The following is a 97,541-nucleotide window of genomic DNA, read 5'->3' on the forward strand; positions in this document are numbered from 1 at the left end:
CATCCATACCTGTTGCTGCCGTAATATTCGGTGGCAAAGCAACTGTCACCTCAGGATCTAAAATAACCATAGCCGGCATCATTTTAGGATGAAAAATAATCTTTTTGCGTTGTTGTTGTGTATCCGTAATTACAGAAGCGCGACCAACCTCTGAACCGGTACCTGCGGTACTTGGTACAGCAATAACAGGAGCTATACCCGCAGCATTCACTCGTTGCCAATTATCTCCTATGTCTTCAAAATCCCATAATGGACGATCTTGTCCAATCATCAAGGCAATTGCTTTACCAGCATCAATCACGGAGCCTCCTCCAAATGCAATAACCCCATCATGTTGCCCCTTTTGATAGGCATTCACACCTGCGATGACATGTGCTCCCGATGGATTTGCTTTTACATCGGCGAATAAGGAAATAAACAAGCCGGCATCACGACATTGAGTCAATATTGACTCAATCACAGGTAATTTCGTGAGATTACTGTCCGTGACCAAGAGAGGTGACTTTATTCCCAAAGCATAGCAAGCCTCGACAAGTTCATGAATACGCCCTGCTCCTACCTTTATTGAAGTGGGATAATTCCAATTAGCCGTCAGTAATGTACTCATTATGGTAGATTCCTTTCTCTATTAATCGTTTTTAAATGATACGATTTGGGTCTAGTCAGTACGTCATATCCTATAGCAGAGAGCGTACATCCACGTCCAGAATTCTTAACTCCAGTCCAAGCCAACGCAGGATCGAGATAATCACAGCGATTGATAAAAAAAGTTCCTGTATGAAGTTGTTCACCAATAGCAACTCCCTGGGTAATGTCTTGAGTAAAAACAGCAGCTGTTAATCCATACTCACTGTCATTCATCAATGCAATAGCTTCCTCATCGCTACCAACAGCCATAATACCAACTACTGGCCCAAATGTTTCTTCTGTCATTATCCGCATTTTGTGGTTAACTTGCGTTAAAATTTGGGGAGCCATATAAGCAGACCCGGGTTGATCCATTACAAAATCTCGACTATCAATATGTGCTATAGCTCCTTGCGCTAAAGCTTCTTCAATCTGCGCGCGTACAAACGCCACCGAAGAAGGACGAACGAGTGGTCCCAGGGTTGTTTCAGGATCATCAGGGCGCCCAAGTTTATATTGTTTAACCAAGGCTACTGCCTTGTTAACAAAATGCTCGTAAACACTCTTGTGAACATAAATACGCTCAATACCACAGCAGGATTGGCCTGAGTTAAAGAACGCTCCATCCATAAGTGTATCCACTGCATTATCAATATCAGCATCATAACGAACATAGGCTGGATCTTTTCCTCCAAGCTCCAAGCCAATACTCAAAAACCGTCCTGCGGTTGCTCGTTCTATCATCGCCCCGCCAGCAACAGAACCCGTAAAAGCAATATAGTTTATTGACGAATCACGCAAAATTTTTTCCGTATCGGAATGAGTCAGATGCAAATACTGAAACACTCCTTGCGGAAAATTTGCTTCTCTAAATGCTTGGTCAAATCGCTCCGCTACAAGTGGTGTTTGTGCTGAATGTTTGAGTAAAACCACGTTTCCAGCCATTATCGCTGGAATAATCGCATTTACAGCTGTAAGGTAAGGATAGTTCCAAGGAGCAATGACTAATGTGAGTCCTAATGGTTCACGTTTTATATAACGAATAAAACCAGTTTTTTCAGGTAATGAGATCGGGTCGAGCGCATCACGTGCAGCAGCGATCATATAACGAGCCCGCTCTTCAAGGCCGTTAATTTCCCCAGACGCATAACGGATAGGTCTACCCATTTGCCAACAAATTTCTTTGGCAATCTCATCCTTCTTGGCAACCAGAGCATCTACTGCCGCAGTACAGTAACGCTCACGCTCGGTCAAGGGAGTAGCTGCCCAGTTCTTTTTTGCACTTAATGCCCTTTCCAAAGCTAATTGAATCTCATCCTCTTTGGCAAAAGCACGTTCTACATATAGAGAGTTATCTATAGGCGAATAGGTTTTCAAAGTGTCTTTCATAATCGACTAAGCCCAGGTTAAATAATTTCAAAATAGCGGTCCAATTCCCAATCTGTAATATGGCGACGAAATTCGCGCTCTTCCCATTCTCGAGAAGAAGCGAAATGGTCAACAAACGAATCGCCAAATAAAGAACGAGCGGCTTTTGATTGCTTAAGACGAGTAGCTGCTTCCCAAAGAGTACGTGGTAAAGCAAGCTCTGCTTCGTGCTGCTGTGTATAAGAATTGCCTTTAATTTCGGGGTATGGTTCGAGCTTTTGTTCAATTCCATACAAACCAGAGCCTAAAGCTGCTGCCAAGGCCAAATAAGGATTCGAATCGGCAGAACCTAACCGATATTCAACCCGTTGCGACTTATCACTTCCCGGTATAACACGTAGTGCCGTAGTGCGATTCTCTACACCCCATGTTGCATCAGTTGGAGCCCAGAATCCTGGAATCAAACGAGAAAAACTGTTCACAGTAGGCGAAACCATTGCCAAAAACTCAGGCATAAGTAACTGTTGTCCTGCTATAAAATGCCGTTGAATTGGGCTCATATTATAAGGCATGGAGGGTTCATAAAACGCACTGATTCCCTCGTTTTTATGGCGTAAAGAAAGATGAATATGTCCGCTTTGCCCTGGATAATGCGGCGACCATTTAGCCATAAAAGTTGCCATCATATTGTTGCGCTGTGCTAATACCTTCATAAATGTTTTAAACAAAGCAGCCTTATCCCCTGCTTCGGTGGCCTTATCTACAGCGATCGCTGCTTCAATCACCCCAGGGCCTGTTTCCGCATGCAAACCCTCAATAGGAAAGTCCATAATCTCACTCATATTGAGGATCTGATGATATAAATCCGCATGAACGGTATTGCGAATCATTGAATAACCAAAGAAGTCAGGCGTCATGGGTTTTAAATCGCGGAAGCTTTTGGAACGCACACTGTCAGGTGTTTCATCAAACATAAAGAATTCATATTCTAAGGCCGCATAGACGACAAACCCCATTGAATCGGCTTTATTAACAATGCGACGCAGTAATGCTCGAGGACATACGGTTTCGGCCTCTCCAGCAAATTCAGCCATAAATAACAACTGATTTTCTTCAAAAACAAGATCGCGACACGTTTCGGGAAGAATACGCACTAAAGTATCTGGGTAACCGGTGTGCCAACCAGTATATTTGCCATTATCATACAGTTTATTTTTGGAGTCCCACCCCAAGATCACATCACAAAAAGAAAAACCATTATCCAGAGCCGAGAAGAATTTATTGCGGCTCATATACTTTCCAAGCATAACCCCATCAATATCAAATAAACCAACCTTGACGTGAGTTAGATTACGCTCTTCAACAATTTTTTTTGCTGCTTCAATGGTCTTAACATCCTTTGGAGTTAACATAGCATTTCCTTTGCCTGTTCATAATAGATCATTTAGATTGAGTCTATTTGATAATATCCCAGTTTCTATTCTTGAATCCATGGTTTATTTATTGATGTTTAAAAAGCCCGAAATGGAAAATAATTACCCAAACCTTGTCCCTGCACTCAAAGATTAACTGATAATCTTACTCGACCATTTCAAATAAGCTCTACTCTACCTTATATGATTTTGCTAAAATCGCCGCAATTTCAACTCGAGTAAAAAAATTCATGACAACTTCCCATACGCCGATGATGCAACAGTATTTACGCATTAAATCAGAATATCCTGATATGCTCCTGTTCTACCGTATGGGTGATTTTTATGAGTTATTTTTTGATGATGCCAAACGTGCATCGCAATTATTGGATCTCACTTTGACCCATCGTGGCCAATCTGCTGATAAACCAATCCCTATGGCTGGAGTTCCTTACCATGCTGTAGAAAATTATCTGGCAAGATTAATTAAAAAAGGTGAGTCAGTAGCTATTTGCGAACAAATAGGAGATCCTGCAACGAGTAAGGGACCTGTGGAACGTCAGGTTACCCGTATTATCACTCCAGGAACAGTGACTGATGAAGCACTTTTGGATGCTAAAAAAGATAATTTGCTTTTGGCTGTTCACCATCAAAAGCAAAAAATTGGTCTCGCATGGGTTGAATTAAGTAGCGGCCGTTTTCATTTGCTGGAATTAGCTGAAAGAAATCAGCTCAGTGCAGAGCTTACAAGATTACAACCCGCAGAGTTGCTCTTACAAGAAACATCCTCACTGGAAGAATACTGCCAAAATTTTCCAATCAAGCTAAGGCCAGGCTGGGAGTTTTGCTTTGACAGTGCCAAAAAACTCTTGTGTGAGCAATTTTCAGTAAATGATCTCGCGGCGTTTGGTGAGCAAGAATATACCACCGCACTGGTTGCAGCAGGTGCATTATTGGCCTATTTACACACGACACAAAAACAAGCGCTACCTCATTTAACTACGATAACCCTAGAACATACACATGATTACTTGCAACTCGATGCTGCGACACAAAAACATCTTGAGTTATTCGATAACATCAATGGCAATCATGAAAACAGCATGTTAGCTCTTTTGGATAAAACTGCCTGTGCCATGGGCGGTCGTTTACTCAAACGTTGGTTAGGAAGACCGCTTAAAGATCATAACAACATCAAAGCCCGCCAGGATGCGATAATGGAAATAATGCACCTGCAAAACGATGAATCTATCCATGAGTTATTAAGACAAACATGTGATGTAGAACGGATTATCTCCCGTATTGCGCTTAAATCAGCTCGCCCACGTGATTTGGTTGCTTTAAGTCATACTTTAGCTTTACTTCCCGAGCTGAATACTGTACTTGCCCACAGCAAGAGCGAACTCACCGTACAATTAAAAAACCACATTAAACCACTACCAGTGCTCCAGCAATTGCTTGCATCCGCGATTATAGAAAATCCCCCGGTGTTAATTCGTGATGGTGGCGTTATAGCTCCCGGTTTTGATGAAGAGCTTGATGAATTGAGAATGCTCAGCACGCGTGCAAACGATAAACTCATGCAATTAGAGCTTGAAGAAAAACAAAGAACCGGATTATCTTCTCTGAAATTTGGCTTCAATAACGTACAAGGCTATTACATTGAACTTTCCAAAGCCCAAGCAGAAAAAGCACCTTCTCATTACCATAGAAAGCAAACTTTAAAAAATGTAGAGCGTTATATCACTCCAGAATTGAAGCAATTTGAAGAGAAAGTTTTATCGGCACAGGTGAAGGCTTTAGCTCGTGAAAAATGGTTGTATGAGAATTTACTGGTTGAAATCCAGCAAAATATAAACGAATTGACACAATTAGCGCAGGCACTAGCTCAACTGGATGTGATAACAACTCTTGCAGAACGAGCACAGAGCCTGAATTGGTGTCGCCCAAATCTCGTAGCTGAATCACAAATTACCATTGAAGCCGGACGTCATCCAGTAATTGAACATTTACTACAAGAACGTTTTATCGCCAACGACCTACAACTTAAACCGTCGCAAAATATATTGCTTATCACCGGCCCCAATATGGGCGGAAAATCAACTTACATGCGCCAAACTGCCTTAATTGTACTTCTAGCCCATATTGGCAGCTTTGTACCCGCTAAATCTGTCACTTTAGGACCTATTGATAGAATTTTTACTCGCATTGGGGCTAGTGATGATTTGACCTCAGGACGTTCAACTTTTATGGTAGAAATGACTGAAACAGCACAAATTTTAAGACAGGCAACCCATGAAAGTCTGGTTTTAATTGATGAAATCGGTCGCGGAACCAGTACGTACGATGGCATGGCGCTAGCTTATGCCACTTGCACCTATCTGGCGACAACTATCAAGGCCTATACCTTGTTTTCCACGCACTACTTTGAATTAACAAATCTTCCCCAAGAGTGGTCCTGTATTCGAAATGCTCACTTACAAGCCTCTTTGGATACTGGCCGTATCATCTTTTTATATCGGGTAGAGCCTGGGCATGCAAACCGAAGTTATGGGCTTGAGGTCGCCGAGCTTGCTGGCATACCTCCTGAAGTTTTAAAAATTGCTCACACTCACTTACATCATGTACAAAATCAGACACCATCGACTTCTCAAGCCCAACCTATAGTTCAAATAAAACCTCAATCAGCTATTCTGCGTGAGTTGGCGCAAATTGATCCAGATCAATTGACTGCTAGAGAAGCGCTTGACTTAATTTATCGACTCAAAAGTATGGAGACGGCAGATGTGTAGTAATGCAACAGCAATGTAGCCTGGATGCAGTGCAGACATATTTTATTCCTAGCCCTAAATTTCGAATAAGTGTATATTCGTTAAAGCGTTTTATACGCAGAACAAGAGGATATTTCTGGTGAAGCGAGTACTGAGACTATCATGAAAAAATTAATTTATATGATACTTCTCATTACCTGCTTTGCTTTATTTGCTAAAAGTAATGACTCAGTATCTATTACTATTCATGGAGTTTCTGGAAAAGTAGAAGCGAACGTTGAAAAACGATTGAGTGAATTACAAAAATTAAAGCCTCTCTCCCAATTTAGCCTGGAAGAATTGAGAGAGCAAATAATTCAGGCGGTTCAACCATTCGGCTATTTTAAAGCAGATGCAACACTTCAAAGACCTAATACCCAGCAGTTGCTCGTTACCATCCATGCTGGTCCACAAATCATGATTTCACTGCTTAAAATAGAGATCATTGGCGAAGGAACACATAATCCTGTCTTACGTAATGCAATAAACAATGTGCCTCTGCAACAGGGAGCTCCCCTTTTCACGGAACAATATGAACAAACCAAATTAAAACTTCTTGATAGCGCAGAAAGTCAAGGTTATATGCGTGCTGGATTTAAGAAAAGTGAAATTTTAATCGATGAAGATAACTATACAGCAGAAATCACACTCATTCTTGATACTGGGCCTCTTTATTATTTTGGTCAAATACAATTTAACCCTACATATATTAACCCTAAATTACTGCACCGTTTTGTTCCTTTTCATCCAGGACAAGTCTATTCAGGGGATAAGATACTCAAATTAAACAATGATTTATCAAACAGCGGCTACTTTAGTTCAGTGCTTGTTAAACCACAAATTACAGAAAACCCGACAACTCCTGTGCAAATCTATACTGAACCTGTATCCAAATACTCTTATACTCTTGGCGCAGGTTATGGAACAGACACAGGGCCTCGCGGCCGAGCGGCCTTACATGTAGTACCAGTCAATAGCCAAGGACATAAACTCAATCTTATGGCCCAAGGGTCCTTTGTTCAAAATGCATTGCAGGCCCAGTATGTAGTTCCCGGAAAAAACCCCGTTAATGATCAGTATACTCTTACCGGAAACTTTTCGAATTTAAGCTACACTGCAGGTTATAGTAACTCGTTTCTTATTTCACTGGCTCAACAGCATCGTGTAACTAATTATCAACGTACTTTATCAATAAATACCTTATATGAAGGATTTCATTATGCATTAGAGCCAAATACGAAACAATTTCTACTCTATCCCAAAGCAAGTTTCACGTTTAGCAAAACACAAGATCTGCTTTTTTCGCCATCAGGGTATAACATCACGCTTAATGGCCTCGCTGCAAATCAAGCGCTTTTGTCTACAATTAATTTTGCCCAAGCTTCCGTAGATATTAAAGCTGCAATGCGAATAGAACCAATCCGCTTACGTCTTTACGGACATGCAATTCAAGGGGTTACTGCGATCAATAATATCAATCAACAGCCATTGTCACTTGCATTACTTTTAGGAGGAGCAGATAATTTAAAAGCTTTTGGTTTTAATGCAATAGGTCCCGGCAGAGTAATCAGTTATGGTGGCTTTGAAATTCAAAAGGAAACTAGAAAAAATTGGTACCTCATTGCATTTTATGATGCAGGGGCTGTTTACAATCCAACTCCTTTAGCAGGTTATTTCGATGCAGGTGGTGGTTTAATGTGGGTTTCACCTATAGGGCCAATTAAAGTAGGATTAGCTCAAGAAATCAATAAACGATGGCAGCGAAATAGCAGCAGCCCACGATTAGTAATCAGCATGGGACCAGACTTATGATGCGAATTCTGGTAAAAGCGCTGCGCTTGTTAGTCAAAACACTTTATATTAGTTCGCTATTTCTTATTTTGTTGGGCGGAATTGTCTTATTTTTATTAGAAACTCAATCAGGTCTACATACGATAATTCATTTCAGTCGTTTATATGTTCCTGGTAACATAAAAATTCAACAAATTGAGGGTAGTCTATTAAATCACTTTACTTTAAGCGGAATCGAATATCAAAATAAATCACTTAAAATTAAAATAAAACAATTAGATATACAGTTGCATCCTCATTCACTACGAGAAAGCCAATTAATAACCGCTCAATGGCAAGGCCTGCAATGGAATACAGATCAAGATAAAGTCATCGATAGTGAAAAAGGAAGGATTACAGCAACCGGTGTCTTACCCAATCTACAAATTAATATGCACTCTCAAATGACCACTGTTCCCGAAGATCATTGGCTAATGAAGGCAAGAATTCGCGGAACATTGCCTTGGCAATGGACTTTTGATGCGAATCTAAGTCCTCAGAACAGCACACCCCAGCCTACTCGTTTGTATACCAATTTATCAGCTCAAGGTGAGATAAGTGCCAAAAATCAAGGGAATTTATTACTCACAATACATCCTGGTTTTTATCATGAACTCAGTAATGACGCCCTCCCACAGCTTCAATTCAAAGGTGGTTCTCTAAAAGTCCTCCTTTCACCTGAATCTCTTAAAGGTTCTGGTATTATAGCGATTGATGAACATAAAAATTTAAAACTTAAGTTTCAGTTAGCTAAATTTGCTCTTGATACTGGCTTAAAGGACGAACAACCAATCAGCAGTGAATTATTATTGGAATTAAACTCACTGGATTTTTTACAAAAAATTAGCCCTGAAATTAACAAACTCAAAGGACAATTGATTGGTTCATTAAAAGTAAGCGGTACTTTGAATAAAAGAAAAATCGAAAGTCAATTAAGACTGATAAAAACCAGTTTTTTCTTACCCAGGCTAGGACTTAATGTCGATTCTTTTGAAATTAATGTTCGTGGAAAAGAACGTTCTTGGGAGACAACAGGTTCAATAATATCCTCAGGTCATCACTTATCACTTACTGGAAAAGGAAATCTAAGCTCCCAATTTACCACTGATATCGCCCTGGAAGGCAATGATTTTCCGCTGATTCAAACCAGCGAATACAAGGTTCACGTTTCACCAAAACTCAATCTGCATTTAACACCAACAGTACAATCCATTTCAGGTACTATCTTGGTTCCTTATGCTGAAATTAAACCCCGTTCATTCCACAACAGCGTATCCTTACCCGACGATGTGGTTTATAAACGCAAGGAAAAATCATCCCCTTCATTTACCTTGATTAACAGCCTGGATATTGATCTTGAAATGGGCAAAGAAGTTGCAGTCAATGTAAAAGGGTTAAAGGGGTATTTGGATGGAGTACTGCATTTAAAACAATCTCAACAAAGCTCAATCAATGCATATGGTGAATTATCAGTGAGACAGGGTACTTATAAGGCCTATGGGCAGGATTTGGCAATACAACAAGGACAGTTAATTTTTACTGGTGGACCCATCAGTAACCCGGGAATTAATCTCCGGGCTGCAAAAAAAATTACTACTACTTCAACAACCTTTGCTACTTCAAGCCAACTTTTAGACTTTAATAGCACCAATATGCAGAATATTAATTATGGAGAAACAATGATTTTAGGCGTCGAAGCAACTGGTCGCTTAACTCGTCCTAAAATACAATTATTTTCTGATCCAGCAACTCTTTCCCAAGCAGATATTCTTTCCATGCTTGTCCTGGGTCGTCCGGCGAACCAAGCAGACAAGGCTGGGGGACAATTACTTCTAGCAGCTATATCTTCGATGAATCTCGGTAGCAACACGAACAGTCTCCAGCTTTTAGAACAACTCAAACAAACTGCTGGTATTGATTTTAATGTACAAACTAATACCAACTATAATCAACTCACCAACACCTCAAGCGACACGACTTCCTTTGTAGTGGGAAAATCTATTTCAAAGCGTCTTTATTTAAGCTATAACATCGGTCTGTCACAAACGGATACGAATATGTTGACATTGAGATACTTACTCAATCGATTTTTTAGTATCCAAATTAGCAATAGTGATAGCAGTAGCGCTATTGATTTCTTGTATACCTCCAATAAGAAAATAAAAAAAAGAAAACACTAAAGCTTAGGATGTATGATGTAACATAATCCGAAAGCGAGAAATTCAGGGTCATACCCGTTAAGGCTTGCGTCTTCACCCAAGTTATAGGAGTTGTGTTAAAATATCTCGAATTTTTTGAGCTCTTCGATCGCTTAGCCACCGAATGAACTACATGATAGGAATTAATTCATGACCGACTACAACATACCACTAAGATTAACTCGTTTAAGAAGCAATCCAATGTCCCGAGCTTTAGTTAAAGAAACACGCTTGCATCCGCAGCAATTTATTGCTCCTTTATTTATCAGTGAATTGCTTGATGGACCACAAGAGATAAATGCAATGCCTGGTCAGTTTCAATTAAGTCTTGATTGTCTCCCCAAAGAAATTGAGTTGCTCAATTCCTTAGGCATTCCAGCAGTCCTTCTATTTGGCATTCCTAAACATAAAGATGCTTGTGGTAGTGAATCATTTCATCATGAAGGAATTATTCAAAAGGCGATCAAAAAAATTCGCGCTGTAAATAAAGATATCCTCATTATTACCGATCTTTGCTTTTGTGAGTACACAGATCATGGTCATTGTGGTGTGCTTAATGAAGAATGCATTGATACCGAAAAAACTCTGGCTTTACTTGCAAAACAAGCTGTAAGTCATGCTCAAGCTGGTGCTGACTGGGTTGCACCCAGTGGAATGACTGATGGTATGGTTAATGCAATTCGTGGCGCATTAGATGCTCAAGGATATCAACATATTCCTATTTTAAGTTACAGTGCTAAATATTGTTCTTGTTTATATGGACCTTTTAGAGAAGCAGCCCAAGGAGCGCCAAAATTTGGCGATCGCAAGGCTTATCAAATGGATCCTGCTAATGGAGCTGAAGCCTTAAGAGAAACAGCCCTGGATCTTGAGGAAGGTGCCGATATGATCATGGTAAAACCTGCTGGATTTTACTTGGATGTTATAGCAAAACTAAAACAAAATTTCCCTGAAGTGCCTCTTTGTGCGTATCAGGTAAGTGGTGAGTATTCAATGATCAAAATAGCTGCCCAAAACAAACTAATCAATGAAGAACAAGCCATTATAGAAAGCTTGATTGCGATAAAACGTGCTGGAGCCGATTTTATTATTTCTTATTTTGCCAAAGATATTGCACGCTTGTTAATTGAAAATAAATCATAAATGTAAGATTCCCAGTCCAACATTATTCTTACAATAAAAACTCACTGAGATTGTGTCTATAAAACCTATGGTGATAGACACTTAGTTATTTTCCGATATACTCTTGATGAGTTTTAGATGTAGAAAAGCCGATTGGTTTAGAAACAGTTTGCTTTTCACTAGCCATAGTGAACCAATAACAACTAGCCAATCATTTATAATTAAACGGAGAAAAAGAGATAATGAATTTAATATTTAAAGGTATTTCAGCAGTAGCTTTAAGCATCAGTGCTTTGACAGCTTTTGCAAGTCCAACTTATTTAATCACACATAATAACACTCCCGAAGAATCAAATGCTTACATAGCAGGCGTCCCTTCTGCATACCCAACTCCAGCCAATTCAACTCAAAAAGTTTATTGGAATCTCGTAAAATTGGCCTGCTACGGACACACAACAGGTAAACAATGTTCTGCAGTAATTAAAATGGCCACTAATACATCGAATCCTATTGAGGTAGGTGAAGTTCGTATGGATCTTGATACTGGAGATATCACGCCAAAGTTTTTATCTAAAAACGGATATAACCTTACTATAAATGGTCCTGGCGAAGCGACCATTACTAAAAAGTAACCAATCTTATTTGGATTAGTTAGGAGGTAAATGTGCCTCTATATCAGTAAAACCCATCACTTCATAAATAAAAAAGCCACATTAAGTGGCTTTTTATCTACCAAAATCATTTTCTAAATAATTATTTTGTTGGGGCTGCTGGGGCTTTATCAATTATCCATGTCAATTGAGCTCCAACCAGATCTGCTGCGAAATGACCATCATTAACTTCCACATTGTATGTAGAAGTCTGTGAAAGAGGCTGTACAGAATTAACATTTGGTTTATTACCAGCAAACAAATGGGTGTATCCAACATCAACACCAACAGTGGGGCGCCATTGATAATGCGCGCCAACGGCAACAGCCCAACGATCCACGTCAGGTAAACGAACATTTCGATCCGTATCATTAGTTGGCGTCTGATCATAACCGCCACCCACACGAAGCATTAACTTGGGATTTACATGATAGTTTGCACCAAGCGCAACACGCCAGGAATCGTGGTAATTTTGAGGTACATTAGTACTGATGTTTGCTTGAGTCACATTAAAAAATGGTGCACCACCAATATTTGGTACAGCCACATTATTCAATTGAATTTCTTTAAAAACACCCCATCCGGTATAAACAACAGAGCCCAATAAAGCCAATTTCTCATTGATGTCTTGGTAAGCACTTAAAGTAAGTACATCAGGAAATTCTTGTGGGTTACTAAATAAATCATCATTTGTTCGTGATGTCGAAGGAGGTAATACCGGGAAAACCAGATTAAAATCATTATTAGCCAATATTCCAGAAAAACGACTATGTCCATAAAAAACATGTCTTATTCTAGATTGATAATTAAGACCTATTCGTGTGTGATTGTCGTTAAATATCCCCATCACTCCGACATGGAATCCCACCCCCCAAGATGAAGCTTTGTTATAACTTAAAGAATCAACAGTAGCAGGATCTTCACCAAGAATTTGAAATAAAGTCGGTGCACCGATCATTTGATTAAATTTAGCACGAGACCATTGGAAATCAAGACCAGCACCCAGTGCAAAATTTTCAGTTAAGCGAGTACCCAATTCAGGTGAAATATCCATGGTTAAAATTTCAGTATAGGTAGCTGAATAACGTACAGGTGAATCAGGAGCCCAATCAGTAGACAAACCAAATGGTGAAGTAACACTTAGGCCGAAGGTAGTACGTTCACCTAAAGGAAGTGCATAATGGAATGAAGGGACAAAGCCATTGTAACTGCCATCTACTCCTTCAAACTCTTGTACATATTGAACTGATGAGGGAAATGGTGGAGGCAGGCCAGTAGAAGTATTAAAAGTACTGGTACCATCTAGTTTAAGAGTTGGAAATATGCCAATACCTCCAAAAACCACTTGCTGCTCACGAAGCAAAGCTAAACCAGCAGGGTTATACCAACCTGTTGATGCATCAGCTGCTTCTGCGGCAGAGCCAGCAGCATAGTTACCAACTGCATACCCAGCCCCTTCTCCATATAAAGAGAATCCAGCTGCATGAGCTCCACCAGTAGCTAGAACACTAATAACAGCCGCGTTAACCAGTGTTCTTAAAGGTTTGTGCATATTGTTCACTCCTTACTCCTCAAATATCATACTTCCAAAATTGAATAAAATACGTTCGCAAAAATGGGAGTTTACCTTGTTTTCAAATCATTAAAAATACCTTTTTCTTATTTATATTCAATGAGTAATGAATATTAACCCATAATGACCCAATTACGTCCATCATGGTTAATTAATGATTTGTAATCATCAAAGAATCTGTAATTCATCCTATAAGAACTTGTGCATTTACTCCGGTCCATGCTAATGTGTATTAATTTTGTGCGGAAATGAATCATGCAACAAATAGTAACTAAATTTGGTGGTACCAGCGTTTCAACTCGCAACAATTGGAATAATATTGTTTCCATTACTAAAAAACATATGAGTTACGGGGTGCAGCCTGTTATTGTATGCTCCGCACTAACACAAATTTCTAACAAACTTGAAAAAGCCATTGAAGCAGCATTGATCAATGAACATCAGAGTATTTTTACTGATATTCGTAATGGTCATCTTAATCTTGCTGAACAGCTGGAAGTCGATCCAGAATTAGTATCAAAAGATTTACTTCAACTAGAACAATGGCTCACTGGCATTGCCTTATTAAGGCAAGCTCCTGCAAAAACACATGCGGAAATTTTAAGTATGGGCGAGCTAATGATGACCCGCTTAGGGCACGCATTTCTCGAAAAACAAGGAATTCATTGTAAATGGTATGATGCACGTGAGCTCTTAACCAGTACGCCATTCCCTGAGGGCGGATCTGCAAATTACCTCTCTGCTCGTTGTGAAAGTGAATATGATCCGCAGTTAGTTGAAAAATTTATCTCTAGTGGTGCTCAAGCCATCATTACTCAAGGATTTTTTGCAGCCAACCCTCAAGGCGAAACGGTTTTACTGGGTCGCGGTGGCTCTGATACATCTGCTGCACTACTTGCAGGCAAGCTTCAAGCAGCATCGTGTGAGATTTGGACTGATGTCCCTGGAATTTATACCGCCAATCCTCATCAACTGCCCCAAGCACGTTTATTAAAAAAATTAAATTACGATGAAGCTCAAGAAATTGCATCTATGGGAGCAAAAGTATTACATCCCAACTGCATACCTCCGGTTCGGCGTGCCAATATTCCAATGTCGGTCAAATTTACTCAAATGCCAGAACACTCAGGAACGCTTATTACTAAAGATATTGATGAAACGGCGCCATTAATAAAATCCATTCAGATTAAAAATAGCATTTTATTGATCTCTATTGATACCTTGCACATGTGGCAACAAGTTGGATTTTTATCCGATGTATTTACAGCCTTCAAACATCATGGTTTCTCGGTAGACTTACTCTCTTCTTCCGAATTTAACGTTACTTTATCGCTGGATATCAATAGCAAAATACACGACCGACCAGCAATTAATGCATTACTTGCCGAACTCAATCAATTTGGTCGGGCCAAACTCATTGAGCCTTGTAGTGCGGTAAGTCTTGTAGGCCATCATATCAGAACTGTATTACCACAACTTGGTCCTGCATTAGAGGTGTTTGAAGCAAAACAAGTCTACTTGATGTCACTGGCATCCAATGATTTGAACCTAACTTTTGTTGTCGATGAGTCGCAAGCAAATCAATTATGTCAAAAACTGCACCACTTGCTTATAGAAAATAACCCTCAAATTTTCTATTACTCAAAAAGCTGGCATGAAGAATTTGGCAAGCCTGCTGTGCGCAATATTCCATGGTGGGAAAAAGAGCGCGATCGTTTATTAACCATTGCCTCGCTCAATTCGCCTTGTTATGTTTATCACAGCCAAACCCAAGCGGATCGAGCCAAGCAACTACTGGCTTTAAAATCAATTGATACATTATTTTATGCGATTAAAGCCAATCCTCATCCATCGATTTTAAAAACTATGGAAAAAGAAGGGATTGGTTTTGAGTGTGTTTCGATTCAGGAGCTAGACCGAGTATTAGAGCTCTTCCCAAACATAGACCGAAAACGAATTCTGTTTACGCCTAATTTTGCACCAAAAACAGAATATGAATATGCTTTAAATGTTGGCTGTCATGTCACTATAGATAGTTTATATCCGCTAGAACATTGGCCTGATTTGTTTAAGAATCGAGAAGTTATTATTCGTATTGATCCTGGTACTGGTGCTGGTCATCACAAACATGTTTCAACAGGAGGAAATGAATCAAAATTTGGCATTACCCAAAATGACATTGACCAGATTGTCGCATTAACCAAGAAACATAAAATCCAGGTAGTGGGTTTGCATGCACACTCAGGAAGTGGCATTCTCACTCCAGAACTATGGCAACAAACTGCTTTAATGCTTGCATCGTTGACAGAGCAATTCCCTCTCGTTAAATCCATAAATTTGGGTGGTGGACTAGGTATCGTAGAGAAACCTGGACAACAACCATTGAATTTTGCAAGTATGGATGCCCTATTAATGGCCGTGAAATCACGATATCCACAAATTGAAATCTGGCTAGAACCGGGGCGTTTTTTTGTAGCGGAAAGCGGTGTTATTCTCGCCAAAGTTACTCAATGCAAAGAAAAGGGGAAAGTAAAATTCGTTGGCATAGAAACAGGTATGAACTCATTAATCCGACCCTCCTTATACGGCGCCTACCATGAAATCGTAAACCTGAGTCGATTACATGAAGAAAAAGCAGGTTTTTCTCATATAGTAGGTCCAATTTGTGAATCAGGAGATACTTTAGGCTATGACCGATTATTACCCGTAACAGAAGAAGGTGATGTGCTATTAATTGCCAATACTGGAGCCTACGGTCGTTGCATGAGTTCACATTACAATTTACGTCCACCGGCAGAAGAAATAGTCATCGAATAACCTCAATTCTGCCTAATGGTTGCTTTTTTGTTGAATAAACAGTTTGCATATTTGTCATTCCCGCGAAGGCGGGAATCCATTTCTAATGAGGCACAATGCGCTGTAAAATAGGTTCTCGCCTTTACGGAAATGACTTTTTTCCCTAACTTAATGATAGTAGCGAGAAGATTTCCATAGATAGATGAAGATTATGATGTTTTTGTAGTTCGGTTTCATTACTCTCCCCATTGATTACAAACATGATATATAGGAACAAAAACAATGCTAGTCGACAGTGATCAACGAAGCCAGGCCACTAATCCTTCCTTATCATTTATCGTACAAGCTCCCGCTGGATCGGGGAAAACTGAAATTCTTACCCAGCGTTATTTACGATTGTTGAGTACGGTAACAGCCCCGGAACAGATTGTCGCATTAACATTTACTCGCAAAGCCGCAAGTGAAATGCGAGAACGTATCGTGTTGGCGCTACAGCAGGCAGCACATCATAAAAAAGCCAATACGCCTCATCAACAAATGACGCTTGATTTTGCCCATGCAGCACTTCAGCGTGATGCTTACTATCAATGGGATTTGTTACAGCAGCCGAATCGATTAAGAGTCATAACCATAGACTCTTTATGCCAAAGCATAAATCAATCAATTCCACTTTTGGAAAAGCAGATTTCTTATTCACAAATTACTGAAAAAGCTGAAAGCCATTATTTAAAAGCGAGTCGATACTGTATTCAGTTTGCGCTGACAACACCTGAATATCAGAACGCAATAAAAACGCTCTTGTTACATGTGGATAATCGCCAGGATCGTTTACTTGAATTATTCACAGTATTGCTTTCTCAAAGAGATCAATGGATAACGCCTTTATTTCAAGCCCGTACTCAACAAAAATCCGCATTTGAACACGCACTACTCCTTATAGAACAACATGAGTTAAAACGGTTCATACAGAGTTTACCGCCACATTTGGCTCAAGATTTAACGCAATGCGCCCGCGAATTGGCAATCATAGAAAATAATCCCAGCTCACCACGCTATCTACTAAAAGATTGGTATGATTTCCAACAAACTACTCAGGAGATAGCAACAGCCTTAAGTAAACTTTTGCTTACAGGGGATGCAAATTTCCGCAAAAGCTTTGATCATCACGTCGGTTTGCTCAGTAGCGCCTGCGCTCCAGATGAATATAAAAGACTAAAAAATGCCAGTAAAGAATTGCTCAACGAACTCAATGAATACCCTGATTTTCTCGAAGCATTAATCCAGGTTAGCAATTTGCCTAAACCAGAATATGATTTGGAGCAATGGGAAGTCCTGCAAGCGCTGTTTTTATTGCTCCCTCTTCTCGTAAGTCATTTACATGTCTTGTTTAGTGAGGAAAATGAAGTTGATTTCACTGCCATATCTCAGCAAGCATTGACTGCATTAGGTGATGCAGAAAATCCAACTGATTTAGCTTTATATTTAGATCATACTCTTCATCACATTTTGGTAGATGAGTTTCAAGATACATCAATTACTCAATTTGAATTGTTAACGAAGCTCGTTCATGGATGGCAGGAAGATGATGGAAAAACTCTTTTTATCGTCGGTGATCCAATGCAATCGATTTACCGATTCAGGCAAGCTGAAGTAGGATTATTTTTTCGCGCTAAAGCACAAGGCATTGGGCCTGTTAAATTGAGATCACTGGAATTAAGCTGCAACTTCCGATCAACACAAACTATTGTTCATTGGGTAAATAATCAATTCACCAACATATTCCCCAAACAAGTTGATATAGAATCTGGAGCTGTTTCATTTCATCCCAGTGTCAATGTCATTCAAGATGAGGAATGCAGTACCATTTGTGCACTGCAATTTAAAAATAAGGAACAGGAAGCAAAAAAGCTCGTCGAGATCGTTCAATACGAATTACAAACTCATCCTGATCAAACGATTGCGATTCTGGTGCGCTCAAGAACACAACTCGTTGAAATCATTAGACTCTTGCGCCAGCATCAAATTCCCTATCAGGGTACAGATATTACTTTATTAACCAATCTAGGCCATCTACGTGATGTTTGGTCATTGACCCAGGCCTTATTGATACCAGCGAATCGTCTCTCCTGGCTCGCGGTTCTTCACAGTCCTTATTGTGGTCTGGCTTTAAGTGATATTCATGCCATAGCACAGTTTAATAAGAAAAAATCAATTTACTTCAGCTTATTACATTTAAACAAAATCCAGGGGTTAAGTGAGGAAGGTAGGATTCGCGCCGAATTTTTTATACGGGTCATGCATAAAGCTTTAACTCAAAGATATGAAAGCAAGCTCTCAGCCTGGGTGATTCAAACATTAAAAGAGTTATATATTGATAGCATACTGAACACCGAACAACTCAATGATCTGGAGCAATTTTGGACTTTGCTGGATCGTTATGAACAAGATGGTCGTTTACCGGATCTAAGCCAATTTCTCTCAGAACTTAACAAACTCTATTCACAGCAAGCGAATCCCTCTCGTTTGCAAATAATGACGATTCATAAGTCCAAAGGACTTGAGTTTGATACTGTACTTTTGCCCGGTTTGGGAACGCAACCCAATCGTGGTGATAACCCGATGTTACGTTGGCTTAATTTGCCTACCCAAAAACATGGCAACTTGTTGCTAATGTCTCCCATACAAGCGGCTCATCAAGAACATTGTGCTTTATATGATTATTTAAGTCGATTGGATGGGATTAAAAGTCATTATGAAGCACAACGATTATTATATGTCGCGGTAACAAGGGCAAAATCACGCCTTTATTTAACGGATCATTCCGAGCGCTCCTCCAAAGCCTCCTTTAGAAATCTTCTTAAACAGATAGAATTTACTGAAGAGAACCCGATACACATGACTGAAGAGACAAACTTGTATTTACCTAAATTCGGACGTTTACCACTCGATTATTACCGCAATATGACATCTGAAGCTTTTGATATGCATCTCAGTATCAATACAACTCCACCCTCTTTATCAACAAGTATCCCTCGATTAACAGGCATCGTAACCCATCAACTCTTGCAATGGATATGTGATCATCATCCGGGAAATATAGCTGAAGTTCCTTGGAATCTTGCACGCTATGAATTACGAAAATCAGGTTTCGATGAAAAAATGCAACACGAGACACTATCCAGCATCCAGGAACAAATTACTCAAATATTTGCAGATCCAATAGGACTATGGATTATTAGCAAACATCATCAAGAACAGAATGAATACGAGTTATTGGTAGAACAGCATGGTAGACCCATTACTCGTATCATTGATCGCACGTTTGAGGATCAGGGCAAACGCTGGATTATCGATTTCAAAACAGGAAAAGAAGATGAGGCATCAATGATGAAGCACCGACAACAATTGGACGAATACGGTTCTTATTTAACAAAGCATACACATCTGCCTATTTATTGTGGTATTTATTACCTCTCTAGCAATCATTGGATTAGTTGGGAATATGAGCCAGCTGGGCTCACTGTTTGATCTTGCAAACTAATCCTATGAAATAAAATTGCTCTGCGCTATTATTCTTCTTTTGTCTTAAAAGGCCAATCCATGACCCATGAAAATACTGTAATCCACTTGCTGAGTACTTTAAAAGATCCTTTTCTTGATCTTACCGGTAAGGAAATGAATTTACAGTGCAGCCTTGAAATGACGGATAAGCAGTTGAGCCTCAACTTAACTGCCGGATTTCCCTGTAACTTGCTTGAGGAACATTATAAACCTATATTACTTGCAGCGTTACAATCAGCATTCCCCAATCAAACTATAGTCATTCATATCAACCAACAAATCAAACCGCACAGAACACAACTTGTTGGTAAAGGCTTGCGTGGCGTTAAAAATACAATTGCTGTAGCTTCAGGAAAAGGAGGTGTAGGAAAGTCTACTGTAACTGTAAACCTAGCAACAGCATTAGCACGATTAGGCGCACGAGTAGGTATTTTAGATGCGGATATCTATGGCCCAAGCATGCCGTTAATGCTCGGAAAAACCGAACCAGTACAAATCAGTGGCGAGCATTATCTTCCCGCAAAAGCTCATGGAATACAAACCATGTCTATTGGCTATCTAACAAACAGTGAGCAGGCACTCATTTGGCGAGGTCCTATGCTTGCCAAATCGCTAATCCAAATGCTGGATATTACCCTTTGGGAGGATCTGGATTATTTATTCATTGATTTGCCACCAGGGACAGGCGATATCCAATTGACATTAGTACAAAAAATCCCCCTAACCGCAGCTATAGTAGTGACTACACCGCAAAACGTAGCAACTCTTGATGCACAAAAAGCAATTACCATGTTTTCTAAAACAGGGATTGATGTGTTGGGTATTATAGAAAACATGTCCACTCATATTTGCAGCCAATGTGGACATCAAGAAGCAATTTTTGGTGCAGGTGGTGCAGAAACACTTTGTGCTACATACCATACTACATTACTCGGACAACTTCCTTTGGATGGACGCATAAGACAAAACTGTGATGAGGGTAACCCTACTGCAACTCAAGCTCGTAATGAATTAACTGATACATTAATCAAAACAGCAATGAAGAGTGCCATGGAGTTGGCGAAAAAACCAATTAATTATGCGGATAAGTTCCCTAAAATTGTTGTTGAGTGAATTACATAGAGACAGCTATAATCGCATTGTTACATGTAATATTGTAGCCTGGATGCAAGAAAGTAACTCTGCTTTTAAGTTAAAAATACTCCCTCCGTTACTGAGGGTGTTGTTGAATAAATAGTTTGGAAAGGTACGATAATAAGCAAACTTTATATATGTCATTCCCGCGAAGGCGTGAATCCATCCATAAATTAGGCACAATCCCAAGTTTGTGAATAGATTCACGCCTTCGCGGGAATGACATAAGATTTTTTCAACAAAGCCCCTTTAGGGAAGAAGGAAGCTTGCCCAACTTAAAAGCAGCGTAGCTATAATGCAGTTAAGGGCAAATCCATTAAAATAACAACAATAAAAAAATTAGCCATGGAACGATTAATAATAATAACTCTTAGCCTCCTGTATTCTTGCCTGACTTTAGCCAAGCCATCTTATCAAATTGATTTAATTATATTTGCACAGCCGAATCAAAACAGATCGCTTTCTATTGATACACCGCTTATCCCAACAAATGCCAATGCAATATACTTGAAAACAGATAAAGACAAATCAGGGAAACCCTATCACTTGTTGTCTCCTTCTTCTTCAAGCTTACGCGACGAATACTATTTACTGAGTCGAAGATCAAACTACCAAGTTCTGGGTCATTATTCATGGAGACAACCAGCGAATAATCAAAGCACTGTTGCTCTACCCTTCGTCGATCATTACGGTTGGCAAATGCAAGGTACTTTAAATGTAAAACAAAGCAATTATTATTTTTTTGATGCAGAATTTCAGGTATCGCCGCCCAATAACCCACAATCATCATTCACTGTGTCACAAAAACAGCGCTTAAAAGATGATGTTGTTTATTATCTAGATAATGCCCAGATTGGCATGCTCGTTAAAATTCATAAAGTCGGATAAATTGGTGTAGCTTGGGTGCAGCGGAACGAAACCTGTGTTTTCTTTTATAGATTCCCATGGGTTCCCATGCACACCATTCAACCTACAAACTCATTTTTTTCCCGGAGGAAAAACCTGATCAAACACTACTCCACCACCCTCCACAACGTGCTTCATAGTAGTATTTAAATCGGAGACATCTGGATTGGTCTTATTCGAAAAAAAACCCCAAAAGCCATTTCCCGACTGTTTGTTTCTGCCTACTTCATGCAATCCAAATAATGCAGCGGCGGTAAGAGTCAGCGAAGCAAATGGGCCTAGTCTGGCGTAAAAAGGCGACATAAATAAATTTCCAAAACTGATTAATGCACCAGTCTTTAAAACTTTTTCAGAACTTACTTGTTCTCGAGGCATACTACATTTCCTTGATAAATTATAGAAAAATACACATATTATGGTCGATTATTTTTATCATTAGGCATAATTTCGTCAAATATAGCCGCACCGCCAACGACAATATTTGCTAGAGCATTTTGAACTTCCGTGCTTTTATCACCAGTATTACCACCAAAAAAAGAATTTAAGCTATTTACTCCATTTCCGATAGGTCTTCTTTTCTTACCTATTTCATGCGCACCATATAAAAATGCACTAGTCGCAACAATTGCTGCAGTTAAACCCAATTTCGCATCAACCCAATACAATGGCGCTAAAACTGTATTTCCCAGAGCAACTAAAGCACCTGTCTTTCCTGCATCATCAATATTTATTTTATCTTGCGCCATATCAATTCCTTATGAATAATTATTTTTTAATACAGCCTATGTGAGCATCAATAAAATTGCAAGCATAAATTAATACATCATATTGACTAACATTAAACCAAAAACAAGGTGAATTGAATTAAGACAGTTCGTAAATTATACTCTCATATGATGCAATCAAATCATGAGCTCATAATGACCCCAAATAGCCGAATTATTGATGCGCTCACTTTATGTCTCAAACAAAAGTCCGATAAGGATTTTAAATTGAGTAAATCAGCTGCTTATGCAGGACTTTCTGACTTATACGAACACTATTCCCTGGAAAATAAAACCGACCAATATTTTGAGGCATTTGAACAATTATGCATGATACCCGATGATTATATTCTCGGAGAAAATCACATTTTGGATAATTTTATCATTCAACTTGAAAAAGTTTTTCATCCTAAGAAAACTGAAAAGAGAATCAGGCACCCTACCCCATGGTGGGAAATAGAGCGAGATAGTCTACTTGCAATTGCAGAAGTACATTCTCCATGCTATGTATATCACGGCCCTACACAAGTATCTCAGGCCAAACAATTACTGAACTTACAATCAATCGACACTCTATTTTATGCAACCAAAGCCAATCCTCATCCTGCTATCTTAAAGAACTTGAAACAGGAGGGTATTGGATTTGAATGTGTTTCCATTCAGGAGTTAAAACGAATAACCGATTTGTTCCCCCATATAAACAAAAAACGAATTTTATTTACACCAAATTTTGCACCAAAGTTAGAATATGAATTTGCAATGAATTTAGGCTGTTATATCACTATAGACAATTTATACCCTTTAGCAAACTGGCCTGAGTTATTTATAAACCGCGAGATCATAGTCCGTATTGACCCAGGTGCTGGTGCGGGTCACCACAAACATGTGGTAACGGGAGGAAATGAGTCAAAGTTTGGTATTGACCAAAATGACATAGAACAACTTAGAACATTAACCGAGAAATATAATATCCAGGTCATTGGCCTGCACTCACATTCGGGAAGCGGAATACTTTCACCAGAACTTTGGGAGCAAACCGCTTTAATACTCACATCACTCATTGAGAAATTTCCTAATACTCAATTTATTAATTTAGGTGGTGGTTTGGGGATTGTTGAAAAACCAGGACAAAAACCTTTGGATCTGACAAAACTTGATACGCAATTATTAAAAGTAAAAACAAATTACCCACATTTGCAATTCTGGTTGGAACCTGGTCGCTATTTCGTTGCAGAAAGCGGTGTCCTCTTAGCAAAAGTCACTCAATGTAAGGAAAAAGGCGAAGTACAATTTATAGGAATTGAAACCGGGATGAATTCATTAATCAGGCCTTCTTTATATGGGGCTTACCATGAAATTGTCAATCTAAGTCACCTGCACTCAAAAAAAACAGGTTTTTCGCATTTGGTAGGTCCAATTTGTGAATCAGGAGATACATTGGGATATGACCGATTACTTCCCTTAACACGAGAAAATGATATCATTTTAATAGCAAATACCGGAGCATATGGGCATTGTATGAGCTCCAACTATAATTTAAGACCACCTGCAAAAGAAATTATTTTCGAAGAATAGCCTTATTACTCTTACCATTTTTAAAAAAAGTACCCTCCCCTCATTGGTGCTTAATATAAATACACTATGAATTGTATTAAATTAATATGCCAATTATAATGACAACTTCAGAAATTTAGGAGTTCATTATGCCGAATCAAGGCAAAATTATTAATATGGTAAATCTTTGTCTAAAACAAAAAGGCAATATTGACTTCACACTGAATAAAAAAGGAATTTGTGCTGGACTCGCTGCTTTATATATCAAATATGCGTCAGGAAATACCAAATGTAATTTAGAACGTAAAACAGAGTCTTTTTTTCATTTACTCGACCAATTAGCGAACTTGCCCAGCACCTATCGCATCGGTGATAATCCCGCTCTTGATAATTTCATTATCAAAATTGAAAAAACATTCCGTGCGGATGAATATAGTTATTATGAAGTCCTACAAAGTGACGTCGAAAAAATATTAGATGTGGGCAATAAACCATTAAGAAATGAATTTAATTTAGGACTCGTAACAACTGAAGCACACTGGAACGAAATTTTCAAAAAAATTACCCGCGATAATCGCTCCTACTCAATTTTCAGTAATAACCATGCCATCACTTTATCTATCGAAAATGGAAAATATATTGTTTACGATCCGAATTACAACAGAAAAACCAAAGAGTTTGAAACAGCGGATGACTTAATAAAGGAAATTAAAGATTGCTTTGAGTACAAAGATGATTCGTTTGGGCTAGCCATTCGTGCATTTGCTCATCCCGATGCAACTCCCGAGCACTACCCTTCGCATGATGAATTACATCAAATTTCCTTTGCAAGTCAGGCCGATACAGATTCAAGTTTCTTCGCTGCTATAGCAAATGATACCAACACCCTCGAATATTTATTTAAGCAGAATAAAATCAGCTATGACAAACTAACAAAAGAATATTTTCGTCCTGAATTTAATAATCTTTTAATGCAACAACCTAAATCACCCATTTTAAAGAAGGCTGTTTTACGAGGAATTCAGTTCACTCTTTTTGTTGGAAACATCAAAGAAACAGAAAAGTTAATTGATCATTATCTCAAAACATACACTACGGTTGAGGAACAAGAAGAGTTAAAACATGAATTGCAGATGCTTCTTGATGGTTCAGTAAAACAACTGGTGCTGCTCATGAAAAGGGAGGCCGATTACACCAGGATAATAAAGTTATTCGAACAATTAAATCTTATTCAACAACCTAAAAATCAAACAATTTATAATCATTTGCAACTTCTGACATTTATTAAACAGGAAATCGATTCTAATACACTAGACCAGTTTTTAAGTAAACTGTCGCCAGAACAAATAATAAAACAAATTCAATGTGCAGCTATCGCCAACCAACATCATGTTTTACATTTGTTATTCAAGCAATTAATCAATGCCAAAATATCCCCCGAATCATTTCCTTCCATTTTTAACCAAGAGGTGATTCAAGAGATTAATGTGACCACTCTGAAAAAACTCCTCGACAAGGGGTTTATGGTAAATCTTCAGGATCCTGATTTGCTTGCTCAATGCATGCAGCGTAACGATAAAACCATTTTTGAAACATATGCCCACGCATGGCTTGCACAATCAAATTCGACTCTTTGGGAACATATTGATAAACGTGAATATGATTTAATTGATCTAAGCACACCGCTTGGTTCAATAACGCTACTCAATGCCCTTATTTTCCTGCGAAAAAATGAGCATATTAAAAAAGCATGGAGAGATAATATTCCCGAAGAGATACTCAAAAGTGCACTTACCGTTGCCATATTAAATGGCAATAAAGAAATGAGCTTGTTTCTTCAGGAAAAACTGCAGTCTCAAAATGGTCATCTTGAACAAGATACCTTGGAGTTTCTCTACACCAAAGGATTAAAAGAAGAAGACTTATCTATTTTAGACACTCTTACTCAATTAAAGTTCAATGTGCTGCATAAAACCGAGGACATCCGTGCACTCTTGATGTTATGTTTTGATTATGAAGATTATTCAATCATCGAAAACTGTTTCGCAAATGCAAGCCCTAAAATAAAGAAACTCATTTTAGAATACAGTTTAAATTGGAATATTGCGCCAGTAATAGCGATATGTGCTCAAAAAGCCCCTCAACTTTTTAATGATTACTTGAATGCTTCGGCTACAAATACTAGAAATCTGGCCAAACTCAATCGAGTTATGGCCAAAATTCCATCAGATGTTCTTTCATTGAACTTAGAGCCACAAGAACAAAAAAAACGAATCAAAGACCTATTCAAGAATAAGCTTCCATCCCTGGCAAAAACATTATTTAGCAAAGTAACCTGGGAAGAGGAGGAGCTGGATGAATTTCTTAATGAATTAATCCAGGACAGAAATGAAAATGGGATTAAATTACTATTGCAACTTGCGCCAACTTTAAAGCAAAGACCAAAACTTATTACCCTGCTTGCACAAAATAATCTGTTATTACCGATGGACTCTTTGCTCGATACAGAAACCGTTATAATTGATCCAGAATTAACAGAACAAATTTTTACTTCCGCATTAGCCAATAACAATAAAAGCATGGTTGCCCGATTTTTGAGTCAAGGAAGAATAACCCCTTCAACTCCTTTAAAACAACCTATTGTAGAATTACTTAAACAAACAATAGAAAAAGGTAACGACTCTGTCTTAGAACCATTTATTGAGTCTAAGCTTAATTTCGGATTAGATTTTAAAGAGTTATTTCTTTTTAGTTGTGCGCAAAAGCAAACAAAAATAGCCAATCAGCTACTTACCAAAGAACTTACTCTGAGCACGATTGAGAGAAAATCGGCAATTCAACAATTATTTGGTGATCAACCTATTCCTGCTTTGTTTGATAAAATCTATGAACAAGGCTATGGTAGACTTTATCAATTGGTATTAAAAACCAACGTCCAAAATCCAAGAGCTTCGCTTCTGAATTCAATTCAAAATCCAGAGCAAGATCCTTCAATTCAAAGCAGTACACTTTATTTAAATCTTTTAAAAAGAGCCGTTAAAGAAAAAAATGAAAAAATATTTAATACTTTATTTTCTCAAAGTGATCTTCCAAGTGCTCCAAGTAAAAGTATATTAGACGCTCTAAAAGACCCTATACTCTTTGCAAGTGTCTTTCCCTTGTTTGAAAAAAAGTACAGCCTGCAAAAATTATTAGCTGAAGCATTACAACAAAAAGAATGGGCGACATTAGCTAATCTTCTTGAAAATAAAAAATTGACTGACTTGGATAAAGACCTGCAACAGCCGATACAAGACCATGGTGCGGACATCATCAAAGCTTATACAGAAAACCTCGAAGCCCATTATGATAAAACCGACGTACGTCCTAAGTTATTTCAACTTCTGAATGGTACAAATCCTCAAGTTCTTACTCAATTAGCACTTCCGTATCGAGAAGGAATTCAAAAATCTCTGGGACGCGTTGAGTTGAAGATGTTGGAAGATCAACTCGATTTAAACAATCAAATTTATCGTTATACTTTTGATAATTTACCAGTGAAACAAGCCCTGGAAGAACTCGCTAAAATATTTGCAGAATGTAAGAAGATTATTAATGAGCAGAACATTGATTTGGATCAACCGATTGAGAATCTGGAATTAGTGAATCATCTGGCACAAATAAAAATCATTATGGCTGGAAAAGATATTTCTCCCGATTATTTAAGCGAAGCCGATTGTGCGCTTTTGGAACAATTAATCGAAAACCCCCGATTTAAGCAGGTTTGTCAATTGGAGTTTAAGCTTCATTGCTTACTCAGGCAATTTCAAAGGCCACTTTTGGAACAAAATGAGGCCGTTACCAATGAATTCCATGAAATGCTCAGATCACTTCGTGAAGGCTTAGCACTGGCAAACCTACCTGAGCATTTTGTTTTGCCTGAAATTCAAAGATTTTTCCCACCTAAAGCAAAAGTGATTTCACCAGAACCAGAAAAAATGGAGACAAAATCTTTACCTTCTAAGACCGTTACGAAAAAATCGAATTTGGATAAATTGAAAAAAAGCTGTACTGATGCAGTAGACCATTATCTAAAACATCGTGACCAAACTTTAAGTAATTTTTCTTATTTTTTTGATTATTATCGCGGCCAAATTCGCGCCAATCATTATAAAAACTTGATTCGCTCAGCTCAAACAGAACAAGAGTTTCGTATTATCGAATATGCAATTTTAGTTAATGATAACACGACTCAATTGAAAAAGGATTTGATGTTAAAACTTGGTCTTCCAAATGAAAAAGCTGCCAGGAAGGAGCTCGAAGCTGTAATTCGAAAATCTTTTGCTGAGGAAGAGTTGCCTCATATAGATGCATTGATTGATTCGATCAATCAAAAAGTTAATGGGAATAATAGAATTGTAAGTAAGACCTTATTTAAAGAGGAGTTGGATTATTTAAAACAAATTGGCAAGCCTCAACATCAAGGTTCCATGAAAAATTATTCGTTCTTTAATCCTGCAAAGCAAAATCCAATAACTGGATTTTGGCAATGGATTGTAAGCTGGCTTAGCAATGACAGCTCGTCAACTATTGAGCACAAATTATCAACGAGGAAATAAGAACATAAATGCGCTTATAGCCTGGGTGAAAGCAAAACGTAACCCGGGCTTAGTGCTCGTGTCATTGTTTAGAAAAGCTGAGTTTTTCTTCGCTTCAGCCCATGCTACTTTTACTTTTTATTTTGGGAAATGTTATACATCAATAAATTATGCTAGGATTAGGCATTCTTTACTATTGTCATCACATAATGCAGGACGCACTTAAAAAAATCTTTCAAAAATATCCTCAAACAGAAGCACCTTTTATGCATGAACAACTTGCAGAATGGAGTGTCTCACGCCCATTAACTGGATTACGAGTAGTTCATCATGTTCCTGTAGTAACCAATACTTTACTAAAAATAGCCTGCTTAATTGCAGCAGGGGCCGATATCACTGTCACCAATCCGACCGAATTCTGTCATGCTCATCCTCATGCAGTATCCTCTTTAAAGGAAGCCAAAATTCGTTATGTAGAGGATATACACGCACTTGCTGGAGAATCATTTGATCTTTATTTTGATTGTGGCGCGCAACTGTATCAATTTCTTGGAAGACCTAAAATTGGTGCAATCGAATTAACAGGATCTGGTGATCAATTTTACCGACAGCAACCACTTAATTTTCCTGTAATTAGCGTGGATCGCACGATGACAAAACAACTCGAGACAGTTTTTGGGTGTGCTGAAAGCAGTCATTTAGCTCTGGTTCAATTGACAGGAATTAATCTCGCTGAAACCTCATGGATTATTTTTGGTTTTGGGAAAATCGGCCGTGGACTCGCCTATTTTTGCACTCAGAATAAAGTTCCTGTAGCAGTTGTTGATCCGAGTGAGCAACAGCGAAATTTAGCCCAAAAGTTAGGAATCAAAACAATTGATCCTCAGGATTTCAGTGAATTGGAGCGTGCATTAATCGAAGCAAATGTTGTTGTTACCGCAACTGGGAAAAAAGCAGTAATGGATGATTATCCTCACTCCTGGTTCAGCGGTAAAATTCTAGCAAACTTGGGAGTCTATGATGAGTTTGGCCCTCACTTTAGTGATGATGAAGTTTTAAATCATAAAATGCCAATCAATTTTGTACTCAATGAGCCGACCCCAATGAAATATATCGATCCGGAGTTTTACATTCATAACCTTGCTGCATTAATGCTTCTCAACGAAAAAATAACGCCTGGAGTGCATGGAATATCCTCAACTTTAGATAATCGTATTGTTGAGAATTGGTGTGCCTATCACTCATTTCCAGTAAATGCAATTAATGCTTGGTTGCATTTATAGCATGGAGTTAGTACAACGAACCCCGAGATATTAGAACGTATCCGAACATCCGCATTTCGTTACGCTGCCTCAAGCTGCTTCGATTAGAATAAAAATCACTCAAGCTGCCCCTTATTTTTTAAAATAAATTTACACTGCCTCCATGATGCTATATATTTCGCCTTTTTTTTGAAACAGAATTAATGAATTTATTGGACCCAACACCTTCATGCAGCTCGAAAAGAACCATTATATGGTTAGTCAGCGTATTCTTTCTTTTGTTTCAATTTTTTTTGCAATTATCATCAGGGATTATTATTGGCGCTATAATGCATGAGCACCAACTCTCTGCGTTCACCGCCGGTCTATTAAGTAGTGCCTTTTACTATGTTTATACGACAATGCAAATTCCCGTTGGTCTTCTTTTTGATCGGTACAATACACGAACTCTGTTATCCTTAAACGCATTACTCTGTGCCTTGGGTTGTTTGTTATTTTCGACAGGATACAACCTATTCGTGCTATTTCTTGGGCGTCTCATTATCGGTGGTGGCTCTGCTTTTGCTTTTGTAGGTATGACTCGTGTACTGCGTCAACATTATCCCCTAAGGCTGTATGCGTTTATGATTGGGCTTACAGAAACGCTTGGATTTACGATTACGGTATTGTGCATGATTGGAATGGGCTCCCAGATAAATCGCATTAGCTGGCATTACTTTCTTGCTGGAAGCGGCGTCATTGGTCTATTAATTGCTTTTTTATGTATGAATTTTATTCCAAGTAATAAACCTGTAATTACTGATTATCATCAGTATAAAAAACATTTGCTATTGATGCTAAAAAATAAACTGGTATGGATTAACGGATTATTTGTTGGTCTGGAGTTTTCTGTTATTACTGTTTTTGCTGCAATGTGGGCAGTTCCTTTCCTTCAATTAAAATTAAACTGTTCTCTAGAAACTGCCAGTATACTTACATCCATGACTTTATTAGGAGCGGGGTTAAGCTGTCCTATTTACGGCTGGCTCTCTATTCATCTACCTAGACGTAAACCACTGATTCATATTTCATGTTTATCAACTGCCATTTTATTTATTCTAGTTCTTTTCATGCCATCACACTATATTTTGCTCACTGGAGTTCTTTTGTTCGCAATTGGGCTATGTTGCGGCGCGTATATGCTTGCATTTACCATCGCGAATGAACTAGCACCACCAGAATCTCTCTCTGCGTGTACAGGTTTTACCAACACATTGGCTATGGCTTCAGCTCCTCTTTTACAACCGCTGGTAGGTTATCTACTGGATTATTCCAAAGGCGATACAAACCTCCATACCCTCTATGATTATCAACTTACTCTATTAATAATTCCAGCTGCATTAATTATTGCCAGTGCACTGTCTCAATTTCTTCCAGAAAAAGAGATGTAAGCTAGGAAATAGCTCCTTTTCTCTTTTTTATCTTTATTAATAAAACCTTAATAATCTATCTATAAAATAACAAATATTGCCCAGTATGTAGTTATTTTATATGGCGACTTCCAAAACAGATATTAGAAAACCAGTCCACCCTTCCCCAAAAGAAATAAGTTACTTCGTCGTATTTGGTGATAGCCTTTCTGACGGGAAAAACATGGGAGAAAAATTTTCTTTTCTAGGATCCCTTATAAATGGGCTCTGGGACAAAGAATTAGGATTGGATAAGTCCCCCAAAGAACGCTTTACCAATGGTTATACCTGGGCAGACGTGCTGCGAGCGACCCTCATTAGCAAATTTATTAATGAAGATAAAATAAAGAAGAATGCTCAACATCGTTTTGGAAAATATAATCTGGATAATGCAGATATCAGTGATGATGTTCTTTATCAATCCCCCTATCAACGAAAGAGATACACTTCGGATGAGGTTGAGGCTGAATCAAATGAAGTGAAACGTAAAAAGCATACAAAGGATAGAGATGAAGCCCATCTATTCGCCGCAAAACGAGAAAACACTCCAGAAAACGCAGAAAAGCCAAGGTATGAGCTTGACTTGGCTGATACCAAAGTCGCGCAGCGATACAAAAAAAATATCCCAGATCATCTACATCACAAAGCGCTACTGCAAGAATCCTCTGATGATATATCAGACAAATTGATATCGGATTCCCGTTATAGACAATATGTCCAAGAATATTACTCACTTGATAATGGCCGCACAGCACAATACAACGGCCGAAATTTTTTTACAAACTATAGCCAAGGCGGTGCAACGTCTTATGATTACAGCTGGAGCGTTGCTTTTCTCTCCGTTAACTCCTTTCATTCCCTACTTACATCGATAAAGCTTTTTTTCACCCGTTTGCTTGTATCCAACTTATCGAAGCAGGTAAAACAATTCTTAGCAGATAGTGAGAAGCAGGAAGTTACTGGTGACCAAAAAGAAAAGACACTTATTACTATATTTTCCGGGGCAAATGATTTAATTACTGCGAATTCGGACCTCACCAAGGAAGCAGCTGATCGTGCGGTACAAAGTAACATTGATAATATTGAGAAATTAATTAAAAAGGGTTATAAAAATTTTGTTTTATGTAATTTACCTGATCTATCATTAACCCCACGTTTCCAGAATAAATCATCTGAGGAGCGAAGTCATGCTCAAGAAATATCAAACCATTTTAATGAACAATTAAGAGCCAAATTTCTGGAACTACAATCAAAACTAAAGCAGAACCGTCCTGATTGCTCCATTGATCTTTTTAATATTAATGAAGTCTTTAGCACCGTCTATAATGATGTCCTTACCAACGGCGAGGATTCAAAATACCATGAGTATTTTGACAAAGAAAAACTAAAAGAACCCTACATCGATTCACCTGATTATGAAATTACCTCGGAGGGGACGTCTCCAGGAGCGAAACACATGTTTTGGGATGATGTTCATCCAACCGCTACGATGCATGCCTTATTGATGGCTGAATATTACAAAAGCAAAGAAGGTTTGGGAAAATATAAACTCTCAGCTCCTCCAGAGCAAAGTGCAGTCCAATTATGCAGACAATTTAAACAAAAATACCACGAAAAATTAAAACATGGTTGGTTTAGCTTTTTGAATTCAGATTCTAAGCTTCCTATTGATTATAAAGATCCAGAAAAAGCACTTATCACCATATTACGTTATGCTCTTGATGAGCAGAACGAAGATGCAGATTTCGTACGTGATGCCATGAGCGATTTAGGTTGGTGGGTAAATGATGAGCCTAACATGTGCATCCCTGCTTTGTCTGATGCCATGTGGATTGTAGATCCTAAATATGCGCAAAAATTGGAAAAACTGTTAGACCCTCATCTAACTAAACTCGATTCATCTGTAATTGAAAACGAACCATTAAATACTCCAGAATTGGCAGGACACTTAGCCCCTCAGCCGGCTAAACTTGATTCATCTGGAGTAATTCTCAGTGCATTGAAAACTCCGGAACTGGAAGAACAGTCAGCGCCTCATCTAGCTAAAGGTGATTCATCCGAAGTTACAACCAGCTCATTAAAGACTCAAGAAGATGGTAAAAAAGAGCCTCCCAGAATAATTCCACCTGAACTGAGATTTGCAGATGATGTAAAAGAACGATTGAAAAAACTGCAAGATCGATGGGATAAGGAAAAAGAACAAAAGTTGGCTCAGCCAAAACAAGACTCTTCAAGACCTCTAGTTGGGCTCTAAAGTAGTTTAAGAACACCAATTAATATTTTCTACTATATTAATATGTAGAATTGTCAAATTAAACTGAGGATACGTTTCTCTTTATATTTTGATGGGATCTACATGCAAAATGCTCAAGTAAACAGTAAAAAAATAGAGAAAGTACTATTTGCCGATCGCATGATGCTGCTCGATAAAAATTTATTATTTAGCATCCCTGCAAATTTTTTATGCTCATTAATAGTCTTTATTGGACTATATTCAGTGGTCAATCAAAAAGCTCTTCTTGTATGGTTTCTGGCTACGTTATCCATTTTTACTGTGCAAGGAAGTTTATTTATTTTTAATTATTATCGACCTTTATCATCAGAATACTATTTAAAATGGCTCATTAGCTTTGCCATTATCTATGGTGCTCTATGGGGAGTAGCGGGTTCAGTACTGATTCCTTATGACAATCTGTTGGATCAAATGCTGGTCATCATGATCATTATCGGAGTAGCGTCTGGGGGACTTCATATTCTTCAGCCCAATCTTTTAGCCAGTGTCGTATTTTGTACTTTATCCATTTTTCCTCTAATTTTTTGGCTCTTCTATAATAATACGCTTACTTATTGGTTGCTTGGAACCGCATTACTGATTTATTTCGGATTTCTATCGATTCTATCTTGGATAGGATATGAACTCCTTAATAAAAATTTCAAATTACGCTATGAGAATATAGATCTAATTGACGAGTTATTTCAAATCAATGCTGCTTTGGAAGAAAGTGAGTCGCGATTTCGTTCTGCATTTAATTCAGCAGCAATAGGTATGGCTATAGTTTCTCTGGAAGGACGCTGGCTAAAAGTCAATGAATCTCTTTGCCAGATTGTTGGATACTCAGAACCGGAGTTATTGAAAACTGATTTTCAATCCATAACCTATCCAGAAGATTTAGAGCTGGATTTAAATTACATGCGGCAATTAATGGCCGGGGAAATACGATTCTATCATATGGAAAAACGCTATATTCATAAAAATGGCGACATCATATGGATTTTACTCAGTGGTTCCTTAATCCGAGATCCAGAGAATAAACCACTTTATTTTATTGCACAAATTCAAAATATTGATGCCCAAAAACGAGCCGAGCAAGAACTTAAATATATTGCTCATCATGATGTTTTAACTGGTTTGGGAAATAGAAAGCAATTAGAAATATCATTTGATCATGCATTAGCTTATGCGAAGCGTCACCAAAAACAAATTGCCATTTTGTTTATGGATTTGGATTATTTTAAAAGAGTAAATGACAACTTGGGACATGATATAGGCGATTTGTTATTAATCGAGATAGGAAAAAGACTAAAAACCACTTTAAGGTCTACTGATATACTTATCAGGCAAGGTGGCGATGAATTCATCATCGCAATCACTGAATTATCTAATTCGAATTCCGTTGAAACAATAGCAAAAAAAATTCTTGCTGCTGTGGCAAAGACTATAACTATCAAACAAAATGACATTTCAATTACGGGTAGTATTGGCATAAGTCTTTACCCATCTGATGGCTGTGATTTAAACAGTCTAATCAAACAAGCTGATGAAGCATTATATCAAGTGAAATCAACAGGAAAAAATAACTATCGATTATCCAGTGATGTATTATTGTAAACAGTAAGTAAATATTCATTGCATGTATGGATATGTTTATAAAAAAAAATTGGTGCATCAAGCAATAAATAAATTTGACTGTTTCTATTTTACAAAAACGCCTACCCTCAAGCAGTTAACTTATCTTTATTAATACCAAGCTCGATTGGTTGATTTTTTAAAAATGATTGTTGCGTGACAAAGCAAAAACCCTCACGACCGTCTTTAGAAAACCCTGCAACCGTATGTGATGATGGATCATTAGCCTTTAAGGTATTGATCAATTTCAAACTCAGCTTGGGTAAACCTACGCTCAGCATACACAAATCATTATCTAAAGGTTTAATTGAAACAAATTGGGACATTTTTACTCTATTGCCCAACGGGTCAAGCCAACCGGCTACAGCAGCACTGGTTGCATCTTTTTCCTTAAGATTTGCAGAGTAAAATCCATTATCATCATTTAACCGACAAAAGGTTGTATTGATCTCATGAGCGTCTTTTTGATCGTTGTTCAATACCAATTTGCCAAACCAGGCTTTATTCCCAGTAACAAATTGCTCTTTATCATCGATACGTAAATGCCCATTAAGCTGACTTGTTTGTAGCACCTGGAGTTTTACCCCTGGACGTAAAATCAAGGATTCATTTACGTTATTCGCTTGCTTTAACATATCAACTTTGAAGTTAAAGCCTTTTTTATCTGCTGTTTTAACACCAAAGATCCAGCTGTCATTGATCGGATTGTAACGAATAAAGGAATAACCAACATGCCAATCAAGTGGTGTTGATTGTTCTATTTTTTCTTTATCTTCGTTAAAAAATACGAGCTGATTTGTTTGTCCATCTATTAAAGCTGCTTTAGTATGGAACTCAGAACCCTGGCGCTGCATTTCAAAAAAATAGCCGTATTTGTCCCCGCTTTCATTTTTTACCATACCAGAAAAAGTCCAACTGCCTGTGGTTGAATCGATTGATTGTACCAGTTGCGGCACTGGTTCAATTTCAGTCGCAAATAATCCTGTACTTACGTGGAACATGATTAAAAATAAAAAACAGCGAATCCAAGCAAACATAATCAGCAATAACCTTTTAACTGTTGATGTAACCACAATGCGTCCCAAAATGCATCATCCAATACGGCGTCTACGGGTAAATAATGCATGTTATCCGAGCTGAATGCTCGACACTTCACAGCATCTTTTTCCGTCATAATAATAAGTGATTTCGTATAATTCAAATCATCTGGCTTAAACTGATAATGATCAGGATAAGAGCAGGTATCGAATTCTATCCCTAATTGCAACAAAGTGGAATAAAAACGTTGCGGATTACCTATTGCAGCAATCGCCTCCCACTTTTCATTTAATTTATGTGGATCAATTTCCTCATCTGTACCTAATTTCTTAATTTTGCCAGGTCTCAATACCATTGGATATGTATTAGATTTGTTTTGAAAGGTTACTGCAGAGTGGGGATCTTTCATCGATACTGTATTCGAATCCTTATGCCACTTACCTTCATTCACCACAATAAAATCAACCAGCTCTAAACGTGCAGCAGATTCTCTCAGTGGGCCTGCCGGCAAACAAAGGCCATTACCTAATCCTCGAGTTCCATCAATAACTGCTATTTCAATAGCTCGTCCCATACGGTAATGTTGCAACCCATCATCACTAATAATGATTTGGCTTTGATGATTTTCCAAAAGATAGCGGACAGCCTCAGTTCGTTTAGGTGCAATCACTACAGGACATTTGGTTTTTTGTGCCAATAGTAAAGGCTCATCTCCAACCTTTATAGCAGAGTCATTAACATGTACTTCATAGGGAAAATGCTTGGTTGCTGCACCATAACCACGGCTAACGATACCAACTCGTAATCCTTTTTGTTGTATTCTCTTGGCCAACTCGATAACTAAAGGGGTTTTTCCTACTCCTCCAACCGTTATATTACCAACAACAATTAGCGGAACTGGGCAGTTTATTTGGCTAAACCGTTGCAAAAAATAGCGCCTGGATGAAACTACACCGGAATATACCCACGACAATGGTCGCAACACCCATTGAAGTGGATGATCCTTGCTGTACCATAATTTATCCAGGAAAGCAGACATCAGGCTACCACATCCTCACGAATCATATCTATGTGCTGCATCCCTTGAAGTTGTGCGTAATAGCCCTTCAAATCAAGTAGTTCTTGATGAGCTCCTTGCTCTATAATACGTCCGTGTTGCATCACTATAATTTTATCCGCATGCATAATCGTCGATAAACGATGCGCAATGACCAGTGTAGTGCGATTTTTCATCACTTCATCCAAGGCGATTTGGATGTATCGCTCTGACTCACTATCCAAAGCAGATGTTGCTTCATCAAGAATTAAAATGGGTGCATCCTTTAAAATAGCACGCGCAATGGCTATCCTTTGTCGCTGACCACCAGAGAGTAATACACCATTCTCACCAATAAGCGTATCATAACCCTCTGGAAAACGGCTAATAAATTCGTCAGCAAAAGCCATTTTGGCTGCTTGAATAATTTGTTGACGGCTTACATCCGAACGACCGTATGCTATATTATTGGCTAAAGTATCATTAAATAATGTCACATTTTGACTTACTAAAGCCATTTGTTCACGCAAACTGGACAAGCTTATTTGATTAATGGGTGTATTATCCAGAGTAATAACACCTTCTGTCACTTCGTAAAAACGAGGTAATAAACTGGCAATAGTTGTTTTTCCACTTCCAGAATGACCTACCAATGCTACCGTTTTACCAGCTTCAACAGTAAAACTTACATCATGTAATATCCGCTCCCCTTGCCTGTAAGCATAAGAGACATGTTTAAACTCAAGAGCCCCCTGTGATCTTTGCGACAAAACGATCCCTTGTTCTTGCTCAATAGGTCGATCCAACATGGAGAATACACTTTCTGCACCAGCTAAACCTTTTTGTATTACGGCATTCAAGGTAGTTAGGGTTTTCATCGGTTTAATTAGCTGGATCATTGCAGCAATAATTGCTAAAAAAGAACCAGCAGAAATAATCACTACTGTAGACAATTGAATTGCTGCTCCAATGATTGCTGCAATACCTATCGCAATCACGATTTGCACCCCCGACACATTAAGCGCCTTACTTGCAGCAACTTTCATATCATTTTGGCGAGAATGCTCTATGGCGTTACAAAATTTTCCAGATTCATAAGCAGCCCCTCCAAATATACGCACTACTTTATAACCCTCAATCGCTTCGCTAGCAATTTCAGTAACCTCTCCCATAGTTTTTTGTACTTTATGACTTATACGTCGAACGCGCTTATTTGTATAGTTCACAATTAAGCCAACAAAAGGAATAGTTAACAGAAACATGAGTGATAACTGCCAGCAAATGACCATCATGACAGTGAGAAAACCTATAATTAAACAAATATTTTGGACAATGTCCGTTAAAGCATCTGCGCTGACCTGTGCGACTTGTTCCACGTCATACAAAATTTTGGAAAGCATTTGTCCTGAAGTTGCTTCGTCATAAAAATCAGCAGGCAAATGAAGAATATGATTAAAAACTTTTTCCCTTAATACTTTAACCACAGAGCGGGCAACCCAAGTCATACAATAACTGCCCAATGAACTAACAAGTCCCCTCAAGGTAATTCCTATTAAAACGATATAAGGAATTTTCTTAATAAAATCCATATCGACATTAATAAAGCTTTTATCGAAAAAAGGACGCATCATGTATGTAAAACCAGCGTCAATCAGGGAATACAAAATGTTGGCAAATATACCTAAAGCCAGTATGGGCCAAAACGGTTTCACATAAGCTAACAAACGTTTGTATAAAATGCTGGTTTTAACAGAAAGTTTCTTTTTCATGACTCAAGTAACACAATCGAAACATGGGTTATTGTAACTGTTATTACAGGGAAGTGCTAATATTCATTAAAATACAAAATGTAACCTGAGAGCGGTATCGCGGCCTCAGGCTATAACTAAGTTACGTCGCTTCGCAAACCTAATTATGCTGCGGCAGCTACAAAATTGGATGGGATTCATGTCATTCCAAGGTCATTTTGATACGGGTATAAGCGCAATGGAAACCTATTTTTTGTACGTTACAATCAGAAACGCTCCCAGGCTCTGTAGTAACCATTGCCCAAGAAACCCCTTGTTGTTTTGCGCTATTCAATCGAGCTTTTAGTAATCTTTTTTGTAATCCTTTCTCTCGATAAGCCGGCAAAGTGCTCGTCACCCCTAAATCACAGAAATCGCCGTGAATGGCAATCGAAGCACCGGCTACAATTACCTCTTTATCATAAACAGCATAAGCGCTTACTCCTTTGGATTGAGCATAACGAGAAAATTGATCTTCAGCTTCAGGAGCATCAAAACCTAAGGCAACCTTTTTGGCCCATTCACTCAATTCATGCGATTCTATTTCTTTAACGGTTAAGGGGTCTGCCGCGCAGTTATGAGGCTGATATGTGTTTAAATCCAATATTGAGACATTGTTTAACTCACTGATGCAATAACCACGCTGGCTTAAAAATATTGTAAGTTCATTCCCCACAAAAGGGCATAATTCAATATCTACACGAGTATGATTTAATGTTTTATAAAAATGTTCTATTCGCTCTATTTCAGACTGAAAATGCGCAAGTTTTGTAGCAAATCCCCACCCTACTACTTGTGACAAGTATGAATCAGCCCCTGAAAAACAAGCAGCACCTCCATTAAGTTCCAATATTTTTCCTTGTGGATACTGCTTGGTTACCTCTATATGGGTTTGCTTGATGCACGATTCCATTTGCCTCGCCAGATCTTTAGTAATGCATTTCATCTTGAATATTATCCTCAGCAAATCGTGGTAAAAATAAAGAAGAGATCATAACCGGACACCATTCACTGTTTTATTTCAATCCTTTTGACAATTCATATACCAAACCAGGTCCTTGATAAATCAAACCGGTATACACTTGAATTAATGAAGCACCAGCATCCAATTTAGCCTGAGCACTGTCACAATTATCAATGCCCCCTACCCCGATCAAGCTCACATCATCACCCACATATTGTTTTAGCAAACGCAAACACTGGGTAGATAACTGCCACAGAGGTTTACCACTTAGCCCTCCAGTTTCCTCTGCATGGGAAACGTGACTCACTCCAGTCCGAGAGCAAGTTGTATTCGTCGCAATAATTCCTTCAATACCATGCTGTAAAATCACTTCAGTCATCTGCTTTAATGTTTCTGAATCTTCATCTGGCGATACTTTAACCACTAAGGGGACATGGCGCTGAAATTTATCTGACAATTTAATTTGTTCAGCCTGTATTTGCGACAATAAATTGGCAAAATATTCCTTTTGCTGTAATTGGCGTAAATCCGGAGTATTCGGTGAAGAAATGTTGATGGTCACATATGAGGCATACTGATATACTTTACCCAGACAAAGAATGTAATCATCTGCAGCATGTTGCAACGAAGTATCTTTATTTTTGCCAATATTAATACCCAAGATTCCTTTGTAGCGTGACTTTTTTACATGCCCTACCAATGCATCAACACCGTGATTATTAAACCCCATACGATTGATAATCGCATGAGCCTCTGGCAAACGAAATAATCTCGGCTTAGGATTACCGATTTGTGGTCTTGGCGTAACAGTACCTACTTCAATGAAGGAAAAACCCAATTTGGCTAATGCATCTAAATGCTCTCCATTCTTATCCAAACCTGCCGCCAAACCGACAACATGTGGAAATTGCAATCCGAGAGCCTCAACAGGTTTTGGCGTCACCTTTTTAAAACAAAACTTGGGTACGTAATGCAAGGCAGACAAACTAAAAGTATGCGCATTTTCAGGATCCATACTAAATAGTAGAGGACGTAACATCGAATACATAAAAAAACCTTGTGACCTGGGTGAAGCGAAGCGAAACCCGGGTTTGGGTTAATTCTGAACTCCTGGTTTCGCTTCGCTTCACCCAGGCTGCATTAATTAAATATCACATTTCTGTGCCCAAACTCGCAACATGGCGCTTTCAGACTTATGTAAATGATAATCAACTTCTCTAATTTCTACACCATAACCTTCCTTTTGCAGTGCCAACAATACAGGACCTAAAAACTCAGAAGTTTTTCCGTCCATATCATTTAAGGGAAAAATTCTTACCTCCTTTGCTACTCTTGCTAATTCACGAATTACATTTAAATGAAATTCGACAGTCTGATCTTCCAAATCTGCAAATAAGTAATTCGTACTTAACGCAAAATCAAAAGAGAAATCGGGATAAGGTAAATGATAATCTGCTGCACCATAATATCGTCCTTCAGCCTTACCTTGCTCGTAATCTGCAAAAAATTTCTTCATTCCATTTCGTCGATGTTCTAGCAGCTGTTCTAATCTTCCGAATCGACTGAAATCAAATTGATCGTGTTGTTTACCTACTTCATCTGCCATTTGTGCAAAAATCATAATCGCTTTGGAGGATAAGGTATCTTTGTCCAAAACAAACAAGGGATCACAACTGACTGCTTGATGCGCTTCTTGAAATTGTTGAGCGTTTACTGCACTGGGACCACATCCATATTCCAATATCTTTGAATTCATATCTTCTTGAGACAAATCAAACATCTCACGATACTCATCAACACTATGTCCCCAGAGTACTAATTTACGCATGAATGACTCTCCTAAATAGATAAAACTAAACGCTGAAACTTTAGCTGTAACTACCTCTAAAAGCTCGGTAGTTTTTCCATTGGCCTAAGATTAGGCGATTTTTTTAATCAGGTAAAGGAGCATTTAAAAAACACTCCTACTCTGAAACTCAATATCAAAATCAATAATATCTAATATCTTCCCACTTTAACTTAGATCAAGCAGTTCAATCCCCTAAAAGCTCATTTCATCAAGGGTTGTTTGAATTGGTTGATCAAATCATTTCTTAAACTTTTTCAATAGAAAAAAAGATCTGAGAAATTCTATTTGCATCTTCAACTTGATTGGGTATAGTCTAACACATTTATAAAAATCAACAGACTACTCACTCTGCATTAATATACGCCGAGTTTTTAACGCTCATTAAAATTTGCATCAAGTAAGTAGTTACAACAACAGGAAGTCAGCTATGTACACAGGACCGAACTATCAACTCGGTGAAACTTACGATATGTTGCGCGACAGTGTCTACCAATTTGCTCGTGCTGAAATTGCTCCACTTGCTGCTCAAATTGACGAAAGCAACACATTTCCCAATCATTTATGGCGTAAACTAGGTGATATGGGGTTATTGGGAATTACTGCCAGTGAAGAATATGGTGGTGCCGATATGGGATATCTTGCACATGTCATCGCAATGGAAGAGATTTCTCGGGCATCTGCCTCTATAGGCCTGAGTTACGGTGCTCACTCCAATTTATGCGTCAACCAAATCAATTTAAATGGTAATCATTCGCAAAAACAAAAATATCTGCCTAAACTTATTAGTGGAGAATATGTTGGGGCTCTGGCTATGAGTGAATCCAACTCAGGATCCGATGTAGTCAGTATGCAATTACATGCTCGTCCAGCAGGCGATAAATATATTCTCAACGGCACCAAAATGTGGATAACCAATGGGCCTGATGCCGATGTTCTGGTCGTTTATGCCAAAACAGACAAACAGGCTGCGAGTAAAGGAATCACTGCCTTTCTGATTGAAAAAGGAATGCCCGGCTTTAAAACAGCTCAAAAACTCGACAAGTTAGGAATGCGCGGCTCAAATACCTGCGAATTGGTATTTGAACAATGTGAAGTCCCTGCTGAACAAGTTTTGGGTGAAGTGAATCAAGGTGTTAAAGTACTAATGAGTGGGCTTGATTATGAGCGTACTATTTTGGCCGCAGGTCCAGTAGGGATTATGCAGGCCTGTATGGATGTGGTTTTACCTTATGTACATGAACGTAAACAATTTGAACAACCCATAGGGGAATTTCAATTCATCCAAGGCAAATTAGCAGATATGTACACTGACCTGGGCGCATCAAGAGCCTATTTATATGCCATTGCCCGAGCTTGTGATCAAGGTAACGTCAGTCGCAAAGATGCTGCAAGCGTGATCTTGTATACGGCAGAAAAAGCAACACAAATGGCATTACAGGCAATTCAAATTCTTGGTGGTAATGGATATATTAATGAATATCCTACAGGACGTTTACTGCGTGATGCAAAATTGTATGAAATTGGGGCTGGTACTTCTGAAATTAGAAGAATGCTTATTGGACGAGAACTTTTTAAAGAAACAGCATAAGGAAGAATGAAAATGGAACAGAATGACATAGTAATCGTTGCGGCAAAAAGAACACCTATGGGTGCCATGTTAGGCAATTTATCAGCTCTTTCAGCTCCAGAGTTAGGAGCAATTGCTCATGTGGCGGCTCTGTCTCAAGCCGGAATTAGCCCAGCAGAAATCGATGAAGTAATCAGTGGTTGTGTTTTATCAGCTGGGATTGGTCAGGCTCCCGCACGACAAGCAGCAATTAAAGCTGGATTGCCTAATTCTTCAGGAGCAACCACAATCAACAAAATGTGCGGCTCAGGAATGAAAGCAGTAATGCTTGCTCATGACTTAATTCGGGCTGGTACTGCCAATATTGTCCTTGCAAGCGGTATGGAAAGCATGAGTAATGCACCTTATCTCTTGAGTAAAGCACGTTCAGGATACCGGTTAGGACATGGCGAATTAAAAGATCACATGTTCCTCGACGGATTAGAAGATGCCTATGATAGAGGAAAGTTAATGGGTGTTTTTGCGGAAGCTACAGCCAGCCACTTTCATTTTAGCAGAGAACAACAAGATGAGTTTGCTACTCGCTCCATGAGTAGAGCATTACAAGCAATAGAAAGTGGTGCCTTTAAGGATGAGATTGTTCCAGTAACTATTAATACACGAAAAGGTGACCTTACGGTAACTGTAGATGAAGGTCCTGATGCGACAAAAATGTCCAAGATATCCCAATTAAAACCCGCTTTTAAAGCAGACGGAACCGTTACTGCAGCGAATTCAAGCTCCATTTCTGATGGGGCAGCAAGTCTGATTTTAATGAGTGCTGGACAAGCAGAAAAACGCGGCATCACCCCAATTGCTCGCATCGTTGCGCATGCCAGCCATTCGCAAGCACCCGAGTGGTTTACTACAGCCCCTGTAGATGCGATTCGTAAAGTGATGAATAAAGCATCATGGAAGCAAAATGATGTGGATCTTTATGAAATAAATGAAGCCTTTGCAGTGGTAACAATGGCCGCTATGACACAACTTGAGTTAAATCCGGAGCAAGTTAATATTCATGGCGGAGCTTGTGCCTTGGGCCATCCTATCGGTGCATCCGGTGCGCGTATTTTAGTAACGCTAATACACGCATTAAAACATCAGGGTAAAAAACGTGGAGTCGCTTCATTATGTATTGGTGGTGGTGAAGCAACCGCAATGGCAATTGAATTAATTTAAAACAGAACATCCCCTATCCTATCTATGGGAGAGGGGATCTTTAATAAAAAAGGATGTTCATGCTACGACACAGTCTTATCTACCTCTTAATGAGTATTTTAGTAGTTCTATTCGCGAAATATGCTCATCTCATTGTTGTCTATATTGATGTATTTTTTACCTATGTTAATTTGAAATTAACCCCTATATTCAGCCAAACAGGCTGGGGACTTGTTATCCGGAAAATTCTCGTTCTTGTCCTGTTGCCTCTCATAATTACCGCCATTCCTGCACTTGCTTATAGGCTTATAAAAGGTGGCGATATGCCTCACTTTATTGCCGTTACCTGGATTATTTGGACAATCATCGTTTTAAGCGATATTTTGGTGCGATGAGGATAGGCATGGCAAAATTAATCAGTCAAATCAATACAAGCAGTCAAGAATTCAAAACAAACCAAGCGGCCATGCAAGGCTTGGTAGATGAGTTACAAAATCGAATTCAGCAAATTGCTTTAGGCGGCGACGAAAAAGCACGAGCTCGTCATTTGAAACATGGTAAATTATTACCAAGAGAACGATTACAACAACTACTCGACCCGGGGAGTCCTTTTCTTGAACTTTCCCAGCTTGCAGCGTATCAAGTTTATGATGATGTAGTTCCTGCTGCAGGGATTATCACAGGAATTGGCTGGGTTTCAGGTATTGAATGTGTCATTGTAGTCAATGATGCCACTGTAAAAGGCGGCACTTATTATCCATTAACAGTAAAAAAACACTTAAGAGCCCAAGAAATCGCTCTAGCCAATCATTTGCCCTGCATTTATCTGGTCGATTCAGGAGGAGCTTATTTACCTCATCAGGATGAAGTATTCCCTGATCGCGATCATTTTGGACGGATATTTTTTAATCAGGCCCAAATGTCTGCACAAAATATTCCACAAATCGCAGTAGTTATGGGATCATGTACTGCTGGTGGTGCGTATGTACCAGCTATGGCTGATGAATCAATTATGGTGAAAAATCAGGCCACGATTTTTCTTGGCGGCCCACCTCTTGTCAAAGCAGCCACCGGTGAAATCATCAGTGCTGAAGAATTAGGCGGTGCAGAAGTCCATTGTCGGCATTCGGGCGTTGCAGATCACTATGCAGAAGATGACGGCCATGCGCTTCATCTGGCGCGAGTTGCTATTAGTCATTTGAACCGCAAAAAACCCCATCAATTAAAGCGTATAGAAACGGTGGAACCACTTTATGACAGTAAGGATCTTAACGGCATAATACCAACTGACCCTAGAAAACCATTTGATATTCGCGAAATTATTGCGCGTATTGTCGATGGTTCCGAGTTTGATGAATTTAAAGCGCTTTTTGGTACAACGCTCGTTTGTGGCTTCGCACATTTATATGGTTATCCCATAGGGATTATTGCAAATAACGGCATTTTATTTAGTGAAAGTGCATTGAAAGGAACTCACTTCATAGAACTCTGTTGTCAACGTAAAATCCCGTTACTTTTTCTGCAAAACATTACCGGCTTTATGGTTGGCTCTAAATATGAAGCCTCGGGCATTGCAAAACATGGCGCCAAAATGGTAACCGCTGTTGCGAATGCCAATGTTCCAAAATTTACTGTAATCGTTGGCGGTAGTTTTGGCGCGGGAAATTATGCCATGTGTGGACGCGCCTATAATCCTAATTTTCTTTGGTCTTGGCCTAACTCACGTATTTCAGTTATGGGTGGAGAACAAGCGGCTAATGTTTTAGCACAAGTGAATCGGGACAAATTGGCAAAACAAGGAAGTGAATGGCCCTTAGCTGAGGAGGAGCGTTTTAAAGAGCAATTACGTTCTCAATATGAGATGCAAGGAAATCCTTATTATGCCAGTGCCCGATTATGGGACGACGGGGTCATTGCACCCCAGGATACACGCAAAGTATTAGGTCTAGGTTTATCTGCATCATTAAATATCCCTATTGAGCCAACCCGCTTTGGCGTATTTCGCATGTAAGGAGCATGTACGTGAGCGACTTGTTATATGAAATTCATGAACACTTATGTTTACTCACTTTAAATCGTGTAAGCAAACATAATGCTTTTGATAATCGGCTTTTAGGCGAAATGCAACATCAACTTGATGCGGCCATTGCCAATTCTAATGTCCGGGTCATTGTCCTTAAAGCCAATGGAAAACATTTTTCTGCGGGAGCAGATTTAAGCTGGATGCAAAACATGGCGCGATATACTGAAGAAGAAAATCTGAAAGATGCCATGGTGCTTGGAAATTTAATGTACACATTAAATAAAAGCCCCAAACCCACGTTAGCCATGGTCCATGGATCTGCTTTTGGTGGTGGTGCAGGACTTGCTGCAGCATGTGACATTACTATCGCATCTCAATCAGCGCGTTTTTGTTTTTCAGAAGTTAAATTGGGTCTGATACCCGCAGTAATTAGTCCCTATGTCGTTCAAGCCATCGGTGAGCGTAGCGCTAAAGCCTTGTTCATGAGCGCTGAGATTTTTGATGCAGCTAAAGCCTTGTCGTTACATTTGATACAACATTGTGTTGCTGAGGATCAGTTGTTGGAATTCACGCTCAATTATGCAAAACAAATCAGCAACAATGCACCCGAAGCTGTCAAAGCATCAAAACAGCTGGCAGGCTATGTAGCAAATAAAAAAATAAATGAAGAACTCGTCAATTATACTGCTTCTTTAATTGCTCAAAAAAGAGTATCTACTGAAGGACAACAAGGACTTAATGCATTTTTAAAGAAAGAAACACCCAATTGGAGCTAGATATCTTGGCTCTCTGGCAGTTTAGTGGTGTAAACTGGATGCAGCGCAGTGCAAGATATTTCTCGGGTTGCTGCGCTACACCCAGACTAAAAAGAATTCAGACTACGTTAGATAATGAACGAGAGCTTATAAAAGTTAAATTAATGAGGCACTAATGTTTAATAAAATTCTTATTGCCAACCGTGGTGAAATTGCATGCAGAATTATCAAAACTGCTCGCTCTATGGGTATACACACAGTGGCTATTTACTCCTCGGTTGATAAAGACAGTCTGCATGTACGCAGTGCTGACAGTGCATATTTTGTGGGTGAAGCACCTGCTAAAGACAGCTACCTGAATATCGCTAACATTATCCATGTCGCCAAGGAATGTGGGGCACAAGCCATTCATCCTGGTTATGGATTTTTATCTGAAAACCCTGAGTTTGCTAAAGCATGTAACGAAGCAGGTATTATTTTCATAGGCCCTTCTGTAGAAGCAATGGAGGCAATGGCATCAAAGCAATTAGCCAAACAATTACTGGAACGAACTAAAGTCCCTTTAACCCCGGGTTATCATGGCAGTGAACAGGCGGAAGACAAATTACTGGCTGAAGCCAAAATAATAGGGTTCCCTGTCTTAATTAAAGCAGCTAATGGTGGTGGCGGTAAAGGTATGCGAGCTGTCTACCATGAATCAGAATTTAGTGCCGCCTTGGCTGGAGCAAAACGTGAATCCATGGCAAGTTTTGCCGATGACACCATGATATTAGAAAAATTGGTACTTCATCCTAGGCATGTTGAATTACAAATCATGGCTGACAATCATGGCAATGTAGTTCATTTATTTGAGCGTGATTGCTCCATTCAACGTCGGCACCAAAAAATTATTGAAGAAGCCCCTGCACCTAATTTATCGGCTTCATTAAGACAAAAACTTGCCGAAGCGGCTTGCGAAGTAGCGCGATCGATCAAATATATTGGCGCAGGCACTGTAGAATTTTTAGTAGATGGTTCAGAACAATTCTATTTTATGGAAATGAATACTCGATTACAGGTAGAACATCCAGTAACTGAAATGATTACCGGACTTGATTTAGTCGCCTGGCAATTGAAAATTGCTGCTAATGAACCGTTACCTTTACCACAAGATAAAATTCAAGCGCAGGGTCATGCAATAGAATGCCGCATCTATGCCGAAGATCCTCATCACAACTTTATTCCATCAATAGGACAAATCAGCTTTCTGCAAGAATCTTCAGGAGATGGCATTCGCATTGATACAGGGGTAGAACGTTCATCTCAAATTACCATGTATTATGATCCAATGATTTCCAAGCTTATTGTGTGGGGAACTGATCGTGATGAAGCATTATCCAGATTGGAACATGCGTTATCCCAGTATTTTATCGGTGGAGTAAAAACGAATATTTCGTTTTTACAAGCTATCTGCCAACACCCCAAATTTAGACAAGCCGAACTCAGTACTGATTTTTTAAGCAAAGAAGAAATTAAACTCCCAACTCCAGACAAAGAAATCGCCCTACTCATGGCTGTAAGCTTTGATTATTTGCACAATGTGAGTTCATTTAAAGATCCATTATTGCAAGAAACTTTTTCCTGGCAATCTCAAATATCAAGTCATTGGATATGGCGCTATAAAGATAAGGATGAACTGATTGAAGCATTTATCACTCCAATCAATAAGAGTCACGTTAAGGTGCAATTCAAAACGCAAGAACATTTGATCCATGCGCATTTGGTCGACAATAAACTTCGCATTGAAACCAAGAGACAAAATTATCACGCTACTGTTGAAAATAAAAAACAATCTCTAACCTTATATACGAGCCAAGGGCAAATTACTATTGAACGGTTTAATTGGGAAACACTAGACACGCAAACCACTGCTCATAAAGGGCAACTTACGGCACCAATGCCAGCTACTGTGGTCGCAATTTTAAAAAATATTGGTGAAAAAGTGAAGGCTGGTGAACGTTTGATCGTATTGGAAGCAATGAAAATGGAGCATACCATTCATGCCCCCACTGATGGTATTTTATTGGATATCTTCTATGCTGTAGGTGCTCAGGTAAACGAAGGAGAGGAATTACTGTCATTAAGTGAAGCAGATTCTTAACTTAGGTTTGGTCATTAGTATCAAACTGGCTGAAGCCAAAATAAACAGGTTTCGCATGTAATCAACGTTCTCCGCCAGCACGTACGACCGCCGCCTCGGGAATATTTAAAGAGATAATTATGGACTATCCACAAAATGTAACCATTATAGAAGTAGGCCCTCGTGATGGCTTGCAAAATGAGTCTTCTTTTGTATCGAGCAAACACAAAATTGATTTAATCAATTTGTTAAGTGAATCTGGCCTGCAATATATCGAAGTAACCAGTTTTGTATCTGCAAAAGCAATTCCACAATTGGCAGACCATAATGAAGTATTTCGTGCTATAGACAAAGCACCATCCATTCACTATTCTGCGCTGGTTCCCAATGAACAGGGTATGGTCAAAGCATTAGAAGCCGGTGTTAAAGAAATTGCTGTATTTACCGCGGCAAGCGAACAATTTAACCAGCGCAACATTAATTGTTCAATTGATGAAAGTATTTCTCGTTTTAAACCTGTCCTCGCTTTAGCCAAAGAAAGCCATATCAAAGTACGCGGCTATATTTCATGTGTCCTCGGTTGTCCTTATGAAGGGAGTGTGGCTCCCAAAAAAGTAGTTGAGGTAACACAAAGGTTATTAGACTTAGGTGTGAATGAAATCTCACTGGGAGATACGATCGGCGTTGGAACACCTCATCAAACCCATCTCTTGCTCGAACACGTGCTTAAACTGTTGCCACTGCACCAATTAGCGATGCATTTTCATGACACTTATGGCCAGGCTATAGCAAATATTTATACTTCCTTACAACATGGGGTCCACCGCTTTGATAGTTCAGTTGCAGGACTTGGTGGTTGTCCTTATGCGCGTGGAGCAAGCGGAAATGTTGCCACCGAGGACGTTCTATACCTAATGCATGGTTTAGGGATAAATACTGGGGTGGATATATTTAAAATTGTGGCGGCTGGCGACATGATCTGCAAGATTTTAGGACGCAAAAATCAATCAAAAGTCGCAAATGCAATGCTGGCAAATCCCTGTACTTAGGACATTATCCAAATTACAACTACTTCTCCTAAACTATCTGAATTACATAGATCATAGCTGATATGAAGTGTGAGAATTAACGAACAATCGTTTCAATAAATAAGAGAGAATGAAACATGAATGAAATCGTATGGAAGCCCAAACACCCTAAAGACAGTAGGATGTGGCAATTTATGGAATTCGCTGCGAAAAAAAACTCCCAGATTTTTGAAAATTATCAAGATATGCATACCTGGTCGACCAAACATCCAGATTCCTTTTGGCCAACACTTTGTGATTTTTTTCATCTACAGTTTGATACAGAACCTTACCAAATCTTGAATCATAGTAAGAATGATCAAATGATAAATTCGCATTGGTTCGCCGGAGCTCAATTTAATTTTGCTGAACAACTGTTATCACGCCAAGACAATCATCCAGCTTTAATTAGTATTAATGAAGATAACGACAAACAAGTGATTAGCTATGAGCAATTATATGCACTGGTTGCACAATGCGCAGCCGGTTTGAAAGAAGCTGGTGTTACCGCAGGTGATAGGATAGCAGCTTTAATGCCAAATACATCGCAAACCATTATTGCCATGCTCGCTGCTACCTCATTAGGAGCAATCTGGTCTTCTTGTTCACCTGATTTTGGCGCGCAAGCTGCAATTGATCGACTCGGCCAAATTGATCCCAAAATATTGTTTATCTGTGATGGACATCAATATCAAGGCAAGAGACACAGTGGAATGGAAAAAATTAAACAACTAAACGATGCCATTCCTTCGCTCAAGCAAATCGTCATTTGCCCCAATATAAATGAACCCATTGATTGTTCTACCTTCCCCAAGGCACAATATTGGAATGACTTTCTTCGGCCCGCCAATCATTGTGAATTTGTTTCTTTACCATTTGAACATCCTGTCTACATTATGTTCTCATCAGGGACTACAGGTAAACCTAAATGCATTATCCATGGAGCAGGCGGAACTTTATTGCAGCATATAAAAGAATTAGGATTGCATACTGATTTGCGCCCTACTGACAACTTATGCTTTTATACTACGTGCGGATGGATGATGTGGAACTGGACCGTTTCTGCACTGGCATTAGGTACAACGCTCACCTTATATGAAGGCTCGCCTACCTACCCCGAGAGTAATCGTCTATTCAAACTCATTGATGAAGAGCGAGTTACTGTTTTTGGTACCAGTGCCAAATTCATCTCTTCAGTAGAAAAAGCAGGAGTTCAACCTAAAGATGAATTTGATTTAAGTCATTTACGTTGTATTCTCTCAACAGGCTCACCACTTCTACCCAAAAACTATGATTACGTTTATGAGCAAATTAAAAATGATATCCAACTTTGTTCTATTTCAGGTGGCACCGATATCATTTCCTGCTTTGCCTTAGGTAATCCAATCCTTCCAATCTATAGAGGTGAATTGCAATGTTTTGGTCTAGGTATGGCCGTTGAAGTGTTTAATGAACAAGGTCATTCGGTTCGTGAAGAACGAGGGGAGTTAGTCTGTACAGCCCCCTTTCCATCCATGCCCGTAGGTTTTTGGAATGATCCTGACAGAACAGCTTATCAACGTGCTTACTTTGAGCGTTTTCCTGGAGTTTGGGCCCATGGTGATTTTGCAGAAATTACTGCCCATAATGGATTGATTATTTATGGACGATCCGATGCTGTTTTAAATCCTGGAGGAGTACGTATTGGTACTGCTGAAATTTACCGCCAAGTAGAAAAAATAGAGGAAGTGGTTGATAGCATTGTGATTGGCCAAGATTGGCAAGATGATGTGCGTGTTGTTCTATTTGTTAAATTACACGACAACATGGAACTTACAGAAGAATTAATTAATAAAATACGTTTAACGATTCGTCAGCATGCCTCACCAAGGCACGTGCCAGCAAAAATATTGCAAGTAGCAGATATCCCCCGCACAATCAGTGGCAAGATAGTTGAACTAGCTGTACGGCAAGTTGTTCATGGATTACCGGTGAATAATTTACAATCTCTGGCAAATCCCCAAGCGTTAGATTATTTTAAAAATCGTGAAGAGCTACAAAAATAAAGGATAGAATAGATGCTTTGTAGATACTGTCTTTAAAAGCAAGCAACTTTTAATGAAAACTTAGCCTGCTTTTAAATACAGTAACTACTTTAATCACCAAGTAAACATTTATCCAATTTATATAATGGCACCATTAAAATCAGTAGCTCTACGTTGTTTATGCTCACAATTTGTGTATAATATTGTAATGGCGTCGATTTGAAATTCAGCTTGCGGACGCTCAAAAAAGAATTCTTTTTTGAAAATACGGCTAAAGCGGATATGTTTGTATTCCTCTAAGTCTCCCGCCCGCAGCATAATCTCAGGTTATAATAATGATTGAATTAAGTGGATTATCCAAATCCTTTTCGGGTAAACTTGTCCTGCGTGACATTAATCTATTTATCCAAGAAGGTGAAATTTTCGGAATCATTGGTAAAAGTGGTGCTGGAAAATCAACCCTATTAAGATGTATTAATCTTCTGGAGCGACCCGATGAAGGCCATGTCATCCTTGATGGCCAAGATTTGACAAGTCTTTCAAGAAAGAGTTTAGCTCTAGCTCGCCACAAAATGGCAATGATTTTTCAACAGTTCAATTTACTCAACTCAAAAAATGTGTATGACAATATTGCGCTTCCTATGCGCATTCAAGGTATAGATGAAGAGTCCATTCGTAATAAAATTGAAGACTTGCTCCCCATTGTTGAGCTAACCGATAAAAAACTGGCCTATCCAGCCCAGCTAAGTGGTGGTCAAAAGCAAAGAGTTGCTATTGCCCGTGCCTTAAGTTGCTCACCTAAAATTCTACTTTGCGATGAAGCAACCTCAGCATTGGATCCAGAAACAACAGACTCAATTTTAGCGTTACTTAAAAAAATTAATGCACTTTATGGCATCACTATAGTGCTCATTACCCATGAAATGGATGTAGTGAAACGTATTTGCAACCGATTAGCAGTCATGGTCGATGGCGAGCTGGCTGAAACTACTGCTCTGGCGAATGTGTTTAATAAAAAAGACAGCCTGGCTCGAAGCATGCTCTATGCTCAGCTAAGCCCACAATTGCCTGAGTGCCTAACCAAAAGACTTGCTGACTATGTGACCGAGAAACCATTGTTACGGCTGTTTTTCCAGGGCGAAGAAGCAACAGTACCATTTATTAGTCGAACAAGTCGTGAGTTAAATCTTGATATTAACATCTTACTCGCCAATATAGACCGTTACGATACAGTAACCTGTGGCGTTTTAGTTGTTGAATTAACTGCACATCAATTTTTACTGGAAGCATTCATTGAACGCTGTGAACAAGCCAAATTAACTGTGGAGGTTTTAGGTTATGTCCTTCCCAATGGCATATGATTTATTTATTGCAACAACTGAAACATTATATATGGTATCAGTCAGTACCTTATTTGCTGTACTACTCGGCTTGCCTTTAGGAACCTGGCTCTACTCGTCCGGCCACATTAAGCCCATGCCGAAAGTGCATAAAGCATTATCAGGTCTAATTAACATGGCACGTTCCATACCTTTTATTATTTTATTGGTAGCGATCATTCCGTTCACTCGGCTCATAGTCGGTACGTCAATCGGAATCAATGCTGCAATAGTCCCTCTTACTCTAGGGGCAACTCCCTTTTTTGCCAGATTGGTAGATAATGTGTATCGTAGTTTACCTTCAGGTCTTATCGAAACCGGTTATGCAATGGGCGCAAACACCAGACAGATTATTTTGCATATCTTGTTACCAGAGGCCAAGCCTGCATTAATTCATGCCATTACTGTGACAGCCATTACTTTAGTTAATTATTCAGCAATGGCAGGAACCGTTGGTGCTGGCGGTTTGGGCACATTGGCCATTAACTACGGTTATCAACGTTTTGATGCTGGAGTCATGCTCTCTACAGTAATCGTTTTAATTGTGATGGTACAACTAACCCAAATGGTCGGAGATTATCTATCAAAACGTTTTTTACATAATTGATCTGAATCACTTTTTTGGAGTTTTAAATGCGGATTTTAGCTTATTGCGTTTTATTATTAAGCCTTGTTGCATGCAACAAACCTTCACCGAATACCCTGGTAATAGGAACCATTGCCGGACCAGAAACCGAGTTGGTTGAAACAGCACAAGAAGTAGCAAAAAATAAGTATGACTTAAACATAAAAATTGTAACATTTAATGATTACAATTTACCGAATGAAGCATTACAGGATGGCAGCCTGGATGCGAATGTCTACCAACATTTGCCTTATCTTAATGCCGCGGTTAAAGCTCATGGCTATACCCTGGAAGCGATAGGCAGAACTTTTGTTTATCCTATGGGAATTTATTCCAAAAAATATAAGTCATTAAACCAATTACCAGAAAATGCGATCATTGCCCTACCCAATGATCCCAGCAATGAAATGCGTGCCTTGCAATTATTGGAAAAAGCACAATTAATTACATTGAAAACGACTCAAAATACTGGCTTAAAAGATATTGCAACAAATCCACATAATCTGCAATTCAAAGAAATGGATGCAGCACAATTACCCAGAGTCTTACCTGATGTGGATGCAGCAGTTATCAACACTACTTTTGCCTTACCTGCAGGATTGAATCCATCACACGATGCTTTATTTAGTGAAGACAAGGATTCACCCTACGCCAATATTATTGTTATTCGTAGTGACTCCCCCAAAAAAGAACAATTAGAACTCTTTGTTAAAGCGTTAAACTCCGAGGAAGTCAAAGAAAAAGCTAAAACATTATTTGGAGACTCAGCCATTCCGGCTTGGTAGAGCAACTTGGGTGTCGCGCATCGAAACCCGGGGTCTGGATAAAATAACTGAACAGAATCCCGGATTTCACTGCGCGACAGCGAACTAGAACTTATAAATTTTCTCTTGCGTCAATTCGCGCAATCAAAACCCGGCTCAGATCTTAATTCTATCTTAATCAAAAAGTGTTATACTTTATAAGAACTAAAGCTCTTGAGGTACTCTTTATGCCTTCACACAGACAAGCGTTTTTTAATTTGCTCAACTCTCAATACAGGAAACGTCAATTCGCACCTGGACAACTTGAAGAAATTTATCAACAGTATCGTGATGATATTACTTTAACTCAAGATCTTACTTTTGGTTTACAGGCATTTGAAGAACATACCAATAAACGAATCACAGATCATAAAGGCTTTAAGATTCAAGTAGGCCCAGAAGAAAGCGACACTCTTGAGAAAGCACTCAAGGGAAGCGAACCCGCGGTGAAAAATGAAGTAAGAACAGAACTTGATAAGGTATTTGCCCCCGAAAATTTTTATGCCCCTGCTCAAGAGAAGTATCAAGAATCAATTGAAGCGTTTAAAAAGCGGGTAAGTAAAGTTCCTGGATATTCAATCGAATTGCTTCGAATAGAACTTGAAAAAATTAACCAGGATGCAAAAAATGCAATAAAAGCGCAACAGAAAATGGAACTGAAGCGACTTAAAGAAACTTTTGAGAAACCTGGATTCATGGAAAATTTCAAAACCGCTTTAGGCAAGGACAACGATGAAGCAGAAAAAATAAAAAAAGAGTTAATAGCCGATTTGGAGAAAAAACATAAAGCTCAACTCGACTCCTTTGATAAGGTCACTCAAGAAAACCTTACAACACTCGACAAAGCATCTGCTCTTGAAAAGAAACAGATCCTGTTTTCGGGCCAACTAGAAAGCTGGGCCAATCAACTTAGTCAAAAAGACAAAGACAAGATGATGCAGGAAATGGAGCGGGCGAGGGAAATAAATCGTGCGAGGCGAAATTTAACTCGGCCAGAGGAGTTAACAACGGCTACAATCGATGTAAAAGAAAAAACAATATCGACTATAAATCCAGCGGACTTAGATTTTATCATTTCCTTATCAGGATCTAAGATAAATCACACAAAGAAGAAAGAGAATGAACCTGGTATTTGGACTGTACAGATGTCGTCTCGAATACTTTCTCCTTTTTACTATTTAAGCCGCCAAGAAAATCCCAAGGTAGATATGTTAACCATGGCTCAGGCAGTACGCGCCTCAGGTTTTGATTCAATCATCTTGACTATTGACTTTGATGATCCGAAAACTCAAAAACAAAGAGCCAGACAAGCCTATGAAGCTGCGCTTGAAAGCGGTTTTGCGCCCGGACCACTACCAGGAGAAGAGTCAAAAGGTGACAAAGCAGTAAAAGGGATTGTACTTAAAGATAGAGAAGGGAAAGAGATTGATCCCAAAACACTTTTCACACCCAGTGAATTACAGGTCCTGCATGAACATGCGAAAGACCGGCGTGAGAAACTTGTAAAGTTACTCGAAGATGCACCTAAGGAAACTGTTCCCGAAGAAACTTCCAAAAAGTTTCGCTCTGACTTAAATGCGGGCAGAAATGAAATAAGGGTTGCTAAAGGCAAGCAAGCAATTAATGAGGCAGAAGAAAAAGCAGTCGAAGAGGACATACAAAAAGTGCTTAATCCTTCTTAAAAATTAACCTGGTCTTTCAGAATTTCTAAAATGAAAGCCCAGGTACACATCTTTGCAGTGTTCGCAACATGATGCTCAAAAAATTCCACTGTCCCTTCAGCACGTTTTCTGTTATTTTATTAAGTTCACTACGGGTTAAGCTAAGGAGATGGCTATGAATACTAGTGAATTTGAGGAACAAGTAAACGATATGGAAGAAGTTAGTATCGAAACGATTATAACTCCTGAAACAAGTCCTTCGACTAAATTGGAACGAAGAAGAAAAATAGAGGATTTGTTCGAAGAAAAGCGCCTCCGCGATGAGCTTGCAGAGTTCGGTTAAATTTGTAGCGCTGATATCCTAAGTGAAATGAAGGCGTAACGCGGGGTACAGGCCTATTTCCCCTAGTTTCGCTTCAATTCACCCAGACTGCCATTACTCATTTACTTTTAAATTAGAAAAATAGATATCAAATCGAACTGTTTTTCCCTCTACTGCAGCATTTGCTGGTAATAATGGTTTTGCTTTTTGTGGCCATTTTACAACGACCTTTTGTTTCGTATGAGATATTGCTATTTGAATTAACTCCAATGCATCCTCATCTGCACCGATTATTTGTTGTAACGCTTGCATATCTTTTTTTACCAATGCGGATTTACTTCGTTCAGGATGCATTGGATCAATATAAATAATGTCAGGATAATCGTCCGTCGTTAATGAGCTTAAATAGGAATGAGCATCGCCAGCATGAACCTTCAACCGCAGTTGTTGTCGATCTGACTCAGTTCGGCGCAATAAAGCATCTGATAATAAGGAAGCCATTACAGGATGACGTTCGAGCATTAATACTTCGGCCCCAAAACTGGCTAAAATGGCAGAATCACGCCCCCAACCTGCAGTTGCATCAATAATTTTAAGTTCAGGAGATGGCTTACAGGCACGGACTAATCCTTGTTTTTTTCCCTCAGACTTTCTTTTACTCCAAAATGCGGCACTGAATTCAGCAAACATTGGGGAAAATCCCGGTATTTTTAATGTCAGTTTCTCTTCAGTAACAAAAAGACAAGGACTAGCGTTTTTGTCTAATACAAAATTCAATTCCTCTGCGAGTGCCTTTGCTTTGTCGTGCAGGTTCTCATGTTCATAACCTACTACTGAAATATCGATCATATTTGCTAACCGTAAGAATTATTTCAATTGTATCTGGGTATTGCATCTATGCCATTAAGTTAAGAATTTTTGTCATTCCTGCGAAGGCGGAAATCTATTCTTAAAATGGTACTTTGCCTTGCTAGAAATGGCTTCCCGCCTTCGCGGGAATGACAATTTTTTCTTATAATGACAGTCGTCTAGAGCTCAGATCCAAGATAATGTATTACCCCATCTGTAACAATGAAATATCTGCAACACCTTGCAATAAATCCTGTAGACGTGCTAAAAGCGCTAAACGGTTGGCTTTTATTGCCCGATCTTCAACCATTACCATGACTTTATCAAAAAACAGATCTACCGGTTCTTTAAGGCTAGCTAGTAACTTCAATAATGGGCCATAATCGGCAGAACGATATAAAGTCTCTACTGCTCGTTCAACCTGATTAATGTGTATATATAAAAACTTTTCCGGCTCCTCAGTAAAAAGTTGCTCATTCACTGGTGATAAAGTTTGTCTTCCTGCTTGTGAAAGTAAATTGTTCACGCGCTTACACGCAGCAGAAAGAGAGGCTGCTTCGGGTAATTTTACAAATAACTGCAAAGCACTTAAACGCTTATCCAGATCATACAGCCAATCATCCTGACGAGCTCGAACTGCATACACTAAATCAACACTTAGACCTTGGCCTTGATAATAGGATTGTAACCGTTCCAGAATAAAAGATTTCAACTCATTCGATAAATTAGGTTCAACAGATATTTGAGTTCCATAATGAATTATTGCTTGCTCAATCAGGGTAATTAAGTTGAGTTGTGCTGATGTTGCAATGAGTAATCGAACAACAGCTAAAGCATGACGGCGTAATTTAAATGGATCTTTTACTCCAGAAGGTTTTTGGCCTATGGCAAAAATACCAACTAAAGTATCGATCCTGTCTGCTAGTGATAAAGTCAAACCCAAATCAGATTTAGGTAAACTGTCTGCAGCGAAACGAGGCATATATTGTTCATTTAAAGCTTGAGCAACACCTTGATCTTCGCCATCGTTTAGTGCGTAATAATATCCCATTAATCCCTGCAACTCAGGAAATTCACCCACCATTCCGGTTAGCAAATCGCATTTGCTCAACTGTGCTGCACGTTGTGCCTGATGTAAGCTTAAATGTAAAGCGGGACTTAAATAAGTCATCATTGCTTCAATTCGCAGTGCTTTATCCTTTAAACTACCTAGTTTTGCTTGAAAAACAACCTGTTCTGTACCCGGTATATGCTGACTTAAAGGCAATTTTTTATCTTGTTTAAAAAAGAATGCAGCGTCACTTAAACGCGCTCGCATTACTTTTTCATTTCCTAAAATAACTTGTTTAGGGTTGGTGCTAGCAATGTTTGACACTGTAATAAAATGAGGCAGTAACTTCCCTTGCTTATCCTTTAAAGCGAAACATTTTTGATGTGATTGCATCGAAGCAATTAATGATTCAGCAGGAACCTCAAGAAATTCTTTTTCAAAATTAGCCATCAGAGCCTGAGGCCATTCAACAATTGAAGTTACTTCATCAAGCAAATCTTCAGGCATAATTGCTGTAGCCTGAATGGATGCAGCTAACTCCTCTACTTGCTTTTTAATCATTTGCTTTCTGGTAGAAAAATCAGCAAGAACAAACGCTTCGTTCATTTGCGATTCATAGCTTTGCGCAGAGTTAATTGCAATGTGTTGTGGGTGATGAAAACGATGTCCCCTACTGTCACGGCCACTTTTAATTCCCAAAAGAGTATGCTCTATTACTTCATCCCCATAAAGCATTACAGCCCAGTGAACAGGGCGAGCAAATTCCTCATCCCCCGCTCCCCAACGCATGGGTTTAGCAATTGGCAAAGCAGCTAGAGACTGATTAACCAAGGCAGGTAACAATTTTTTGGTTTTATTACCCTGACTTCGTGTCTCAAAAACAATCCAGTCGCCTTTTTCAGTTTGAATTTGAGATAATTGTTCTACTTCTACACCACATGATTTGGCAAAACCTAATAAGGCTTGTGTAGGTTTTCCTTCCTTGTCATAAGCAGCAGCTACTGCAGGACCTCGACGGGTCACGTTTTGGCTTTTTTGTTCTTCTTGCAAATCAAAGATAGCAATCGCGATACGCCTTGGTGTAGCAAAACGTTTTACTTGTCCATAACTCAATTGTGCTTTATCCAATGCAGCCAATAACTGATTAGCAAATTCATCAGCCAGAGGCCAAACCGAACCAGAAGGTAACTCTTCACAACCTAATTCAAAAATAAAATCATTGACCATCACACACCTTTTGGTTAAGCATAGGAAAGCCCAAAGCTTCGCGAGCCTGATAATAAGCTTGCGCTACTGCTCTTGATAAATGTCTTACGCGTAAGATATAACGCTGCCTTTCAGTAACAGATATTGCTTTGCGTGCATCGAGTAAGTTAAATGAATGCGATGCTTTAATTACCATTTCATAAGCAGGAAGTGGTAATTGTAACTCAATCAACTTTTGCGCCTCACTTTCATAATAATCAAACTGTTTAAATAACTCTTCTACATTAGCATGTTCAAAATTATAAGCAGACATTTCCACTTCATTTTGATGGAACACGTTACCATAAGTTATAGTGCCATTCGCTGTATTACTCCAAGGCAGATCAAATAAGTTGTCCACCCCTAATATATACATAGCCAAACGCTCCAATCCATAAGTCAACTCACCAGTTACAGGCTTACACGCTAAGCCACCTGCCTGTTGAAAATAGGTAAATTGGGATACCTCCATACCGTTTTGCCAAACCTCCCAACCTAGCCCCCAAGCACCTAAAGTAGGAGACTCCCAGTTGTCTTCAACAAACCGAATGTCATCAGCCAAAGGGTCAACTCCTAGGGCACGCAATGAATCCAGATATTTATCTTGGATATCTAAAGGAGAAGGTTTGAGTACCACTTGAAATTGGTAATAATGTTGCACTCGATTTGGATTATCTCCATAACGCCCATCAGTAGGTCTTCGAGAAGGCTGTACATAAGCAGCTGACCAAGGCTCAGGGCCTATTGCCCGTAAAAACGTTGCTGGATGAAATGTACCCGCGCCAACTTCCATATCAAAAGGTTGCAATATAACACATCCCTGAGCAGCCCAATATTGCTGCAAAGTAAGAATAATATCCTGAAATGTAGATGGTTTTGTCATGAAAATCTCAATGTAGCCTGGGTGAAACGAAGCGGAACCCTGGAAATTTGTACCCTGAAAAACCCGGGCTCCGCTTCGCTTCACCCAGGCTCTTTTGTGCTTAACTGCACTTGCTTACGAATTACCAGCTGCTTTCTTGATTAACTCTTGCAACGACTCTTCACTGGCAGCACCAGGTATAAATGAAGGTTCAGAGCCTGATTTAAATTGACCATTTGGAGTTGAAGCAATGATAAATGCAGGAGTTCCCATCAAGTGTAGTTTTTCTGCTAATTCACGGTTTGCATCCAAGGCTGCAGTAACTTCTTTACTTTGCATATCAGTCTTTAACTTCTTCATATCTAAGCCTAAAGACTTAGCAGTAGCCATAACGATTTGATCGTTTAAACGCTTATCAATAGAAATCAATGCATTATGCATTGCTTGATATTTGCCTTGCATACCAGCAGCTAAAGCGGCTCTAGAAGCCAATTCAGAGCTCTTGCCAAAAATTGGGAATTCTTTATAAATAACTCGCAAGTCACTGTCTTTTTTAACCAAACTATCAATAATTGGTGACATTTTTTTGCAATGAATGCATTGGTAATCAAAAAATTCTACTATAGTCACATTACCTTTAGGATTACCTATAACTGTAGTTTTACCTTGAAACAATTGCTCAGTGTTTTCTTTAATTGCAGATTGAGCTTGTTGTTGCATATTTTGCTGTTGTTTTTGTTGTAACGCTTGAGAAGCTTCCAAAAGTACTTCTGGATTAGTTACTAAATAGTCATGCACTACTTTTTCAATTTCCTTTTTTTGTGTATCAGACATAGGAGTTGTATTATTGGTATCTGCTGCCATAACTGCAGGTGATACTAAAGATGCGGTCAGCGCTCCTACTGTTAATAAATTTGTAAATTTCACACAGTTCCCCTTATTTAATAGTTTACATAATACCAACAACTTTCCAACCGGCACCCTAGCATCCACTAGAAGAAAATTCAATAGGGTCAATTTACAATTCTACTATCTTGAGCTGAAATGGCGTGATTTTCTGACTCAGAATAATAAGATTAATTACAACTTGGCCCACACACAGCGAAACACAGGAATTTTAGTATTACTCACATCTCAACAGCTAAATTCGCATAAGCTAAAACAAGCCATTTAACACCATGCTCACTAAACTTCACCTGTACACGAGTATGTGCTCCACTACCCTCAACTGCTAATACGATGCCTTGACCAAATTTTGCATGAGTCACACTTTGTCCCAAAGACAACCCAGATGTTTCTGGTACCACAGAAGGTTTATTTCGCGTAATAACAGGTGATTGAAATTTCGCCTTAATACGAATCTCATCAATTAACTCTTGGGGCAATTCCCTTAAAAATCGTGAAGGTCGATGATACTCTTCTCGTCCATATTGTCTTCGTATTTCAGCATACGACATAATCAGTTTGCGCATAGCACGAGTCATCCCCACGTAGCATAATCGACGCTCTTCCTCCAGACGTCCTGGCTCGTCCAAAGACTGTTTTCCTGGGAACACCCCCTCTTCCATTCCCACTAAAAATACAATCGGAAACTCAAGGCCTTTAGCAGCATGCAAGGTCATCAAATGGACATAACGCTCGTGTTCTTCAGCCTGCATTTCTCCAGCTTCCAAAGAAGCATGGGCCAGGAATGCATTCACCAGAGGAATTTCTTCCTCGTCTTCTTGCTCATAACGAAATTGTTTTGCCGCATTGATTAATTCTTGTAAGTTATCCAGACGGGACTCCGATTTGTCCCCTTTGATTTTGCTAAAATGAGCATACAACCCACTCTGCTGAATTACTATAGATAACTGCTCATCCAATTCCATTGCTGTGGTATTTTGTTGTAATTGTTCGATTAATTCGATAAATTTCGTCAATGAAGAACCCGCCCGTTGAGCCATTTCACCTGATTGCAATAATGTTTTGGCTGCATGCCATAAAGAACATTGTTCCGATTTGGCATAATGACGCAGATCATCAAGCGTTTTTTCACCAATACCCCGGGTTGGAAAATTAACAATACGCTCAAAAGCATTATCATCATCCGAATTCACTAATAAACGCAAATAAGCTAAAGCATCTTTTACTTCTGCTCGATCAAAGAAACGTAATCCACCATAAATGCGATAAGCAATTCCAGCACGTAATAATGCTTCCTCTAAAACCCTGGATTGAGCATTCGAACGATATAAAATAGCAATTTCATCAGCACTTACGCCTTGATTAATTTCCATCATAATTCGTTCACAGACAAAGCGTGCTTCCTCCAGCTCATTAAAGGCACTGTAGACTATAATTTTTTCTCCAGTTGCGCCATTCGTCCATAAGTCTTTTCCCATCCGTGAATTATTATGTGTAATTAAAGCATTAGCTGCATCGAGTATGGTTGCTGTTGAACGATAATTTTGTTCCAAACGAATAATTTGTGTGTTTTTAAAATCCTGAGAAAATTGCTGAATATTCTCGACTTTCGCTCCTCGCCAACCATAAATCGATTGATCATCATCTCCGACTGCCAAAACAGCAGTATGTTCACCAGCAAGAAGACGTACCCATGCATATTGAATCGTATTGGTATCCTGGAACTCATCCACCAATATGGCTTGAAAACGTTGACGGTAATGATTAAGAATTTCCGGGTTATCACGCAATAATTCATGGGTCCGCAATAACAATTCTGCAAAATCGATTACTCCTGCAGTCTGGCAGGCTTGTTCATATGCCTTATAAATATTGAGTAACGTTTTACCAGGTCCATAAGACAAAGTATGGACGTGTTGGGGTCGTAGTCCTTCATCTTTACGTCCATTAATAAACGACTGAGCCTGTTTCACTGGCCATTGTTCTGAATCAAGATTTAATGAGGCAATCACTCGTTTAACCAGGCGCGCTTGATCTTCGGAATCTAAAATATGAAACAGCTCGGGCAAATTAGCTTCCTGATAATGTCGGCGGAGCAAGCGATGGCACAACCCATGAAAAGTTCCTACCCATAATCCCAATACAGGAGTACTCAACATATTATTTAAGCGCGCTCTCATTTCACCAGCCGCTTTATTAGTAAACGTTACGGCCAAAATTCCATGCGGTGAAATATGTTCCTCCTCAATGAGCCATGCAATGCGGCTAACCAAAACCTTCGTTTTACCACTCCCCGCCCCAGCAAGGACCAGCGTATTACCAAGCGGTGAAGTAACTGCTTCGCGTTGTCGCTCATTCAGCCCTTTAAGAATTGCAGCAAGAGTCATAAAAAAATTCCAGGAAAAAATCGATGGTGTATTCTATTAATAGATCCCACTATCTCGCAAGGGAAAGAAAATAGAAGCTATACTAATTATAATTATAATCTTGTTTTTTTACGCTAACGCGTATACATATTGCTTTCAAACGCTTCCCAGCGCAAAATAATGCAATATGGCAAAACAAAAATTCCTAAAGGACTAAAATGCACTCACTCTATCCGTCAATTAAACCTTATGCGCAACATGAATTAAAAGTCAGTGCACTGCATACACTTTATATTGAAGAAACAGGCAATCCGGATGGATTGCCTGTTATTGTATTACATCCAGGCCCCGGTGCTTCTTCCGGAGATGGTTACCTTAGACGTTTTTTTGATCCGCAACATTATCGAATCATAATTTTTGATCAACGCGGTTGTGGACGCTCTACCCCTCACCTAGAAGTTCGTGAAAATACGACCAATTTGTTATTAGATGACATCGATGCCATCAGAGATTTTTTAGAGTTATCCGAATTTGTATTGTCTGGCGGTGGATGGGGTTCTTTACTTGCTTTACTTTACGCTCAAAAATTTCCGCAACAGATTAAAGCACTACAACTACATCAAATTTTTTTGGGAAGACAGCAAGATTTCGACTGGTTTTATAAGCATGGTGCCAATCTGGTTTATCCTGACTACTGGCAAGAATTTACAAGCAGTGTTCCTGAAAACATGCTGGATAAAATCCCCCAATATTATGCCAATTGCTTGCAAGGCCCTAATGAACTCGCACGCATGAGTGCTGCAAAATCATGGGCATTGTGGGAAGCTCGTTGCAGCAGTTTACATCCTCATTTATATGTCATTGATCAATTCAGTGATCCTCATTTTGCCCTGGCTCTTGCAACATTAGAATCCCATTACATCAATAATCACTTTTTCATTGAAGAAAATCAGGTAATGGACAATGTTCATAAAATACGACATATCCCAACATACATCGTCCACGGTCGCTTTGATTTAATTTCTCCCCTGGCTGGTGCATTTGAACTACATCAAGCAATACCGGCATCCAATTTAAGAATAGTGCGTGATGCGGGGCATTCAGATAGAGAGTCAGGTATCATTGACGCTCTAATTTATGCGAGTAAAGAAATTTCCAAACAAGGACTTGATGCATGTTGATTGTAATCCAAAGAGTAACGCATGCCCGTGTAGATATTGATGGTGAAACAGTTGGAAAAATAGATCAGGGGCTTTTGGTACTCTGTGGATTTGAACCTGATGATACAGACCATAACATCAATAAAATGTTAGAGAAGTGCATCAATTATCGTATTTTTAGCGACAGCCAAGGTAAAATGAATTTAAGCCTTAAAGATGTTCAAGGTGGATTATTATTAGTGCCTCAATTTACCTTAATGGCCGAAACCCAAAAAGGTTTGCGTCCCAGTTTTTCGAACGCAGCACCACCTCAACTGGGTCGGGAATTATTTGATAATCTCTTGACGCGAGCCGCTCAGTTATATCCACAAATACAAAGTGGATCTTTTGGTGCCGACATGCAAGTTCACTTATGCAATGATGGGCCTGTGACTTTTTTGCTAAAGTTCTAATAAAATAGCATTAGACCTTTTGTTCTTGTTTTTATCCTATGGCTATGCGCCGGACTCGGGCTCTAAAATACATTGTACTCAAAACGTCAACAGCTGCAGGAGTCACTATGATTGTTTGCAAGAACATCAAACTCGTGTAACATCGTTTACTAAGTCAAATAATAAAAAAAATCATGCGATTAATTTCAATAATCATTAGTTTTACCGGTGGTCTTGCTTTAACTGGATGTGCTTGTAAGGGAACTAACCCCGCCGATCCTTTTGAACCGTTTAACCGCAAAATATATAAGTTTAATACTGCATTGGACAATGCAATTTTGAAGCCCACAGCAAAAACATATCGGGCTGTTTTACCCGCTCCTGTTCGTAAAAGTATAAATAACTTTTACAACAACCTCGATCTTATTCCATCCGTAGGAAATGATCTTCTGCAAGCAGAGGGAAAATGGGCAATTCGAGACTCTTGGCGATTCATTATCAACTCATCTTTAGGTGTAGGTGGCTTATTTGACGTAGCCAAAACCTTTGGCTTACCCCCTCATTCAAATGATTTAGGTCTTACTTTAGCTAAATGGGGCGATAAAAATTCTCCATATCTAATGCTTCCCATATTAGGCCCAAGCACGCTTCGAGACGGAGCAGGATGGTTATTCCAATTTGCGCTATATAGCCCCTATGTTTACATTAATAATGATGCCGTGGTGTACAGTCTATTAGCTCTACGTACAGTGGATTTACGCTCACAACTGCTAGATACTGAGCAAATAATGGATGAAGCTTTGGATAAATATGCCTTTATGAGAGATGCGTATTTACAATATCGAAATCATCTCATCACAGGTGCTAATCAAGATACGGGCTCTCTTTATGTTGATGATAAAAAAGCCAATCAGGAAGCGGCTGCAGAAGTTGGTAATGATTATGTAGATGAATAATATTGGTACTTGAATACTTTATTGCCTGAGCTTCGCCCAGGCAGCCTTTATATGCCTTTTTGATTAATCACGACATATCTTCTCAAGGCAACGTAAAAAATCACCAGCGATATCAAGTTTTGTTTCAGCTTCTATTTCTCGTACACAGGTTGGGCTTGTAACATTAATTTCTGTTAAATAATCACCAATCACATCAATCCCGACAAAATACAAACCTTTGGCTTTGAGAGTAGGTCCTACTTGTTCACAAATCCACAGGTCTCTAGCTGTAATAGGTACTACCTCGCCACGTGCACCTGCAGCTAAATTACCTCGCAAATCGCCCTGTGCGGGAATACGTGCCAATGCATAGGGAACAGGTTCACCATTGATTAATAAAATGCGTTTATCACCAGTGGTTTTTATTTCATCAATATAACGTTGGGCAATAATCGTTTGCGTTTGATTTTTTGTTAGGACTTCTAAAATAACCGCTAAATTTTTTCCTTGCTCCTCCACATGGAATACAGAGTTACCTCCCATCCCTTCAAGAGGTTTAAAAATAACCTGTCTATGCTCCTCCCAAAATGATTTCAACCGCTTAATATTTCGCGAAACAAGTGTAGTTGGACAACACTGAGGAAAATTTAAAGTAAAAAACTTTTCATTCGCATCACGCAAGCTTTGAGGTTTGTTGGCTACAAGAACTCCTTCGCGTTCTGCAAGTTCCAGACAATATGTAGTGTAAATGTATTCTGTATTAAAAGGAGGATCTTTGCGCATTAGTATGATATCAAACTCACCTAAAGGTTTTTCATATGAATCTTTAATCGTAGCCCAATTTTTGCTGTTTAAATCACCGATACTTAAATCAGAAACTTGTGCGAAAGCCCGTCCTTCCTTACAAAACAAATCTTCTTGAGTAAAAACAACACAAGACCAACCCATTTCTTGAGCTTTTTTGATCATAGCCAGAGTCGTATCTTTATAAGGTTTTAATTGATTTAAAGGGTCCAGCAACACAGCAAGTTTCATCATTCACCTCCAATTGCTGCAATTTCTCTTGCTGCAGCAAGAGCTGCTAAGCGGGCAATAACCCCATAAACATAAAAACGATTGGATTCATCTACCTCGGTTAAATCATCGCAAGGCATATTACACGCCTGGGCAAAAGCTAAAGGTTCAAAATGCATTCCTGGTGCATTCAGATTTTCATCAATACCACGTTCTTGGTGAACTCGGTAAAATCCACCAACCACAAATTGACCAATCATATACACTACAGGCTCAGCAACAGAACCGTTTGGCATGGTTTCAAAAGTATATACGCCTTCTTGAATAATTACCCTATCCACTTTTCGACCACCTTTACTGGTCGACATTCTTGTACGCTGTTTTCTATTTAATTTATGTACGTCTTCTGCATCATGCACCATCATTACACTCATGCCATAAGTGCCATTATCGGCTTTAATGACGACAAATGGTTTCTCTTTTATTCCGTAGGTTGCGTATTTATCGTTCATTAAAGTGAGAATTTTCTCTACTTCGATGGCTAATCTGTCTATACCTTCCTGAGCCATGAAATCCAAGCCTTCTAGAGCACTAAAATAGGGATTGATTAGCCATGAATCCATCCCTACTAATTCGGAAAACTCCATCGCAACTTCTTCATAAAAATTAAAATGACTGGATTTCAGGCGCGAAGACCAACCTAATTGTGCTGTAGGTCTTATCTTTTGTTTTATTCCTTGTAAAATTTCAGGAATACCCTGAGACAAATCATTATTCAACATAAGAAAACATGGATTAAAATTAGCCAATCCAACACGATCACCTTCACGCTGCATGGGTTCTAACAGGAGCGTTTCGCCCCCCTCAAGAACAATTTCAGTAGGTTCTTTAATTTCAGGATCTAAACTACCAATACGAACTACAAAACCAGCTTTTATAAAAATAGTTCTTAAGACATTAAGACTTTTTAGATAAAACTTATTGCGTGTATGACTTTCTGGAATCAATAAGATTCGAGTGCAATCTGGAAGATAATCGATTAATACAGACTGTGCCGCTTGAATGCATAATGGAAGAAATTCCGGATTCAAGTTATTAAACCCCGCTGGAAATAGATTCGTATCTACAGGTGCCAATTTGAATCCCGCATGCCGCAAATCGACAGACGATGTTAATGGGGGAGGCGTTTCTTTCCATTGGTGCCTAAACCACGCCTCAATTGCTGCTATCTGATTTAAAACAATTTTTTCCACATGAAACAATGGCCCAGAGTGTGCTGTGGTCAAATGAGGAACAGGGATTTCATGTGCATTCATTCTTTCTCTCTTTGTATTTTTTTCGATGATGTTACCGGGGTTAACACAGAAATAAAAGATCTTATTGATTTTCTGTTATTATATTGCAAGTTCGATTTTTATGCCTGACATAATCTTTTAATTTTCATGATAGTACTAAAGAATAAGTTTTGTTTGGTTTAAAAAGTCCAACTAACATTGATTAACAACTAAAGGAACCTAATTCATGATCAATGAGCTAATACAGCAATTTTCCACACAAATACAAACTTTTTTATATATCATGATGATTATCAATGGTATTTTACATTTGATTTTCGCTGGTGCCGTAGCCCACGATGCAGGCAATATGAATCGAACGGGGCAAAAACCCGTCCTGGTTTCTGCTGCTACCTGGGCGTTCGCTACATTGATAGGCGGTGTTTTCACGGCAACAATTTATTGGCTACTCCACCACTCTACAATTACAAGACCCACAATAAGAGAGATTCGTTATGACCAACCCTAATATTAAAACAATTGATGTGCATCAACTAAAAAAAATGATGGATAATGATCCCAATCTTTGTTTAATTGATGTTCGAGAATTGGAAGAATGGCAAGAATTCCATATTGCTAAAGCGATCCACATCCCTAAAGATCTCATTAAATCCTCTATTGCAGTTCAATTTCCTAATAAAAATCAGCCTATTTATTTACACTGTAAAGGTGGGGTTCGATCTTTATTTGCCGCTCAATCCTTAATGGATTTAGGCTATCAGGAAGTATATTCAGTAGAGGGTGGGATAATTGATTGGGCTATTTCGGGTTACCCCATAGAACAGCAAAAGAAAGTATCAGAGCCGCAATTTTAATTCTAAATCCTATCACAGTTTCATGCAGCAAAGGTATTCCGAAAAATAAGGTCCCACTTCGCTGCATATGACTATTATTGTTAAACCAATAGCAATTAAAGGCTGCCATTAGCAAAAAGAGTATTGCTGATAGGCTCCAAAGAATCTTTGCCGGTAGGGGAATCCGAAGCAGGAGGAATCACCTTATCTGAAAACATCCTTGCACGATTTTTTATGTCAGAGTCTTTTACGAACTGTTGTTCCTTAGTCTGGTCAATCTCTTTTGCCCTGAAGTCCGCTACTTTTTTAACCAAGTCTTGCAGCACTTTTTCTACCTTATAATCCTTAATTTTTTTACTTGAAAATGGCTGTTTACTGGGGGGGAGATAACCTTTTCTTGGATCCGAATCAACATACACTTGTGCATGCATAAAATGACTCAAAGCATCATACATATCAATTAAATCTTTAGAGTCTGGGAAATTGTCCAGAGTAAGATTCAGGGATGTTGTTAATGCATTATATAGAGTACTGTTTTCGGGAGACAAAAAATATGGAGTTACAGTTCCTTGATAACTTTTATGAATTTGAGCACGAATATAGAATGCCGCTGCATTAAGTACACGTGTTTTATCATCTTTAATATCGGGTTGTTCAAGACAAATAAGAATTGCACGTAAGTATTTACACTGAATCGCTCGTTCAGGATGGCTAATGGAAAGAAGCCTTAATGACTTGGGTATATCTTTTTCATCCAAGTTATGACTTTTTAATTCAGTTGCAATACTTTCCCTAATGTATTTTGCCAATTTATCATATTCGACATACTGAAAACCCATTTCTGTTCTCCTTAAACTCCATGAATCGGGATTAGTAAAATTTACTCCAACGCGAAGTTTAAACTAATTCATAAAGCCAGTCATGCAATTTCCTTTTACTCCTTAATTACTTTTTAATCTTTAAAAGTCAATAAAATAGGGTCTATGATCTTGCTCCTATCCTGATAAAATAAACTCTTTTCGACACGCCTTCGTCTAATCCACTAGGGATTTTAAAATAGAAAAAATCTTTAAATTTACCTTTTTGATTGCATTTTTATGCCCTGTTGATTAATTTACCTCTTTTATTCCGCATCAGGATAAGTTATGAAAAAATACCTCTGTTCCATTTTTCTTTTTCTAAATTGTCTCAACACCTATGCGCAAATTCATCAACCGAAATTGGTTGTTCAACTGGTAATCGATCAATTGCGTGGCGATTTAATTTTTCAACATCAGCAACAATTTGGGAATGGAGGATTTAATTACTTATTAAGCCATGCCATTGATTATCATAATACGCATCACCCCCATGCCAATACAACTACGTGTGCAGGACATGCTACTGTTGCAACGGGAAGTTTTCCTGCCTTACACGGCATTGTTAATAATGAATGGTATGACCGAAAATCTCGGCAAATGGTCTATTGCATGGAAGATTTAAAAACTAATATATTGCAAACATCTCATACACGTATTGCTATTCCGGGGCGATCTCCTAAAAATTTATATGTTTCAACGTTAAGTGATGAAGTCGTACTTTCCCAAAAAGGACGTGTCTTTGGTGTTTCTTTAAAAGATCGTTCAGCAATAGCTCTCGCAGGTCATGCGGGTAAAGCATTCTGGTTTGATACAACCAATGGTGGTTTTATTACCAGTACTTACTACTATAAACAATACCCCCAATGGGTTAAAAATTGGAATAAAAATTATCATCCCCAAGACTACGATTGGCATCTAAGCCGTTCTAAAAGTGAATATCAAAATGCTAATTCTCCTGTTTTCCATCATGAAGATGAACTTTTTGGTCAAACCTTCCCACATCATATAACTCAGGCTCCTAGCCCTGAATACTTTAAATCATTGTCCCGAACACCTAAAGCAGATCAATTAACCGCAGATTTTGCAGAACAACTTTTAACTAAAGAACGATTAGGACAATCTTCTGGGAAAACTGATTATTTAGGTATTAGCTTCTCTGGTGTTGATGCGATTGGCCATCAATTTGGCCCCAATAGCCTTGAATCAGAAGATAATTTATTAGAATTAGACAAAACTCTGGCACATCTCTTTGCTGTTATTGACAAACAAGTAGGCCTCAACAACACGCTTATTGTACTTACCGCAGATCATGGCGTAAATGATGGACCAACCTATCTCAAAGCACATCATATGGATGAAATTAATCCCATTAATATCCCACAAATGGAACAATACATTCGTGCCTCATTAAAAAGCCGATATGCTCTTCCAGAACAAACACTAATGTCGATTACCCCGCCATATATCTATCTTAATCATAAGGTAATAAATAAACATAAAATAGAACTGAATGAGGTGAAACGTTATATTGCACATGCTTTAACCCTGCAACCTGGAATATTCAAAGCATATGCTTTGCCAATTACAGATATTGAAAAAGATTGGCTTAGCGCTAAAGTCAATAAGATGTATTTTCCAAATCGGTCTGGGGATATTTACCTCATTCAACCCCCAAATCAATCATATGGCACTAAAGGTAAAGATCGCGTTGCTCATGGCAGTCCTTGGCAATATGACAGTTTTGTTCCATTGCTATTTGTCCATCCGGATTTTAAAGCACAACGCATATTTCGCACGACGTACACCACGGACATTGCTCCTACTTTATCTGCGGTGCTTATGATAAAAAATCCGTCTGCAGCCACTGGACACCCCTTGCAGGAAGTGCTATCAGCTTTTAATTAAATATGTAGCCCTGGTTGCACTAAACCCAGGGCTACATTTTAACTGTGGAAATCAGCTAAACTTACATTATAGAATTGATCGATTTATTTGCTCTAAAAACCAGTGCTATAATAAGCAAACCCTAATTTAAAGATTGAATTTAACACAAAAAACCTTTAGTATTTGCACGAAATTTCTTACGATATCATCATGAACAAACAAGCGATAATTATTGGGATTTCAGGCCCTTCTGCATCAGGTAAAAGTCTTTTAGCGAATACCATCGTTAATGAGCTTGGCTCGGAACAAGTAGTAGTTATTTCTGAAGACGCCTACTATAAAGATAATGGCCATTTGCCTTTCCCTGAACGAGAAAAAATAAACTACGATCACCCTGATTCTTTCGATCATAGTTTGCTTTGCGAACATTTACGACAATTAAGAGATGGTAGACCTGTTGAAATTCCCATTTATTCTCACTCCAAGCACATGCGCTTGCCTGAAACCAGAACAGTGGGACAACATGCCATTATTATCCTTGAGGGTATTTTACTCTTTAGCGATAAAGAGTTACGCGAAATAATGGATATTCGAATTTTTATGTCCACTCCGCTCGATGTGTGTTTAACCCGACGCTTAAAAAGAGATGTGGTTGAACGACATAGAACCTTTGAATCAGTAGTACATCAATATGAAACAACAGTACGCCCCATGTACTTGCAGTTTATTGAACCATCCAGTCGCTATGCAGACATTATTGTTCCTCGCGGAGGAGAAAACAGGATTGCTATTGAAATGATTCAGGCTAAGATGCGTGAATTGTTAGCATTGCATACTAATCAATGAGAGCTCGATATGAAAAATAAATTTATTTTTCATATCGAATTGAATAATTTAAACAGGATCTCGTATAAATGCTAACATTTACGGGATAACATTCGTATAGCGATATAAAAGACATTAAAATGACTTTGATATCGAACTCATATTAATTAATTGAGGAGAGAATGGTGGGATTTTTAGCGGGTAAAAAGGCACTCATTATTGGGCTGGCTAGCAATAGATCTATTGCTTATGGTATTGCCAAAGCATTTCATGAACAAGGAGCCGAATTAGCGTTTACTTATCAAAATGAGCGTTTGAAAGATCGTGTGGAAACAATGGCTGCTGAATTCAATTCATCGCTAACCTTTCCTTGTGATGTAGCTCATGATGAAGAAATCAAAGCTCTTTTTTCAAATCTCCGCAAGCATTGGGACCACTTGGATATCCTAATTCATTCAGTAGCCTATGCTCCAGCAGATCAAATAAGTGGAGATTTTGTTGAGTCGTGCACTCGTGAAGGCTTTAGAATTGCACATGATATCAGTGCATACAGTCTTGTAGGTCTTGCACAAGCTGCTTTGCCTATGATGGAAGGTACTGAAGGTTCTCTGTTAACCCTAAGTTACTATGGTGCTGAAAAAGCCGTACCTAACTATAATGTTATGGGTGTTGCCAAGGCAAGTCTTGAAGCTTCCGTTCGTTATTTAGCTGCAAGCTTAGGTTCTAAAGGCATTCGAATTAATGCTATATCAGCAGGACCAATCAAAACACTTGCTGCTGCTGGAATTAAGGATTTCCGCAAAATTCAAAATGCTTATGCTAATATTACCCCGCTCCATAGAAACGTTACTATTGAAGAAGTTGGGAATACTGCTGCATTTTTATGTTCTAACTTAGCTTCAGGAATAACCGGCGAAGTAGTACATGTTGATGCAGGTTACCATGCCGTATCTACTATGAGTGATCTCAGCTAAGCTTTTTTACCTCTCCTATAATCAGGAGAGGTTTAATTCACAGAAAATGGGTTTTGATTCTGGATAGAGCTACAAACTTGCATCGAACCATAAGCCAAAATTTAAAAAACCATCCCCCAAAGTTTCTCATTTGCAAAACTCGCTAGTTATTTTATCTAACAGCCTAATGATATTTTATGGGTATGTCAGCTATTAATCAAAGATAATAACGGCATATACCTTTTGCACTATGCCATTAAGAAAGGAGATATGGGAGAAAAAAATAGACAAAAATGGCTAGAAAATTTAAAAAATAGTGTGACATTAGAAGCGGCTAAAAATTAGAATAATATGAATGATTAGCGATGTTTCGGAGCATTAGGCTCAAGATCTTCAGTTTCTGTAGGTGTATCATTTGGGTCCAAAGGATTTTTCTGGTTGATCAGTTGTGCGGGAAGATGTGTTGCACCTACCAGAGTATTCGTAAGAACTTCCATTTCACGTCGAGTATCGTTTGAATCATAAGTAATTTTTTCGATTTCATCCAATTCTTTTTTAGTATCGATTGGATCATAAGTAAGTTCATCATTACCCAATTTTTCTTGAGTATCGAGCTTTTTAATCTCATGCCATTTAGACTTTTTCATAATATGCTCAAAAGAACAGTTTAAATACATTATAGCATGATCCAATCCAACAGGATGTAGAAGGAAGAAATTGATTACTCAATTTCCCCTGTATTTTTATATACTTTATCCAATTCCTTTAATGACTCCAGTAAGAGTTTCATTTTAGCCAAAGGCCAACTGTTAGGACCATCACTCAAAGCCTTATCTGGATCAGGATGAGTTTCCATAAACAATCCTGAAATGCCTGCAGCAACTGCAGCACGGGCAAGAACTGGAACAAACTCGCGTTGTCCACCTGAAACGCCATTATTTCCACCAGGCAACTGCACCGAATGTGTTGCATCATAAACAACAGGACAACCAGTTTCTCGCATAATGGCTAAAGAACGCATATCAGAAACCAAATTGTTATAGCCAAAACTTACACCGCGCTCACATGCCATAATTTGCTCATTACCGCATGCTTTTGCCTTGGCAATTACATGTTTCATTTCCCAAGGAGCTAAAAATTGTCCTTTTTTGATATTAACAGGCTTATTCATCGACGCTACTTTCTGGATAAAGTTAGTCTGTCTGCATAAAAACGCCGGAGTTTGTAACACATCCACAACACTCGATACCTCCAACAATGGAGTATCTTCATGAACATCAGTTAAAACAGGAACACCTACCTGATTTTTTACTTTTTCTAAAATGGATAATCCTTTTTCAAAACCTGGACCTCGGTAACTGGATATTGAAGAACGGTTTGCTTTATCAAAAGAAGATTTATATATAAAAGGAATCTGCAGTTGCTTGCATATTTCTTTTAAATAACCTGCGGTTTCCAAAGCGAGTTCTTCACTTTCAATGACACACGGTCCAGCAATTAAAAATAAAGGCTTATCTATACCTACTTCAAATCCACATAATTTCATACTTAATTGGTTCCTTGATGTTTTTTGCGAGCAGCAAGCACGAATTGTTTAAACAGTGGATGACTTGCTCTTGGAGTCGATGTAAATTCAGGATGAAACTGGCATGCCAAAAACCAGGGATGATCGGATAATTCTATCATTTCAACTAAAGAATTATCTGCTGAACGTCCGGAGATAATCAACCCGTGCTCAACCAGGCTTTCTACATATTTATTATTTACTTCATAACGGTGGCGGTGGCGCTCAATTATTTGTGGTTTTCCATAAACATTACGTGCCAATGTACCTTCTGCTAATTGACACATTTGTGCCCCTAAACGCATTGTACCACCTAAATCACCATGTTCATCACGAAGTTGTTTTGAACCATCCGCATCCATCCACTCACTAATGAGTCCGAGCACAGGATATGAGGTATTTTTGTTAAATTCAGTAGAATTTGCATCTTTTAGACCAACAACATTTCTGGCAAATTCGATAACTGCCGTTTGCATTCCCAAACAAATACCCAAGAAAGGAACTTTATGCTCTCGAGCATATTGGATTGCTTTAATTTTACCTTCAACACCACGCTCCCCAAAACCGCCAGGGACTAGAATTGCATCAATACCTTCTAAAAGCGAAGCACCGTGAGTTTCAATTAACTCAGCGTCCAAATAAACAATTTCTACTTTTGTCTGGGTATGAAGTCCTGCGTGCAATAAGGCCTCATTAATCGATTTATATGCATCATTCAGTTCAATATATTTCCCGACCATAGCAATTTTTACAGTCGCGGTTTGAACAGCGTTCATTGCTACAACACGATCCCACTCACTTAAATCGGCAGGTTTTACATCAAGACCCAATTTTTTCACAACAATGTCATCGAGTCCGTGCTCATGCAATACTCTTGGAATTTGATAAATACTTGGCGCATCTTCGAGCGGGATAACCCCTTCTTTTTCGACATTGGTAAATAATGCAATTTTTGCTCTATCAGACATAGGCAGAGCTTTTTCTGAGCGGCAAATCAAGATATCCGGCTGAATACCTATAGAACGCAACTCCTTGACTGAGTGCTGGGTTGGTTTTGTTTTCGTCTCACCTGACGTGGCAATATAAGGCACTAAAGTCAGATGTATGAATAAAGTTCTTTGTGAGCCTAATTCAATTCGCATTTGACGAATTGCTTCAAGAAAAGGTAATGATTCAATATCACCTACAGTTCCACCAATTTCAACCATAGCCACATCGAAACCATCAGCACCCAATTTGATGCATCGTTTAATTTCATTAGTAATATGGGGAATTACCTGAACCGTTCCACCTAAATAATCCCCTCTTCTTTCTTTTTTAATGACATTTTCATAAATTTTACCTGAAGTAAAATTATTCCGTTTTGTCATAGTTGTATTCACGAAACGCTCATAGTGCCCCAAATCTAGATCTGTTTCTGCACCATCATTAGTCACAAAAACTTCTCCATGCTGGAATGGACTCATGGTTCCAGGATCAACATTAATATAGGGATCAAGCTTAATCAGTGTTACTTTTAGACCACGTGCCTCGAGAACTGCAGCGAGCGACGCAGCTGCAATACCCTTTCCTAAGGAAGATACCACACCACCTGTAATAAAAATAAAATTTGTCATAATTGACCTTGTATCCTGCTAATTAAGTACTGTTCAGTAGAGAAATAGAGAATTCGGATTTCATTATAGCCTGAGTGCAGCGGAACCAGGGTCTTACACTGGAAAACCTGAGTTCGGCTACGCTGCATCCAGGCTACAACATACCGTGGCTACAAACGAATCAGAACACTGACCTAACTTATCGCCAATAAATGCCCCATTTTCTCTTTCTTAGTTTTTAAATATCTGTGACTTTCCTTAGTAGGTTCTATTTCTAAAGGCACTCTCTCCATAACCTTTACTCCATAACGATCAACAGCAGCAATTTTTGATGGATTATTGGTTAATAATCTTATTGCATCAATACCAAAATATTTAAGTATTTGATAGGCAATCGCATAATTTCTGCTGTCTGCAGGAAGACCTAGCTGATGATTCGCATCAACGGTATCCCAACCTTGCTCCTGCAAGGCATAAGCTTTTAGTTTATTTGCTAAACCAATTCCTCGACCTTCCTGGCGTAAATAAATTAAGATACCACCCTCAGCCGCAATAAGAGACAAAGATTGCTCCAATTGGTTGCCACAATCGCACTTACAAGAGCCAAAAATATCGCCTGTAATACATTCTGAATGAATACGTACTAGAGGCACGCGATTAGCAAATTTAGGTGGCTTAACCAATGCAAAATGCTCTGCACAATCAAGTTCATTTGCAAAAACGGTCATATTAAAATCACCTTTGTCTTGCAAAGGAATACGTGTTGAAGCAGCCGCATCGACTAACATTTCATGACGAATTCGATATTCTATCAAATCTTTAATCGTTACCAGAGGTATATTATGTTTTTCGGAAAATGCAACCAATTCATCTCGTCTACTCATGGTGCCATCTTCGTTAATAATTTCACAAATTACAGCGGCAGGAGTTAAGCCAGCAAGTTTTGCCAGGTCAACACTACCCTCTGTTTGTCCAGGTCGTTCCAAAACGCCCTTTTTCTTGGCACGCAAAGGAAAAACATGTCCGGGAGAAATAACATCTGCAGGGCCACTCTCAGGAGCAATCGCGACTTTAATAGTCTGAGCCCTATCTTTAGCGGAAATACCTGTTGATACACCTTCTGCTGCCTCTATAGATACAGTAAAGGCTGTACCATAAGGAGACCTATTATTTTGCGCCATCATTGGTAATTGTAATTTATCAATTAGTTCATCAGCCATAGACAAGCAGATCAAACCACAACCATGACGAGACATAAAGTTAATTGCTTCTGGCGTTGCATATTCTGCGGCCACAACCAGATCCCCTTCATTTTCCCTATCTTCATCATCCATTAAAATAACCATTTTACCGGCTTTGAGTGTTTCCACTGCGTGTTCTATTGTAGCTAATGAATACTTCATAACGCGACCTCATTTGATCCAGTGTTCATTTAATCCTCCTGCCAATCCAGACATGCTATCATATTGTCGCCCATAGCATGCCAAGAAATAGTATGCGTTCGGTCAAATATTCCACTCTGCTGGTATGCTGAAATTGCATCGTGCTCCAAAATGCTTGGAACGATATATAAATAAGTTCGATGAACTAACCTTTCCTGGTGCAGTGCACTAAAAAGGGTCCCTCCTGCTTCAACCCAAACATCGTGGTATCCCAGTCCACCGAGATGGCTGATCACAGCATCTAAATCCATTACCCCGTTTTTCATGGGCATGAAATGCAAAGTACTGTTAGGATAAGAAACTTCCCGCTCATTGCAATGATACACATGACAATGAGCCGCGGTTGAAAAAATTATAGATTGTTGGTCAAGACTCAACTGCCTATCAATAATTGCGACAGGCTTTGCCTGTTTTTCCTGGCCTAAACGCACGTTCATCTTGGGATTATCCAGACTCACTGTTTTGGCAGTAGTAAGAATCACATCCGCGGCAGCACGCATTTGATGCGTAAATTCTTCACATAAAGTATTCGACAAAATAACACGCTCCCCTACTGAGCGTCCAATTTTACCATTTAGGGTTTGCGCAATTTTCACTGTTACTCTTGGTCTTTTGGTTACAGTCCAGTAGGAGTAACTTTTATAAAATTCGGTAATTTCATCTACCGGATAATGCGTCACCTTAATTCCATGGGCTCGTAATTTTTCTGAGGAATTATTTTTAGCTACAACTGGATTAGGATCCAAATAAGCAAAAACGACTTCCTCCACTCCATGATTAATAATCGCATCAACACAAGGTGGTGTTCTTCCCCAATGATTACATGGCTCAAGAGAAATATATAGAGAAACCCCTGGCATTTTAGGAGGAATCTGTGTTAACAATAATTGTTCTGCGTGCGGAGTCCCTGCGCATCTATGGCTTGCTTGTGCTATAATAGTTCCATTTTGCACAGCAACCGCGCCAACACAGGGATTAGGGGCGCAATGGCCTTGTCCAATCCGGGCCTGTTCAAGTGCTGCGAGCAAAAACTTTTTGTGCATTGTTTAAGTACCTTTACTATGATGCAAGGTAACTGCTCAACACTAAATAGGCGTAATCCCGAAGGACAAAACGCGGGATAACGAGAGAGGATGAGTAGTTACGATGTGTGAATGATAACAAATTATTCAATTTTTGAGTAGCCTAATGATTAAATTGAAAATTAAGAAAAACATATATTGGATACTTTTAACGAGTATTTTTGCCCAACCTTCTTTTGCCGATGGCCTGTCCCCGTACTCAACCAGTGAGCTGGAACAACTGGAAAAAGAATTCGTACAGCAAATCAATCAATCAGAAAGCGTTGAACGAAATCCATTAGCAAGCCAATATATTAATCGCATTGGAAAAAACCTGGCTCATGCGGGTCATATTAAAACGCCTGATTTTTTTATAGTAAAATCAAATGAAATCAATGCATTTGCAGGTCCTGGTGGACATATAGGTATCAATTCACAACTTATTTTAACCACCAGCACTGAAAGCGAGCTTGCAGGGGTAATGGCCCATGAAATCGCACACGTCCGTTTGCATCACCTCTACAGAATGCTCGAACATCAAAAACAAATGCGCGTCCCCATGCTTGCGTCGATACTGGCAACTGCTGCTTTAGGAGTAATTAATCCCACAGTTGGAATGGCTGGAATGATGGGAGCCTTAACAGGATTCTCGCAAGACAACATCAATTTTACCCGCTCCAAAGAAAAAGAGGCGGATAGGATCGGAATTGATATGTTGACCAAAGCAGGATATAACCCCAAAGGCATGGCTGCGTTTTTTAAAAAAATGCAGGAAAATTCACGTTATTACTATACGGCAAATGTACCGGCCATTCTCCGTACTCACCCGCTGGATGGAGACAGGATAGCCGAAGCAGAAAACCGTATCGCCCAATCTTCACATAAAAAGCATGTAGATTCACCAGAGTATCACTTAGTTAAGGAATTAATCCGCACATCAGTCACTCGAGAACCTAAAGCGTTATTCGATTATTATGAGCATCAATGCAACAAAAAAACCCCAACCCATGCCTGCCAATATGGCTATGCTCTTACCTTAATCAATAATAATAATTATGCAAAAGCAGCTACTATTTTAACTCCTTTATTGGCAGAAAATAATAATCTCTATTTTCAAATTGCTATGGCACAAGCTGAAACAGGAATGTCCCAACATAAAGCCGCACTGACTCGATTAGAAGAAATACAAAAAAACTATCCAGACAATTACGCAGCACTTATGGCGTACGCTCAAGGTTTACTGGCTGCGAATCAAAATGAAAAAGCAACCAGTATTTTGCTTAAAGGGAGTAGAAAATATAAACACGATCTCCCTTTGTGTCGTGAGTTAGCTCGAGCACAAGCACAATCACATCAAAAAAGTTACGCCTATTTTACTCAGGCTCAATGTTTGCTTCTCGAAGGACAAAAAAGAGCTGCGGTAGCGCAACTTAAAGTGGCCCGTGGGCTTGCGAAAAAGGATCCTTATTTATCAGCAAGAATCTCTGCCAAAATTGATGAAATTGTGAATTAAACCAAAATATCTCTGCCTCACCCTTCCCTCTCCCACAATGGGAGGGGAACTTTTTCTTCATCTAACCTACAATAGGAATAGAGTTTTTATTTCAATGAACAGATGTCCCTTCTCAGTTTTGGCTATAAGGTGCCTGTAAAGCGGATAAGGAGGCATTCCTTTTTCCCCACTGATAGAAGAAAAATTTTCTGACTCTACCCCCAAAATTAATCTCGAAAATTCTCATATTGCAATGGCAATTTAATATTTGATTTCTTCAAAAGAGCAATTGTCTCTTGCAATTCATCGCGTTTTTTACCTGTAACACGAATTTTATCTCCTTGAATAGACGCTTGAACCTTAATCTTGGAATCTTTTATGCATTTCACAATCTCTTTAGCTGTAGGCTGATCGATTCCTTGCTTAAAAGTCATATTTAAAGAATAAAATTTTCCGCTGTGCACCGGCTCATCTTCCATATCTACACCCGAAGCATCAAGATTGCGTTTACTGCAATGATTACGGAATAAATCCTCTAATTGTCTGACTTGAAAGTCTGATTCAGCGCGTAATGTCACCGTCAGTTCTTTAAGTTCTATGCTTGACTCTACGCCCCGAAAATCAAAGCGAGTGCCCATCTCACGCAAGGCATTATCAACCGCGTTACGTAATTCAACCATGTTTGTTTCAGAGACAATATCAAAAGAAGGCATAAGTTACTCATTCAAGTTAAAAAATATAATTTAACAAAAATCCGAATACTGCACCACAATTCCAAATGTCGATTCTTGTTGTTGCATATTCACCTAAAGAATGTTATCAAATTAATTGGCTTAAAAATATTCTATTTAGTTACCATCCGTACAATAACCTTCAGGTTATTCTAAATCTCAAGGAGTGAGAAGTATGGCAAAGGAAAAAAAGGAGTATTACGCGTCATATCAACCCCAACCTCATCATTCTCGTTTTTGGCTCCATTCTGAGTCCTGTTATACCGAGGAAGAATTAGAGCAAAGAGAATGGATACTTAAAACACGCGCCAACTCAGGGATTCATCCTGATTATCTAGCCAACCCCAGTTCCTGGTTTGCTGATGACTCCCAGGCTTTAATCAATGTTTATGAGCGTTCATGGTTTTACTCTAACGCATTCAAAACGCGTCACGCTTTAACCCGAGATGATTTTCATGTTCAGCCCATTGATAGTCAACGCCTGCAATGGTCTGCTTTATATCAACTAATGCAAAAAACGGGTGATTATTTATTATTAAGAAATCAAGATTTACGTCAAGATCATTTAAATCAACCCATGAATTTCTTCTTATTGGATCTTAATCACATCCTGAAAGGAATAAGTCAAAATCCCAATATCAAGCAAACAAGTGAGCAATTAGAATTAGTCACTCGTTACGTACGTACTATTGAAAAAAACATTTCTCCATTTGTAGGTTCAGACCGATTATTCTTGGCCAATTTCCGCAGTACAATTGATGACGAAATTCAGCCTCAATTAGCCCACAGGATTGAATCACAATTGCTAAGAGATCGCCTTGGCGAATTATCTAAAACGATTGAACAATTATCTACCGAACGGAACAGAATATTGCATTTTGCTCTGAATGCAAATCCGGTTAATCCACATCCCTATACCTTCGCAATCGATAAACCTGCTGATTTAAAAGCCTACCCTACTCAAGCAGTAAAAGAATGCGGGAAAAGTTCAACTGCAATCGTAGATAGCCCTATTTCTACATTGCAGTTAACAGCTGATCAGCTTAAAAACTGCCCTGATTTCCAGTTAGTAAATATGCAAGATAAGGTATTAGATAATTATGCTAAAGCAATAACTGATTTAAATGAACTCGACCAGTTTCAAAAAGTTATTACTCATACCATGGATCTATTGGGGCAAGCGGGCGAAGTGTATACAGTTTTTCAATTTAAGGAACAATTGTCTTTATTACTGAAACAAATTGACCACTTTATTGATGAATCCTCAATTCATATTGAAGAAGTTATCCATGCCAATACAAATGCATATCATAAAGCGATTCAGGAGGAACAAAATTTATCTTTAATCAAAAAATGGTTAACCTCTGAGCAAGCAAAGTTAAATACCTTTATCGCAAATCAAGATACTTTGGCACAATTTCCGTCCACAACGGTAGATCTTTCAAAAACAAATCAAGTGCTAAAACAACAGGTCAATTATGTTATTGCTCATTTAAATGGCCCTAAAATGAAAGATACTGATTTCGCAACACTAGCTGGACAAGCTCAAGAATTAAATGCATTAATGGATTCGATGCACCGTTGGATCTCATTTCAATATTCTATCAAAGGCCTGAAGCCCCCCAAAGAACCTGAAAAATTGCAGCTATTATCACAACCCAAATCGCAGCAAAAATCCCTTAACCAACCCAAATTGCGACCTTCATTTTTTGAGTCAAACAAAAAACAATCTATAGACATTTACCCACCCAACTTGAACTACGAAACATCGATATGCCGCCCCCCAACAGCCCTCCCCCCTGCTCTAGCAGCCTGTACCGATCAGGATATGCCTATATGTCATATACAAAATGAGCAATCTCATGCAGATTTTTCAGGTGCATATCTAGGGCTTATTATTTTTGTTCCCATTGGATTGCTTGCGCTCTATTTATTGTATCAATCCCTTAATAAATCAGAAGCTAAAGTGAAAATTCTAGGAAGCAAAGAAGAGTATGAACAAATTAAAACTGAATTAGATGATTTCATTATCGAAATCAAATCAACAGAAGACTTGAGCGATTCCAAAATAAAATACAAAATGGAAGATTTCATTGAAACATACATTCAGCTAAACAAACAAGCTAAAAAAGGAATGTATGATGTAGAAGAGTTGAAAGAGCTCTATGAAGATATGAAATATTTTTATAGTGAGTACACATCTGAATCCACACTCGCATCATTTATTTAATTAATTAACCTGAGCCGTTCCACTGATCGGCTCAATTTCTTGATAAGATTTGACTGTCATTCGTGTTTTAGTACCCTATTGGTGATTTAACTTTAAAATGCAAAGAACTGATGGCGTGCTCAAAATAATAGCTCCTGTCCCGGTTGAGTCATATACAGAGTAAGCTCGGAGGATGCATTGCTCCTCCAAGCGGATATCATTTCATCATCCAAAATAAACTTTGTACAACAAGAATAAACCGATGAGTAATGTAATGACAGCACTCGTGATAAATAATTCCGACTTATCTATCATTCTATTCCAAATTTTATATACGGTATCTGGACAATAGAGCCTAAATAAGCCGGCAATCAGTATCAGCCAAGCAAAAACTGTCACAATGACAGGCCAACTCATTACCCATACATTATGACTAAGAACCATTAACAATCCTATAATTAAGGTCATTATGCCAATAACTAACATGACAGCTCGTTGCCCCATCAATTCCTTCATAGCAGCGACTGCATTTTTACGGCGTACAAGTAAAAGAAGGCTCACAATTACCAGATACCAACCTAGTACTGCTGCTAAAAAATTGGTACCCATAACAATCTCCTAATATATAACTCTCCTATTTAAATTATAGTTCAATATATCCTTATACAACGTGGTGAATCCGATAAAATTAGCTAAGCTTATATATATGTTTGGATCAGAGGATTCTTAAAATGAGCAAGCTATTTACTGCGAATGTTTACTGTAAAGAAGAAAAAATCGCGACCCAAACAGGAGATGACCTCGATCAGCTGTATACTTGGATGTTAATTCAAGTTAATGGACACTTTGATGATATTCGTGGTGAAATTATTGAGAATAATACAAAAAAAACCGTCAGGACATTTCGTAAAGCACCTATAGAATAAGATCGGCATAAGCTTAGATTTTGTGTTTATAATCATCATTAATCCATAATGAATCATGCACACTAACTCCCAAAAGAATATGTTGACTAAGATGAAGAAGCACTTACAATAAACCCCTTTATTTAAAATCATATTAAGGACAGTCATGCGTGCAGCAGAAAAAACATCCTCATTTAATCTGTTTTGGTTGCTTAACTACATTTCTATTGCATCAGTTTCTGCAGCGATTATCACCCCCGCTTTACCAAAAATTCAAACCGAATATGGTTTAGGTCCAGGCATTATCGAATGGATAGTTTCGGCTTTTTTGATTGGCTATGTAGCAGGCCAATTAGTCTATGCACCACTTGCCAACCGATATGGACGTTTAAAGGCTCTGCGCACTGGACTGGTGATTAACTTAGTTGGAATTGTTATTTGTTTGTTCGCATTGTCACAAGGAAGTTATTGGTTGCTTGTTGGAGGGCGGTTAATAACGGCTTTAGGTGCCGCTAGCGGACTCGCTTGTACATTCATGCTAATTAATGAGTGGCTACCTGAAACGCAACGAAAAACTGCTATGGCTTATTCTGTATTGTCCTTTGCTCTTGGCATTGGTATCGCAGTGGTAATTGGTGGATTAATTACTGAATATCTTCACTGGCAAGGATGTTTTTGGATATTGCTCATACATGGCTTGATTATGCTATGGGGAACTTGTGTATTTAGTGAAACATTGATTCAGCCCAAATCAATTCATGTCTTGACGATCATCCGTGATTATTATGCTGCTCTTGCTTCTGCTAAATTGGTAATTTTTTCATTAGTCGTAGGTTGTTGCTCTGCAATATCTTACTGTTTTTCTGCCGCAGGACCTCAAATTGCAGAACAACTATTGAAACTCTCGGCAGCGGAGTATGGATATTGGAATATTCTCAATATTGTTGGCATGCTCATGGGTGGATTATTTGCCAAACAATTACTTGCTCGTTTCTCAGCAAATCAACTCATTGCTGTTGGCTTTCTTGGCGTTGCTCTTGGGATAGTTAATTTATTGATGATGTGGCACCTTGGGAGTCAATCATCATTATGGTTTTTCCTAATTACAGCCAGCCTGTATTTATTTAGCAGCTTCCTATTTTCAGGTGGTTCATTTGTAGCTTCCAATGCCCTGAGTGACAAAGCCAGTGCTGCAGCGATGATGAGTTTTGTTAATATGTGTTTTGCAACACTCGGTGTCATAGTTATGGGTTATCTGATGGTCAATCCTTTATTAAGTTTTGTAATTATTTTAAGTATCATTTGGCTGCTTGTTGTCGGGCTATTACTGATAAGAACTCTAAAAGTAAATAATAGGCTGCTGTTATCAGATGATACAGATTAAATATCTAGCTCTATAGCTCAGAGAAGGGAGGCGGCGATGGTACATGGTCATATACCACAATCACTACAAAATTTTTTGGATTTGACCAATACAAAACCAACTGTATTTACACCTGAAGAAGTACGTGATCTTGCTGAAAAGACAGCTGAGGCTTTTGCTCTACCCAAATTATTTGTTCCTCTGATCCACAATCCAGTGCTGCAACTTGCTGATCATGAGATCACGACACGAATATATCATCCAGCACCACAAAAAAAATTACCCTTAATTCTTTATTTTCATGGGGGTGGGCATTTATCAGGGAGCATAGATACCCATGATGCGCTTTGTCGGCGAATTGCGGTTACCAGTCATGCTGTGGTCGTTTCTGTTGGATATCGTTTAGCTCCAGAATTTCCATATCCAGCAGGGCTAATGGATTGTATAGCAGTTTTTGAGCAGAGAGTTGAATTACTCAAAGAGTTTCAACTAGATACTCAGAATGTTTTTTTAGCAGGTGACAGTGCTGGGGGAAATTTAGCAGTTTCTGTCTGCCATCAAATGAAAGAACAAGGCGATCAAGCGATTAAAGGCTTAGTATTAATTTATCCATCTCTAGATTTCTCCATGAACTATGAATCATATCAAAGGAATGGAGAAGGTTTTTTACTCACTCGAGAGAAAATTAAATGGTATTTTGACAATTATTTCAAAAATGGAGGGGATCGAATTCAAGCATCTCCAATGCATTTTAAACATTTGGAATTATTACCACCCTGCTATATTGCAGCGGCTGAATATGATCCTTTGTTTGATGAAGCAATCGCTTTTGCAAAAAAAATAAAAAACATGGGAGTTTCCGTTGAATTAGAAGAATTTAAAGGAATGATCCATGTTTTTGCACAACTTGAAATATTTGTACCCGAGCAAATCGCTCGATTAATTGAATCCATAGAATATTTTATTAAGGCATACTCGAAATAGCCTGGATTTGGCTTCGGCTTCATCCTGGCTACGATGAATTTTTACTTATAAAGTATCAAATCCTTGATATTCCTGCCAAATAAGTTCTTCATAAGTACATTCTTCTACAACAGCAAAATCTGGACCTTCCTTTAACCATGTATAAAATAATCTTAAATCGTCAACCTTACCACAAGCAAAAACCTCTACGCGCCCGTCATCCAGATTTCGTGCCCATCCTGTAATATCCAATTTCTTCGCTTCTCTTTGCGCTGAAGCGCGATACCATACTCCTTGAACTTTCCCCGAGATATAACATCTCATGCATGCTTGATTTGTCATAAAATTTCTTATTGGTTTTTTGATAAATAAAGTTTATCTTATTTTAGGGGCTTTTTAAATTTTGCTTGTTTGCGCCAAGCCCCCTGATAAAAGGAGGTACAAATGGCTATATGGTTTAAAGAAATTACTCTAGAAGATATCAATCGATTTGGAAAAAATACTATGTCTGAATTTCTTGACATCCAATTTATTGAAATAGGTGATGATTTCTTAAAAGCAACCATGCCCGTAAATGAACGCACCAGACAACCTATAGGTATTCTCCATGGCGGTGCTAATGTCGCATTGTCCGAAACAGTAGCCAGTACAGCAGCAAACTCAGTTATTGATATGAATCAATTTTTCTGTGTCGGTTTAGAAATAAATGCTAATCATATTCGCTCCGTTAAAGAAGGGATAGTTACAGCAATTGCCTCCCCTCTTCATCTGGGACGATCCACTCAAGTTTGGCAAGTTAAAATCTTTAATGAAGAAGAAAAACTAACCTGCATTTCAAGAATGACGGCCTCGGTAATAAATCGACCTAAAGAATAAAACCCTCTGTGATTCAGCCCAGTAAAAATCGAGGTACTCTTAGCAATCCAGATGGTCGATTTGAACCACAAACCCGTGAACATTTTGCTGATGGCGGGGATATAGAAGAAGATATCCTTCCCCCTTTAGAACCTTTTTTACTCCCCAAACACTCCAAATCAGTAATTAGCCATAATGATTCTCCTGATATTAGTCGAGATATTTTTGACGCGTTGTGTCACATGGAATCCGAATAAATATATTTGATTGAAATTTACGCAAGTTAAAAAATAAACTCTATACTTAAGCTGAGTGAAAAAAAAAAACTAAACCCAAGGAGGATGTAATGAATACAAGTTCATGTATTTCAAAAATATTACGTACAACGGTTATAGTCGGTTCATTATTCTTTATTGTAGGTTATACCTCCATCGCCAGCGCAGCTCAAGGATGCGGACATGGATATCATAGAAATATGTATGGCATGTGCGTATTAAATAGCCCAGGACCCAATGCAAGACCAGCTCCCTATCATCCAGGCTGCTGGCGAAATGCTTGGGGTCAATTACGTTGCTACAGATAATCATTCGATAGGCCTTACTTTGGTAAGGCCTATTCAAGCATTATCTATTTCTTTTTGTTAGGATGAGATTCTAGTTTAGATTTTTCATGAGTAGGTTTCATTTTATCAGAATGAGCCGAGTGCTGTTGATCGTGGCGACGTGCATCTTGTGATTCATTTTTAAATTTATTATGTTTTGACATTTGTACTCTCCTTGAGATTAAAATTCCTTACATAGAATTTAAACTTAGTTCGAGTTACTTGAAAAAGCAAATCAACATTTTTTAAAAGGGAACGAATTGCTAAATCATAAATTCAGTAGTTGTAATTCAAAAAGTACGCTAAAGTAACTTTAATTAAACTTACTGAAAAATGGATTTTTTCATGACACCGGAAGTAAATGAAGCCTTAAGGAAAATAAGACAACAAAAACCTTTTATATTAAACATCACCAATTATTTTCCTATGGGATATGTCGCAAGTGGGATACGTAGTATTGGTGGTTTCCCATTAATGTGTAGTGCAGAAGAGGAAGTTGAAGAATTATTGGGAATTTCCAAAGCCGTGGTGATCAATCTGGGTAAATTAGATAAAGCGTTTGTTAAACTAAGTAATTACATTTGTAAGATAGCAAATCAGAAAAATATCCCTATTATCTTAGATCCGGTCGGAGCGGGTGCAAGTCGATACCGAACCGATGTTGCAACAGATATGATCAAAAAGCATCAAATTTCAATTATTCGTGGCTATCCTAATGAAGTTGCCAGTTTAGTGACTAGCGAACTAGTAATCCAAGATAGTAACCATCTGCTTGAAGATAAAGTAATAATAGAAAATGCAAAGTCATTATCAAAAAAATATAATCTATCAGTGGTTGTCAGTGGAAAAAGACATCTAGTTGTGAGTGCAGATCGAATCGATCAATTTAATTTTGATTCCGAGCTGGTGCAAAAAGTGGCAGGGATAAGTAATTTACTTTCGGCAATAATTAGTGTTTTTAATTCTGTAATTAAAGATCCATTTTTAGCCGCTAAAAATGCAGTGCATTTTTATGCCGAATGCGTTGGGCCAACCTCAAGTGGTGCTTCAGGCCCGGCATCATTGATTATAGGAATAATTGATAAAATTTATATCAATGCAATGAAAGCACAATTGTTTACATAGATTTTACTTGAAAAATACTCCATCTCTATTTTCGTCATCCTACGGCGTGTCCGCGAGATCCAGAGATCTCCCTTAAGCCGCGAAGCCTAGGACAGAGGTGACTATACCCAGGCCACATAAAAACTAATTAGTAAATACCATAAAAGCAAATATCCCTTTGTCCACAAGAACTTGAAAATTACTCCAAGATTGTTGAGAGGCAATTTGGGCAAAAGTATCAATGTGTTCGGGGTAATCATCAGCGCGCGGATGCTCCATCCGTGCAACAATTTCTTCACCAGTGATTTCAGGGTTGGTTTCAACCATACGTGATTGCAAAGCATCCAACCATTCATCCCGTGTCTGATTCTGTTTGAGAACACCATCAACCATTAACAAAAAGCCATTAGGATTTAGTTTTTGTTTGCATGTAGCAATGAAATTCTTTTTTTCGTGTAAAGATAAATGATGAACGGCATAACTGGTAAAAATCACATCGACTGGACCTGGCAAACAAGGAAGAGCGACCGTCATGTTATCTGCAATGAACTCTTTTTCACAATTAAGTGGAGCTAGCGTATTTTCTGCCATTTTTAAAACATCTTGCGCTGCGTCAATGCCTATATATTTTTCGATGGAAGTGGCTGCAAGTACAGAAACAACTGTACTGCTGTCACCACACCCAACATCCACAAAAGAAAAAGGACGATTTCCTATATGTGTCGAGAGAAATTTTTGTAACGCCTGCAACATTTCCCGATGAAATAACATATTATTTTTAATCGCGCTTTGATAACGTTGCCAATTCTCATTAAAGTATTCACTCACGGTAGTCATAGCATATACCTACAATATTTAATTATGGATTAGAGAGATAATAGCAACTCTCATCATTTCGGTATACTCTAGGGCGTGTTGACATTTGGTGTCACGGTCAAAAACCAAGCTAATTTGCGCAAATTTCAGCTTGAGTTCGTTAAATAGAGCTGGCTATTCGCCTCACTCAAGTTAAAATTTGCACTAAATTATCCCGATTTTTGACTCGCGCCCCCAAATGTCAACACGCCCTAGGTTAGATGAGACAAAATAAGCTAAAGATTGAAAAAAACAAACCTAAGTGGTAAAATTTTAACCTTTTGGTAATCTTATAGGCCACATATGAATTATTTTTTTTCATTATTACTCACTTTGTTTTACTCCGCGAGCTGTTTCGGTGGTATTGCAACCGAAGTAAGTTTACGCGATAAAATTGGCCAAATGCTTCTTGTTGGTTTTGATGGTAAAAAAATTAATGCCCAATCCCCAATAGTAAAAAAAATAGAGGAAAATAATATTGGCGGCGTCATATTATTTGATTACAACTACCATACAAAAACGTTTGACAAAAATATTGAAACCCCAGAACAAGTAAAAAAACTGAATCATGAACTCCAATATTTTGCTGAACAAGGTAATTTAAAACATCATCGAATACAATTACCTCTTTTAGTTTCGATAGATTACGAAGGTGGGCAAGTCAATCGTTTAGGGGAACAATATGGATTTCCTCCGACTTTATCAGCAGCTGAAGTCGGCAAAAGAAGCGCTAAAGAAGCAGAAACTACTGCTGAATCTATGGCTCACACTCTAAAAACGGCAGAATTTAACTTAGACTTTGCTCCAGGACTGGATGTAAATGTTAACCCTGATAATCCAGTTATTGGAAAAAAAGAGCGAAGTTTTTCAAGGGCTCCCAAGCAAGTCATACGCTATGCGAGCATTTATACCCATCATTTCTTAAATCAAAAAATTCAATGTGCTTATAAACACTTTCCTGGACATGGTAGCTCTACCAGAGACTCTCATCTGGGTTTTGTGGATGTTACAGATACTTGGCAAACTTACGAATTAGAACCATTTGAATTCTTACTGAACTCACCTGAGGCATGTGGTGTAGTTATGACTGCACATATTGTGAATCGTCAATTAGATCCATCCGGATTGCCAGCAACTCTATCCCATAAAGTTTTAACTGATCTTCTGAGGAATCAGCTCCATTTCCGAGGGGTTATTATCACTGATGATATGCAAATGAAGGCGATTAGCGATAGTTATGGGCTTGAACAAGCTTTAGTATTGGCTATCAATGCTGGAGCAGATATGCTGATGTTTGGTAATAATTTATCTGTTCCAACACAAGATCCAGTTCAAGTCATTAATATAATTGAAGCCAAAGTTCAATCTGGAGAAATCAACCAGGAACGAATCAATGAAGCCTATCAGCACATAGTAACTTTAAAAAAATCATTAAACTAAATAGACGATTATTGCTGCAAAGTAAGTCTAGGTGCAGTGAATTAAAAATTAGAGGCAAGACTTCTAAATTTAGCCTCACTGTAATCGTTCAGGGGTTATGATTGAATCTTGGGGAATAGTTGGATTTGAGCGCTGGTTGCGCAAAAATGAGGATGGGAAACGTAGCATACATTGAGTATGCGAGGCTTCCGAAGCGTTATTTTCGCGCAAAATACACCAAATTAATCCAGCCAGTGAATAGAGCTTGAACTTACGCCTCACCGATGGATCGATTAAATCATTTAACTGACACGATTAAATTTAATCGCGACATCGACATCCATGCCTGGAGAAACAGTAAGCTTTCCGTTCGCACTCCCTGAGTTTTTTGAAAAAACACCATTCAAGTTACCGTATTCTGTTTTAATAGTCACTGTTCCATTAACACAAATCCCACGCAGTTTCGTGGTATTATGGCTTGGACAAAGAACACTTCCTGAACGTTTGTCTGCATTGACCTCAATGGCAAAATAGCCAGCACTATCCAAAGCACCTACGGTTCCTGATCCATTATAGACACATTCCCCTATCAACCAATTTGAAGCCTTACCTGATCCGGCCCAATTTCCAGGAACATCTTCACACTTACTTGAACCAGAATAAAAAGTAAAATCAGCATGCGATATGCTTGCAATGGTCAGGGCGACAGCTGTAAATCCAATGAGTATTTTTTGTTTCATTTATCATCCTTAAAGAAATTAAGCCATACAAACACAAATGTTTGCTGCTGGTTGAACTCGAAATGTATTATTACGTTATAAAATTACTAGTGCAATCGAAAAAAATCAGAATGAAAAATAAATTCCACGAGCAACTTGAGATGTTAACGCTCGAGTAACTATGCCCCTGTATCCAACATGCTGGCTTCATGCTTTTGCATTAGGAAGTTGGGTGCGTGGCAATGAACATTCATACACATACAAGTACATAGGCTTGGTCAATTTGTGAATTACTGGAATAATCTTATGGTGAGATACTGTTGCCACCGATTGGCATTGATTAAAAAATTGCTCTGGGCATTGCTTTGTATCTCTAAAATCAAAATAGGTTATTTTATCAATTTTCCCCTTGGATAGTGCCTGTAAAAAAGCATTGTCCCAGTATTGATATTGGTTAATATCGCCGCAAGGAATTGCGTGAACAGATTCATTGGGCATAAAGAAATTCAATGCGGCTGCATTAGTATAATATCCAGCAACGACAGGCTGTCCTTTTTTAATGATTTCTGGTTCTCTAATCGCTTTTTGTAGTACCGTATAAGCCTTACCTTTTTTCATATATGTTGCGATTGGCCATGAATTGGCAAGGATCATCACGAGGCTAAAGACTAAAAAAACTGGATAACAGATCTTAAAAAATCGGTGGTACTTATATTTTGTGATGCAATACCCTGTTGCTAATGCGATGTTCATTCCTAATGGCGCCAAGTAAATCACACGGGCACTACCGCCCAAGAGGGTTGATATGAACCAAAAGAATAGCCCTAAAAATAATAGCGCATAAGTCAGTTCCAAAACGGGGTTATTGGTCGTGCTTTGGTTTTTCCGATACTTGAACCATCCAAATACAGCCAAAAATAGAAAAACCGAATAATTAATTACTAATGAACTTATCAGCTCCAAGAGACTATGGGATATGGTGGTATGATTTTGCGTTTGACTATGAAAATTTAATAAATAAGTAATTGAAATCCAATCGTGCTTGATATTCCAATAGATAACAGGAGAAATCATTAAAATAATTATGAGGCAGGCCAAGTAAAAATGTACACTTTTAAAAAGTTGCCGCTGTTTAGAAAAAATAACATACAGAAAAAGCCCCATCACACTCACAACAGCAGTATATTTAGATAAAATCATTGAGCCAATAAACAAAGCACAGAGGTATACATCAAGAATGCGTTTGTATGAAATGTAACGTGCAAAAAAATAAAACGACAGAATTGTAAATAAATTCAAGGGAGCATCGTATAAAACACGAACAAAAATACTTTCAGTGGTAGTAGGCAAAACGACCCATATCAGTGCGCTAATTAATCCTGTTTGCTGATTATTTAGGAGACAACCTGTTTTGTATATATAATAGGAACCTATAATCAGGCATAAAAAACCGATGATATTAATGGAAAAGAAGGTATCACCAAAAATTGCCCGAGAACTATGGAAGAAATAGGCAATCATCGGTGGTCCATCAAAATAGGACCAAGCTAAATGCTTTCCCCAGGCGTAATAATAGAAACTGGTAATAGTTGGAATAATGAAAAAAGTTGCCAGAAACAAAAAACCAATATAAATAACCAGAAAGGATTTTGTTGCTTTTTCATTCCACATAAATCACCGCGTTCCTTTTTTCATTAAATGATTGGAATCCTAATTAGGACCTTATGAAATCTCAAGTTTTTGATAAATTATTGAGTTTTATAATATCATAATAAACATTTAATACGCATTAATAAGTGATTATTGATGAGAAGATTAAAGTAATTATCTTCTCATCAACTACCTTCATCCGCTCTTTCGGTATTATCCCCCTCACCTCCCCTCCTTAGTGGAGTTAGGTAAAATCTCTACAACATGCGCTAGCCATTTTTTATTATCAGCTCTAATAATAGTATTTGTGCGCCCATAGATAAAATCATTTAAATTGCAATGGATTAGCGATGCCAACGCACTATTACATCTAATCTTATAATAAGTTCGATCGTGAGAAAGTATTTGCAATTGATACTTGGCTAGCAATTTGCCAAAAGGGGTATTCGTATGCAGTATTTCTTCTATCATATTTTTGGGCAGCTCATTAAAGTTCATTGTGATAAAAGCCAACTCAACTACCGTCACTTCTTTTTTTGTTTGTGCTAAATCAGGCTGATTTCTCTCTTTATTACTATCAATAAACATGACTATGGCACGTTGATAAGTATTTTTACCTGGATCCTGTGCTGCAAAAATTGTTTTTATAATTGCACTGCGCTCATAATACTTTTCTATGCTTTTAGTCATTAAAGGTTGCGTTAATAACTCATTGTAGGGACTCGGTAATTGAGAAAAATCTACCTTTGTGCCTATTTTATTGATTTCTGCAAGTTCATTTACCTTAAGCTTAATTTCTTTCGACTCAGGGGCTCCGTTAACTACAATAGCTTTAAAGAAAAGCACCGTGACTATGAGAGGAAAGAACAGATAGAGCTTCATTATTGCCTTTATTAATAATCTCATTTGCACTCAGTCTTATATTGTTAGTAACCTCAAATTGACTTATTCATCGCATGGGGTCTAATTTGAATCCACCTTCCTCCGCTCTTAACTTACTCTCAAAACTGGCGAGAACAGATAAGGTTGGATTATGGTACACAATTTCTGTGTAAGAAAAACCTGTAACTTCTTGCTGATTATAACTTCCTGATACCTCACAATATCCTTCCCAATAACCATGTTTTTCCTGCTCGGGAAAAACTGCAACATTAGTAAATGACAACCCAATGCTGGGTATATTGATCTTATATGTAGTGGGATAAAGAATTGATAATACCGGGTCAAGCCAATAATCTTCGCGAATCACCTCCATATCTTGATAAGAAATAAATCGCTTTTCGCCAGACGGTAGAATTAGGTTTGCCAAACCGCCAATTACATTATTGTCGTTAAAATTGAAAATAAGGAAAATGTTGGCCACAATTCCATTATTCAAGCGCACCCCAAACCATTCCCATCCATTTGAATCCAGATTGAAATCGCCCCATTGATGATCCATCCAAGCATCACCGGGGTTCTGGTTAACTTGGTACGTCTTATCATTGAGTTTAAGCGTTCCCGTTGTTTTGAAGTGGGGTATGGAATAATAATATGAATTGGTGTTATCAGCCATTGGCATTAGTCCATTTTCATTGATTAAGAAAAACGATGCTTGTGGCTCCAGAGTTAGATTAAATTTTAACACCGTATTCTTTTGGCGACCCTCTGCTTTCAGCAAATAAACCTCTTTTCCTTGTTGAACTTTTTTTTGTAAGCTGTAATCATTTTTTAAAATAATATTTAATTTGTCAGTGGAGTTGCCCCTATAAAACCGGACCACTTAGCCAGCCAAAGCACTATTGATAAATTGTCTTGGTGCCATCATATTTAACCCTTTATGGGGCGCA

Annotated in this window: 79 protein-coding genes and 1 pseudogene (1 of these 80 cut by a window edge); 46 read left to right on the forward strand and 34 right to left on the reverse strand. The window is 38.6% G+C overall.

Annotated features, from left to right (window positions below; all coding sequences use genetic code 11):
- The 3 genes in view from BW930_RS00915 to BW930_RS00925 are tightly spaced (at most 17 nt apart) and all read right to left on the reverse strand, a layout consistent with a single transcriptional unit that may run on beyond the window.
- Nucleotides 1–607, reverse strand: partial view of an iron-containing alcohol dehydrogenase gene (locus tag BW930_RS00915; RefSeq protein WP_058467876.1) — the 5' portion only. 602 nt of this gene lie to the left of the window's left edge; 607 of the gene's 1,209 nt are visible here — the first part of the coding sequence; the start codon lies at nt 605–607; its stop codon lies beyond the left edge, outside the window.
- The gene (locus BW930_RS00920; RefSeq protein WP_058467875.1) at nt 607–2,016 is read right to left on the reverse strand and encodes an aldehyde dehydrogenase family protein; all 1,410 of its coding nucleotides are present in this window, start codon (nt 2,014–2,016) and stop codon (nt 607–609) included. Before BW930_RS00920 ends, BW930_RS00915 begins: the two co-directional genes overlap by 1 nt.
- A gap of 17 nt (nt 2,017–2,033) precedes the next feature.
- On the reverse strand, nt 2,034–3,407 hold the full coding sequence (locus tag BW930_RS00925; RefSeq protein ID WP_058467874.1) for a glutamine synthetase family protein: 1,374 nt from the start codon (nt 3,405–3,407) through the stop codon (nt 2,034–2,036).
- A 251-nt stretch (nt 3,408–3,658) separates the two neighbouring features.
- Between BW930_RS00925 and mutS the strand changes: the two genes are divergently transcribed.
- From mutS to BW930_RS00950, 5 genes are all read left to right on the forward strand, one after another.
- Nucleotides 3,659–6,199: a DNA mismatch repair protein MutS gene (mutS, locus tag BW930_RS00930; protein ID WP_058467873.1), complete on the forward strand. Its 2,541-nt coding sequence runs from the start codon at nt 3,659–3,661 to the stop codon at nt 6,197–6,199.
- 141 nt (nt 6,200–6,340) lie between these two features.
- Complete coding sequence (locus tag BW930_RS00935) at nt 6,341–8,029, forward strand: autotransporter assembly complex protein TamA (protein WP_058467872.1); 1,689 nt, start codon at nt 6,341–6,343, stop codon at nt 8,027–8,029.
- A complete protein-coding gene (locus tag BW930_RS00940; protein WP_058467871.1) occupies nt 8,026–10,227 on the forward strand; it encodes a translocation/assembly module TamB domain-containing protein in 2,202 nt (733 codons plus the stop codon). The genes BW930_RS00935 and BW930_RS00940 overlap by 4 nt, the downstream gene beginning before the upstream one ends.
- A 168-nt stretch (nt 10,228–10,395) precedes the next feature.
- Nucleotides 10,396–11,388 carry a porphobilinogen synthase gene (gene hemB / locus BW930_RS00945; protein WP_058467870.1) on the forward strand — a complete coding sequence of 331 codons (993 nt, stop codon included), beginning with the start codon at nt 10,396–10,398 and terminating at the stop codon, nt 11,386–11,388.
- Nucleotides 11,389–11,609: 221 nt separating this feature from the next.
- Nucleotides 11,610–11,999 (forward strand): hypothetical protein, encoded by a 390-nt coding sequence (locus BW930_RS00950; protein ID WP_058467869.1) that lies wholly within the window; start codon nt 11,610–11,612, stop codon nt 11,997–11,999.
- Between the two features lie 121 nt (nt 12,000–12,120).
- Here BW930_RS00950 and BW930_RS00955 read toward each other — a convergent pair whose 3' ends face one another.
- The gene (locus BW930_RS00955; protein ID WP_115266179.1) at nt 12,121–13,578 is read right to left on the reverse strand and encodes an OmpP1/FadL family transporter; all 1,458 of its coding nucleotides are present in this window, start codon (nt 13,576–13,578) and stop codon (nt 12,121–12,123) included.
- A gap of 267 nt (nt 13,579–13,845) precedes the next feature.
- Here BW930_RS00955 and BW930_RS00960 point away from each other — a divergent pair, with 267 nt between their 5' ends.
- The 4 genes from BW930_RS00960 (at nt 13,846) to BW930_RS00975 (ending at nt 21,969) form a co-directional block, all read left to right on the forward strand.
- Nucleotides 13,846–16,407: a bifunctional aspartate kinase/diaminopimelate decarboxylase gene (locus BW930_RS00960; protein WP_058467867.1), complete on the forward strand. Its 2,562-nt coding sequence runs from the start codon at nt 13,846–13,848 to the stop codon at nt 16,405–16,407.
- A gap of 261 nt (nt 16,408–16,668) precedes the next feature.
- On the forward strand, nt 16,669–19,914 hold the full coding sequence (locus BW930_RS00965; protein ID WP_058467866.1) for a UvrD-helicase domain-containing protein: 3,246 nt from the start codon (nt 16,669–16,671) through the stop codon (nt 19,912–19,914).
- A 72-nt stretch (nt 19,915–19,986) separates the two neighbouring features.
- Complete coding sequence (gene apbC, locus BW930_RS00970; RefSeq protein ID WP_058467865.1) at nt 19,987–21,060, forward strand: iron-sulfur cluster carrier protein ApbC; 1,074 nt, start codon at nt 19,987–19,989, stop codon at nt 21,058–21,060.
- Nucleotides 21,061–21,426: 366 nt separating this feature from the next.
- The gene (locus BW930_RS00975; RefSeq protein WP_058467864.1) at nt 21,427–21,969 is read left to right on the forward strand and encodes a CsiV family protein; all 543 of its coding nucleotides are present in this window, start codon (nt 21,427–21,429) and stop codon (nt 21,967–21,969) included.
- A 90-nt stretch (nt 21,970–22,059) separates the two neighbouring features.
- Here BW930_RS00975 and BW930_RS00980 read toward each other — a convergent pair whose 3' ends face one another.
- Both BW930_RS00980 and BW930_RS00985 read right to left on the reverse strand, forming a co-directional pair.
- Nucleotides 22,060–22,362: a hypothetical protein gene (locus BW930_RS00980; RefSeq protein ID WP_058467863.1), complete on the reverse strand. Its 303-nt coding sequence runs from the start codon at nt 22,360–22,362 to the stop codon at nt 22,060–22,062.
- Between the two features lie 38 nt (nt 22,363–22,400).
- Nucleotides 22,401–22,733, reverse strand: coding sequence for a hypothetical protein (locus tag BW930_RS00985; RefSeq protein WP_058467862.1), 333 nt, complete (start codon nt 22,731–22,733; stop codon nt 22,401–22,403).
- 456 nt (nt 22,734–23,189) lie between these two features.
- Between BW930_RS00985 and lysA the strand changes: the two are divergent.
- From lysA to BW930_RS01015, 6 genes and pseudogenes are all read left to right on the forward strand, one after another.
- A pseudogene (gene lysA / locus BW930_RS00990) lies at nt 23,190–24,326 on the forward strand (diaminopimelate decarboxylase); the annotation flags it as partial.
- Between the two features lie 128 nt (nt 24,327–24,454).
- Nucleotides 24,455–28,903, forward strand: a complete 4,449-nt coding sequence (locus tag BW930_RS00995; RefSeq protein ID WP_058467861.1) for a hypothetical protein — start codon at nt 24,455–24,457, stop codon at nt 28,901–28,903.
- Nucleotides 28,904–29,091: 188 nt separating this feature from the next.
- The gene (locus BW930_RS01000; protein WP_058467860.1) at nt 29,092–30,165 is read left to right on the forward strand and encodes a saccharopine dehydrogenase NADP-binding domain-containing protein; all 1,074 of its coding nucleotides are present in this window, start codon (nt 29,092–29,094) and stop codon (nt 30,163–30,165) included.
- 308 nt (nt 30,166–30,473) lie between these two features.
- Nucleotides 30,474–31,574 carry an MFS transporter gene (locus BW930_RS01005; RefSeq protein WP_058468046.1) on the forward strand — a complete coding sequence of 367 codons (1,101 nt, stop codon included), beginning with the start codon at nt 30,474–30,476 and terminating at the stop codon, nt 31,572–31,574.
- A gap of 100 nt (nt 31,575–31,674) precedes the next feature.
- The gene (locus tag BW930_RS01010; RefSeq protein ID WP_058467859.1) at nt 31,675–33,846 is read left to right on the forward strand and encodes an SGNH/GDSL hydrolase family protein; all 2,172 of its coding nucleotides are present in this window, start codon (nt 31,675–31,677) and stop codon (nt 33,844–33,846) included.
- 102 nt (nt 33,847–33,948) lie between these two features.
- A complete protein-coding gene (locus BW930_RS01015; RefSeq protein ID WP_058467858.1) occupies nt 33,949–35,481 on the forward strand; it encodes a GGDEF domain-containing protein in 1,533 nt (510 codons plus the stop codon).
- A gap of 107 nt (nt 35,482–35,588) precedes the next feature.
- On the opposite strand, the gene BW930_RS01020 is transcribed toward BW930_RS01015, so the two are convergent.
- From BW930_RS01020 to BW930_RS01045, 6 genes are all read right to left on the reverse strand, one after another.
- Nucleotides 35,589–36,536, reverse strand: a complete 948-nt coding sequence (locus BW930_RS01020) for a hypothetical protein (RefSeq protein ID WP_058467857.1) — start codon at nt 36,534–36,536, stop codon at nt 35,589–35,591.
- Between the two features lie 2 nt (nt 36,537–36,538).
- A complete protein-coding gene (gene lpxK, locus BW930_RS01025) occupies nt 36,539–37,576 on the reverse strand; it encodes a tetraacyldisaccharide 4'-kinase (RefSeq protein ID WP_058467856.1) in 1,038 nt (345 codons plus the stop codon).
- Entirely contained in the window at nt 37,576–39,342 is a 1,767-nt protein-coding gene (gene msbA / locus BW930_RS01030) for a lipid A export permease/ATP-binding protein MsbA (RefSeq protein ID WP_058467855.1), read from the reverse strand. The genes lpxK and msbA overlap by 1 nt, the downstream gene beginning before the upstream one ends.
- Nucleotides 39,343–39,523: 181 nt before the next feature.
- Nucleotides 39,524–40,306 (reverse strand): GNAT family N-acetyltransferase, encoded by a 783-nt coding sequence (locus BW930_RS01035; protein WP_058467854.1) that lies wholly within the window; start codon nt 40,304–40,306, stop codon nt 39,524–39,526.
- A gap of 70 nt (nt 40,307–40,376) precedes the next feature.
- A complete protein-coding gene (locus BW930_RS01040; RefSeq protein ID WP_058467853.1) occupies nt 40,377–41,372 on the reverse strand; it encodes a quinone-dependent dihydroorotate dehydrogenase in 996 nt (331 codons plus the stop codon).
- Between the two features lie 96 nt (nt 41,373–41,468).
- Nucleotides 41,469–42,152, reverse strand: coding sequence for a hypothetical protein (locus BW930_RS01045; RefSeq protein WP_058467852.1), 684 nt, complete (start codon nt 42,150–42,152; stop codon nt 41,469–41,471).
- 448 nt (nt 42,153–42,600) lie between these two features.
- Here BW930_RS01045 and BW930_RS01050 point away from each other — a divergent pair, with 448 nt between their 5' ends.
- The 13 genes from BW930_RS01050 to BW930_RS17070 all read left to right on the forward strand — a co-directional run bounded on the left by BW930_RS01050 (nt 42,601) and on the right by BW930_RS17070 (nt 57,736).
- The gene (locus BW930_RS01050) at nt 42,601–43,761 is read left to right on the forward strand and encodes an isovaleryl-CoA dehydrogenase (protein ID WP_058467851.1); all 1,161 of its coding nucleotides are present in this window, start codon (nt 42,601–42,603) and stop codon (nt 43,759–43,761) included.
- Between the two features lie 12 nt (nt 43,762–43,773).
- On the forward strand, nt 43,774–44,958 hold the full coding sequence (locus BW930_RS01055) for an acetyl-CoA C-acyltransferase (RefSeq protein ID WP_058467850.1): 1,185 nt from the start codon (nt 43,774–43,776) through the stop codon (nt 44,956–44,958).
- A 59-nt stretch (nt 44,959–45,017) separates the two neighbouring features.
- Nucleotides 45,018–45,332, forward strand: a complete 315-nt coding sequence (locus BW930_RS01060) for a hypothetical protein (RefSeq protein ID WP_058467849.1) — start codon at nt 45,018–45,020, stop codon at nt 45,330–45,332.
- Between the two features lie 8 nt (nt 45,333–45,340).
- Nucleotides 45,341–46,948 carry a carboxyl transferase domain-containing protein gene (locus BW930_RS01065; RefSeq protein WP_058467848.1) on the forward strand — a complete coding sequence of 536 codons (1,608 nt, stop codon included), beginning with the start codon at nt 45,341–45,343 and terminating at the stop codon, nt 46,946–46,948.
- Between the two features lie 11 nt (nt 46,949–46,959).
- On the forward strand, nt 46,960–47,736 hold the full coding sequence (locus tag BW930_RS01070; RefSeq protein ID WP_058467847.1) for an enoyl-CoA hydratase-related protein: 777 nt from the start codon (nt 46,960–46,962) through the stop codon (nt 47,734–47,736).
- Between the two features lie 154 nt (nt 47,737–47,890).
- Complete coding sequence (locus tag BW930_RS01075; protein ID WP_058467846.1) at nt 47,891–49,855, forward strand: acetyl/propionyl/methylcrotonyl-CoA carboxylase subunit alpha; 1,965 nt, start codon at nt 47,891–47,893, stop codon at nt 49,853–49,855.
- A 119-nt stretch (nt 49,856–49,974) separates the two neighbouring features.
- A complete protein-coding gene (locus tag BW930_RS01080) occupies nt 49,975–50,883 on the forward strand; it encodes a hydroxymethylglutaryl-CoA lyase (protein ID WP_058467845.1) in 909 nt (302 codons plus the stop codon).
- A gap of 116 nt (nt 50,884–50,999) precedes the next feature.
- Nucleotides 51,000–52,946, forward strand: coding sequence for an acetoacetate--CoA ligase (locus BW930_RS01085; protein ID WP_058467844.1), 1,947 nt, complete (start codon nt 51,000–51,002; stop codon nt 52,944–52,946).
- A gap of 314 nt (nt 52,947–53,260) precedes the next feature.
- On the forward strand, nt 53,261–54,286 hold the full coding sequence (locus BW930_RS01095; protein ID WP_058467842.1) for a methionine ABC transporter ATP-binding protein: 1,026 nt from the start codon (nt 53,261–53,263) through the stop codon (nt 54,284–54,286).
- Nucleotides 54,264–54,911 carry a methionine ABC transporter permease gene (locus BW930_RS01100; RefSeq protein ID WP_058467841.1) on the forward strand — a complete coding sequence of 216 codons (648 nt, stop codon included), beginning with the start codon at nt 54,264–54,266 and terminating at the stop codon, nt 54,909–54,911. Before BW930_RS01095 ends, BW930_RS01100 begins: the two co-directional genes overlap by 23 nt.
- Before the next feature lie 26 nt (nt 54,912–54,937).
- Nucleotides 54,938–55,714 (forward strand): MetQ/NlpA family ABC transporter substrate-binding protein, encoded by a 777-nt coding sequence (locus tag BW930_RS01105; protein WP_058467840.1) that lies wholly within the window; start codon nt 54,938–54,940, stop codon nt 55,712–55,714.
- Nucleotides 55,715–55,920: 206 nt separating this feature from the next.
- Entirely contained in the window at nt 55,921–57,414 is a 1,494-nt protein-coding gene (locus BW930_RS01110) for a hypothetical protein (protein WP_058467839.1), read from the forward strand.
- 154 nt (nt 57,415–57,568) lie between these two features.
- Nucleotides 57,569–57,736 (forward strand): PA3496 family putative envelope integrity protein, encoded by a 168-nt coding sequence (locus BW930_RS17070; protein ID WP_165481609.1) that lies wholly within the window; start codon nt 57,569–57,571, stop codon nt 57,734–57,736.
- 93 nt (nt 57,737–57,829) lie between these two features.
- On the opposite strand, the gene BW930_RS01115 is transcribed toward BW930_RS17070, so the two are convergent.
- The 5 genes from BW930_RS01115 to uvrD all read right to left on the reverse strand — a co-directional run bounded on the left by BW930_RS01115 (nt 57,830) and on the right by uvrD (nt 65,015).
- Complete coding sequence (locus tag BW930_RS01115; protein ID WP_058467838.1) at nt 57,830–58,564, reverse strand: class I SAM-dependent methyltransferase; 735 nt, start codon at nt 58,562–58,564, stop codon at nt 57,830–57,832.
- A 205-nt stretch (nt 58,565–58,769) separates the two neighbouring features.
- The gene (gene glyS, locus BW930_RS01120) at nt 58,770–60,842 is read right to left on the reverse strand and encodes a glycine--tRNA ligase subunit beta (RefSeq protein ID WP_058467837.1); all 2,073 of its coding nucleotides are present in this window, start codon (nt 60,840–60,842) and stop codon (nt 58,770–58,772) included.
- A complete protein-coding gene (gene glyQ / locus BW930_RS01125) occupies nt 60,832–61,743 on the reverse strand; it encodes a glycine--tRNA ligase subunit alpha (protein WP_058467836.1) in 912 nt (303 codons plus the stop codon). Before glyQ ends, glyS begins: the two co-directional genes overlap by 11 nt.
- Nucleotides 61,744–61,857: 114 nt before the next feature.
- Nucleotides 61,858–62,649 carry a DsbA family protein gene (locus BW930_RS01130; RefSeq protein WP_058467835.1) on the reverse strand — a complete coding sequence of 264 codons (792 nt, stop codon included), beginning with the start codon at nt 62,647–62,649 and terminating at the stop codon, nt 61,858–61,860.
- 200 nt (nt 62,650–62,849) lie between these two features.
- On the reverse strand, nt 62,850–65,015 hold the full coding sequence (gene uvrD, locus BW930_RS01135; RefSeq protein WP_058467834.1) for a DNA helicase II: 2,166 nt from the start codon (nt 65,013–65,015) through the stop codon (nt 62,850–62,852).
- Nucleotides 65,016–65,212: 197 nt separating this feature from the next.
- Between uvrD and pip the strand changes: the two genes are divergently transcribed.
- The 3 genes from pip to BW930_RS01150 all read left to right on the forward strand — a co-directional run bounded on the left by pip (nt 65,213) and on the right by BW930_RS01150 (nt 67,541).
- Nucleotides 65,213–66,175: a prolyl aminopeptidase gene (gene pip / locus BW930_RS01140; RefSeq protein WP_058467833.1), complete on the forward strand. Its 963-nt coding sequence runs from the start codon at nt 65,213–65,215 to the stop codon at nt 66,173–66,175.
- Nucleotides 66,169–66,606 (forward strand): D-aminoacyl-tRNA deacylase, encoded by a 438-nt coding sequence (gene dtd, locus BW930_RS01145; protein ID WP_058467832.1) that lies wholly within the window; start codon nt 66,169–66,171, stop codon nt 66,604–66,606. Before pip ends, dtd begins: the two co-directional genes overlap by 7 nt.
- Before the next feature lie 173 nt (nt 66,607–66,779).
- Entirely contained in the window at nt 66,780–67,541 is a 762-nt protein-coding gene (locus tag BW930_RS01150; protein ID WP_058467831.1) for an MlaA family lipoprotein, read from the forward strand.
- A 63-nt stretch (nt 67,542–67,604) separates the two neighbouring features.
- Here the strand turns inward: BW930_RS01150 and gshB are convergent, their stop codons facing one another.
- The gene (gene gshB / locus BW930_RS01155) at nt 67,605–68,555 is read right to left on the reverse strand and encodes a glutathione synthase (RefSeq protein WP_058467830.1); all 951 of its coding nucleotides are present in this window, start codon (nt 68,553–68,555) and stop codon (nt 67,605–67,607) included.
- Nucleotides 68,555–69,850, reverse strand: a complete 1,296-nt coding sequence (gshA, locus tag BW930_RS01160; protein ID WP_058467829.1) for a glutamate--cysteine ligase — start codon at nt 69,848–69,850, stop codon at nt 68,555–68,557. The genes gshB and gshA overlap by 1 nt, the downstream gene beginning before the upstream one ends.
- Before the next feature lie 205 nt (nt 69,851–70,055).
- Here gshA and BW930_RS01165 point away from each other — a divergent pair, with 205 nt between their 5' ends.
- Together BW930_RS01165 and BW930_RS01170 are read left to right on the forward strand one after the other, a co-directional pair.
- A complete protein-coding gene (locus tag BW930_RS01165; RefSeq protein ID WP_058467828.1) occupies nt 70,056–70,337 on the forward strand; it encodes a hypothetical protein in 282 nt (93 codons plus the stop codon).
- Complete coding sequence (locus BW930_RS01170; RefSeq protein ID WP_058467827.1) at nt 70,324–70,683, forward strand: rhodanese-like domain-containing protein; 360 nt, start codon at nt 70,324–70,326, stop codon at nt 70,681–70,683. The genes BW930_RS01165 and BW930_RS01170 overlap by 14 nt, the downstream gene beginning before the upstream one ends.
- Nucleotides 70,684–70,778: 95 nt before the next feature.
- Here BW930_RS01170 and BW930_RS01175 read toward each other — a convergent pair whose 3' ends face one another.
- Nucleotides 70,779–71,501, reverse strand: coding sequence for a hypothetical protein (locus tag BW930_RS01175; RefSeq protein ID WP_058467826.1), 723 nt, complete (start codon nt 71,499–71,501; stop codon nt 70,779–70,781).
- A gap of 306 nt (nt 71,502–71,807) precedes the next feature.
- On the opposite strand from BW930_RS01175, the gene BW930_RS01180 reads away from it, so the two are divergent.
- The 3 genes from BW930_RS01180 to BW930_RS01190 all read left to right on the forward strand — a co-directional run bounded on the left by BW930_RS01180 (nt 71,808) and on the right by BW930_RS01190 (nt 75,205).
- Nucleotides 71,808–73,427, forward strand: coding sequence for an alkaline phosphatase family protein (locus BW930_RS01180; protein ID WP_058467825.1), 1,620 nt, complete (start codon nt 71,808–71,810; stop codon nt 73,425–73,427).
- Between the two features lie 189 nt (nt 73,428–73,616).
- A complete protein-coding gene (udk, locus tag BW930_RS01185) occupies nt 73,617–74,252 on the forward strand; it encodes a uridine kinase (RefSeq protein WP_058467824.1) in 636 nt (211 codons plus the stop codon).
- Nucleotides 74,253–74,413: 161 nt separating this feature from the next.
- Nucleotides 74,414–75,205, forward strand: coding sequence for an enoyl-ACP reductase FabI (locus tag BW930_RS01190; RefSeq protein WP_115266177.1), 792 nt, complete (start codon nt 74,414–74,416; stop codon nt 75,203–75,205).
- A gap of 338 nt (nt 75,206–75,543) precedes the next feature.
- On the opposite strand, the gene BW930_RS01195 is transcribed toward BW930_RS01190, so the two are convergent.
- The 5 genes from BW930_RS01195 to ribD form a co-directional block, all read right to left on the reverse strand.
- Nucleotides 75,544–75,831, reverse strand: coding sequence for a hypothetical protein (locus BW930_RS01195; protein WP_058468044.1), 288 nt, complete (start codon nt 75,829–75,831; stop codon nt 75,544–75,546).
- A 74-nt stretch (nt 75,832–75,905) separates the two neighbouring features.
- Complete coding sequence (gene kdsA, locus BW930_RS01200; protein WP_058467823.1) at nt 75,906–76,730, reverse strand: 3-deoxy-8-phosphooctulonate synthase; 825 nt, start codon at nt 76,728–76,730, stop codon at nt 75,906–75,908.
- 2 nt (nt 76,731–76,732) lie between these two features.
- Entirely contained in the window at nt 76,733–78,364 is a 1,632-nt protein-coding gene (gene pyrG / locus BW930_RS01205; protein WP_058467822.1) for a CTP synthase, read from the reverse strand.
- Nucleotides 78,365–78,537: 173 nt separating this feature from the next.
- Entirely contained in the window at nt 78,538–79,746 is a 1,209-nt protein-coding gene (locus BW930_RS01210) for a bifunctional 3,4-dihydroxy-2-butanone-4-phosphate synthase/GTP cyclohydrolase II (RefSeq protein ID WP_058467821.1), read from the reverse strand.
- 29 nt (nt 79,747–79,775) lie between these two features.
- The gene (gene ribD, locus BW930_RS01215) at nt 79,776–80,828 is read right to left on the reverse strand and encodes a bifunctional diaminohydroxyphosphoribosylaminopyrimidine deaminase/5-amino-6-(5-phosphoribosylamino)uracil reductase RibD (protein WP_058467820.1); all 1,053 of its coding nucleotides are present in this window, start codon (nt 80,826–80,828) and stop codon (nt 79,776–79,778) included.
- 145 nt (nt 80,829–80,973) lie between these two features.
- Between ribD and BW930_RS01220 the strand changes: the two genes are divergently transcribed.
- A complete protein-coding gene (locus BW930_RS01220; RefSeq protein WP_058467819.1) occupies nt 80,974–82,359 on the forward strand; it encodes a M48 family metalloprotease in 1,386 nt (461 codons plus the stop codon).
- A gap of 206 nt (nt 82,360–82,565) precedes the next feature.
- Here the strand turns inward: BW930_RS01220 and BW930_RS01225 are convergent, their stop codons facing one another.
- Nucleotides 82,566–83,051 (reverse strand): YajQ family cyclic di-GMP-binding protein, encoded by a 486-nt coding sequence (locus BW930_RS01225; RefSeq protein WP_058467818.1) that lies wholly within the window; start codon nt 83,049–83,051, stop codon nt 82,566–82,568.
- A gap of 193 nt (nt 83,052–83,244) precedes the next feature.
- Here BW930_RS01225 and BW930_RS01230 point away from each other — a divergent pair, with 193 nt between their 5' ends.
- On the forward strand, nt 83,245–85,299 hold the full coding sequence (locus BW930_RS01230) for a hypothetical protein (RefSeq protein ID WP_058467817.1): 2,055 nt from the start codon (nt 83,245–83,247) through the stop codon (nt 85,297–85,299).
- A gap of 204 nt (nt 85,300–85,503) precedes the next feature.
- Here the strand turns inward: BW930_RS01230 and BW930_RS01235 are convergent, their stop codons facing one another.
- Nucleotides 85,504–85,887 carry a DUF308 domain-containing protein gene (locus BW930_RS01235; protein ID WP_058467816.1) on the reverse strand — a complete coding sequence of 128 codons (384 nt, stop codon included), beginning with the start codon at nt 85,885–85,887 and terminating at the stop codon, nt 85,504–85,506.
- Nucleotides 85,888–86,009: 122 nt separating this feature from the next.
- Here BW930_RS01235 and BW930_RS01240 point away from each other — a divergent pair, with 122 nt between their 5' ends.
- From BW930_RS01240 to BW930_RS01250, 3 genes are all read left to right on the forward strand, one after another.
- Nucleotides 86,010–86,204, forward strand: a complete 195-nt coding sequence (locus tag BW930_RS01240) for a hypothetical protein (RefSeq protein ID WP_058467815.1) — start codon at nt 86,010–86,012, stop codon at nt 86,202–86,204.
- Nucleotides 86,205–86,349: 145 nt separating this feature from the next.
- Nucleotides 86,350–87,567 carry an MFS transporter gene (locus tag BW930_RS01245; protein ID WP_058467814.1) on the forward strand — a complete coding sequence of 406 codons (1,218 nt, stop codon included), beginning with the start codon at nt 86,350–86,352 and terminating at the stop codon, nt 87,565–87,567.
- A gap of 36 nt (nt 87,568–87,603) precedes the next feature.
- Nucleotides 87,604–88,530 carry an alpha/beta hydrolase gene (locus BW930_RS01250; protein ID WP_058467813.1) on the forward strand — a complete coding sequence of 309 codons (927 nt, stop codon included), beginning with the start codon at nt 87,604–87,606 and terminating at the stop codon, nt 88,528–88,530.
- Between the two features lie 45 nt (nt 88,531–88,575).
- Here the strand turns inward: BW930_RS01250 and BW930_RS01255 are convergent, their stop codons facing one another.
- Nucleotides 88,576–88,851 (reverse strand): acylphosphatase, encoded by a 276-nt coding sequence (locus BW930_RS01255; protein ID WP_058467812.1) that lies wholly within the window; start codon nt 88,849–88,851, stop codon nt 88,576–88,578.
- Nucleotides 88,852–88,953: 102 nt separating this feature from the next.
- Between BW930_RS01255 and BW930_RS01260 the strand changes: the two genes are divergently transcribed.
- The 3 genes from BW930_RS01260 (at nt 88,954) to BW930_RS01270 (ending at nt 89,947) form a co-directional block, all read left to right on the forward strand.
- Nucleotides 88,954–89,385: a hotdog fold thioesterase gene (locus BW930_RS01260; RefSeq protein WP_058467811.1), complete on the forward strand. Its 432-nt coding sequence runs from the start codon at nt 88,954–88,956 to the stop codon at nt 89,383–89,385.
- Between the two features lie 8 nt (nt 89,386–89,393).
- Nucleotides 89,394–89,621 (forward strand): hypothetical protein, encoded by a 228-nt coding sequence (locus BW930_RS01265; protein ID WP_058467810.1) that lies wholly within the window; start codon nt 89,394–89,396, stop codon nt 89,619–89,621.
- Nucleotides 89,622–89,710: 89 nt separating this feature from the next.
- Nucleotides 89,711–89,947 (forward strand): GCG_CRPN prefix-to-repeats domain-containing protein, encoded by a 237-nt coding sequence (locus BW930_RS01270; protein WP_058467809.1) that lies wholly within the window; start codon nt 89,711–89,713, stop codon nt 89,945–89,947.
- 44 nt (nt 89,948–89,991) lie between these two features.
- Here the strand turns inward: BW930_RS01270 and BW930_RS17075 are convergent, their stop codons facing one another.
- Nucleotides 89,992–90,129 carry a hypothetical protein gene (locus tag BW930_RS17075; protein ID WP_165481608.1) on the reverse strand — a complete coding sequence of 46 codons (138 nt, stop codon included), beginning with the start codon at nt 90,127–90,129 and terminating at the stop codon, nt 89,992–89,994.
- Between the two features lie 181 nt (nt 90,130–90,310).
- Here BW930_RS17075 and thiM point away from each other — a divergent pair, with 181 nt between their 5' ends.
- A complete protein-coding gene (gene thiM, locus BW930_RS01275) occupies nt 90,311–91,090 on the forward strand; it encodes a hydroxyethylthiazole kinase (protein WP_058467808.1) in 780 nt (259 codons plus the stop codon).
- 123 nt (nt 91,091–91,213) lie between these two features.
- Here the strand turns inward: thiM and BW930_RS01280 are convergent, their stop codons facing one another.
- Complete coding sequence (locus tag BW930_RS01280) at nt 91,214–91,906, reverse strand: class I SAM-dependent methyltransferase (RefSeq protein ID WP_058467807.1); 693 nt, start codon at nt 91,904–91,906, stop codon at nt 91,214–91,216.
- Nucleotides 91,907–92,227: 321 nt separating this feature from the next.
- Between BW930_RS01280 and BW930_RS01285 the strand changes: the two genes are divergently transcribed.
- The gene (locus BW930_RS01285) at nt 92,228–93,364 is read left to right on the forward strand and encodes a glycoside hydrolase family 3 protein (protein ID WP_058467806.1); all 1,137 of its coding nucleotides are present in this window, start codon (nt 92,228–92,230) and stop codon (nt 93,362–93,364) included.
- Nucleotides 93,365–93,645: 281 nt separating this feature from the next.
- Here BW930_RS01285 and BW930_RS01290 read toward each other — a convergent pair whose 3' ends face one another.
- The 4 genes from BW930_RS01290 to BW930_RS01305 all read right to left on the reverse strand — a co-directional run bounded on the left by BW930_RS01290 (nt 93,646) and on the right by BW930_RS01305 (nt 97,474).
- Nucleotides 93,646–94,083: a hypothetical protein gene (locus BW930_RS01290; RefSeq protein WP_058467805.1), complete on the reverse strand. Its 438-nt coding sequence runs from the start codon at nt 94,081–94,083 to the stop codon at nt 93,646–93,648.
- Between the two features lie 186 nt (nt 94,084–94,269).
- On the reverse strand, nt 94,270–95,733 hold the full coding sequence (locus BW930_RS01295) for a glycosyltransferase family 39 protein (RefSeq protein ID WP_058467804.1): 1,464 nt from the start codon (nt 95,731–95,733) through the stop codon (nt 94,270–94,272).
- Between the two features lie 201 nt (nt 95,734–95,934).
- On the reverse strand, nt 95,935–96,618 hold the full coding sequence (locus BW930_RS01300) for a hypothetical protein (RefSeq protein WP_058467803.1): 684 nt from the start codon (nt 96,616–96,618) through the stop codon (nt 95,935–95,937).
- A 43-nt stretch (nt 96,619–96,661) separates the two neighbouring features.
- Entirely contained in the window at nt 96,662–97,474 is an 813-nt protein-coding gene (locus tag BW930_RS01305; protein ID WP_238587852.1) for a lipocalin-like domain-containing protein, read from the reverse strand.
- Nucleotides 97,475–97,541: the final 67 nt, after the last annotated feature.

Origin of the sequence: Fluoribacter gormanii, from assembly GCF_900156395.1 — a bacterium.
In the GTDB taxonomy this organism is placed as follows: Bacteria; Pseudomonadota; Gammaproteobacteria; order Legionellales; family Legionellaceae; genus Legionella; species Legionella gormanii.

What these genes read in the sequence shown, in the direction of transcription:
- udk (WP_058467824.1), top strand. Translation starts at nt 73,617, where the DNA reads ATGAACAAACAAGCGATAATTATTGGGATTTCAGGCCCTTCTGCATCA.
- dtd (WP_058467832.1), top strand. Translation starts at nt 66,169, where the DNA reads ATGTTGATTGTAATCCAAAGAGTAACGCATGCCCGTGTAGATATTGAT.
- BW930_RS01225 (WP_058467818.1), bottom strand. Translation starts at nt 83,051, where the DNA reads ATGCCTTCTTTTGATATTGTCTCTGAAACAAACATGGTTGAATTACGT.
- BW930_RS01235 (WP_058467816.1), bottom strand. Translation starts at nt 85,887, where the DNA reads ATGGGTACCAATTTTTTAGCAGCAGTACTAGGTTGGTATCTGGTAATT.
- BW930_RS00995 (WP_058467861.1), top strand. Translation starts at nt 24,455, where the DNA reads ATGCCGAATCAAGGCAAAATTATTAATATGGTAAATCTTTGTCTAAAA.
- BW930_RS01280 (WP_058467807.1), bottom strand. Translation starts at nt 91,906, where the DNA reads ATGACTACCGTGAGTGAATACTTTAATGAGAATTGGCAACGTTATCAA.
- BW930_RS01195 (WP_058468044.1), bottom strand. Translation starts at nt 75,831, where the DNA reads ATGAAAAAGTCTAAATGGCATGAGATTAAAAAGCTCGATACTCAAGAA.
- BW930_RS01035 (WP_058467854.1), bottom strand. Translation starts at nt 40,306, where the DNA reads ATGAAATGCATTACTAAAGATCTGGCGAGGCAAATGGAATCGTGCATC.
- BW930_RS01170 (WP_058467827.1), top strand. Translation starts at nt 70,324, where the DNA reads ATGACCAACCCTAATATTAAAACAATTGATGTGCATCAACTAAAAAAA.
- gshB (WP_058467830.1), bottom strand. Translation starts at nt 68,555, where the DNA reads ATGAAACTTGCTGTGTTGCTGGACCCTTTAAATCAATTAAAACCTTAT.
- BW930_RS01220 (WP_058467819.1), top strand. Translation starts at nt 80,974, where the DNA reads ATGATTAAATTGAAAATTAAGAAAAACATATATTGGATACTTTTAACG.
- BW930_RS01245 (WP_058467814.1), top strand. Translation starts at nt 86,350, where the DNA reads ATGCGTGCAGCAGAAAAAACATCCTCATTTAATCTGTTTTGGTTGCTT.
- BW930_RS01300 (WP_058467803.1), bottom strand. Translation starts at nt 96,618, where the DNA reads ATGAGATTATTAATAAAGGCAATAATGAAGCTCTATCTGTTCTTTCCT.
- BW930_RS01015 (WP_058467858.1), top strand. Translation starts at nt 33,949, where the DNA reads ATGCAAAATGCTCAAGTAAACAGTAAAAAAATAGAGAAAGTACTATTT.
- BW930_RS00935 (WP_058467872.1), top strand. Translation starts at nt 6,341, where the DNA reads ATGAAAAAATTAATTTATATGATACTTCTCATTACCTGCTTTGCTTTA.
- mutS (WP_058467873.1), top strand. Translation starts at nt 3,659, where the DNA reads ATGACAACTTCCCATACGCCGATGATGCAACAGTATTTACGCATTAAA.
- BW930_RS01020 (WP_058467857.1), bottom strand. Translation starts at nt 36,536, where the DNA reads ATGTTTGCTTGGATTCGCTGTTTTTTATTTTTAATCATGTTCCACGTA.
- BW930_RS17075 (WP_165481608.1), bottom strand. Translation starts at nt 90,129, where the DNA reads ATGTCAAAACATAATAAATTTAAAAATGAATCACAAGATGCACGTCGC.
- gshA (WP_058467829.1), bottom strand. Translation starts at nt 69,850, where the DNA reads ATGAATGCACATGAAATCCCTGTTCCTCATTTGACCACAGCACACTCT.
- BW930_RS00965 (WP_058467866.1), top strand. Translation starts at nt 16,669, where the DNA reads ATGCTAGTCGACAGTGATCAACGAAGCCAGGCCACTAATCCTTCCTTA.
- pip (WP_058467833.1), top strand. Translation starts at nt 65,213, where the DNA reads ATGCACTCACTCTATCCGTCAATTAAACCTTATGCGCAACATGAATTA.
- BW930_RS00985 (WP_058467862.1), bottom strand. Translation starts at nt 22,733, where the DNA reads ATGGCGCAAGATAAAATAAATATTGATGATGCAGGAAAGACAGGTGCT.
- BW930_RS00960 (WP_058467867.1), top strand. Translation starts at nt 13,846, where the DNA reads ATGCAACAAATAGTAACTAAATTTGGTGGTACCAGCGTTTCAACTCGC.
- lpxK (WP_058467856.1), bottom strand. Translation starts at nt 37,576, where the DNA reads ATGTCTGCTTTCCTGGATAAATTATGGTACAGCAAGGATCATCCACTT.
- BW930_RS01255 (WP_058467812.1), bottom strand. Translation starts at nt 88,851, where the DNA reads ATGACAAATCAAGCATGCATGAGATGTTATATCTCGGGGAAAGTTCAA.
- BW930_RS01040 (WP_058467853.1), bottom strand. Translation starts at nt 41,372, where the DNA reads ATGTATTCGATGTTACGTCCTCTACTATTTAGTATGGATCCTGAAAAT.
- BW930_RS01150 (WP_058467831.1), top strand. Translation starts at nt 66,780, where the DNA reads ATGCGATTAATTTCAATAATCATTAGTTTTACCGGTGGTCTTGCTTTA.
- BW930_RS01000 (WP_058467860.1), top strand. Translation starts at nt 29,092, where the DNA reads ATGCAGGACGCACTTAAAAAAATCTTTCAAAAATATCCTCAAACAGAA.
- BW930_RS01210 (WP_058467821.1), bottom strand. Translation starts at nt 79,746, where the DNA reads ATGAAGTATTCATTAGCTACAATAGAACACGCAGTGGAAACACTCAAA.
- BW930_RS01085 (WP_058467844.1), top strand. Translation starts at nt 51,000, where the DNA reads ATGAATGAAATCGTATGGAAGCCCAAACACCCTAAAGACAGTAGGATG.
- glyQ (WP_058467836.1), bottom strand. Translation starts at nt 61,743, where the DNA reads ATGACAAAACCATCTACATTTCAGGATATTATTCTTACTTTGCAGCAA.
- thiM (WP_058467808.1), top strand. Translation starts at nt 90,311, where the DNA reads ATGACACCGGAAGTAAATGAAGCCTTAAGGAAAATAAGACAACAAAAA.
- BW930_RS00950 (WP_058467869.1), top strand. Translation starts at nt 11,610, where the DNA reads ATGAATTTAATATTTAAAGGTATTTCAGCAGTAGCTTTAAGCATCAGT.
- kdsA (WP_058467823.1), bottom strand. Translation starts at nt 76,730, where the DNA reads ATGAAATTATGTGGATTTGAAGTAGGTATAGATAAGCCTTTATTTTTA.
- BW930_RS01060 (WP_058467849.1), top strand. Translation starts at nt 45,018, where the DNA reads ATGCTACGACACAGTCTTATCTACCTCTTAATGAGTATTTTAGTAGTT.
- BW930_RS01110 (WP_058467839.1), top strand. Translation starts at nt 55,921, where the DNA reads ATGCCTTCACACAGACAAGCGTTTTTTAATTTGCTCAACTCTCAATAC.
- ribD (WP_058467820.1), bottom strand. Translation starts at nt 80,828, where the DNA reads ATGCACAAAAAGTTTTTGCTCGCAGCACTTGAACAGGCCCGGATTGGA.
- msbA (WP_058467855.1), bottom strand. Translation starts at nt 39,342, where the DNA reads ATGAAAAAGAAACTTTCTGTTAAAACCAGCATTTTATACAAACGTTTG.
- BW930_RS01250 (WP_058467813.1), top strand. Translation starts at nt 87,604, where the DNA reads ATGGTACATGGTCATATACCACAATCACTACAAAATTTTTTGGATTTG.
- BW930_RS01295 (WP_058467804.1), bottom strand. Translation starts at nt 95,733, where the DNA reads ATGTGGAATGAAAAAGCAACAAAATCCTTTCTGGTTATTTATATTGGT.
- BW930_RS01270 (WP_058467809.1), top strand. Translation starts at nt 89,711, where the DNA reads ATGAATACAAGTTCATGTATTTCAAAAATATTACGTACAACGGTTATA.
- BW930_RS01230 (WP_058467817.1), top strand. Translation starts at nt 83,245, where the DNA reads ATGGCAAAGGAAAAAAAGGAGTATTACGCGTCATATCAACCCCAACCT.
- BW930_RS01290 (WP_058467805.1), bottom strand. Translation starts at nt 94,083, where the DNA reads ATGAAACAAAAAATACTCATTGGATTTACAGCTGTCGCCCTGACCATT.
- glyS (WP_058467837.1), bottom strand. Translation starts at nt 60,842, where the DNA reads ATGGTCAATGATTTTATTTTTGAATTAGGTTGTGAAGAGTTACCTTCT.
- BW930_RS00920 (WP_058467875.1), bottom strand. Translation starts at nt 2,016, where the DNA reads ATGAAAGACACTTTGAAAACCTATTCGCCTATAGATAACTCTCTATAT.
- BW930_RS01165 (WP_058467828.1), top strand. Translation starts at nt 70,056, where the DNA reads ATGATCAATGAGCTAATACAGCAATTTTCCACACAAATACAAACTTTT.
- BW930_RS01050 (WP_058467851.1), top strand. Translation starts at nt 42,601, where the DNA reads ATGTACACAGGACCGAACTATCAACTCGGTGAAACTTACGATATGTTG.
- BW930_RS01100 (WP_058467841.1), top strand. Translation starts at nt 54,264, where the DNA reads ATGTCCTTCCCAATGGCATATGATTTATTTATTGCAACAACTGAAACA.
- BW930_RS01075 (WP_058467846.1), top strand. Translation starts at nt 47,891, where the DNA reads ATGTTTAATAAAATTCTTATTGCCAACCGTGGTGAAATTGCATGCAGA.
- BW930_RS00980 (WP_058467863.1), bottom strand. Translation starts at nt 22,362, where the DNA reads ATGCCTCGAGAACAAGTAAGTTCTGAAAAAGTTTTAAAGACTGGTGCA.
- pyrG (WP_058467822.1), bottom strand. Translation starts at nt 78,364, where the DNA reads ATGACAAATTTTATTTTTATTACAGGTGGTGTGGTATCTTCCTTAGGA.
- uvrD (WP_058467834.1), bottom strand. Translation starts at nt 65,015, where the DNA reads ATGACTCTTGCTGCAATTCTTAAAGGGCTGAATGAGCGACAACGCGAA.
- apbC (WP_058467865.1), top strand. Translation starts at nt 19,987, where the DNA reads ATGACCCATGAAAATACTGTAATCCACTTGCTGAGTACTTTAAAAGAT.
- BW930_RS01005 (WP_058468046.1), top strand. Translation starts at nt 30,474, where the DNA reads ATGCATGAGCACCAACTCTCTGCGTTCACCGCCGGTCTATTAAGTAGT.
- BW930_RS01080 (WP_058467845.1), top strand. Translation starts at nt 49,975, where the DNA reads ATGGACTATCCACAAAATGTAACCATTATAGAAGTAGGCCCTCGTGAT.
- BW930_RS01260 (WP_058467811.1), top strand. Translation starts at nt 88,954, where the DNA reads ATGGCTATATGGTTTAAAGAAATTACTCTAGAAGATATCAATCGATTT.
- BW930_RS01115 (WP_058467838.1), bottom strand. Translation starts at nt 58,564, where the DNA reads ATGATCGATATTTCAGTAGTAGGTTATGAACATGAGAACCTGCACGAC.
- BW930_RS01240 (WP_058467815.1), top strand. Translation starts at nt 86,010, where the DNA reads ATGAGCAAGCTATTTACTGCGAATGTTTACTGTAAAGAAGAAAAAATC.
- BW930_RS17070 (WP_165481609.1), top strand. Translation starts at nt 57,569, where the DNA reads ATGAATACTAGTGAATTTGAGGAACAAGTAAACGATATGGAAGAAGTT.
- BW930_RS01285 (WP_058467806.1), top strand. Translation starts at nt 92,228, where the DNA reads ATGAATTATTTTTTTTCATTATTACTCACTTTGTTTTACTCCGCGAGC.
- BW930_RS01190 (WP_115266177.1), top strand. Translation starts at nt 74,414, where the DNA reads ATGGTGGGATTTTTAGCGGGTAAAAAGGCACTCATTATTGGGCTGGCT.
- BW930_RS01010 (WP_058467859.1), top strand. Translation starts at nt 31,675, where the DNA reads ATGGCGACTTCCAAAACAGATATTAGAAAACCAGTCCACCCTTCCCCA.
- BW930_RS00925 (WP_058467874.1), bottom strand. Translation starts at nt 3,407, where the DNA reads ATGTTAACTCCAAAGGATGTTAAGACCATTGAAGCAGCAAAAAAAATT.
- BW930_RS01180 (WP_058467825.1), top strand. Translation starts at nt 71,808, where the DNA reads ATGAAAAAATACCTCTGTTCCATTTTTCTTTTTCTAAATTGTCTCAAC.
- BW930_RS01175 (WP_058467826.1), bottom strand. Translation starts at nt 71,501, where the DNA reads ATGGGTTTTCAGTATGTCGAATATGATAAATTGGCAAAATACATTAGG.
- BW930_RS01045 (WP_058467852.1), bottom strand. Translation starts at nt 42,152, where the DNA reads ATGCGTAAATTAGTACTCTGGGGACATAGTGTTGATGAGTATCGTGAG.
- BW930_RS00975 (WP_058467864.1), top strand. Translation starts at nt 21,427, where the DNA reads ATGGAACGATTAATAATAATAACTCTTAGCCTCCTGTATTCTTGCCTG.
- BW930_RS01095 (WP_058467842.1), top strand. Translation starts at nt 53,261, where the DNA reads ATGATTGAATTAAGTGGATTATCCAAATCCTTTTCGGGTAAACTTGTC.
- BW930_RS01105 (WP_058467840.1), top strand. Translation starts at nt 54,938, where the DNA reads ATGCGGATTTTAGCTTATTGCGTTTTATTATTAAGCCTTGTTGCATGC.
- BW930_RS01055 (WP_058467850.1), top strand. Translation starts at nt 43,774, where the DNA reads ATGGAACAGAATGACATAGTAATCGTTGCGGCAAAAAGAACACCTATG.
- hemB (WP_058467870.1), top strand. Translation starts at nt 10,396, where the DNA reads ATGACCGACTACAACATACCACTAAGATTAACTCGTTTAAGAAGCAAT.
- BW930_RS00940 (WP_058467871.1), top strand. Translation starts at nt 8,026, where the DNA reads ATGATGCGAATTCTGGTAAAAGCGCTGCGCTTGTTAGTCAAAACACTT.
- BW930_RS01065 (WP_058467848.1), top strand. Translation starts at nt 45,341, where the DNA reads ATGGCAAAATTAATCAGTCAAATCAATACAAGCAGTCAAGAATTCAAA.